This is a genomic window from Nitrobacter sp. Nb-311A (genome assembly GCF_000152905.1).
Taxonomy (GTDB): domain Bacteria; phylum Pseudomonadota; class Alphaproteobacteria; order Rhizobiales; family Xanthobacteraceae; genus Nitrobacter.
Window position 1 is genome coordinate 168,247 of sequence record NZ_AAMY01000002.1, and the last position, 113,356, is coordinate 281,602.

At 61.6% G+C, this 113,356-nt stretch carries 105 protein-coding genes, 3 tRNA genes and 1 pseudogene (2 of these 109 running past the window's edge); 56 read left to right on the forward strand and 53 right to left on the reverse strand.

Translation table 11 applies throughout. The annotated features are described in order from the left end of the window. Positions 1-325: the 5' portion of a complex I NDUFA9 subunit family protein gene (locus NB311A_RS00820; protein WP_009796496.1), read on the reverse strand. It extends 644 nt beyond the left edge of the window; only the first 325 of its 969 coding nucleotides appear in the window; it begins with the start codon at positions 323-325; its stop codon lies beyond the left edge, outside the window. Between the two features lie 152 nt (positions 326-477). Here NB311A_RS00820 and NB311A_RS00825 point away from each other — a divergent pair. Together NB311A_RS00825 and NB311A_RS00830 are read left to right on the forward strand one after the other, a co-directional pair. Continuing rightward, positions 478-564 (forward strand) — tRNA-Leu (locus NB311A_RS00825). Between the two features lie 1,578 nt (positions 565-2,142). Next, on the forward strand, positions 2,143-2,982 hold the full coding sequence (locus NB311A_RS00830) for a hypothetical protein (protein ID WP_009796499.1): 840 nt from the start codon (positions 2,143-2,145) through the stop codon (positions 2,980-2,982). Between the two features lie 115 nt (positions 2,983-3,097). On the opposite strand, the gene NB311A_RS00835 is transcribed toward NB311A_RS00830, so the two are convergent. After that, complete coding sequence (locus NB311A_RS00835; RefSeq protein ID WP_009796500.1) at positions 3,098-3,778, reverse strand: endonuclease/exonuclease/phosphatase family protein; 681 nt, start codon at positions 3,776-3,778, stop codon at positions 3,098-3,100. Beyond that, complete coding sequence (locus tag NB311A_RS00840; RefSeq protein WP_009796501.1) at positions 3,775-5,799, reverse strand: VTT domain-containing protein; 2,025 nt, start codon at positions 5,797-5,799, stop codon at positions 3,775-3,777. The genes NB311A_RS00835 and NB311A_RS00840 overlap by 4 nt, the downstream gene beginning before the upstream one ends. A gap of 401 nt (positions 5,800-6,200) precedes the next feature. Here NB311A_RS00840 and NB311A_RS00845 point away from each other — a divergent pair, with 401 nt between their 5' ends. After that, positions 6,201-6,794 carry a tetratricopeptide repeat protein gene (locus tag NB311A_RS00845; protein ID WP_009796502.1) on the forward strand — a complete coding sequence of 198 codons (594 nt, stop codon included), beginning with the start codon at positions 6,201-6,203 and terminating at the stop codon, positions 6,792-6,794. A 202-nt stretch (positions 6,795-6,996) separates the two neighbouring features. Here NB311A_RS00845 and NB311A_RS00850 read toward each other — a convergent pair whose 3' ends face one another. Continuing rightward, a complete protein-coding gene (locus NB311A_RS00850; RefSeq protein ID WP_009796503.1) occupies positions 6,997-7,359 on the reverse strand; it encodes a hypothetical protein in 363 nt (120 codons plus the stop codon). A 336-nt stretch (positions 7,360-7,695) separates the two neighbouring features. On the opposite strand from NB311A_RS00850, the gene NB311A_RS00855 reads away from it, so the two are divergent. The 4 genes from NB311A_RS00855 (at position 7,696) to lptB (ending at position 11,279) form a co-directional block, all read left to right on the forward strand. Beyond that, positions 7,696-8,316: a ribonuclease D gene (locus NB311A_RS00855; protein WP_009796504.1), complete on the forward strand. Its 621-nt coding sequence runs from the start codon at positions 7,696-7,698 to the stop codon at positions 8,314-8,316. 179 nt (positions 8,317-8,495) lie between these two features. Continuing rightward, positions 8,496-9,188 (forward strand): LPS export ABC transporter periplasmic protein LptC, encoded by a 693-nt coding sequence (gene lptC, locus NB311A_RS00860; protein WP_050752027.1) that lies wholly within the window; start codon positions 8,496-8,498, stop codon positions 9,186-9,188. After that, entirely contained in the window at positions 9,185-9,862 is a 678-nt protein-coding gene (locus NB311A_RS00865) for an LptA/OstA family protein (protein ID WP_009796506.1), read from the forward strand. The genes lptC and NB311A_RS00865 overlap by 4 nt, the downstream gene beginning before the upstream one ends. A gap of 415 nt (positions 9,863-10,277) precedes the next feature. Then, positions 10,278-11,279 (forward strand): LPS export ABC transporter ATP-binding protein, encoded by a 1,002-nt coding sequence (gene lptB / locus NB311A_RS00870; RefSeq protein ID WP_009796507.1) that lies wholly within the window; start codon positions 10,278-10,280, stop codon positions 11,277-11,279. A 54-nt stretch (positions 11,280-11,333) separates the two neighbouring features. Here lptB and NB311A_RS00875 read toward each other — a convergent pair whose 3' ends face one another. Next, entirely contained in the window at positions 11,334-11,636 is a 303-nt protein-coding gene (locus NB311A_RS00875) for a hypothetical protein (protein WP_040673718.1), read from the reverse strand. A gap of 167 nt (positions 11,637-11,803) precedes the next feature. On the opposite strand from NB311A_RS00875, the gene NB311A_RS00880 reads away from it, so the two are divergent. The 4 genes from NB311A_RS00880 (at position 11,804) to ptsN (ending at position 15,383) form a co-directional block, all read left to right on the forward strand. Next, positions 11,804-12,199, forward strand: a complete 396-nt coding sequence (locus NB311A_RS00880) for a hypothetical protein (RefSeq protein ID WP_009796509.1) — start codon at positions 11,804-11,806, stop codon at positions 12,197-12,199. Positions 12,200-12,392: 193 nt separating this feature from the next. After that, on the forward strand, positions 12,393-14,021 hold the full coding sequence (rpoN, locus tag NB311A_RS00885; protein ID WP_040673664.1) for an RNA polymerase factor sigma-54: 1,629 nt from the start codon (positions 12,393-12,395) through the stop codon (positions 14,019-14,021). A 56-nt stretch (positions 14,022-14,077) separates the two neighbouring features. Beyond that, the gene (hpf, locus tag NB311A_RS00890) at positions 14,078-14,674 is read left to right on the forward strand and encodes a ribosome hibernation-promoting factor, HPF/YfiA family (protein ID WP_040673719.1); all 597 of its coding nucleotides are present in this window, start codon (positions 14,078-14,080) and stop codon (positions 14,672-14,674) included. A gap of 247 nt (positions 14,675-14,921) precedes the next feature. Then, positions 14,922-15,383 carry a PTS IIA-like nitrogen regulatory protein PtsN gene (ptsN, locus tag NB311A_RS00895; protein WP_009796512.1) on the forward strand — a complete coding sequence of 154 codons (462 nt, stop codon included), beginning with the start codon at positions 14,922-14,924 and terminating at the stop codon, positions 15,381-15,383. 340 nt (positions 15,384-15,723) lie between these two features. On the opposite strand, the gene ilvD is transcribed toward ptsN, so the two are convergent. From ilvD to NB311A_RS00925, 5 genes are all read right to left on the reverse strand, one after another. After that, positions 15,724-17,568, reverse strand: coding sequence for a dihydroxy-acid dehydratase (ilvD, locus tag NB311A_RS00905; protein ID WP_040673665.1), 1,845 nt, complete (start codon positions 17,566-17,568; stop codon positions 15,724-15,726). A 133-nt stretch (positions 17,569-17,701) separates the two neighbouring features. Further along, the gene (locus tag NB311A_RS00910; protein WP_009796515.1) at positions 17,702-17,968 is read right to left on the reverse strand and encodes a DUF1150 domain-containing protein; all 267 of its coding nucleotides are present in this window, start codon (positions 17,966-17,968) and stop codon (positions 17,702-17,704) included. A 98-nt stretch (positions 17,969-18,066) separates the two neighbouring features. Beyond that, complete coding sequence (locus NB311A_RS00915; protein WP_009796516.1) at positions 18,067-18,492, reverse strand: Hsp20 family protein; 426 nt, start codon at positions 18,490-18,492, stop codon at positions 18,067-18,069. 343 nt (positions 18,493-18,835) lie between these two features. After that, a tRNA-Ala gene (locus tag NB311A_RS00920) sits at positions 18,836-18,911 on the reverse strand. A 180-nt stretch (positions 18,912-19,091) separates the two neighbouring features. Then, positions 19,092-19,505, reverse strand: coding sequence for a TIGR02300 family protein (locus NB311A_RS00925; RefSeq protein ID WP_009796517.1), 414 nt, complete (start codon positions 19,503-19,505; stop codon positions 19,092-19,094). 167 nt (positions 19,506-19,672) lie between these two features. Between NB311A_RS00925 and aroA the strand changes: the two genes are divergently transcribed. The 4 genes from aroA to rpsA all read left to right on the forward strand — a co-directional run bounded on the left by aroA (position 19,673) and on the right by rpsA (position 24,509). Continuing rightward, positions 19,673-21,001, forward strand: coding sequence for a 3-phosphoshikimate 1-carboxyvinyltransferase (aroA, locus tag NB311A_RS00930; RefSeq protein ID WP_009796518.1), 1,329 nt, complete (start codon positions 19,673-19,675; stop codon positions 20,999-21,001). Beyond that, positions 20,998-21,636 carry a (d)CMP kinase gene (cmk, locus tag NB311A_RS00935; protein WP_009796519.1) on the forward strand — a complete coding sequence of 213 codons (639 nt, stop codon included), beginning with the start codon at positions 20,998-21,000 and terminating at the stop codon, positions 21,634-21,636. The genes aroA and cmk overlap by 4 nt, the downstream gene beginning before the upstream one ends. Positions 21,637-21,663: 27 nt before the next feature. Next, positions 21,664-22,371 (forward strand): FkbM family methyltransferase, encoded by a 708-nt coding sequence (locus NB311A_RS00940; RefSeq protein WP_009796520.1) that lies wholly within the window; start codon positions 21,664-21,666, stop codon positions 22,369-22,371. Positions 22,372-22,805: 434 nt separating this feature from the next. Continuing rightward, a complete protein-coding gene (gene rpsA / locus NB311A_RS00945; protein WP_009796521.1) occupies positions 22,806-24,509 on the forward strand; it encodes a 30S ribosomal protein S1 in 1,704 nt (567 codons plus the stop codon). A 157-nt stretch (positions 24,510-24,666) separates the two neighbouring features. Here the strand turns inward: rpsA and nth are convergent, their stop codons facing one another. Next, entirely contained in the window at positions 24,667-25,449 is a 783-nt protein-coding gene (nth, locus tag NB311A_RS00950; protein WP_040673720.1) for an endonuclease III, read from the reverse strand. 143 nt (positions 25,450-25,592) lie between these two features. Between nth and NB311A_RS00955 the strand changes: the two genes are divergently transcribed. Further along, the gene (locus NB311A_RS00955; RefSeq protein WP_009796523.1) at positions 25,593-26,117 is read left to right on the forward strand and encodes a DUF2244 domain-containing protein; all 525 of its coding nucleotides are present in this window, start codon (positions 25,593-25,595) and stop codon (positions 26,115-26,117) included. Positions 26,118-26,171: 54 nt separating this feature from the next. Beyond that, the gene (locus NB311A_RS00960) at positions 26,172-27,077 is read left to right on the forward strand and encodes a bifunctional helix-turn-helix domain-containing protein/methylated-DNA--[protein]-cysteine S-methyltransferase (RefSeq protein ID WP_009796524.1); all 906 of its coding nucleotides are present in this window, start codon (positions 26,172-26,174) and stop codon (positions 27,075-27,077) included. A 135-nt stretch (positions 27,078-27,212) separates the two neighbouring features. Here the strand turns inward: NB311A_RS00960 and NB311A_RS00965 are convergent, their stop codons facing one another. The 6 genes from NB311A_RS00965 to dnaK all read right to left on the reverse strand — a co-directional run bounded on the left by NB311A_RS00965 (position 27,213) and on the right by dnaK (position 33,472). After that, positions 27,213-27,836 (reverse strand): 2,3-bisphosphoglycerate-dependent phosphoglycerate mutase, encoded by a 624-nt coding sequence (locus tag NB311A_RS00965; RefSeq protein ID WP_009796525.1) that lies wholly within the window; start codon positions 27,834-27,836, stop codon positions 27,213-27,215. Between the two features lie 23 nt (positions 27,837-27,859). After that, positions 27,860-28,672 carry a 4-hydroxy-tetrahydrodipicolinate reductase gene (gene dapB / locus NB311A_RS00970; protein ID WP_040673721.1) on the reverse strand — a complete coding sequence of 271 codons (813 nt, stop codon included), beginning with the start codon at positions 28,670-28,672 and terminating at the stop codon, positions 27,860-27,862. 102 nt (positions 28,673-28,774) lie between these two features. Further along, positions 28,775-29,353: an NADPH-dependent FMN reductase gene (locus tag NB311A_RS00975; RefSeq protein WP_040673722.1), complete on the reverse strand. Its 579-nt coding sequence runs from the start codon at positions 29,351-29,353 to the stop codon at positions 28,775-28,777. Between the two features lie 230 nt (positions 29,354-29,583). Further along, on the reverse strand, positions 29,584-30,186 hold the full coding sequence (locus NB311A_RS00980; protein ID WP_040673667.1) for a class I SAM-dependent methyltransferase: 603 nt from the start codon (positions 30,184-30,186) through the stop codon (positions 29,584-29,586). 93 nt (positions 30,187-30,279) lie between these two features. After that, positions 30,280-31,416: a molecular chaperone DnaJ gene (gene dnaJ / locus NB311A_RS00985; protein WP_009796529.1), complete on the reverse strand. Its 1,137-nt coding sequence runs from the start codon at positions 31,414-31,416 to the stop codon at positions 30,280-30,282. Between the two features lie 157 nt (positions 31,417-31,573). Beyond that, complete coding sequence (dnaK, locus tag NB311A_RS00990; RefSeq protein WP_009796530.1) at positions 31,574-33,472, reverse strand: molecular chaperone DnaK; 1,899 nt, start codon at positions 33,470-33,472, stop codon at positions 31,574-31,576. 421 nt (positions 33,473-33,893) lie between these two features. On the opposite strand from dnaK, the gene NB311A_RS00995 reads away from it, so the two are divergent. Next, positions 33,894-34,832 carry a hypothetical protein gene (locus NB311A_RS00995; RefSeq protein ID WP_009796531.1) on the forward strand — a complete coding sequence of 313 codons (939 nt, stop codon included), beginning with the start codon at positions 33,894-33,896 and terminating at the stop codon, positions 34,830-34,832. Between the two features lie 299 nt (positions 34,833-35,131). Here the strand turns inward: NB311A_RS00995 and grpE are convergent, their stop codons facing one another. Both grpE and hrcA read right to left on the reverse strand, forming a co-directional pair. Next, the gene (grpE, locus tag NB311A_RS01000) at positions 35,132-35,725 is read right to left on the reverse strand and encodes a nucleotide exchange factor GrpE (protein WP_009796532.1); all 594 of its coding nucleotides are present in this window, start codon (positions 35,723-35,725) and stop codon (positions 35,132-35,134) included. Between the two features lie 88 nt (positions 35,726-35,813). Next, a complete protein-coding gene (hrcA, locus tag NB311A_RS01005; protein ID WP_040673723.1) occupies positions 35,814-36,902 on the reverse strand; it encodes a heat-inducible transcriptional repressor HrcA in 1,089 nt (362 codons plus the stop codon). 176 nt (positions 36,903-37,078) lie between these two features. Between hrcA and rph the strand changes: the two genes are divergently transcribed. Genes rph through hemW form a run of 3 tightly spaced genes read left to right on the forward strand, consistent with a single transcriptional unit; the run spans position 37,079 to position 39,621 of the window. Continuing rightward, positions 37,079-37,792 (forward strand): ribonuclease PH, encoded by a 714-nt coding sequence (gene rph / locus NB311A_RS01010; protein WP_009796534.1) that lies wholly within the window; start codon positions 37,079-37,081, stop codon positions 37,790-37,792. A 46-nt stretch (positions 37,793-37,838) separates the two neighbouring features. Then, positions 37,839-38,474, forward strand: a complete 636-nt coding sequence (gene rdgB, locus NB311A_RS01015; RefSeq protein WP_009796535.1) for an RdgB/HAM1 family non-canonical purine NTP pyrophosphatase — start codon at positions 37,839-37,841, stop codon at positions 38,472-38,474. Next, positions 38,461-39,621 (forward strand): radical SAM family heme chaperone HemW, encoded by a 1,161-nt coding sequence (hemW, locus tag NB311A_RS01020; RefSeq protein ID WP_009796536.1) that lies wholly within the window; start codon positions 38,461-38,463, stop codon positions 39,619-39,621. The genes rdgB and hemW overlap by 14 nt, the downstream gene beginning before the upstream one ends. Positions 39,622-39,752: 131 nt before the next feature. Here hemW and NB311A_RS01025 read toward each other — a convergent pair whose 3' ends face one another. Continuing rightward, on the reverse strand, positions 39,753-40,970 hold the full coding sequence (locus NB311A_RS01025; protein WP_009796537.1) for a penicillin-binding protein activator: 1,218 nt from the start codon (positions 40,968-40,970) through the stop codon (positions 39,753-39,755). Positions 40,971-41,232: 262 nt separating this feature from the next. On the opposite strand from NB311A_RS01025, the gene rsmI reads away from it, so the two are divergent. The 4 genes from rsmI to NB311A_RS01045 all read left to right on the forward strand — a co-directional run bounded on the left by rsmI (position 41,233) and on the right by NB311A_RS01045 (position 43,998). Next, positions 41,233-42,186: a 16S rRNA (cytidine(1402)-2'-O)-methyltransferase gene (gene rsmI / locus NB311A_RS01030; protein ID WP_040673668.1), complete on the forward strand. Its 954-nt coding sequence runs from the start codon at positions 41,233-41,235 to the stop codon at positions 42,184-42,186. Next, entirely contained in the window at positions 42,173-42,580 is a 408-nt protein-coding gene (locus NB311A_RS01035; protein ID WP_009796539.1) for a YraN family protein, read from the forward strand. The genes rsmI and NB311A_RS01035 overlap by 14 nt, the downstream gene beginning before the upstream one ends. A gap of 48 nt (positions 42,581-42,628) precedes the next feature. Next, positions 42,629-43,570, forward strand: a complete 942-nt coding sequence (gene gshB, locus NB311A_RS01040) for a glutathione synthase (RefSeq protein ID WP_009796540.1) — start codon at positions 42,629-42,631, stop codon at positions 43,568-43,570. 134 nt (positions 43,571-43,704) lie between these two features. Further along, positions 43,705-43,998, forward strand: a complete 294-nt coding sequence (locus NB311A_RS01045; protein ID WP_040673669.1) for a CRISPR-associated endoribonuclease Cas2 — start codon at positions 43,705-43,707, stop codon at positions 43,996-43,998. Here NB311A_RS01045 and NB311A_RS01050 read toward each other — a convergent pair. Further along, positions 43,976-44,164, reverse strand: coding sequence for a hypothetical protein (locus NB311A_RS01050; protein ID WP_009796542.1), 189 nt, complete (start codon positions 44,162-44,164; stop codon positions 43,976-43,978). The genes NB311A_RS01045 and NB311A_RS01050 overlap by 23 nt on opposite strands. Here NB311A_RS01050 and NB311A_RS01055 point away from each other — a divergent pair. Next, positions 44,163-45,032 carry a DUF3800 domain-containing protein gene (locus NB311A_RS01055; RefSeq protein ID WP_009796543.1) on the forward strand — a complete coding sequence of 290 codons (870 nt, stop codon included), beginning with the start codon at positions 44,163-44,165 and terminating at the stop codon, positions 45,030-45,032. The genes NB311A_RS01050 and NB311A_RS01055 overlap by 2 nt on opposite strands. Positions 45,033-45,250: 218 nt before the next feature. Here NB311A_RS01055 and NB311A_RS01060 read toward each other — a convergent pair whose 3' ends face one another. Continuing rightward, positions 45,251-46,192, reverse strand: a complete 942-nt coding sequence (locus NB311A_RS01060) for an IS1595-like element ISNisp2 family transposase (RefSeq protein WP_009796544.1) — start codon at positions 46,190-46,192, stop codon at positions 45,251-45,253. A 121-nt stretch (positions 46,193-46,313) separates the two neighbouring features. Between NB311A_RS01060 and NB311A_RS01065 the strand changes: the two genes are divergently transcribed. Together NB311A_RS01065 and NB311A_RS01070 are read left to right on the forward strand one after the other, a co-directional pair. After that, on the forward strand, positions 46,314-47,852 hold the full coding sequence (locus NB311A_RS01065; RefSeq protein ID WP_040673726.1) for a YifB family Mg chelatase-like AAA ATPase: 1,539 nt from the start codon (positions 46,314-46,316) through the stop codon (positions 47,850-47,852). A gap of 238 nt (positions 47,853-48,090) precedes the next feature. After that, the gene (locus NB311A_RS01070; RefSeq protein ID WP_009796546.1) at positions 48,091-50,349 is read left to right on the forward strand and encodes a response regulator; all 2,259 of its coding nucleotides are present in this window, start codon (positions 48,091-48,093) and stop codon (positions 50,347-50,349) included. 108 nt (positions 50,350-50,457) lie between these two features. Here NB311A_RS01070 and coaA read toward each other — a convergent pair whose 3' ends face one another. The 7 genes from coaA to hisB all read right to left on the reverse strand — a co-directional run bounded on the left by coaA (position 50,458) and on the right by hisB (position 55,277). Further along, positions 50,458-51,414, reverse strand: a complete 957-nt coding sequence (coaA, locus tag NB311A_RS01075) for a type I pantothenate kinase (RefSeq protein ID WP_009796547.1) — start codon at positions 51,412-51,414, stop codon at positions 50,458-50,460. 137 nt (positions 51,415-51,551) lie between these two features. Continuing rightward, entirely contained in the window at positions 51,552-51,875 is a 324-nt protein-coding gene (locus NB311A_RS01080; RefSeq protein ID WP_009796548.1) for a phosphoribosyl-ATP diphosphatase, read from the reverse strand. 78 nt (positions 51,876-51,953) lie between these two features. Then, positions 51,954-52,730 carry an imidazole glycerol phosphate synthase subunit HisF gene (hisF, locus tag NB311A_RS01085; protein WP_009796549.1) on the reverse strand — a complete coding sequence of 259 codons (777 nt, stop codon included), beginning with the start codon at positions 52,728-52,730 and terminating at the stop codon, positions 51,954-51,956. 18 nt (positions 52,731-52,748) lie between these two features. Continuing rightward, positions 52,749-53,489: a 1-(5-phosphoribosyl)-5-[(5-phosphoribosylamino)methylideneamino]imidazole-4-carboxamide isomerase gene (gene hisA, locus NB311A_RS01090; RefSeq protein WP_040673727.1), complete on the reverse strand. Its 741-nt coding sequence runs from the start codon at positions 53,487-53,489 to the stop codon at positions 52,749-52,751. Then, positions 53,486-54,136, reverse strand: a complete 651-nt coding sequence (hisH, locus tag NB311A_RS01095) for an imidazole glycerol phosphate synthase subunit HisH (protein WP_009796551.1) — start codon at positions 54,134-54,136, stop codon at positions 53,486-53,488. Before hisH ends, hisA begins: the two co-directional genes overlap by 4 nt. Next, the gene (locus NB311A_RS01100) at positions 54,133-54,657 is read right to left on the reverse strand and encodes a DUF2628 domain-containing protein (protein WP_009796552.1); all 525 of its coding nucleotides are present in this window, start codon (positions 54,655-54,657) and stop codon (positions 54,133-54,135) included. The genes hisH and NB311A_RS01100 overlap by 4 nt, the downstream gene beginning before the upstream one ends. A 26-nt stretch (positions 54,658-54,683) precedes the next feature. Then, positions 54,684-55,277: an imidazoleglycerol-phosphate dehydratase HisB gene (gene hisB, locus NB311A_RS01105; RefSeq protein WP_040673728.1), complete on the reverse strand. Its 594-nt coding sequence runs from the start codon at positions 55,275-55,277 to the stop codon at positions 54,684-54,686. Positions 55,278-55,648: 371 nt separating this feature from the next. On the opposite strand from hisB, the gene hslV reads away from it, so the two are divergent. Together hslV and hslU are read left to right on the forward strand one after the other, a co-directional pair. Beyond that, positions 55,649-56,203, forward strand: coding sequence for an ATP-dependent protease subunit HslV (gene hslV / locus NB311A_RS01110; RefSeq protein ID WP_040673671.1), 555 nt, complete (start codon positions 55,649-55,651; stop codon positions 56,201-56,203). 164 nt (positions 56,204-56,367) lie between these two features. Next, positions 56,368-57,669, forward strand: a complete 1,302-nt coding sequence (gene hslU, locus NB311A_RS01115) for an ATP-dependent protease ATPase subunit HslU (protein ID WP_009796555.1) — start codon at positions 56,368-56,370, stop codon at positions 57,667-57,669. Positions 57,670-57,755: 86 nt separating this feature from the next. On the opposite strand, the gene NB311A_RS01120 is transcribed toward hslU, so the two are convergent. From NB311A_RS01120 to NB311A_RS01130, 3 genes are read right to left on the reverse strand one after another with little or no spacing between them, the layout of a single operon-like run. Beyond that, complete coding sequence (locus NB311A_RS01120) at positions 57,756-58,337, reverse strand: Smr/MutS family protein (protein ID WP_009796556.1); 582 nt, start codon at positions 58,335-58,337, stop codon at positions 57,756-57,758. Then, the gene (locus NB311A_RS01125) at positions 58,334-59,842 is read right to left on the reverse strand and encodes an MltA domain-containing protein (protein ID WP_040673673.1); all 1,509 of its coding nucleotides are present in this window, start codon (positions 59,840-59,842) and stop codon (positions 58,334-58,336) included. The genes NB311A_RS01120 and NB311A_RS01125 overlap by 4 nt, the downstream gene beginning before the upstream one ends. Further along, positions 59,820-60,524 carry a Tim44/TimA family putative adaptor protein gene (locus NB311A_RS01130; RefSeq protein WP_009796558.1) on the reverse strand — a complete coding sequence of 235 codons (705 nt, stop codon included), beginning with the start codon at positions 60,522-60,524 and terminating at the stop codon, positions 59,820-59,822. Before NB311A_RS01130 ends, NB311A_RS01125 begins: the two co-directional genes overlap by 23 nt. Positions 60,525-60,941: 417 nt before the next feature. Here NB311A_RS01130 and secB point away from each other — a divergent pair, with 417 nt between their 5' ends. Continuing rightward, positions 60,942-61,421 carry a protein-export chaperone SecB gene (gene secB / locus NB311A_RS01135; RefSeq protein ID WP_040673729.1) on the forward strand — a complete coding sequence of 160 codons (480 nt, stop codon included), beginning with the start codon at positions 60,942-60,944 and terminating at the stop codon, positions 61,419-61,421. Between the two features lie 180 nt (positions 61,422-61,601). Here secB and dnaQ read toward each other — a convergent pair whose 3' ends face one another. The 4 genes from dnaQ to NB311A_RS01155 form a co-directional block, all read right to left on the reverse strand. Beyond that, positions 61,602-62,294, reverse strand: a complete 693-nt coding sequence (gene dnaQ, locus NB311A_RS01140; RefSeq protein WP_009796560.1) for a DNA polymerase III subunit epsilon — start codon at positions 62,292-62,294, stop codon at positions 61,602-61,604. A gap of 89 nt (positions 62,295-62,383) precedes the next feature. After that, positions 62,384-62,983: a dephospho-CoA kinase gene (gene coaE / locus NB311A_RS01145; protein WP_009796561.1), complete on the reverse strand. Its 600-nt coding sequence runs from the start codon at positions 62,981-62,983 to the stop codon at positions 62,384-62,386. Positions 62,984-62,999: 16 nt separating this feature from the next. Continuing rightward, a complete protein-coding gene (locus NB311A_RS01150) occupies positions 63,000-63,608 on the reverse strand; it encodes a nucleoside triphosphate pyrophosphatase (protein WP_009796562.1) in 609 nt (202 codons plus the stop codon). A gap of 7 nt (positions 63,609-63,615) precedes the next feature. Then, positions 63,616-64,446: a pyruvate, water dikinase regulatory protein gene (locus tag NB311A_RS01155; protein ID WP_009796563.1), complete on the reverse strand. Its 831-nt coding sequence runs from the start codon at positions 64,444-64,446 to the stop codon at positions 63,616-63,618. A gap of 442 nt (positions 64,447-64,888) precedes the next feature. On the opposite strand from NB311A_RS01155, the gene hemJ reads away from it, so the two are divergent. The 3 genes from hemJ (at position 64,889) to NB311A_RS21685 (ending at position 67,153) form a co-directional block, all read left to right on the forward strand. Next, on the forward strand, positions 64,889-65,311 hold the full coding sequence (gene hemJ, locus NB311A_RS01160) for a protoporphyrinogen oxidase HemJ (protein ID WP_009796564.1): 423 nt from the start codon (positions 64,889-64,891) through the stop codon (positions 65,309-65,311). A 282-nt stretch (positions 65,312-65,593) separates the two neighbouring features. Next, complete coding sequence (rho, locus tag NB311A_RS01165; RefSeq protein WP_009796565.1) at positions 65,594-66,859, forward strand: transcription termination factor Rho; 1,266 nt, start codon at positions 65,594-65,596, stop codon at positions 66,857-66,859. Between the two features lie 135 nt (positions 66,860-66,994). Continuing rightward, complete coding sequence (locus tag NB311A_RS21685) at positions 66,995-67,153, forward strand: hypothetical protein (RefSeq protein WP_009796566.1); 159 nt, start codon at positions 66,995-66,997, stop codon at positions 67,151-67,153. Between the two features lie 10 nt (positions 67,154-67,163). Here the strand turns inward: NB311A_RS21685 and NB311A_RS01170 are convergent, their stop codons facing one another. Continuing rightward, complete coding sequence (locus tag NB311A_RS01170; protein WP_040673730.1) at positions 67,164-69,203, reverse strand: thioredoxin domain-containing protein; 2,040 nt, start codon at positions 69,201-69,203, stop codon at positions 67,164-67,166. Between the two features lie 103 nt (positions 69,204-69,306). Between NB311A_RS01170 and mnmE the strand changes: the two genes are divergently transcribed. The 5 genes from mnmE to NB311A_RS01195 all read left to right on the forward strand — a co-directional run bounded on the left by mnmE (position 69,307) and on the right by NB311A_RS01195 (position 75,530). After that, entirely contained in the window at positions 69,307-70,677 is a 1,371-nt protein-coding gene (mnmE, locus tag NB311A_RS01175; protein WP_009796568.1) for a tRNA uridine-5-carboxymethylaminomethyl(34) synthesis GTPase MnmE, read from the forward strand. 166 nt (positions 70,678-70,843) lie between these two features. After that, entirely contained in the window at positions 70,844-72,715 is a 1,872-nt protein-coding gene (mnmG, locus tag NB311A_RS01180) for a tRNA uridine-5-carboxymethylaminomethyl(34) synthesis enzyme MnmG (RefSeq protein ID WP_009796569.1), read from the forward strand. A gap of 134 nt (positions 72,716-72,849) precedes the next feature. Continuing rightward, complete coding sequence (gene rsmG, locus NB311A_RS01185; RefSeq protein ID WP_050752043.1) at positions 72,850-73,551, forward strand: 16S rRNA (guanine(527)-N(7))-methyltransferase RsmG; 702 nt, start codon at positions 72,850-72,852, stop codon at positions 73,549-73,551. Further along, entirely contained in the window at positions 73,548-74,405 is an 858-nt protein-coding gene (locus tag NB311A_RS01190) for a ParA family protein (protein ID WP_009796571.1), read from the forward strand. The genes rsmG and NB311A_RS01190 overlap by 4 nt, the downstream gene beginning before the upstream one ends. Positions 74,406-74,645: 240 nt before the next feature. After that, complete coding sequence (locus tag NB311A_RS01195) at positions 74,646-75,530, forward strand: ParB/RepB/Spo0J family partition protein (RefSeq protein WP_009796572.1); 885 nt, start codon at positions 74,646-74,648, stop codon at positions 75,528-75,530. Positions 75,531-75,569: 39 nt separating this feature from the next. On the opposite strand, the gene holA is transcribed toward NB311A_RS01195, so the two are convergent. From holA to leuS, 3 genes are read right to left on the reverse strand one after another with little or no spacing between them, the layout of a single operon-like run. Continuing rightward, complete coding sequence (gene holA / locus NB311A_RS01200; protein WP_009796573.1) at positions 75,570-76,598, reverse strand: DNA polymerase III subunit delta; 1,029 nt, start codon at positions 76,596-76,598, stop codon at positions 75,570-75,572. Between the two features lie 10 nt (positions 76,599-76,608). Further along, positions 76,609-77,193: an LPS assembly lipoprotein LptE gene (gene lptE / locus NB311A_RS01205; protein ID WP_050752029.1), complete on the reverse strand. Its 585-nt coding sequence runs from the start codon at positions 77,191-77,193 to the stop codon at positions 76,609-76,611. Continuing rightward, positions 77,180-79,813: a leucine--tRNA ligase gene (gene leuS, locus NB311A_RS01210; protein ID WP_009796575.1), complete on the reverse strand. Its 2,634-nt coding sequence runs from the start codon at positions 79,811-79,813 to the stop codon at positions 77,180-77,182. The genes lptE and leuS overlap by 14 nt, the downstream gene beginning before the upstream one ends. Positions 79,814-81,068: 1,255 nt before the next feature. On the opposite strand from leuS, the gene NB311A_RS01215 reads away from it, so the two are divergent. Both NB311A_RS01215 and NB311A_RS01220 read left to right on the forward strand, forming a co-directional pair. Further along, the gene (locus NB311A_RS01215) at positions 81,069-81,773 is read left to right on the forward strand and encodes a glutathione S-transferase family protein (RefSeq protein WP_009796577.1); all 705 of its coding nucleotides are present in this window, start codon (positions 81,069-81,071) and stop codon (positions 81,771-81,773) included. Next, entirely contained in the window at positions 81,770-82,444 is a 675-nt protein-coding gene (locus tag NB311A_RS01220) for a YggS family pyridoxal phosphate-dependent enzyme (protein WP_009796578.1), read from the forward strand. Before NB311A_RS01215 ends, NB311A_RS01220 begins: the two co-directional genes overlap by 4 nt. 67 nt (positions 82,445-82,511) lie before the next feature. On the opposite strand, the gene NB311A_RS01225 is transcribed toward NB311A_RS01220, so the two are convergent. Beyond that, positions 82,512-83,060 (reverse strand): L,D-transpeptidase, encoded by a 549-nt coding sequence (locus NB311A_RS01225; RefSeq protein ID WP_009796579.1) that lies wholly within the window; start codon positions 83,058-83,060, stop codon positions 82,512-82,514. A gap of 227 nt (positions 83,061-83,287) precedes the next feature. Here NB311A_RS01225 and NB311A_RS01230 point away from each other — a divergent pair, with 227 nt between their 5' ends. Together NB311A_RS01230 and NB311A_RS01235 are read left to right on the forward strand one after the other, a co-directional pair. Beyond that, a complete protein-coding gene (locus NB311A_RS01230; protein WP_009796580.1) occupies positions 83,288-83,974 on the forward strand; it encodes a response regulator transcription factor in 687 nt (228 codons plus the stop codon). Between the two features lie 217 nt (positions 83,975-84,191). Further along, positions 84,192-84,641, forward strand: a complete 450-nt coding sequence (locus tag NB311A_RS01235) for a cyclic nucleotide-binding domain-containing protein (RefSeq protein WP_009796581.1) — start codon at positions 84,192-84,194, stop codon at positions 84,639-84,641. Positions 84,642-84,747: 106 nt separating this feature from the next. Here NB311A_RS01235 and NB311A_RS01240 read toward each other — a convergent pair whose 3' ends face one another. The 5 genes from NB311A_RS01240 to NB311A_RS01260 all read right to left on the reverse strand — a co-directional run bounded on the left by NB311A_RS01240 (position 84,748) and on the right by NB311A_RS01260 (position 92,293). Then, complete coding sequence (locus NB311A_RS01240) at positions 84,748-85,563, reverse strand: exodeoxyribonuclease III (RefSeq protein ID WP_009796582.1); 816 nt, start codon at positions 85,561-85,563, stop codon at positions 84,748-84,750. 93 nt (positions 85,564-85,656) lie between these two features. Continuing rightward, on the reverse strand, positions 85,657-86,418 hold the full coding sequence (locus NB311A_RS01245) for an outer membrane lipoprotein carrier protein LolA (protein WP_040673733.1): 762 nt from the start codon (positions 86,416-86,418) through the stop codon (positions 85,657-85,659). Positions 86,419-86,909: 491 nt separating this feature from the next. Further along, on the reverse strand, positions 86,910-89,396 hold the full coding sequence (locus NB311A_RS01250; RefSeq protein WP_009796584.1) for a DNA translocase FtsK: 2,487 nt from the start codon (positions 89,394-89,396) through the stop codon (positions 86,910-86,912). Between the two features lie 113 nt (positions 89,397-89,509). Next, the gene (locus NB311A_RS01255; RefSeq protein WP_009796585.1) at positions 89,510-90,760 is read right to left on the reverse strand and encodes an aminotransferase class I/II-fold pyridoxal phosphate-dependent enzyme; all 1,251 of its coding nucleotides are present in this window, start codon (positions 90,758-90,760) and stop codon (positions 89,510-89,512) included. A 312-nt stretch (positions 90,761-91,072) separates the two neighbouring features. After that, positions 91,073-92,293 carry a ubiquinone biosynthesis hydroxylase gene (locus tag NB311A_RS01260; RefSeq protein ID WP_009796586.1) on the reverse strand — a complete coding sequence of 407 codons (1,221 nt, stop codon included), beginning with the start codon at positions 92,291-92,293 and terminating at the stop codon, positions 91,073-91,075. Positions 92,294-92,451: 158 nt separating this feature from the next. Here NB311A_RS01260 and tesB point away from each other — a divergent pair, with 158 nt between their 5' ends. Continuing rightward, on the forward strand, positions 92,452-93,312 hold the full coding sequence (tesB, locus tag NB311A_RS01265; protein WP_009796587.1) for an acyl-CoA thioesterase II: 861 nt from the start codon (positions 92,452-92,454) through the stop codon (positions 93,310-93,312). Between the two features lie 71 nt (positions 93,313-93,383). Next, positions 93,384-94,153 (forward strand): annotated as a pseudogene (locus NB311A_RS19875) (IS5 family transposase). Positions 94,154-94,267: 114 nt separating this feature from the next. On the opposite strand, the gene NB311A_RS01280 reads toward NB311A_RS19875, so the two are convergent. Then, on the reverse strand, positions 94,268-95,152 hold the full coding sequence (locus NB311A_RS01280; RefSeq protein ID WP_040673675.1) for a DUF4339 domain-containing protein: 885 nt from the start codon (positions 95,150-95,152) through the stop codon (positions 94,268-94,270). 243 nt (positions 95,153-95,395) lie between these two features. Here NB311A_RS01280 and NB311A_RS01285 point away from each other — a divergent pair, with 243 nt between their 5' ends. Both NB311A_RS01285 and NB311A_RS01290 read left to right on the forward strand, forming a co-directional pair. Next, on the forward strand, positions 95,396-95,734 hold the full coding sequence (locus NB311A_RS01285; RefSeq protein WP_009796590.1) for a P-II family nitrogen regulator: 339 nt from the start codon (positions 95,396-95,398) through the stop codon (positions 95,732-95,734). Positions 95,735-95,835: 101 nt separating this feature from the next. Continuing rightward, positions 95,836-97,152, forward strand: coding sequence for an ammonium transporter (locus NB311A_RS01290; protein WP_040673676.1), 1,317 nt, complete (start codon positions 95,836-95,838; stop codon positions 97,150-97,152). A gap of 121 nt (positions 97,153-97,273) precedes the next feature. On the opposite strand, the gene NB311A_RS01295 is transcribed toward NB311A_RS01290, so the two are convergent. The 3 genes from NB311A_RS01295 to NB311A_RS01305 all read right to left on the reverse strand — a co-directional run bounded on the left by NB311A_RS01295 (position 97,274) and on the right by NB311A_RS01305 (position 99,325). Then, a complete protein-coding gene (locus NB311A_RS01295) occupies positions 97,274-97,474 on the reverse strand; it encodes a Trm112 family protein (protein WP_040673734.1) in 201 nt (66 codons plus the stop codon). 128 nt (positions 97,475-97,602) lie between these two features. Further along, complete coding sequence (locus tag NB311A_RS01300) at positions 97,603-98,277, reverse strand: LON peptidase substrate-binding domain-containing protein (protein WP_009796593.1); 675 nt, start codon at positions 98,275-98,277, stop codon at positions 97,603-97,605. Between the two features lie 115 nt (positions 98,278-98,392). Continuing rightward, positions 98,393-99,325 (reverse strand): co-chaperone YbbN, encoded by a 933-nt coding sequence (locus tag NB311A_RS01305; RefSeq protein ID WP_009796594.1) that lies wholly within the window; start codon positions 99,323-99,325, stop codon positions 98,393-98,395. A gap of 512 nt (positions 99,326-99,837) precedes the next feature. Between NB311A_RS01305 and NB311A_RS01315 the strand changes: the two genes are divergently transcribed. The 3 genes from NB311A_RS01315 to NB311A_RS01325 all read left to right on the forward strand — a co-directional run bounded on the left by NB311A_RS01315 (position 99,838) and on the right by NB311A_RS01325 (position 104,647). Further along, positions 99,838-99,912: transfer RNA gene (locus NB311A_RS01315), tRNA-Gly, on the forward strand. 519 nt (positions 99,913-100,431) lie between these two features. Beyond that, positions 100,432-102,135, forward strand: a complete 1,704-nt coding sequence (locus NB311A_RS01320; protein ID WP_009796596.1) for a PAS domain-containing protein — start codon at positions 100,432-100,434, stop codon at positions 102,133-102,135. A 271-nt stretch (positions 102,136-102,406) separates the two neighbouring features. Next, a complete protein-coding gene (locus NB311A_RS01325; RefSeq protein ID WP_009796597.1) occupies positions 102,407-104,647 on the forward strand; it encodes a DUF2235 domain-containing protein in 2,241 nt (746 codons plus the stop codon). Positions 104,648-104,812: 165 nt separating this feature from the next. Here the strand turns inward: NB311A_RS01325 and NB311A_RS01330 are convergent, their stop codons facing one another. Further along, the gene (locus NB311A_RS01330) at positions 104,813-105,586 is read right to left on the reverse strand and encodes a carboxylesterase (RefSeq protein WP_009796598.1); all 774 of its coding nucleotides are present in this window, start codon (positions 105,584-105,586) and stop codon (positions 104,813-104,815) included. A 193-nt stretch (positions 105,587-105,779) separates the two neighbouring features. Between NB311A_RS01330 and infC the strand changes: the two genes are divergently transcribed. From infC to pheT, 6 genes are all read left to right on the forward strand, one after another. After that, a complete protein-coding gene (gene infC / locus NB311A_RS01335; RefSeq protein WP_086008661.1) occupies positions 105,780-106,319 on the forward strand; it encodes a translation initiation factor IF-3 in 540 nt (179 codons plus the stop codon). A 406-nt stretch (positions 106,320-106,725) separates the two neighbouring features. Further along, positions 106,726-106,926: a 50S ribosomal protein L35 gene (rpmI, locus tag NB311A_RS01345; RefSeq protein WP_009796600.1), complete on the forward strand. Its 201-nt coding sequence runs from the start codon at positions 106,726-106,728 to the stop codon at positions 106,924-106,926. A gap of 65 nt (positions 106,927-106,991) precedes the next feature. Further along, entirely contained in the window at positions 106,992-107,351 is a 360-nt protein-coding gene (gene rplT, locus NB311A_RS01350; protein WP_009796601.1) for a 50S ribosomal protein L20, read from the forward strand. A 189-nt stretch (positions 107,352-107,540) separates the two neighbouring features. After that, positions 107,541-108,623 carry a phenylalanine--tRNA ligase subunit alpha gene (gene pheS / locus NB311A_RS01355; protein WP_009796602.1) on the forward strand — a complete coding sequence of 361 codons (1,083 nt, stop codon included), beginning with the start codon at positions 107,541-107,543 and terminating at the stop codon, positions 108,621-108,623. A gap of 86 nt (positions 108,624-108,709) precedes the next feature. Beyond that, positions 108,710-109,216 carry an endonuclease domain-containing protein gene (locus NB311A_RS01360; RefSeq protein ID WP_009796603.1) on the forward strand — a complete coding sequence of 169 codons (507 nt, stop codon included), beginning with the start codon at positions 108,710-108,712 and terminating at the stop codon, positions 109,214-109,216. After that, complete coding sequence (gene pheT, locus NB311A_RS01365; RefSeq protein WP_009796604.1) at positions 109,213-111,651, forward strand: phenylalanine--tRNA ligase subunit beta; 2,439 nt, start codon at positions 109,213-109,215, stop codon at positions 111,649-111,651. The genes NB311A_RS01360 and pheT overlap by 4 nt, the downstream gene beginning before the upstream one ends. A 79-nt stretch (positions 111,652-111,730) precedes the next feature. Here pheT and NB311A_RS01370 read toward each other — a convergent pair whose 3' ends face one another. After that, the gene (locus NB311A_RS01370; protein WP_009796605.1) at positions 111,731-112,399 is read right to left on the reverse strand and encodes an ATPase; all 669 of its coding nucleotides are present in this window, start codon (positions 112,397-112,399) and stop codon (positions 111,731-111,733) included. Beyond that, positions 112,396-113,356 carry the 3' portion of an NAD(P)/FAD-dependent oxidoreductase gene (locus NB311A_RS01375; RefSeq protein ID WP_040673678.1) on the reverse strand. 476 nt of this gene lie beyond the right edge of the window, so only the last 961 of its 1,437 coding nucleotides appear in the window; the start codon falls outside the window, past its right edge; it ends in the stop codon at positions 112,396-112,398. Before NB311A_RS01375 ends, NB311A_RS01370 begins: the two co-directional genes overlap by 4 nt.

Here is a 113,356-nt window from a genome sequence, read left to right on the forward strand (position 1 = left end):
CCGCCGTCTCCGCGACGGTGGCGGCGCCTTTGGCCACCACGGCGTCGAACGTCTGCCGGCCGCTCTTGGTCAGGATGCCGACCAGATTAACGGCCACGTGGGATCCCCGCATGGCCGCGCGGACCGACGCCGGATGGCGCAGATTGACCTGCACGGCATGGATCTGGCCGACCTTGCCGAGCGGCTGCAGATGCCCGGCCAGCTCAGGGCGCCGGACGCCGACCCGGATGCGGTAATCACGCTTGGCGAGCGCGCGCACCACATGCCGGCCGAGGAAGCCCGAGCCTCCGAAAACCGTGACGAGCGTGTCCGAATTCGATGCCATGATCTGGATCCTCAAAGGCGTTGGTCTCGCGTCGGCAGAAGGGATATGCCGCCGTTCAGACGCCCGTCAACCGGCGGACCGTCGAGCCGACCATTCGAGCGCCGCTTCAAGGATTTGACAAGCGCGCAGCCGATGCCTACTAACCCCGCCGGGCCCAGGTGGCGGAATTGGTAGACGCGCTGGCTTCAGGTGCCAGTGGCTGCAAGGCCGTGAAGGTTCGAGTCCTTTCCTGGGCACCATCTCCTGGGCACCATCGGTTCGTAGGTAACCGAGCACAAATCGGCCCTAAAACCACCCGAATGCAGCCCACATGGGCGGGACACATTGGCGCTCGGAATGGCCAGACCCGCGAAGCGGCAAAGATCGTCGCATCACCCATTCAGCAAGCGCGCGCCCGCCCGCCCGACATGTACCCCGTCATGAATTCGCCGGCGGCCGATGGCGGCGCGATCAAGACCATTCGGTCCGGGCGTGGTGTATCAGCGGGCGGCACCCGACATTCATTGGTGCGCACCGCCGTTTCATCTCCTCGCAAGATGTCTCGATTTCAGAGCTATGCCGCGATCGTATCGCAGCCATGCCGACTTTGCACTGCACAAATAAACCAAGTCCTGTTATCCGTTTGCCCGGCTTTCGTGGCAGAGGCCGATTCGTCCTGATCATCACGCGCCTGTGTTCGGCCGCCTTCGGACCGGTAACAGACAGTGCCAAACCGAGGTCTGCTATGCTATTCCCGACAGACAACAATTTTGCGAAGAGGAAGAGATCGAATAATAATCCGGCCGGCTGGGCTATGGCAGGCGCGGTTGTCGTGCTGATGGCCAGTCTCGTTTATTTCACGAACGGACGCAGCAGCCATGCGATGCCTCACGGGCACCAACAGCATGCCGCGGTTCACTTTCAACTTCACAACAGATGAGCTTGAGCCGCACACGGCGAAAGCCATCGGCCCTTGCGCAAAACCAGAGCCTGCCGAGTTCGGTTTGAGCCTTTAGGCATAAAGGCAAGCGCGGCCCCATAGCGACGGCCGTCGGTTCTTTGCAAAGCCCAAGCACAAATGGCTACGCATCGCCGCTCGCTATGCCTCGTCATGAGGGATAGACGAAAAGCTGATCTGAACCTTTGAGTAGGTTCGAGCGACTCATCGTTGCTGGGGATTTCAGGGCCCAGTGCGTATAAGCCAGCGCCGCCGGCGAGCATATTCCGCCGCGCGGCGCTGTGCGTTCGTGCCGGAAAACACTTGGCCTATAGCGTTTTCAAGCGAAGTGGTTCCCGGTTCGCGCGAGGGAAACGCGGCAAATCAAAATCTGAGAGTCCCGCTTCTGATTCTAAAATCTTATCCTTTCTACCCGATAGCATGCACAGTTTATCGGGAGTTCAGCACCGTCGACAAGATGGAGGGCGCCGCGGATTCTTTTCAATCTCCGTGCCGCTGAGGTCCGTCACAGCGGATGCCCTCACCATTAAAACAAAACATTGACAATTTCCACCTGAAGTGTTTCAGGCCCGACCATTGAAAACAGCTGTCGCCCTCCGCCGGTGTCGCGCGATACCAGCGGCGGGCCGCGAAGAGTCGTCGAGTCCAACGGAATGGCCGCTGGGAATGTTACCCTTGTTGTCTGGCGGCAATAGCAGATGCGCCCTTCCGGTATCGTTTCCGGGGAGTTCCATGTCGCACCGTGCTGGTCCCGATTGCGGATAACGCAGAAGAGTGCGCCGGAGGTCGTTCGGCGATGGCGCCCGAATACTTGGAGCGGCGGCTCCTCCACGGAAGTGAGAAGAAGCGTCGCACGGCTGAGTCATAAGCAGGAAACGCGATGGAAGCGATTTCGAAAGTTGCTCTCGCGGTCGAGAGAGGTGCAACGACGGTTCGTGGTATTATCGACGCGACCGGATTGTCCCGTCTGAAAGTCGAACGCGCATTGCATTCGCTTGAAAAACAGAAGCGGATTATTCGCGACAGTGAAGGCTTCAGGCTGCCCGTCATGCCGACGAAACCAAACGTCCGGCAATGCGGATCATGCAACTGCTGTTGCGATATCCTCGAGGTGACAGCGGTCGCCAAACCGGTGAATGAATTATGCAGGCATTGGGAGACCGGCAAAGGATGCACCATCTACAACGATCGTCCTCAGATGTGCCGATCGTTCACTTGCGCTTGGCTGCAAGGTCATTTCAACGATGACTGGTTTCCCGAGAAGGCCCGCCTGGTGATGCATTTCAGTGAGGGTGCGGTCAACGTTCAGGTCGATCCCAACCATCCCGACCGTTGGCGGCAGGAGCCTTACTTCAGCAAGCTGCGTGAGTTGTCACTCAACGGGATAAGGGCGAGAGGTGCCCCCGGCTATGCCACCCTGGTCTTCGTCGGTTCCGACAAATTTCTCCTGCTCGGGCAAACCGTCGTTCCCGATCCCACGCTCTTCGGCACGGCGTTCGTACCCATCGCGCCCGAAACGTTCCGCTATTGGAAGGCCCGGTCACAGGAGCATGCGCAACGCCTGAATGAACGCGCCGCTGAGATACAGCGGATACAGCAGGAATTCGGATATTGCGCGATCCCCGACGACGACGACCCCTATCCGCCTTATCGGCCTGCCCTTCTTCGATTGTCGAAACATCCTCACGCCGAATCAGAGTCATGCGATGGCTCAAGTTAACGACGGACTGACTCTTGTGTGAAAGCGCAGAGAGCTCCGATTGTCGAAGCGGCGATCGAGATTTGCCCAGAAGACGGACAAGGCCGCCCTCCGGCCGCGCAGCCCAGGCGTGGGCTTACGAAAACATCACATCGGCGATGACCGGCAAATGATCCGAGCGACCGCGGGCTTCCGGATCGGTCCATGCCCTGACAATATTCCCGGTCTGCACGGTGTAAATGCGATCAAGTCGAAGCACGGGACACCATGAGGGAAAGGTGCGCATTCTGGTCCGCACGGGACATCGCTGCGCCAGGATTCGCCTGACCGATTTGACCCAGAACCAGTCGTTGAAATCGCCGAGCACGACGGTTCTGGGTGCATCGATGAGATTGACGATTGCACGCGCCTGCTCATGGCGCTCGCGGATGCTTAGCCCGAGATGGGTGGCGATAACTGCGATCTCCCCGATCGGGGACTGAATACAGGCGGAAATCGCCCTGCGCGCCTCCCGTTCCCGGTATGAAACATCCACGATGGTCGGCGCTCGGATGAACCGCCATTTACTCAGCAGAACCTGCCCATAATCGCCATCCGCGGTGACGATCGATCTGGCATCGACGTTATGCGCGCCCACGACACCTGCAAGACGCTCGAAAGGATTGTCGTTGCGTCCGCGGGAGTCGATCTCCTGCAATCCGACGATATCGGGCGACCATCTCCGAATGATCGACGCGACCGCCTCGATATCAAAGCGCGGATTGAGATTGAATGTGCCGTGTACGTTCCACGTCATCACGCGGATTGTAAGCGTCATGCGTTCCGTCCGGCGAGCCAGGTGACGACGAACTGAGCCGCCAGGCAGATCGCGATCCAGATAACAATTGTCAAGCCAAGAAGAAACACATTCCCCCAGGATGCGTTCTTCGCAAAATCGGCAATCTGTGAACCCAGCGCAGCCATGACCGCGATACCCGGCATCATGCCAAGGATCGTACCCACCAGGAAGTCTCCCAGTTTCAACTGGCTCGCGCCCGCGACAACGTTGACGATCGAGAATGGGGCGAGCGGGACCATCCGGAGAATGGCGACCGCGATGATCCCCCTCCCGACCAGCCGCTCCTGAACGCGCAACGCGCGAGGCCCGAGAAGCTTTTGCAGCCGTTTGTGGCCAAGATAACGCCCTATCATAAAGAGCAGGGAGGCGCTCAGGATGACACCCGCCACAGCGGTCATCGCGCCGGTCCAGGGCCCCAATGCCGCGGCCGTCGCTGCGATCAGAACCACGACAGGAAATATGATCAAGCCGCCGAGCACAAAGCAGGCGATAGCGATGAGCACGGCAAATGGGGAATCATCCTGACTCATGAGGGCCGATAGAAAACCGATATCGGCATAGCTGCGCAGCGGCGTGTAACGCCAGAGTGCCGCCAGGGCCACAAGCATGAGCACGAGGCCCGCCATGCCCAGAATAGTTTTTGTCGTCCACATTCTGTTCGCGGCGCCTTCAAGGTTCAAGGGTACGCGAGGATCGGCGATGGGTTGGATGAAATCGTTGATCGCGCGAAACGGAATCTGCCCGACCTCGATCGGGTGCAGCGCCTTCGCTGCTCCTGCAACTGCATAGGAATCGAGGAACTGCAGCAGACGGAGTTCATTCTCGGCAATTTCTTCTTCGGCCACGCCGCAAAAATGACCGATGAGTCGCCGGCGCAGCCTGCGAATGAAGTCGCGGTGGGCCTCGGTTGTCGCCTCGTACACAAGGTCGCATTCGCTGTCCGCGCCCATTGAGCGGTTGTTGAGATTGGCCGACCCGATCCGAACGAGATCATCATCGACAATCATCAGCTTGCTATGAACCATGATTGGCTGGCCCGCCGAGGATGGATGAAGAATCCGCAATCGTTTCCTGACGCCGGCTTTCTTGAATGGATCGAGGAAGGAGTTGGAGCCGCTCTGCATCGCCCGCGACTCAAGCCATGACGAATGTAGTTTCGGAGCGATAATCAACACTTGAAGCGATGGAACGGCTGCCATTCGTTGGGCGAGAAGCTCGGCGATCTTCGTGGCGCTGATGAACTGGTTTTCGAGGTAGACAAACGTCTTCGCGACGCTAATCAACTTTTCGAACAGGAGTTCAACTTCGTGAACATCCCCGGATGAACGGCTTGCCACCTCTGTTCTGGCGATCCCGACAGTGACATCCCGCGCACCGATCGGTACGGATTTCGGCCACCGGTCGGCGGCGGCAGAATCGATCTTCTCAAAGATGCAACCCGCCGCTTGCCAGCGCCGCATCGCAAGCTCACCGAGAGCCGCCGCCGCATCGCCGTCGACAATGCACTGGACATCATGGAAGGGCGGATAAGGTTTTCCTTGCGGATCTTTTCGAAGTGGATGCTCGCGAAGATGGTCGCTGGTGTCCCAGCGCCGGATCGTCAGGTCGAGTCCTCCGACAAAAGCCAGCGAGTTGTCGACGACGACAAATTTCTGGTGCTGCGCCGAGCCAAGCGGAAGACACGAATCCCAGCAGAAACGAATTCTGTCGTCGGCCGCATCGGCGAACTTGGCAGCAGAATTGGCTTCGCGCTCGGCGGCGTACAGCGCCGCAAAGTCCCAAATGAGAATGTCGATTTTCAGTTTGGGCTTGAGCTTTAATAGCGCCTTGAGAAAAGGAGCAAGCAAAAGGGGCAAGTCGTCGTCGACGACCCCCGAGGGTCCGACCAGCGGGGTTTCGCTGTGAATATCCCACCCAACGATCTGTATCTGTGTTTCGGCCTGTAGAAGGGAGTCCCGCAACGCCGCAAAGTACTCGGCGGCGTCATTGAGAACCGCCATTCGTGGCGCCCGGGATTTGAACCACACGGTCGCTCCCGGAACGAGAATCGATGGATCCTTAAGCAGGTCGAATCTCCAAAGGACGCTACGCGCCAGAACCGATTGGTGAGTCAAACGATGCTTGACCCGCCGGGTTCCACATACTCAGCGCTAAGTTGCGCGCTTGCGGGATTTCGGCTCCTCCCAACTCAAAACAGCCCTGCCCTGGCGGCCCGCCCTGGGTGAAAAAGACGTTGGGCAATGGTGGTCATCCCGGTGTCGCCGAATTCGCGGCAAGAATCGCGACAAGAGTGAAAAGGCGCTGGGCCCCCGAAGCCCCCCCTGCCAAAGAGTACGAATTAGTGGCATAGGGTCTCCGGCTTTCTTGCTAAACTCACACGTGCGTCAGGAGTGCACCGTTCATGGCCGTGTCCGATATCATGCTGGCGGCGAGGCTAAACGATCAGGCCGAACTCTTCAAAGAAGAGGGACGTTATGACGAGGCCGAGCCGCTCTACAAGCAGGCGCTGGCGATCTTCGCGAAGGCGCGCGGGCCCGATCACCCCTCTGTCGCGCTGGCGCTGAACGATCTCGCCGAGCTCTACAGCGCCCAGGCTCGCTACCCCGAGGCCGAGCCGCTCTACAGGCGGGCGCTGGCCATCTGGAAGAAAGCCGTCGGGCCTGACCACCCCGAGATCGTGCAATCGCTCAACAGCCTGGCCAAGCTGTACAGCGTCCAGGGCCGCTATGCCGACGCCGAACCGCTCTACAAGCGAGCAATCATGGTGTTCGAGAAGTCGCTCGGCCCTAGCCATCCCTCGGTCGCGTCGGCGCTGGACAATCTGGCTTCGATCTACAAAGCGGAAGCGCGCTACGCCGATGCCGAATCGCTCTACAAGCGCGCGCTGGCGATCCGGGAGAAAGCGCTCGGCCCCGATAACCCCGATGTCGCGCGATCACGAGCCTATCTGGCCGACCTAGCGAGCACCCAGAAGGAGAGTTCCGGCGGTTCTTAGTTAGAACGTCTCGAGCGAAGTAAACCCCGGTTCGCGCAAGGAAAACGCGTCAAATCAAAAAGCCGGGGTCTTTTCAGCGTTTCCCTGAAGGGCGACAGACTCTAGAATCTGTTTCAACTGCGTTGAATCAAACTCGTCGGCTTATCTTTTTGTTTGAGCATGATCTTTTCCGAAACCGGTTTACACTTTCGGGATCATGCTTCTAGAGCCGCGTTTCTGCCGCCGTACTGGATGAGGGATGAGATGTCAGACTTGAGGCGTCGGACGGTGGGTTCTGCTTCTTCCGCAATTCCCACAGGACGATCAAGACCGGCGATAGAAAAACGAGCAGAAGCCCGAAGACCACGATTCCCAGAAGAATCGCCTTCACCGCCGACCAGACGGCCAGAAGGAGGTGCATCAATATCTTCAGGACGAGCACCACCTCGCCGTACACCATCGAGAAGTATCCGAGGGCGTACATCACCATGCCCGCCAGGATCGACAGGGCCAGCGCCGGCAACAACAGCGCCAGCAACCGGAAGTTGAGTAGAGAAAGCATCTGCTTCTTGACGTCCGCCTGCATCGCTGCTTTCGCCTCCGGCTAATCCATCACCTGAATCGTATCGCTGAGGGGCTCGCCTTGCAAGGATCAGGACGGCTTGAGATTCATGCTAGGAACTCAGCGAATCGGTAAGTCTCACGCGCTCCCTTAATCCCACCAAATGGTAAATATTCCTGCTATCGGACCGGAACAGCGTTGCGTTTCTTGCGTCCCTTCGCCCTGTCCAGTTGCATGTCGGGCGCGGACCGGGCGGTCAGCTGGCGAATGTGCATGCGCCCTCGTTTGTTAGCCGTTTCAACGATATTTTAGCGCGCCAATCGATTCGACGAGACCCGACATCATGAAGGCCAGGACATCATGACCATCCGCCTGCATCGCGGCGACCTGCCGGACCAGGATCTTGCGCGCTACACCGGTTCGGCGGCGATCGATACCGAGACCATGGGGCTCAAGCCGCACCGCGACCGCTTGTGCGTGGTGCAGATGTCGCCGGGCGACGGTTCGGCCGACGTGATCCAGATCGCGCGCGGGCAGCATGACGCGCCGAACCTGAAGAAGCTGCTCGGCGATCCGGCCATCGTCAAGATCTTCCACTTCGCACGTTTCGACCTCGCCGCGCTGCACAACGCATTCGGCGTGATGCCCCGGCCGGTCTATTGCACCAAGATCGCTTCGCGACTGACCCGCACCTATACCGACCGGCACGGCCTGAAGGACCTGGTGCGCGAGGCTCTCAGCATCGACCTGTCGAAGCAGCAGCAATCGAGCGATTGGGGATCGCTTGCGCTGAGCGACGCACAGCTCGCTTACGCCGCCTCTGACGTGCTGCATCTGCACGCTTTGCGCGACAAGCTCGACGCCATGCTGGCGCGCGAGGATCGCACCGGGTTGGCGCAAGCGTGTTTCGAGTTCCTGCCGGCGCGAGCGATGCTCGATCTGTCCGGCTGGGACGCAGAGGACATCTTCGCGCATTCGTGAGCCGCGCCCGATGATCGCCGTGACGCAGTCGGCCTTACAGCTTTCGCCCCTTTTCGGTCACACTCATCGTCCTCGGTGGCACGCCTTCGGCGGTTAAAAGCGGCAAGTGCAGCACGGTGTCCGGCTGCGAAGCCCCCCGTTTCGAGGTAGGATAACCAGGACAGACGCCTGGAGCAGCGGTGTATTCAGTTCACAATCCTATCTATCAAGCGGGAATGCAGGCCGGGCTGGAAGCCAGGTTCGCCCGCGCCGCCCGCCACAGCCGCATGGTCCGGGTACTACGGATCGCGGTGCCCGGGGCGGTCGGGCTGGCGATGGCCGCGCTAATCGGGATCGCGACCTTCAATCCGTTCCACGCGCTGGCGAACCTGCCGCTCGACATGGATAATCTCGTCGTCTCCGGCACCAAGATCACCATGGAATCGCCGCGCCTTGCCGGCTTCACGCCGGACAAGCGGCCCTACGAGATGCAGGCCACGACGGCGACGCAGGACGTCACCGATCCCGATCGCGTCGAACTGCATACCTTGCGAGCCAAGGTGCTTATGGAGGACGATTCCACGGTGACGCTGAATTCCCATACGGGGATGTTCAATACGAAAACGCAGATTCTCGACCTGCAAAAGGATATCTTCATGCGGTCTTCGACCGGATATGAGGCGCGGTTGACCCATGCGATGGTCGATATGGGCCGGGGCACGGTCACCTCTGACCAGCCCGTCGATGTCAAATTGCTGAACGGAACGCTGACCGCCGACACCATGCAGGTCACCGAAAAGGGCGACGTGGTGCGATTCGAGAACAATGTCGTCATGCATCTGGTGATGGACCGCCCTCCTGCAACTGACGGCGCGGGCGGCGATACCAAATGAATTCAATGGTGCAGTGTGTTCGCGGCTTGCCGCCGCCGCCCCGCTTGACCCTCCTGCTGCGGGCGGGATTGATCACCGCCGCCGTGATGGCGGCCGGAGAAGCGGCCGGGCAAAGCACCGTGCAGGGCGTACCCAACGCTATGCAGGGCTTTTCGCAGAATCGCGATCAGCCGATCCAGATCGAGGCCGCCGCGCTGGAGATGCGCGACAAGAAAAAGGAGGCGACCTTCTCCGGCAACGTCAAGGTGGTGCAGGGCGACACCACGATGACGTCAAAGACGCTCGTGGTCTATTATCAGAGCAGCGCCACGGCCAAGGGCGGCGCGCCGGCGAAGCTAAAACCTGCGGCGGCGCCGGCGCCGGCTGGCGCGTCCTCGATCAAGCGGCTGGAGGCCAGGGGCAACGTGGTTGTGACCCAGAAGGATCAGGTCGTCACAGGCGATACCGCCGTGTTCGATACCACGACCAATCTGATCACGATGAGGGGTAAAGTCGTGTTGAGCCAATGCAAGAATGTGTTGCGGGGGGACCGCCTTCTGGTCGATATGACCACAGGGGTCTCGCGCGTGGAATCCAATAGCGGCAGGGTCCAGGGTCTCTTCATTCAGAAAGACGAAAGCTGCGCTTCTTCCGGGCCGGCCATGCCGCCCCTTGCCCCCAAAAAAACCAAGTAACACCATGATGTTCGGCCGGCGAGCCGATCTCGGAGGTTGAAGCGGCGCATAACGCTCTGTATCTGGGTGGAGTGAATTCCGCAAAGTGGGGTACGGCATCAGAATACGCGCACGTTATTGATTGAGAGCATTTTCTTCGCGGGACCCGGATTCCACTTGGCCGGAAAATGCGCGAGCGGTCTATCTTCGAGAGCGGTCCTTCGATCCTGACATTCGCAAGAAGGTTCGTCGAAACGGGATGCGAATGCTAGAATCCGATCACAAGGCACGGCCGGTCACCTCCCGTCAAAGGTTTTGTCGGCACAATTTTCCGCCTCTCGCTGGGCAAGGTCGAGCCGCTCCGCCATGGTGACCCGACGAATCAGACCGGCTGGGGAACGCAGGCGAGCAACCGTGAGAGGCTGAGCAGGCGCCCATGGTGGATATCTTCAATGTATTCCGCAAACGGCCGCAAAAACGCGCCTCGCAAGCGTTTGCACGGACCCGGACGGACATCACGGCACTCGGCGATACCATCGGCGACATGCTGACCAGCCCGGTGCGCGAGGTTCCCCCTATCGCTCACAGGACGCGTCCCAGTGCTCCGCCGGCCCCGCCGGTTTCGCAATCCCGGATTCCTCCGCCCCCTAGGCGGGAAGCTCCCCGGCCGCGTGACGCCTCCAACGGGACTGCCGCGCCGCGGATGGCCGCGCGCCCCAGCTACCTTGCGGTACACGGGGTGGAAAAAAGTTTCGGTTCCCGTCAGGTCGTGCGGGGCGTCAGCATCTATGTCCGGCGGGGCGAGGCGGTCGGTCTGTTGGGTCCGAACGGCGCAGGCAAGACCACCGTATTCTACATGATCACCGGCCTGATCCCCGCGGATCGCGGCGCCATCGAACTCGATGGTCACGACGTGACCAGGCTGCCGATGTACCAGCGGGCGCGGCTCGGCATCGGCTATCTGCCGCAGGAAGCCTCGATCTTCCGCGGCCTCAGTGTCGAGCAGAACATTCGTGCCGTGCTTGAGGTCGTCGAGCCAAACAAGAAAAAACGCGAAGCCGAACTCGATGCATTGCTCGAGGAATTCAACATCACGCGCCTGCGCAAATCGCCATCTATCGCGCTGTCCGGCGGCGAGCGGCGGCGCGTGGAAATCGCGCGCGCGCTGGCGACGCGCCCGAACTACATGCTGCTGGATGAACCCTTCGCCGGCATCGACCCGATCGCGGTCGGTGATATTCAGGATCTCGTGCGCCATCTGACCAATCGCGGCATCGGCGTGCTCATCACCGACCACAACGTCCGCGAAACGCTCGGCCTGACCGACCGCGCCTACATCGTCTATGCGGGCGAAATCCTGACCGAGGGCAGCCCGGAGACCATCGTCAACGACCCCGACGTGCGGCGCCTGTATCTGGGCGAGGAGTTCCGGCTATAGAGCAGCCGAGCTTTCCCGGCTTGATCCCTGCTGCGCGACGCGCGATTCGAACCTTCACCAGAAACCGTCATCGATATCGACCTCAGCTGCCGGACCGTCGTCAAAGTTGCGATGGAAGCCGGTGCGCGGCACGCCATAGCGGGGCCGATAGTCGGAGCGCTCATACTCATAGACTTCATCGTCACCCTCGTCGTCCTGCCAGCGCTCGACGAAACGCTGCCCCTGGGCGCGATAGCAAGTCCCGTCCTCATGACAAACCATCTGCGGGGCCTCGTCCGTGTAGGAGAGGTCCGCGGCGGACGAGGGGAGCGCGAAAAGCAAACCGGCAGCGCAACAAATAAGGCTGGTCTTGAACATGTGGAGTGTCCTCCTGCGCTTTGCGCCGGGCGAGCCGACCAAAGCTTGCCGAAGCTGAACCGCGGCAGTGGCCAAATTGGGAGGTTCGGCAGGCGTATCGGCGGCGGGACGACCCCGGTCTCGCCGCATTCGTCAGTCTTTCTCGCCGACGAAACGGGGAGCATCAAATGAAGACGGTCCTTGCTATGGTGGCGGCGCTGGTGCTGCTCTCGTCGGGGGCGCTGGCGCAGGAACGTGCCGGCAGCGCCGCGCTCGGCGCGCTGTCCGGTGCGGTGGTGCTCGGTCCGGTCGGGGCGCTCGCGGGCGCGGTGGTCGGCTATACGGCTGGGCCGTCGATCGCGCATTCATGGGGGTTGCGCCATTCCTCGAACAGGTCGCGCCGGCGATCCTCCAAACGAAGGCATCGCGGGCAGACAACCGTGAGCGATAGCCGCCCCGCTCCTGATGCACCGCAGACGGCGCCGGCCAGCCGGAACGCACAACCGGCAGCGGCGAAGGCCGCCGAACCGCGCGCAATCCCTACAAAGCTGACGCTGCCTCCGGTGCAAGCCTTGGATTACTAGAGACTTTCCGCTTCTGATTGAATCAGAATCGGTGCTCCGTCCTCCCTCGGGTTCAAGCCCGAGGACATGCTTTGCTCAAAGGACTATAAGAGACCTCGCCGAAAGTCGGATTAAGGTCGGATTATCGTCGTAAAGTTGTACATCGGGCCGAAAAAAGCTAAGCAAGAATCGGACCATCTGGACCGCTCTTGGCATGGCACTAACGCAGAAACTCGAATTTCGACAGTCCCAGTCGCTGGTGATGACGCCGCAACTCATGCAGGCGATCAAGCTCCTGCAACTGTCGAATCTGGACCTTTCGGCGTTTGTCGAGGAGGAACTGGAGCGGAATCCGCTGCTGGAGCGCGCTGGCGAGGACGCCGACCCGCCGGCCGCCGAAGGGGCGGCCGCAAGGGACGCCGATTCAGAAGGCGACGAAGCGTCGGCGTTCGGGGATCGCGGCGCAAGCGAGCGCACCGTTAGCCAGGACTCAGAACCTGCCCCCGACGAATGGATGAACCGTGATCTCGGCAGCCGCGCCGAGATCGAGCAGACCTTCGACAGCGGCCTGGAGAACGTCTTTCCGGAAGAACCGGCCGAGGCCGCGGCGCGGACCGCACAGGATGCCGCGCCGGTCGCGTTCACCGAATGGGGGGGCGGCGCTTCGAGCGACGATAGCTACAATCTCGAAGCCTTCGTCGCGGCGGAGATAACGCTCGGCGAACATCTCGCCGAACAGCTTGCGGTGGCCGTCACGGCGCCGGCGCAACGCATGATCGGACGGTATCTGATCGATCTCGTCGACGAGGCTGGTTACCTGCCGGCCGACCTCGGCGATGCCGGCGACAAGCTCGGCGCCGGCGATAGCGATTTGGCGGCCGCTGTCACGGTGTTGCAGACTTTCGATCCGCCAGGCATCTGCGCCCGCAGTTTAAGCGAATGCCTTGCGATTCAGCTGCGCGACAAGAACCGCTACGACCCGGCGATGCAGGCGCTGGTCGAGCATCTCGAACTGCTGGCGAGGCGCGACTTCGCAGCCTTGCGCAGGATCTGCGGCGTCGACGATGAAGACCTCGCCGAGATGATCGGCGAAATCCGTCATCTCGATCCCAAGCCAGGCTTGAGGTTCGGCGCCGCACGCACGCAGACGGTGGCGCCGGACATATACGTGCGGCCCGGGCCGGACGGCGGCTGGCTTGTGGAACTCAACAGCGATACGCTTCCGCGTGTGCTGGTCAACCACACCTACTATGCCGAATTGTCGAAGACGATCCGCAAGGACGGCGACAAAACCTATTTCACGGACTGCCTGCAAAACGCGACCTGGCTGGTCCGCGCGCTCGATCAGCGCGCTCGTACCATTCTCAAGGTGGCGACCGAGATCGTGCGGCAGCAGGATGGTTTTTTCGCACACGGTATTGCACATCTGAGACCGCTCAATCTCAAGACCGTGGCAGATGCGATCCAGATGCACGAGTCCACCGTCTCTCGCGTTACCGCCAACAAATACATGGCGACAAATCGCGGCATCTTCGAGTTAAAGTATTTCTTCACGGCTTCGATCGCCGCGGCCGACGGCGGTTCCGCCCATTCGGCGGAGTCGGTCCGCCACCACATCAGGCAACTGGTCGATGCGGAAGATCCATCGGCAGTTCTGTCCGATGACACCATCGTGGAACGGCTGCGCGAAGCCGGAATAGATATCGCCCGGCGCACCGTCGCGAAGTATCGTGAAGCGCTGCGCATTCCTTCCTCGGTGCAACGCCGCCGCGAAAAGCAGAACCTGCTCGGGAGCGCGCGCACGGCGCCGCCGAACCGCTCGCGCGACGCTGCACCGGCTTGATTGCGCACCCGCAACGCCCGATAATCTTTTCCCACTCATGATCGATGAGGCTTGTCATGACACTTCGAATCTCGGGCAAGAGCATCAATGTCGGCGACGCACTGCGCGGACGGCTCAACAGTCGCACCGACGAAGTTCTCCGAAAGTATTTTGACGGAAAGTATTCGGGCCACATCACGCTGAGCAAGGACGGTTTTGGATTCCGCACCGACTGCGCGCTGCATCTGGATTCCGGAGTAACGCTCGAAGCCGAATCCAATGCCGCGGATGCCTATGCAAGCGCCGATCAGGCGCTGTTGCAGATCGAAAAACGTTTGCGCCGCTACAAGAGCCGCCTCAAGGATCGCTCGGCGCGCAAGGCGCACGCCGCCGCGGAAGCGATCGCCGAACTCGACGCGCCGAGCTACGTGATCGAAGCGCCAGCTGTGGACGGCGAGGACGAGGTCACCGCATTCAATCCGGTGATCATCGCAGAAACCATCACCTCCCTGAGGCGGCTTTCTGTCAGCGAAGCGGTGATGGAACTCGATTTCACCGGCGCGCCGGTGCTGGTGTTCCAGCACGGCTCCAGCGGGCGCGTAAACATGATCTACCGCAGACCTGATGGCAATGTGGGATGGATCGACCCGCCGTCCGTCAACGGTTCGGCCTGACTTGCTGGCATTGACGCTTGGAACGGCGGTCCATATGGTCTGCGGCCTTCGCAATCGGTCTACACCGGCCCCGACAAAAGTTCGGGAATTGGCATCGGGCTCGCGTTAGACTATAAGGCCGGTCATCCTGGCCGGAGGGCCGCGAACCGCTTACCGTGTGCGTTCGCCCGTATGTGGGCTCACGTTTGTGCTGCTTGTCTGACGTGTCTTTCGCAACCTGACGGCAAACCTCACCTCGGAACGTCATATGATGATTACCGACCTGGTCGCACCCGAGGCGATCATTCCTGCATTGAAGGTCAACAGCAAGAAGCAAGCGCTGCAGGAGCTGGCCGCGCGTGCCGCTGAATTGACGGAACAAAACGACCGCGCGATTTTCGAGGTGCTGTTGCGGCGCGAGAAACTCGGAACCACGGCTGTCGGTTACGGTGTCGCGATCCCGCATGGCAAGCTGCAGAAACTCGACAAGATATTCGGTCTTTTCGCGCGACTGGACCGTCCGATCGATTTCGAAGCGATGGATGGACAACCGGTGGATCTGATCTTTTTGCTGCTCGCCCCCGAGGGCGCGGGCGCGGATCATCTGAAAGCACTGGCGCGAATCGCACGCCTGCTGCGCGATCAGGACATTGCCAACAAGCTGCGCGCCTCGCGCGATGCGCAGGCGATCTATTCCGTCCTGGCGCTGCCGCCGGCGACGGTCCCCTGAACCGCGGCGAATCGTCCTGGCGTAAGCGGGATGAACGAAAAAGCGGATAGCAGTTTGCAAGCCGCATCTTCGCTCCAGCCATTGAAATAGATCCCCTTCATGATTCGGGATCCCGAAGGCGGCGCCGATTTTGAGCGATTCTTATGTTGATGGAGCAGATGATCGAAGCATTGCGAGCTGACAGAAAGCCGCAATGCTGATCGAAAACGCCGTACCGGCCCACGCCAATCGTCGATGATGCGGCGGTTCCGAGCATGGTCCGTGCGCCGGTTGCTCATCCCTCCTCGCGTCAAGCCCGAGGACATGCTTCACGCGAAAACGCTCTCGCAACGGGATGCGCTCAGTCCTTCACCACGCGCACGGCGCCGAGCGCGGCGCTGGTGGTGTGCGCAGCATAGGCTTTCAGCGCCATGGTAATGCGGCGCGTCCGCGGAGCGGCCGGCTTCCACGCCTTGTCGCCTTTCGCCTCCATCGCCGCGCGACGTCGCTCGATTTCGGCATCGCTGACATCGAGATGCACCTTGCGATTCGGAATATCGAACGTGATGATGTCGCCTTCCTCGACGAGACCGATCGCGCCACCCTCCGCTGCTTCCGGCGAGACGTGGCCGATCGACAGACCCGACGAGCCGCCGGAGAAGCGGCCGTCGGTAATCAGCGCGCACTGCTTGCCCAACCCCTTCGATTTCAGATAGCTGGTCGGATACAGCATCTCCTGCATACCCGGGCCGCCGCGCGGTCCCTCATAGCGAATCAGCACCACATCGCCCGGCTTGATCCGGTTGCCGAGGATGGCGTCCACCGCAGCATCCTGGCTTTCGAACACCCGCGCGGAGCCCGAGAAGGTCAGGATGCTGTCGTCGACACCGGCCGTCTTCACGATGCAGCCGTCGCGCGCGATGTTGCCGTAAAGCACGGCGAGACCGCCGTCCTTCGAGAAGGCGTGTTCGGCGTCGCGGATGCAGCCTTTGGCGCGGTCAGCGTCGAGCTCCTCGAAGCGCTTGTCCTGGCTGAATGCGAGTTCGGTGCGCACGCCGCCCGGCGCAGCCATGTAGAAGGTGCGCACGCTCTCGCTTTTCGTCCGCTTGATGTCCCAGCGTTCCAGCGCATCCTTCAGGGACGCGCTGTGAACCGTCGGCAGGCTGGCGTCGATCAGGCCGGCGCGATCGAGTTCGCCGAGAATGCCCATGATGCCGCCGGCGCGATGCACGTCTTCCAGATGCACGTCCGGCACGGAAGGCGCGACCTTGCACAGCACCGGCACGCGGCGCGAGAGCCGGTCGATATCCGCCATCGTGAACGGCACCTCGCCTTCGTAAGCCGCGGCGAGCAGGTGCAGCACGGTGTTGGTGGAGCCGCCCATTGAGATGTCGAGCGTCATCGCGTTCTCGAACGCCTTGAAGCTCGCAACCGAACGCGGCAGCACACGCTCGTCGTCCTGCTCGTAGTAGCGCCGCGCCATGTCGACGATGAGATGTCCGGCCTCGACGAACAGGCTCTTGCGGTCGGCGTGGGTGGCGAGCACCGAGCCGTTGCCGGGCAAGGCAAGGCCGAGCGCCTCGGTCAGGCAGTTCATCGAATTGGCGGTGAACATGCCAGAGCACGAGCCGCAGGTCGGACATGCCGAACGTTCGATCACCTCCACATCGGCATCGCTCACGCTGTCATCGGCGGCGGCGATCATGGCATCGATCAGGTCCACGGACTTGACCTTGCCGTTGAGCGTGACCTTGCCCGATTCCATCGGACCTCCGGAGACGAACACCGATGGAATGTTGAGGCGCAGCGACGCCATCAGCATGCCGGGCGTGATTTTGTCGCAGTTGGAGATGCAGACCATGGCGTCGGCGCAATGCGCGTTGACCATGTATTCGACGCTGTCGGCGATGACCTCGCGCGAGGGCAGGCTGTAGAGCATGCCGTCATGGCCCATCGCGATTCCGTCATCCACCGCGATCGTGTTGAATTCCTTGGCGACACCGCCGGCCTTCTCGATCTCCCGCGCCACGAGCTGGCCCAGATCCTTGAGATGAACGTGGCCGGGCACAAACTGGGTGAAGGAGTTCACCACCGCAATGATCGGCTTGCCGAAGTCCTCGTTCTTCATGCCGGTGGCGCGCCACAGGCCGCGGGCGCCGGCCATGTTGCGGCCGTGGGTGGAAGTGCGGGAGCGATAGGCGGGCATGAGGTTTTTCCCGAAGGTTCAGTGGTTTGGCGGGACCATACAGCCCCGCCGCCGACGGCCGCAAACAGAAAAGCGGCAGCGCTGGATGCGCCGCCGCTTCCTGCTAAACTGATGTCGCGCGCGGCGGCGTGCCTCAATGCACGCTGACGGCCTGCAACTCGTTGCTCCAGGCGCTCGCGACCGCGGCTTCGCGCGAATCGGTGAGCATGATGGGCGTGCCGTCGGCGGCATGCAGTGCAAACAGCATGAGACCGGGCGCGATTTTCGGAGCCTGCGGAAACAAATCCGGCACGTCCTCTGAACGAACCTGCTTCACATAGGCAATGTGGCCTTCACCGAGCTGCGCCAGCGCCTCGGTCGAGACGCTTTCAGGTCGGAACGTGGAAATCACTTCACTCATGGTCTCGACTCCTTTTTACAGACTAAGCGGTCGAGTCCGCTACTCGTTGCACCCGAAAGCTTTCTTGCCGGCTTACCGGCCGTTTTTCGGGTCGTGCATTATTCGTGTTCATTGATCGCGATTGTCTTAACGACCCTTTCAGGTTCCGGCCTGGCCAGATCAATAGACAATAGCCCGTTTTTCAGGTCCGCGCCCAGCACCAACATCCCTTCCGCCAGCACGAAGGTACGCTGGAAGTGGCGCGCGGCAATGCCGCGATGGATATACTGCCGGGCTTTATCCTCCTGCTGCCGGCCTCGGATCACAAGCTGATTTTCCTCAATGGTCACATCGAGTTGGTCGCGGGTAAACCCAGCCACCGCCAACGTGATCCGCAGGCGTTCGGGCTCTCCGCTGTCACGGTCGCACCGCTCGATGTTGTAGGGAGGATAGCCGTCGGCGCCTTTGACGACGCGGTCGAGCGCTCGCTCGATCTCGTCGAAGCCCAGAAGGAACGGACTGGATAACGAAGGAACACGAGACATTACAAAGTCCTCTCGAAGCGACTTTGACTCGCGCGGCCCACAAAATGTTTCCTGGTTAGGCATCCGGTCGCGCGCCGGAGCTGATGGCGCGTGTTCCATTGGCCGAACCGCCGCATTTTGGCGGATCGCGCAGGGGCCCTTGCGGCACCCCGTCGGCCGTCTGGTGATCCCGGACGGTTAGATCAAATATGGCATGATCTGCACGCCATTCAAGATGTGCGGCATACCCTTCGACGCTTTGAAATCAGTTCAGGATCGCGTCATTTTGCGATCGCAGCGCCGGCACGGATGCAGCTTGTCCGGCATCCGGCAACCATCGCCCGTACTGGATGACGGCGGCAGATGGTGGAGCCAGGCGGGATCGAACCGCCGACCTCTTGCATGCCATGCAAGCGCTCTCCCAGCTGAGCTATGGCCCCAGGATCACGATAATTCCGGATCGGTTCGATCCAGAATCATCATGATCGATTCCAATATTCCAGAGCGGGATGCGGGCGGAAAACCGCACCGCACTTTTCCTCATCCCGCTCTTGACCGGTCCGCGCCCAATCGGGGCGGCGCGATCTGCAAAGACCCTGAACCACAGTTCAGGGCCGATCTCAAGTCTCCTCGTCATCTCCCACGTCACCGATGATATCGGTGACGTCCTCGTCGCCCTCTTCCTCGTCGGCGATGAAGGTGGAGTCATCATCCTCGTCGTCATCGAGGCTGTCGTCGATCTCGATATCATCCTCCGACTCCGGGACGACGGCCTTCTTGACCTTTCCGGTGTTCTCCTCGGCGTCGGCTTCCTCCAGCGAAACCATTTCCTCGGCCTCGGCGGGCTCCGGCGTCGCATCGGCCCCTGACGCTGCGGCGGCGCGGGCGGCCTCGCCGCGGCCCCGCACCGGCGCCACCACGATTGGCACGACCTCGCCGGTATAGGGCGAGATCACCGGATTCTTGTTCAGATCGTAGAACTTCTTGCCAGTCGTCGGGCAAATGCGCTTGGTTCCGAGCTCGGATTTGGCCACGTGTGGAATCCCGGGAGTTCTTGGAAAAACGGTGCTTCACTTGGCTAGTTGCGGCGGCCCTGTCAATAGCGCTTTGCAGACCGGCTCGCGAGGCGTGACGCGCCGTCGTCGCTGTGATACCAGCCGCCACAACGGGGACGTGCAGATTGACCCTTTCCGGCCAGACCATGCCGCTTGAAGCGCGAAAATGCCAGTCATTGACCGGGCGCGTCAGGGTGCCCGGGGACAAATCGATCTCCCACCGGGCGCTGATTCTGGGGGCGCTGGCGGTCGGCGAAACCCGAATATCCGGCCTTCTCGAGGGCGAGGACGTTCTCAACACCGCCAAGGCGATGCAGGCGCTGGGAGCAAAGGTCGAACGGCGGGCCGATGATACCGGCGGGATCGCCTGGTCGGTGCGCGGCGTCGGCACCGGCGGATTCGCGACGCCGGAAGCTCCGCTCGATTTCGGCAATTCAGGCACCGGATGCCGCCTGGTGATGGGCGCGGTGGCCGGCTGCCCCATCCGCGCCGCCTTCGATGGCGATGGCTCGCTGCGCTCGCGGCCGATGCGCCGGATTCTCGATCCGCTGGAATTGATGGGCGCGCGGGTGATCTCGCAAAGCGACGGCGGCCGCCTGCCGCTGACGCTCGAAGGCGCGCGCGATCCGCTGCCGATCGTGTACCGCACGCCGGTGGCCTCGGCGCAGATCAAGTCGGCGGTGCTGCTCGCGGGACTGTCCGCACCGGGAGTCACCACCGTCATCGAGCGCGAAGCCAGCCGCGACCACACCGAGCTGATGCTGAAACATTTTGGCGCCGACGTCATCTCCGTGGCCGACGGCGCACACGGGCGCAAAATCTCGCTGACCGGACAGCCCGAACTGCACGGCGCAGCCGTCACGGTGCCGGCCGATCCGTCGTCGGCGGCGTTTCCGATCGTTGCCGCGCTGATCACGGAAGGCTCCGACATCGTGCTGAGCGACGTGATGACAAACCCGTTGCGAACCGGCCTGTTCGTGACGCTGCGTGAAATGGGCGCGTCGATCGAGGAGAGCGAAACACGCCGTGACGCCGGCGAGCCGATGGCGCAACTGCGCGTGCGCGCATCCAAGCTGCGCGGGATCGAAGTGCCGCCCGAACGCGCGCCCTCGATGATCGACGAATATCTGGTGCTCGCGGTCGCCGCGGCCTTTGCCGAAGGCACCACCGTGATGCGCGGCCTGCACGAATTGCGCGTCAAGGAATCCGATCGCCTCGAGGCCGCCGCAGCGATGCTGCGCGCGGGCGGCGTCGCAGTCGAGATCGCCGGCGACGACCTGATCGTCGAAGGCCGCGGCCATGTGCCCGGGGGCGGTCTCGTCACCACTCACATGGATCACCGCATCGCGATGTCGGCATTGGTGATGGGCTGCGCCTCGGACGCGCCGGTCAAGGTCGACGACATCGCCTTCATCGCCACGAGCTTCCCCGATTTCGTTCCGATGATGCAGCGGCTAGGAGCTGATTTCGCATGATTATCGCTATCGACGGACCCGCCGCTTCAGGAAAAGGCACTCTCGGCAAGCGCCTTGCCGCCCACTATCACTTTCGTCATCTCGACACCGGCGTGATCTATCGCGCGGTCGCCAAAGCCTTGCTCGACGCCGGTGCGGATCCTGCTGATGAAGAACGTGCGATCGCCGCCGCGCTTGAACTCGACCCGGAAAAATTCGGTCATCCGCTTCTCAAAACCCGACCGATCGGCGAGGCCGCGTCGGTCGTCTCGACATTTCCCAAGGTTCGCGAGGCGCTTCTGACCTTTCAGCGGCAGTTCGCATCCGAGCCGCCCGGCGCTGTGCTCGACGGCCGCGACATCGGAACCGTGATCTGCCCGCACGCCGACGTGAAGATTTTCGTCGAGGCCGATCCTGTCGTGCGGGCCCGGCGGCGCACGCTGGAGGCGCGGGCCCGGGGCGAGGAGGCTGATGAGGCGGTGGTTCTGGCTGATATCCTCAAGCGTGACGAACGCGACCGTAACCGGCCCGTTGCACCACTGAAAGCCGCCGCTGACGCTCATGTCCTGGATAACTCCCATCTCGACATCGAGGCTGGTTTGAAAGCCGCCATCGCGATCGTCGAGGCTGCGAGGCTCCGTCCAGACCGCGCATGATCGGCTCGGCAGGTCCGGGAGACTGACATGAATGCACGGTTCATGTGGCGTGCGCTGAAAGCACGGTGGCGGGATCAGCGCGCCGAGCTTTCCATCATCGGCGGCCATGTCAGGCCTGGCGATACCGTGTGCGACGTGGGCGCTCACAAGGGCAGCTATATTTACTGGCTATCACGGTGGGTTGGAAGCGCCGGACGAGTCTTCGCATTCGAGCCGCAGCCCTCCCTTGCAGCCTATCTGCGTCAGGTCGCGCCAAGGCATAACGTCGTCATTGAGCAGAAGGCGTTATGGTCCGGCAGCGGCGTACTCGGCCTCTCGATCCCGGCGATCAATTCGCCCGGCGCCTCGCTGGTCACGCACGCACCCGGCGGCACGCGGCTGCAAGTTCCCGTCGTCGCGCTCGACGACTATTTTCCGCGGGAACAGCACGTCTCGTTGATCAAGATCGACGCAGAGGGGGCGGAACTGGAGATTTTCCGAGGCGCCCGGCGTATCCTATCGGAGAAGCGGCCCTGGCTCGTTTTCGAATGTGAGACGAGGCACCTCGCGGAAACGACGGTCGAGGATGTCTTCCGGTTTCTCGATCGGCTGGGATATGACGGGTTCTTCTTCAAGCGAGGTTCGCTGCATCCTGTGTCCGCATTTGATCCGGCGATCCACCAGAGGCAGTCAGGTCCGCGATTCTGGGACCACCCGGACTACTGCAATAACTTCCTGTTCAAACCGCGCGGTTAAAAGCATTTTCGAGCGAAGTGGAAACCGGTTCGCGTGAAGAAAACGCGTCAAAACAATAATCCGGAGCTTCGTTTCTGATTCAATCAAGGGAGATCCGGGCGTGTTTTACAAAAGCCTTGTTCGCTTGCGGCTTTGACGGTATATCCACGGCGTCCGGACCATCGTCGAAGTGTCGAGGCTGTCCGAGCGGACCGGCCGGAGTTTCAAGCTCCCGCCGCCATTGGAGGAACGTCCCGCTCAGTCTCCATGTCGACCGTTCTGCGGTCGATCGCTTGTGAAAGACTCCGGGCCACACCATCGTTTCGAACGTCAAGGCTTGCTGCCGGCCCGTCATTGCATGTTCCGCACGACGGTCGTCAGGGCTGCGGACCCCTGACCCTTCCCGCGCGAAACGCACATCAACCCGAACTGCCGGTCGCCGCATTGGAGAACACATGGCTTCGACTGATACCCTCAATCCGTCCCGTGACGATTTCGCCGCGATGCTCGATGAGTCCTTCGCTGGCGGCAGCCTTCAGGAAAGCTCCGTTATCAAGGGCAAAGTGGTTGCGATCGAGAAGGACATGGCCGTCATCGATGTCGGCCTCAAGACCGAAGGCCGCGTGGCGCTGCGTGAATTCTCCGGACCCGGTCGCGAGAGCACGCTGAAGGTCGGCGACGAGGTTGAGGTGTTTCTTGATCGCATCGAGAACGCGCTCGGCGAAGCCGTGCTGTCGCGCGACAAGGCGCGCCGCGAGGAGAGTTGGGGCAAGCTCGAAAAGGCCTTCCAGAATAACGAGAAGGTGCACGGCGTTATCTTCAACCAGGTCAAGGGCGGCTTCACCGTCGATCTGGACGGCGCCGTCGCCTTCCTGCCACGCTCGCAGGTGGACATCCGTCCCATTCGCGACGTCGGTCCGCTGATGAACAACACCCAGCCGTTCCAGATCCTCAAGATGGATCGCCGGCGCGGCAACATCGTCGTCTCCCGCCGCACCGTGCTGGAGGAGACCCGCGCCGAACAGCGGCAGGAACTGGTGCAGAACCTCGAAGAAGGTCAGGTGATCGACGGCGTGGTCAAGAACATCACCGACTACGGTGCGTTCGTCGATCTCGGAGGCATCGACGGCCTGCTGCACGTCACCGACATCGCCTGGCGCCGCGTCAACCATCCGACCGAAGTGCTGGCGATCGGCCAGACCGTGAAGGTCAAGATCATCAAGATCAACCACGAGACCCACCGCATCTCGCTCGGCATGAAGCAACTCCTTGACGATCCGTGGCAGGGCATCGAGGCCAAGTATCCGCTGGGCGCCCGCTTCACCGGCCGCGTCACCAACATCACCGACTACGGCGCCTTCGTGGAGCTTGAGCCGGGCATCGAGGGCCTGATCCACGTCTCGGAAATGTCCTGGACCAAGAAGAACATGCATCCGGGCAAGATCGTCTCGACCTCGCAGGAAGTCGAGGTGCAGGTGCTGGAGGTCGACAGCGTCAAGCGCCGCATCTCGCTCGGCCTCAAGCAGACCATGCGCAATCCCTGGGAGGCGTTCATCGAGAAGCACCCGGTCGGCTCGACCGTGGAGGGCGAGGTCAAGAACAAGACCGAGTTCGGCCTGTTCCTGGGCCTGGAGGGCGATGTCGACGGCATGGTCCATCTCTCCGACCTCGACTGGAAGCAGCCGGGCGAGCAGGTCATCGACAACTTCAAGCGCGGCGACATGGTCAAGGCCGTCGTGCTCGACGTCGATGTCGAGAAAGAGCGCATCTCGCTCGGCGTCAAGCAGCTGGAGGGCGACCCCTTCGCCGAACCGGGCGACGTCAAGAAGGGCGCGGTCGTCACCTGCGAGGTGCTCGAGGTCAAGGACGGCGGCATCGAGGTGCAGATCGCCGGCACCGAGTTCCAGACCTTCATCAAGCGCTCGGAACTGGCGCGGGACCGCAACGACCAGCGCAGTGAGCGTTTCGCCGTCGGCGAGAAGGTCGATGCCCGCGTCATCCAGTTCGACAAGAAAGCCCGCAAGGTGCAGGTCTCGATCAAGGCGCTCGAAGTGGCCGAAGAAAAGGAAGCCATTGCGCAATATGGCTCTTCAGACTCCGGCGCGACGCTGGGCGACATCCTCGGCACCGCCCTGAAACAGCGCACCGACAACAAGTAAGCGCAGTAAAAAAAAGCCACGTCGCCTCAAGGGCCCCGGTCTCGCCGGGGCCTTTTCGTTTTTGCGGACCCGTGGCTGGTCGACCGGATTTCACGGGAACATAATGCTGCGTACCCCGTTACAGTTAGAACACAGGTGTCCTTGAAAAACAGGACAATTATGACCGCGTGCCCTCTGTGCTCTTTTCGGGCCAACGGCACAGGTCGTTGATCAGACACACCTTGCAGCGCGGCGATCGCGCAAGACAAGTGTAGCGTCCGTGCAGGATCAGCCAGTGATGCGCATGAAGCATGAATTGGTTTGGGATGACGCGCTCGAGCCCAAGCTCGACTTCGAGCGGCGTCTTGCCCGGCGCCATGCCGGTGCGGTTAGCAACGCGGAAAACGTGAGTGTCAACCGCCATGGTGCGCTCCCCGAAGGCCATGTTGAGCACGACATTGGCGGTCTTGCGTCCCGCGCCGGGCAACGATTCGATCCCCGCCCGGCTGTGCGGGACCTCGCCATCGAACTCCGCAAGCAGTTTTGCCGAGAGCGCGATGATGTTCCTCGCTTTGGTGCGATAGAGGCCCACGGTCTTGATATAGTCGCGGACCTTTTCCTCCCCGAGCGCCAGCATCCTCGCAGGCGTGTCGGCGACGGCGAACAAGGCGCGAGTGGCCTTGTTGACGCCGGCGTCGGTCGCCTGAGCCGACAGCACCACCGCCACCAGCAATGTGTAAGGGTTGAGGTGCTCGAGTTCACCCTTTGGCTCGGGATTGGCTCTGCGGAAACGAGCAAAGGCTTCGCAGACCTCGGCCGGTGTCCAGGGTGTGAGAGGTGGCGGGAGCGCCGGGGACCGACGCGTCGGCTTGGCCCGCTGCTTCGTCCCGGAAACCGGCCGCGTCTGGAGCGTCGCCGGCTTCCCGGTTTTCTTTTTCTTCGCCGCCCGGGGTCGGCCCAATTTCGCCGCAGCGGGTTTTTGCTGCCGAGAGTTCGTCGCAGGACCTTGCCGGGATGGTTTGTCAGTCCCGTCGCCAGCGGGCTTCGGCCTTGCAAAGGTGCGGCGGGTGTTTTTAGACATGATCATGGTATAGTGGATTTCCGATGACATTAGACCATAACCAGGGCGGTCCGAAGCTATCCGAACAGACGCTTTTCTCGGCGCTGCTGACGCCGCACCGTTCATTAAATCACGCCAGTTTCATGGTGCTGATGGCGGTATTGGCGCTGGCGAGTTTCGCCACCGGAATGGTCTTCCTGATGATGGGAGCCTGGCCGGTATTCGGCTTTCTCGGCCTCGATGTTCTCGCCATTTACTGGGCTTTCCGCATCAATTTCCAACGCGCGCTTGCGACCGAGGAAATTTCCATCACCCATTCCGAACTCAGGGTGCGCCGCACCAGTCACCGCGGCCACATCATCGAGTGGGTTTCGAATCCGCTGTGGGTGCATGTCGACCAGAGAGTCCACGAGGAGTACGGCATCGAGCGGCTTTATCTGGTGTCGCGCGGCCGCCGGATATCGATCGCGAATTTCCTTGGACCTGACGAGAAGCTGAGTTTCGTCAAAGCCTTGTCCTCTGCGCTCCAGCTCGCAAAGCGCGGGCCGATCTACAATCCGGTGACCTGAAGGCCGTGGGTAAATCGGGTGGCCGCGAGACACAGCCGTTCTACACCCTGGGTCATGATCACGCTCGCGAAACATCCTGTTCCGACGGATTCGTGCATCACGCCGCCGGCTTCGCCGGAGGCCGCGTTGCGCGACTACGACGTGGTCCGGCGAGCTATCGCCTTCATCTCGGAAAACTGGCGCTCGCAGCCCTCCATCGCAGCGATGGCTGACTCCGCCGGCGTGACGCCCGACGAACTGCATCTTCTGTTCCGGCGTTGGGCAGGCTTGACCCCGAAATTGTTCATGCAGGCGTTGACTCTTGACCACGCCAAGAGGCTTTTGCGCAAATCCGCGAGCGTGCTCGACGCAGCCCTCGATTCCGGCCTCTCGGGCCCGGGACGCCTCCATGACCTGTTCGTCACGCATGAAGCGATGTCCCCGGGTGAATGGAAGAATGGCGGTTTCGGCATGAAGCTCGCTTTCGGCTTTCATCCCTCACCCTTCGGCATCGCGATCGTGATCGCCAGCGACCGGGGCCTCGCAGGACTGGCTTTCGCCGACGTCGGCGAGGAGCGGGCCGCGCTCGCCGATATGAAGCGGCGGTGGCCTAATGCAATCTATGTTGAAAACACCGGTCGCACCGGTGCGCTCGCTCAACGCGTGTTCGACACGAGGCTGTGGCGAACAGATCAGCCGCTGCGCGTGATTCTGATCGGGACGGATTTCGAGGTTCGCGTCTGGCAGACTTTGCTCAGGATTCCCATAGGAAAAGTCACGACCTACTCAAGCATCGCTGCTGATGTCGATCGTCCGAACGCCTCGCGCGCCGTAGGCGCCGCCGTTGGCAAGAATCCGGTGTCATTCGTCGTGCCCTGCCACCGCGTGCTCGGCAAAAGTGGCGCACTGACGGGATATCACTGGGGAATCACCCGCAAGCAGGCGATGCTAGGGTGGGAAGCCGGGCAGATTGGCCTATAGAGTTTTCGAGCGGAAGCATGTTTTCGGGATTGACCGGGGGTGGATACCGGTTCGCGCAAAGACAACGCGTCAACTCGAAAAGCCAGAGCCTTCCACCGCTTCTGGAAGCGGCGAAAGACTCAAGAATGCAGTTTGTCAGGCCGCGAGATCAAGTTTTGAGGCCACCGTCGCATCGGGGTTGAGCCGATAGATCAAGGGCGCGCCGGTTGCAAGTTCACGCGCGAGAATCTGTTCCGGCGACAGTTTTTCCAGCACCATGACAAGCGCGCGCAGCGAGTTGCCGTGCGCCGCCACGAGCGTGGATTCGCCGCGGAGGACGCACGGCAGGATTTCCTGCATGAAGTACGGCAGTGCGCGCGCCAGCGTATCCTTCAGGCTCTCGCCGCCGGGCGGCGGCACGTCATACGACCGGCGCCAGATCTGAACCTGTTCGGCGCCCCATTTCTTGCGAGCCTCGTCCTTGTTGAGCCCCGACAGATCGCCATAGTCCCGTTCGTTCAGCGCCTGATCTTTCCTGACCGGAATTCCGGTCTGGCCCAACTCCTTGAGGACAAGATCAAGCGTATGCTGGGCACGGATCAACGTCGAGGTAAAGGCAATGTCGAAAACAAAGCCCTGCGCCTTCAGCTTGCGTCCTGCATCCTTCGCTTCACTCACGCCCAGCTCAGTCAGCTCCGGATCCTTCCAGCCTGTGAACAGGTTTTTCAGGTTCCATTCGCTCTGGCCGTGACGCACGAGCACCAGAAGACGTTCGCTCATTCGCCTGCTCCGTTTCGTAAGTTCTAAACGCCCAGCCCAAGCACGTCTGCCATTGAATAAAGCCCGGGCGGCTTGCCGCGCGCCCACGTCGCGGCCTTCAATGCACCATGGGCGAAGATCATTCGGTCTTCGGCGTGATGCGACAATGTTATACGCTCATACGGACCCGCGAAGATGACGCTGTGATCTCCGGACACGGAGCCGCCGCGGAGCGAGGCAAAACCAATGTCGCCCGCCCTGCGGGCGCCGGTAAGGCCATCCCGCCCGCGTACCGCGCGCTGGTCCAGCCTGACCTTGCGGCCCTCAGCCGCCGCCTGTCCCAGCATCAACGCGGTGCCCGAAGGCGCATCGATCTTGGCCCTGTGATGCATCTCGAGAATCTCAATATCGAAACTCTCGTCGAGTGATTGCGCCATCCGCTTCACCAGCGCGGCGAGCAGATTTACGCCGAGACTCATATTGCCCGACTGCACAACCACCGTGCGCGAGGTCACGCTCCGGATCACCGCCATATCCGACGCTGAAAGGCCGGTTGTACCGATGACATGGACCAGGCCCCGCTCGGCGGCGATGGCAACATTCGCGATGGTGGCGGCCGGAACCGTAAAGTCCAGGATACCGTCAGCATTCGCCGACAATGACCAGAGATCCGCGGACACTCCGATTCCGCTGGCGGGAAGGCCGGCCAGAATGCCGGCGTCCTTCCCGATCAGTTCGGATCCCGGCGCCTCAAGCGCGCCAGCCAGCACCGCGTTCTCGGTTTCCGCGATCGCGCGCACCAAAGCGCGGCCCATTCGGCCGCCTGCTCCTGCAACGATCAAACGCATGTCAGCCACGACCGAGTCCTTCAAATGCTCTGCGGGTATAGCGGGGGCCGCGTTTCGCGGCAACCGATCAGGTTCTGCATCAGCACAATGCCGCTCCCATCGAGTCCGATCTCACCGCATATTGCCGGCGACGGCGATCAACTGGCGTACCATCTTTTTAAGCGCATCGGCGTCCGCCGAACGCTTCAGCCGTTCCATGTCGTCGTAGGCGTCACCAGCGAACGACAGCGCGAGTTGACGAGGAATCACCATCGCCCCACAAGCCGTCAGTATGAGGCGCAACTGAGCCAGACATCGTGCGCCGCCAAACCGGCCAGCAGAGGCCGACGCGATCGCAAATGCGCGCTCATGGAAAACCTGTCCGCGTGCTTCATGCGGACTCTGTACGCATGATATCCAGTCGATCGCATTCTTGAGCAATGGCGGCAACGAGGCGTTGTATTCGGGCGTCACGATGAGGATCCCATCATGCGCTCCGATCGTCTGCTTGAGATTGATGGCGCTCGCGGGCACGCCGGAATTTGCCTGCAGATCGGCGTCGTAGATCGGCAGCGGGAAGTCGCCAAGCGAAATTCGGGTGACCTCGACATCGGCTCGAACGAATTCCTCAGCCACCACGGCGGCAAGCCTTGCATTCTGCGAGCCGGTGCGAAGCGAGCCGGGAATGATGAGGATTTTCGGTGCAAACAGACCTGTCGATCGCATTGCGGGAACACCAGCCGCTGGCGCCCTGAATCTGAAGGTCGCCTCATAGTGCGGCGTCCTCCGGAGCGGGTTTCAGATTCGAAAGGGCGCGAGCAAATTTATAATTTTAGAGCCTTGCCGCTTCTGACTGAATCAGAAGCGGGCTCTCAGATTTCGATTTGACGCGTTGTCTTCACGCGAACCGGCCCCCATTCGCTCGAAAAGACCATAGTCCCTCAGCGCTTGCGATACACCCAGACGCGGGCAGGAGGCAGGTTCATCCAGATCCGCTCCGACGCTTCGGTCGAAATACCCGGGAGAGATTTGGGGATGGGAGGAACGACCGAATAGGTGAACTGCACGAACGGGGCGCCGGGGGCGAGCGTCGCGAAGGCATCCCGTATCAGCTTGAGGCGGGTCAACATCGGCTTGGTGACAAGCGGCAGGCCGGATACGATCGCCGAGGCGCGAGCGCTCAGCACATTCCACAGCGAATCCCGTAACGTATAGGCATCGCCCTGCACAACCGTTGCCTGCGGGTAGCGGTCGCGAAGCAGCGCGCAAAAACCGGGATCGTATTCAACCAGAACCAGACGCTTCTGATCGACGCCGTGTTCGATCAGCGCGTTGGTAATCGCACCGGTTCCTGGTCCCAGTTCGATGACTGGATCGGTCGATCCGACGTCAACATACTGCGCCATCGTGCGTGCCAAAATACGTCCAGAGGGCATGACCGCACCCATATGGAGCGGCTTTTCAATCCACGAGCGGAGAAACCGTACCTCATCGTCAAGACGAAGGGGTTTCTTCGACGCACGCGCGGACAATTGCAAAGACATTTCGCACCCAGGTGGGTCACTGCTGGCAGGGAGACGGACTTAAAGTTATACACAGGTACAACCGAGAACCGACCCGGTCAAGCAAAACGGTTATTACGAGGCCGCGCGGGTGCCAAAGAAGTCCTTGACCTTAGTGAAGAAACCCGCCGCCTCGGGTTGAGTATCACCCGACGATAGCTTTTCGAACTCAGCCAAAAGATCCTGTTGCTTCTTGGTCAGATTTTGCGGCGTTTCAACCACGACCTGCACATACATGTCGCCGGTCTGGCGGGAACGCAGCACCGGCATGCCTTTTGTTGCAATGCGGAAACGACGGCCTGACTGGGTCCCCGACGGCACCTTCACTTTAGTCTTGCTCTTGTCGATTGTCGGAACCTCAAGTTCTCCGCCCAGCGCGGCAGTGACCATGGAAATCGGAACACGGCAATGCAGATCGGCCCCGTCGCGTTGGAAAAACTCATGCGGCGCCAGCGAGAGGAAAATATAGAGGTCGCCAGGCGGGCCGCCGCGAATTCCCGCCTCACCCTCTCCGGCCAGGCGAATGCGGGTGCCATCCTCGACGCCAGCCGGAATATTGACCGATAGCGAGCGTTCCCGGTTGACGCGACCCGACCCGCCGCAGGACGGACAGGGGTCCTCGATCATCTGGCCTCGCCCCTGACAGCCAGGACAGGTGCGTTCCAGCGTGAAGAAGCCCTGGGCTTGCCGAATCCGGCCAGCGCCGCCGCACATCGCGCAGTTCTTCGGCTTGGTCCCGGCCTTGGCGCCGGTGCCCGAGCAGGATTCACAGGTCACCGAAACCGGAATTTCGACCTGGGCCGTCTTGCCCTGAAAAGCCTCCTCAAGCGTGATTTCCATGTTGTATCGAAGATCACCGCCACGTTCGCGACCGCCGGTCCGACCGCGCTGCCCGGCCATTCCGAACAGGTCCTCGAAGATGTCAGAGAACGACGAAGCGAAGCCGGCTCCGAATCCGGCCGCACCGCCACCCATGCCACCATGCTCAAACGCAGCATGGCCAAAACGGTCGTAAGCCGCGCGCTTGTTGCCGTCCTTTAGAACTTCATAGGCCTCGTTGATTTCCTTGAAACGCATCTCGCTGGACGCGTCGCCCGGATTCCTGTCCGGGTGCCATTTCATCGCCAGCTTGCGGAAGGCCGCCTTGAGTTTGGTGTCGTCCGCGTTCCGATCGACCTCAAGGGTTTCGTAGTAACAGCGCTTGGTCGACATCAGTCCATTCCGCCCGAACGTCGCTTCATCCCGGAAGACAAGTAAGAGATTCGCTCGTCGCTGGATGTAGCGTCCCGCTTAAACAAGCTATGACCCCGCGCCCTCCGAGACGCGCTACGCACTCTTTGAGGGCCGGGGCCATGGTCATCCCTGCCGTTTAAGCAGACTTTTTGTTCTTGTCGTCGTCGACCTCGGTAAACTCCGCATCGACGACATTATCCTTCGCGGCGTCCTTGGCCGCATCGGCCTCCGCCTGCTGTTTGTACATGGCCTCGCCGAGTTTCATAGATACCTGCGCCAACGTGTTGGTCTTGGCCTTGATGGCTTCGGCATCGTCGCCCTTCAGCGCCTCCTTCAGATCGCTGACGGCATCCTCGATCGCGCGGCGTTCGCTTTCCTCGATCTTCGACCCATGTTCGGCGAGAGCTTTTTCGGTCGAGTGCACCAAGCCGTCGGCTTGATTCTTGGCCTCCACGGCCTCGCGGCGCTTCTTGTCCTCGGCGGCGTTGGTTTCCGCGTCCTTGACCATCTTCTCGATGTCGGCCTCCGACAACCCTCCCGAGGCCTGGATGCGAATCTGCTGTTCCTTGCCGGTCGCCTTGTCCTTCGCCGAGACGTTGACGATGCCGTTGGCGTCGATGTCGAACGTCACCTCGATCTGCGGCATCCCGCGCGGGGCCGGCGGAATGCCCATCAGATCGAACTGGCCGAGAACCTTGTTGTCGGCCGCCATCTCCCGCTCGCCTTGAAAGACGCGGATGGTGACGGCGTTCTGGTTGTCCTCGGCGGTCGAGAACACCTGGCTCTTCTTGGTCGGGATCGTGGTATTGCGATCGATGATGCGGGTGAACACTCCGCCCAGCGTCTCGATGCCCAGCGACAGCGGGGTGACGTCGAGCAGCAAGACGTCCTTGACATCGCCCTGCAACACACCGGCCTGGATCGCCGCGCCGATCGCAACAACCTCGTCCGGGTTGACGCCCTTGTGCGGCTCCTTGCCGAACAACTGCTTGACGACTTCCTGAACCTTCGGCATGCGCGTCATGCCACCGACCAGCACCACTTCGCCGATCTCACCTGCCGTCAAGCCGGCATCCTTCAGCGCCTTGCGGCACGGCTCGATCGTCTTCTGAACCAGATCATCGACCAGCGCCTCGAACTTGGCGCGCGTGAGCTTCATCGTCAGATGCTTCGGGCCGGATTGGTCGGCCGTGATGAATGGCAGATTGATTTCGGTCTGCGTGGTTGACGACAGTTCGATCTTCGCTTTCTCGGAGGCTTCCTTCAGCCGTTGCAAAGCGAGCTTGTCGTTACGCAGGTTGATGCCCTGCTCCTTCTGGAACTCGTCCGCGAGATAATTGACCAGGCGCATGTCGAAATCTTCGCCGCCAAGGAACGTATCGCCGTTGGTCGACTTCACCTCGAATACGCCGTCGCCGATCTCCAGGATCGACACGTCGAACGTGCCGCCGCCAAGATCATACACGGCGATGGTGCCGCTCTTCGCCTTGTCGAGACCATAGGCGAGCGCGGCCGCGGTCGGCTCGTTGATGATGCGCAGCACTTCGAGACCCGCGATCTTGCCGGCATCCTTAGTCGCCTGACGTTGCGCATCGTTGAAATAGGCAGGAACTGTAATGACAGCCTGATCGACCTTCTGACCGAGATGAGCCTCGGCGGTCTCCTTCATTTTCTGAAGCGTGAAGGCCGAAATCTGCGATGGCGAATAGGTCTTGCCGTCGACCTCGACCCAGGCGTCGCCGTTGCCGGCTTTCGAAATCTTGTAAGGGACAAGCTTCTTGTCCTTTTCGACCGTCGGGTCGTCGTAGCGCCGGCCGATCAAACGCTTGACGGCAAAAATGGTCCGCTCGGGATTGGTCACAGCCTGGCGCTTGGCCGGCTGCCCAACGAGACGCTCGCCATCATCGCTAAAGGCGACGATGGACGGCGTGGTCCGCATCCCTTCCGCGTTTTCAATGACTTTCGGCGTCTTGCCGTCCATTACCGCCACGCACGAATTCGTGGTGCCGAGGTCGATCCCAATGACCTTTCCCATGGTCCTCATATCCTTCTTGTTGCGGCAGTCCGGCCAGGCCCTGACGGCACCCTCCTCCAGACCCCCAGATATCAAATACTCGCGATATAGCGACGGTGAGCCTCATATAGGAGGGGGGGTGGGGGCTGCAAGGACCAGACCTCTCCCCGCCGGATGAAAACCCAATTCTTTTGCGTCCCCGGACAGCCAGGGGCAGTCTGAATAAGCAGATCATTAACCCAGCCGGACCCGCCGCCTTGCCCCATGATCAAGACAGGCGCGGGCGCCGCATCAAGGGCCGACGAGAGATTTGGCCCGTCTCCAACGATTCATGCGCTTGAGCCGGCAGTCAGATTTCATAGAATGCATCCTTTGAATCGCCTTCCAGAACCGCCGGCCTGACGATCATTGAACGGCCTCAATGCAAATCCAATAAATCCGCATGAGACATCTTCTGCACCTGTTGACCGCTCTTTACATATTGAGCGGCGCAAATCCGGCCCTCGCCGACGACGTGATCTATGCGCCGGGCAGTCGGATCGGGCTGGTTCCGCTGATAGGTCTGACCCCGGCAAAGACATTTCCGGGTTTTGAGACCGCGGATCATCGGGTCAAGGTCGTCGTCGCCGAACTCCCTGTCGCCGCCTTCAGAGACGTGGAAAACGTTGCCAAATCGAACGTGGCCGGCCATCGAGGCCCGAAGCCACAAGGCCTGGAGACCGCGAGCGGACAGGGCTATTTCATCGTCGAAACAGCCAAGAACGGCGACGACAATGTTCGGCGCTATTCAATGGTGATATCAGGCGGAACATTTTCCGGATACGTCGCAGCGCAGGTGCCAGAGAACGTCAGGAAAATCTATTCCGATGAGGCCGTGCAAAAGATGTTCGCAACCGTCGCCCTGCGCAAGGAAGTGCCGGTCGAGGAGCAACTCGGCCTGCTGCCATTCAAGCTGAGCGAATTGAGCTCCTTCAAATTGATTCGCACGCTGGCACCGGGAGCCGTCATCCTGCTTTCCGACGCAGTAACAGAAAAGGACATCGACAGCAGAGCCTTTATGATCATCAGCCCGATCGGTTCGGTCCCTGAACGACCCGACGATCGGAGCCGGTTTGCGCGGGATATCGCAGCCACGATCCCGAACCTGCGGGAGGGACATATCACCATGTCGGAGCCGATCCGGATCAACGGATCGCCCGGTTTTGAAACGCGGATCGACGGCACCAACACACGAACGAATAAGCCAGTGACGGTCGTGCAGTGGCTGGTGTTCGGCAGCGGAAAAACGGCAATGCGCCTGATCGGGAGCACGCCGCGGGATGGATGGTCTGAAGTTTTTCCGCGCTTCCGCGCGGTTCGTGACGGTATCCGGCCACGTTGAAACTTTTTCGCGCGGAAAGCCCGGAAATTTGATGGCACATGATCATGCGCTCGAAGCCCCTTTCCGCCGTCACTCTCCCATTTTTTGCAGCTTTCTGTCTGGAGACACTCCGACGCGCTTTTTCATGCGAACCGGTCATCCATTCCTCGGGTCAATCCCGAGGATATGCTTCGCGCGAAAACAATAATACAGAACGCGGGTGAGACCGCTGCCGGATGACCCGCTCGCGAGGCCTCACCGGCGTGAGCACGACCGCGTCAGCCGCGATCGTCCAGCACCCCCGCAAAGACGCGCCACCTTCATTCCGGCACGGCTGCCTTGGCTCCGCCCTTCGCAACACCCACCAGCGCCGGCCGCAGCACCCGCTCGCCGATCATGTAGCCGGCCTGAATGACCTGTGCGACCGTGCCAACGGGGATGGACGGATCGGGAACTTCGTACATTGCCTGATGGACGTTGGGATCGAACTTCTCGCCAGCGGGATCGAACTTTTTCACGCCGTGCTTTTCCAAAGCGTTGTGCAACGAGCGTTCGGTCAACTCCACGCCCTCGATCAAGGCTTTCAAGCCAGGATCGGCCGCTGCGCGCGCCTCGGCGGACACCGCATCGAGCGCGCGCTGCAAATTGTCGGCGATCTCCAGAACGTCGCGCGCGAAGCCCGAAATGCCGTACGTTCGCGCGTCCGATACTTCCCGCGCCGTGCGCCTGCGCAGATTTTCCATCTCCGCCAGCGTGCGCAAGGTCCGGTCTTTCGCCTCCGCAAGTTCTTTGCTCAGTACATCAAGCGTACCTTCCTCGGGATCGTCGGGCATGACGTACGGCTTGGATACCACCGGCTCGACCTCCGCAGCCGGATCGCCGGAATTGTCTGTTTTGCCGTCGGAATCGGTCATTACGCAGCCTTCTCGCAATTGTCTCGAATGAAACCGGATGGTCGTGCGGGATATCGTGCTTCAGACGTAAAAATCAAGCGGACCCTGCTCACCCCCCGAGCATCTGGCTGACAATGCGCGCCGCGTAATCCACCGTCGGAATGACGCGCGCGTAATTCAGCCGGGTCGGTCCGATCACTCCGAGAATACCGACGATATGGCCGGCGCCATCGCTGTAGGGTGCGATGATCGTCGAGGATCCGGACAGCGAGAACAGCTTGTTCTCCGAACCGATAAAGATCCGTACGCCGTCGGCACGTTCTGCGCGGCCAAGCAGATCGATCACGCCGCGCTTGGTTTCGAGGTCGTCGAACAGCAGCCGCACACGCTCGAGGTCCTCCATCGCATGCAAATCTCCGAGCAGGTTGGCATGGCCGCGCACGATCAATTGCCGATCGTCGCTGTCGCCGCCAGACCAGCTCGCAATTCCGGCCGCGATGATCTTTTGCGTGAGCTGATCGAGTTCTGCCTTGCTCTGCGTCAACGCGGTCTCAAGCTCGAGCCGTGCCTCGGCGAGCGTGCGCCCGCGAATTCGGGCATTCAGGAAGTTTGACGCCTCCGTCAGCACTGAGGCCGGAACGCCGGAGGGGAGCGTCAGCACGCGGTTTTCGACCTGCCCGTCTTCGGCGACCAGCACCACAAGCGCCTTGTCGGGCTCCAGTCTGACGAACTCGATGTGCTTCAGGCGCATATTGGATTTGGCCGTCAGAACCACAGCCGCCGCCCGGGTCAATCCGGACAACCGTGTCAACGCTTTATCCAGCGCGGCCTCGACCGACTGCGCCTTACCGACCGACGCGAGCTGGTTCTGGATCGACTGGCGCTCCGGCTCGGTGAGATCTCCAACCTGCATCAGAGCATCGACAAAAAACCGCAGGCCGAGTTCGGTCGGCAAGCGGCCGGCCGAAGTATGCGGTGCATAGATCAGCCCGAGCTGTTCAAGATCCGACATCACATTGCGGACCGACGCCGGCGAGAGCGGCAGCGCGATCAGGCGGGAAACGTTGCGGGAGCCCACAGGCTCGCCCGTTGCAAGATAGCTTTCGACGATCTGGCGGAAAATCTCGCGCGACCGCTCGTTCAACTGGGCAAGCCCGGCGTTCGGTGCAATCAAACCTATCGGATCGTGGTGGGCCAACGATATCATCTCCCGCGTATAATGACTGTCGTGCCTGAGACCGGACCTAATTTGTCTCTCCGGCGCACCAGTTACAAGCAGGCTTTGGGCAATCGCGGTTCTGACCCTTGCCGGTGCGGCTCCCCACCCCTAAAAGCACGGCACGATGATTTTCATGGAATAGCTGGAGGGTTCCCATGCGGCCTAGCCGTCGTGCACCGGATGAATTGCGCGCCGTGTCGCTGGAAAGAGGCGTGGTCAAATACGCCGAGGGCTCCTGCATGGTGAAATTCGGCGATACCCATGTGCTGGTCACCGCGACACTGGAGGAGCGGCTGCCGCCCTGGCTCAAGGGCCAGGGGCGGGGCTGGGTGACGGCCGAATACGGAATGCTGCCGCGCGCCACACTGGAGCGGACCCGGCGCGAGGCCTCCGCCGGCAAGCAGGGCGGCCGCACTGTCGAAATCCAGCGCCTGATCGGCCGCTCCTTGCGCGCCGCAATCGACCTCGAGGCACTCGGCGAGCGCCAGATCACAGTCGATTGCGACGTCATTCAGGCCGATGGCGGCACGCGCACCGCATCGATCACCGGCGCATGGGTCGCGTTGGCCGACTGCGTCAACTGGATGAAAGCCCGCGACATGCTCAAGGCCAGCGTGCTGAGAGGCAATGTCGCAGCGATCTCATGCGGTATCTACAATGGCACGCCTGTCCTCGATCTGGACTATGCGGAAGATTCGGAGGCCGACACCGATGCAAACTTCGTGATGACGGGCGAAGGACGCATCATCGAGGTCCAGGGAACCGCCGAGAAGGTACCTTTTTCCGATGACGAGTTTCTTGCGCTAATGGCGCTCGCAAAAAAAGGGGTCGCCCGGCTGGTGGATTTGCAGAAAATGGCGGTGGCGTGATTCGCCGTTCGCGCGCTCCGTTCGCAGGACTTTCGCAGGATCGGCCATGAACCGTCGGATCGCCGGCAAGCTCGTGATCGCCACCCACAATCCCGGCAAGCTTGTCGAGATGCGCGAGCTGCTTGCGCCGTATGGCGTCGAAGCGATCTCCGCAGGCGAGCTCGGTCTCAGCGAACCTGAGGAAACAGGCGAGGATTTCCGCGCCAATGCCCGGATCAAGGCTACCTCGGCGGCCCGAAGCGCAAAGCTTCCGGCCTTTGCCGATGATTCCGGCCTGGTCGTCGATGCGCTCGACGGCGCGCCGGGCATCCACTCCGCGCGATGGGCCGGCAAACCTGCGGATTTTTCCGCAGCGATGACGCGGATCGAGCGCCTGCTGCAGGAGCGCGGCGCGACCGGCGCGGACAAGCGCAAGGCTCATTTCGTTTCGGCGCTCTGCGTCGCGTGGCCGGACGGCCATCTCCAGGAAGTCGAAGGACGCGTGGACGGCACGCTGGTCTGGCCGCCGCGGGGCACGGCCGGTTTCGGTTATGATCCGGTGTTTCTGCCGGACGGGCACAGGCGCACCTTCGGCGAGATGGCCGGCATCGAGAAGCATGGGCTTCCGCCGCGCGGTCTCGGCCTGTCGCATCGCGCCCGCGCGTTCGTGAAACTGGCGGAGATTGCTCTTGAGCGGCGCTGATCCGGCCACTGCGTTCGGCGTTTACGTCCACTGGCCATTTTGCCTGTCGAAATGTCCGTATTGCGATTTCAACAGTCACGTGCGTCACGCGCCGATCGATGAAGAGCGCTTCGCGCGGGCTTTTGCGCGCGAGATCGAGACCACCGCGGCCCGCTCGCGCGGACGCACGGTGTCTTCGATTTTCCTCGGCGGCGGCACGCCATCCTTGATGCAGCCGCAGACCGTCGGCGCCATTCTCGACGCAATCGGAAAACATTGGGGCGTTGGCGGCGACGTCGAGGTCACGCTGGAAGCTAACCCGACCAGCGTCGAGGCCACCCGATTCCGCGGCTATCGCGCGGCGGGGGTCAATCGCGTTTCCCTCGGCGTGCAGGCGCTCGACGATCCCTCGCTCAAAGCGCTCGGCCGGCTGCACACCGCGCGCGAGGCGCTGGATGCGGTCGCGATCGCGCGCTCGGTCTTCGGTCGCTATTCCTTCGATCTGATTTATGCGCGCCCCGACCAGACGCCAGTCATGTGGGCCGAGGAACTGCAGCGCGCGATCTCGGAAGCGGTGGAGCATCTGTCGCTCTATCAGTTGACCATCGAGGAAGGTACGCCGTTTTTCGGCCTGCATACAGCAGGCAAACTGAAGACCCCCAATGAGGCGATCGCGCGCGCTTTGTATGACGTCACGCAGGAGATCTGCACGCGTCATGGCCTGCCCGCTTATGAGGTCTCGAATCATGCACGGCCGGGCGCGGAATGCCGGCATAACCTGGTTTACTGGCGCGGCGAGGAATATGCTGGCATCGGCCCCGGAGCGCACGGACGTCTCGACATCGACGGCATCAGGCACGCCATCGCCACCGAAAAGCGGCCTGAGGCTTGGCTGATGCGGGTCGAGGCGACCGGCGATGGCGTCGTTGCCGACGATCTGCTGAACAGCGAAGAGCGCGCCGACGAATTCCTGCTCATGGGACTGCGCTTGCGCGAGGGCATCGATCCGCAGCGCTACGCGGCGCTGTCGGGCCGCTCTCTTGATCCGCGCCGAATCGCAATCCTCCGCGACGAAGGTGCGATCACGATCAGCACCGATGGCCGCCTGCGCGTTACGCAGGACGGCTTCCCCGTCCTCGATGCCGTGGTGGCCGATCTCGCTGCATAGAGCATGATCCCGAAAAGTGGAAACCGGTTTTCGGGTAAGATCATGCTCAATCGAAAGTTAAGGCTATAGCGTCTTCGGGCGAAGTGGAAACCGGGTTCGCGTGAAGAAAACGCGTCAAACAACAACCCAGATCAGGCGCCAAAACTTTTTGGCGAACCTGCCGCCGGCTGGCCGCCGCCGGACGCGACTCGCATAACGGCGAGGCCCCGCTGGTTGGTGCCGTCGGAACGGAACCGAAACAGACCGTCGATGCCGGCGAAGCCAGACGCATTGGTCAGCGTCTCCGGCGCAAAGCGCTGCGCGCCCTGGGTGCGGGCGAGAGCCGCCACCAGCGCGACGGCGTCATAGGCAAGGGTAGCCGTACGCACCGGATCGCCGCCATATTTCGCACGGTAGCGACCTGCGAAGCTTCGGAAACCGGACGGATCAGGGGCGGCATAGAGAGCGCCCTGCAGCGCTGCGCTCGCGAATACGCGAGGATTGTCCCACAGCCCGGTGCCAAGAAGCTGGACCTTGCGCACATTCGCACCCGCCGCGGCGAGCGCGTCGACGACCGAAACCACCGCATCGCCGTCATCGGCGATCAGCAGGGCATCCGCCGAGCGGAGCGACTGCGCCACCTTCCGTGCCGCACTGGCGCGATCGGCGCCATATTTTTCGAATGCGACGATACGCCCGCCGCGATGGCCAACCGTTTGTTTGAAGGCAGCTTCGACGACATTGCCATAGGCATTTTCGGGTACCATAGCAGCGAAAGAGCGTTTTCCGGTGCTCGTGGCATATTCGACGATCCGGTTGACATCCGATTCAGGGAGAAAACTCAGAAGGTAGACGCCCCGGCCCGCAACGCTTGAATCGGTCGAGAACGCGATCACCGAGGTCCCGCGTGTCCGCGCCGCTTGAGCCACCGCCGGAACGGACATCGCGAAGAGCGGACCCAGAATAATTTCGGCTCCTTCATCAAGCGCTTGCTGCGCTCCCTGTTGCGCACCCTGCGCGGTGCCCGTTGCGTCCTTGACCAACAACTGGACGTTTGGATTCTGAAATTCCGACAGCGCCATTTCGGCCGCGTTCCGCATCGAACGCGCCGCAACGCTCGCATTGCCTGCGGCCGACAACGGAAGGATCAAACCGACCTTGACCTGACCCGTACCGATTGTAGCTGCCTGCTGCGGCGGACCGGCCTGTTCCGGCTGCGGAGAAGAACCGGGAGGACTGGAACTGTTGGTCAGCGCTTGCTGAATGCCTGAGCAGGCGCCAAGCAGGGGCGCGCCCATGACAAGACCCAGCGCGGCTCGGCGAGTCGCTCCCTGACGCTCAGGTTTCGGTTCGAGGGGGTCCTTCATCATTATCCTTGCAGTGCGCCCATTCCGACAGGTCCGAGCACAATCCCCGAGGAATCAGCCATATTGCCGATGCACCAGTTAACCAAAACAAATGGATCGTGTCCGCCCCGAATTTGGCTCCATACCCAACCTTGGGAGCCGCGGAACACCAAAAAGCACCGACGGAGCCGTTCGCCCAATCCCGGGGTTATCCGGCCTCCATACCATGATGCTTCTTGACACGCGCCGACGCACATTTTTCAAAAACACTATAGAATGTCGCAACATGCGCACAAAATCCGCCTTTTTGAAATCGGACATCGAAACTCACCGGACCCGAACCTTTTCCATAGCGGGTCACCAACTGGTTGCCCCGACGGCCGCGCCCGGTCTTTATTTGGTCGCCACGCCGATCGGTCATCTGGGAGACATCACCGTGCGGGCGCTTGAGACTCTCGCGGGCGTCGACATCATAGCCTGCGAAGACACCCGCATCACCCGCCGCCTCACCGAACGCTATGCGATCACGTGCGCGCTCAAGCCTTACCACGAACATAATGCCGCGACAGCGCGGCCGAAAATCCTGGCGCAGCTGGCGCAAGGCGCCTCGATCGCTCTGGTCTCCGATGCAGGCACACCGCTGATTTCCGATCCCGGTTTCAAACTGGTTCGTGAAGCGTGTGCTGCCGGTCATCGGGTGATCGCGCTTCCGGGGCCATCTTCAGTGCTGACGGCGCTGTCCGTGGCAGCGCTGCCGACGGACCGGTTCTTCTTCGAGGGATTTCTGCCGTCGAAAGAGGGCGCGCGCCGCACGCGCATTGCTGAACTCGCGAGGATCGACGCTACCCTTGTGCTGTTCGAATCCGGCAGTCGCATCCGCAGCGCCTTGCGCGATCTCGCAGCCGGCCTCGGAAATCGCGGCGTTGCGATCTGTCGTGAACTGACCAAGCTGCACGAGGATATCCGCCGCGCGTCCCTCGCGGAGTTCGCGGAAACCGCCGCAACACTGGAAACGCGGGGCGAATTCGTGCTGGTGGTCGGGCCGCCAACGGCGGATGCGGGCACAATGTCCTCCGACGACCTGGACGAACTGTTGCTAACATTGTTGAAGGAAGGCAGCGTCAAGGACAGTGTGGCTCGCGCGGTCGAAGTCTCGGGCCGTCCCCGACGTGAGGTCTATGCTCGCGCGCTCGTGCTCGCCCGACAGATGAGGAACAGTGACGACAATGGCAGCAGGTAAGCACCGCTCCGGAAACGGCCCGGAGGCAGCTGCGCCTGAGCGGATCGCGGCGTTTCGCACCGGTCTGTCAGCGGAAAGTCGCGCTGCGGCCTGTCTGATCGCCAAAGGCTACCGGATTCTGGCGCGTCGGTTTCGCACGCCTCATGGCGAGATCGATATCGTGGCCCGCCGGCGACAACTTCTCGCTTTCGTCGAAGTCAAGGCCCGTCGGAGCCTCGACGATGCCGCCTATGCAGTGACGCAGAGGCAGCAACGGCGGATCATCAACGCAGCTCAGGCCTGGCTGATGTCGCATCCCGAACATGCGACCTTCGAGTTCCGCTTTGACGCCATGCTGATTGCGCCCCGGCGTCTGCCGCGCCATCTGCCAAGCGCATTCGACGCCAGCACATAGCGTGAGGCACATTCAAGTGTCTTCAGCTGAAATCACCGGACCAGCAAGATGAAATTGAAAGTCGCCGTTCAGATGGACCCGATCGCGCGCATCAATGTCCGCGGCGATTCGACCTTCGCGCTCCTGCTGGAGGCCCAGCGACGCGGCCACGAAGTCGCGTACTACACGCCAGACAGGCTATCGCTTCGCGGCAAGGACGTGGTCGCGTCGGTCCAGCCGCTGACGGTTCGAGATCAGGAAGGCAATCATTTCACGCTCGGTGAAACAACGCGCGTCTACCTGGAATCCTTCGACGTCGTATTGTTGCGCCAGGACCCTCCGTTCGACCTCGCCTACATTACGACAACTCACTTGCTCGAGCGCATCCATCCGAAAACTCTGGTGGTCAACGATCCAGCGAACGTCCGCAATGCGCCGGAAAAGCTGTTCGTGATGGATTTCCCCGATCTGATGCCGCCGACATTGATCTCACGCGATCTCGACGAGATCAATTCGTTTCGTGCGGAGCACGGCGCGGTCGTGATGAAACCGCTGCATGGTCACGGCGGAGCCGCGGTCTTTCGGATAATGCCGCAAGACATGAATTTCGGATCGTTATTCGACATGTTCTCGGTGACGTTTCGCGAGCCGTGGGTCATCCAGCGCTTTTTGCCCGAGATCAAACAAGGCGACAAGCGCATCATTCTCGTCGAAGGCGAGTTCGCCGGCGCCGTCAATCGCGTACCTGCTGCGGACGACTTGCGCTCCAACATGGTGCGAGGCGGAGCCGCGCGGGCTACCGATCTGACGCCTCGCGAGAGCGATATCTGCAAGCGCATCGGTCCGGCGTTGCGCGAGCGCGGGCTGTTGTTTGTCGGCATCGACGTCATCGACGGTCTGCTCACCGAAATCAACGTCACCTCGCCTACCGGAATTCGGGCAATCGCCGCGTTCGGCGGTCCGGACATCGCCGCAAGAATCTGGGACCGGATCGAGGCGAAGCGTTCTTAACGCTGGAAAAAAGGAGAAATCCCCCGATGTATGTTCCCTTAATGTTCTTGTGCTCGGGAGGCGATTATGCACTTTGCAAACCCTACGCGATTCACTTAGGTTGATGGAACTTGATCCCTCAACCGGAGATTCTGATGAGCGTTTATTTGATCGCGTATGACTTGGTCGAAGAGAAGAAGAACGCACAAATAGATTATCAAAGACTGTGGGACGAACTTCGGCGGCTCGGCGCACACCGAACGCAGCTCTCGACGTGGTTGATCAACGTCACAAATACCCCGCAGGAACTAGTCGAACATTTTCGAGACTTTGTTGACCACAATGACCGCATATGGGTCACAAAAGTATTCCGTGGCGAGCGCTGGTTCGTCAACGCGATGGCGGGCACAAACAAATGGCTGGAAGCTAATCCTCCGGAGCCTCGTTAGGGCCGCCTAGAACGGGCGGAAATTGCCCGCTCCATTTTGGATTTGCGCCGGGTTTTCGCCGAGCGATCTTCTCTAACTTCTCATTGAAGCGATCTTCGTCGTTGTCCGTTTCGAGCTCGCGGGCGGCTTGTTTGAATTTTTCGATTTGAGTCTGCACTTTTGCCATGTCCACACCCCGTTATGATTACATCGCCTACATTGATGAGTCCGGCGACGACGGCCTTAAGGCGGTAAAACCGCTTCACTTTCCAGGTTCTAGCGAATGGCTAATGCTGTCTGCCGTAGTGGTTCGTGCCACCAACGAGTCCAAAGTCGCCGAATGGGTGACAGATATTCGTTCCGGCTTCCGTAGCAAGCAAGCAAAGGCATTACATTTCGCCGATCTGTCCCATCCCAATAAGGTCGCCGTCTGCAGGAAAATTTCAGAAATGGAACTTCGCTGTTTCGTGGTGGCTTCCAATAAGAAGAACATGGAAGGCTATACGAACCCTGATGCAGCGAAGATTCCATCGCAGTGCTGGTTTTATTGTTGGATGACTCGCGTTCTATTGGAGCGCGTTACACGGTTCGTCTTATATCGCTCTATGCTGGACTTTGGCGAACCTCGATATCTTCGCGTTGAGTACAGCGCGCGTGGTGGACTCCGATATGATCAGATGCACGCATACTATGAATGGCTTCGAATGAAGCGGAACAAGCCTTTTCTACCTTGGGGTAAATTGTGCTTCGAAGTGCTGCATATGAACTTACTTCGCGTCTATCCGCATTTGGAGCGGGAAGGGTTGCAGCTCGCCGACGTGGTAGCTGCATCGTTTTTCAAGGCTTGCGACAAATACGACACCAGCGGTTGCGCTCCCGAATACGCAAAACTGCTGCGCCCTCGCATGGCAAGGGAATCTGATAAGATATCTGGCTATGGAGTTAAGCTATTGCCCAGCTTCTCTAAAGCGAAGCTAGACTCGGATCAGGCGGAAATCTTCCGATACTACGGATACCCCACACAATGGTGGGACCCGGAGGCGTTTTCCGGATGATCAATAGCCCAGCTTCTAGTGGTGCCAAGCGTACCATCCAGCGCCGCGAGATAAATCTCGCGACCCCCCTTCCGGAGTCCCGCTATTTTATATATGATTCTGCAAGTTGAATCAATGTGTTACATAACTCATTGACCGCGAATCACTTTTCTCTCCGGGGGAACCCGAATTCTAGCTGCTCACCTCTTGCACTGATTCGCGCCGCCTTCCTCTCCCATCTACCGGGCCGCCGCGCTGTCAGTGACCCGATATGTTAGGCGCTTGCCTACCATTCCCCTTATGGCCTCGTCCGCCCTATCCTGATCGTCCACGCCCAGTGCAATGCGGTTGCTATACCGGAAGTCGAACTCTGCTAGATAACGGTGCAGATGCTTCTCCGAGCAGTGCTGATAGACACCCTTCATGCCGCGCTTGAAGATGCTGTAATAGCCCTCAACTGTATTGGTTGAGACGTTGCCGCGAACGTATTCCTCTTCTTTGTGGTTCACACTGTCGTGGCTGGCAAACTCTTTACCAACGCTGATGTAGTGGCGAGCCTCATCGGTCATCAGACTGCTTTCGCGGCGAATATTGGCTCGCACGATCGGCACAATATCCGCAACGCGCGTACCATCGACATGGAAGCTTCGGGCTATACCGCCCCGTTCCACGAGCGTTAGAACCACGTTTTTATGAGCCCAACCGCCTTTTTTATTCTTGGGCTGGCCGGCCAGACGGCCCGTGAAAGTTTCGTCCGCCTCGATGATTTTGCCTTCGCCGCCCATCGGCGCGAGCTTGCCATCGCGCATCGCTTCACGGATGCGGTGCGCCAAAAACCACGCCGACTTGTACTGAATTTCAAGAATGCGATGCAGTTGATGGGACGAAACACCCTTCTTGCTCGACACCATGAGGTGCACAGCCTGCAAGCACTTATGCAGGGGAATATGCGCCGACTCGAAAACCGTACCGACGCGCACCGTGAACTGTTTCCGGCAGCCGTAGCACTTCCAAAGACCCAGACGAGCCTTGCCGTTCTTGCCCCTCACGCCCTCCAGCCTACCCGCGCGATCAACCTCACCGCATTTCGGGCAAATAACCCCATTGCCCCACAGCAATTTCTCTAGATGGCGGAATGCGGCTGCTTCATCGTGGAAATACTTCTTGGAAAGAACGGACATATGACAAACCTAGTGTTTTCAGTAAGTAAGTTGATACTACCACGATTTCTGGGTTTGTAAACTACACAATCGCCGCTCGGGAGAGTTGTAAGCTAGTCTCGCGATGGCAGAGGGGGCGGCCATGGTTCAGCGGGTATCCACCGTCGCATTTGAAGGCATTGAGGCGCGGGCGGTCGACGTTCAGGTGCAGGTCGCTCCCGGCCTGCCCGCCTTCAGCATTGTGGGTTTGCCGGACAAAGCCGTATCCGAGGCTCGGGAGCGGGTGCGGGCCGCCCTGATCGCTTCAGGTCTTGCGCTGCCGGCGAGACGAATCACCGTCAACCTGGCGCCGGCGGATCTGCCCAAGGAAGGCAGTCACTACGATCTCCCCATTGCGCTCGGCCTGATGGCGGCGATCGGAGCCATTCCCTCCGACGCGTTATCGGGATTTACGGTGCTCGGCGAACTCGGCCTCGACGGATCGATCGCGGCCGTGGCCGGGGTTCTTCCGGCTGCGATCGGCGCCAATGCGCGCGAGGAGGGATTGATTTGCCCTTCGACTTGCGGCGCGGAAGCCGCCTGGGCGAGCCCCGACATCCAGATCATCGCCGCCAGTTCGCTCATTCAGATCGCAAATCATTTCAAGGGAACCCAGGTTCTGTCCCGGCCCCAGCCCCGGATTCGTGAAACCCAGGGCAGCGCTCTCGACCTTCGCGACATCAAGGGGCAGGAGAGCGCCAAGCGTGCGCTCGAGATCGCAGCCGCCGGCGGACATCATCTGCTGATGGTCGGCTCTCCCGGCAGCGGCAAATCAATGCTCGCGGCGCGCCTGCCTTCGATTCTCCCGCCGCTGTCGCCGGCCGAACTGCTGGAAGTATCGATGATCGCGTCGGTAGCCGGCGAAATCGACGGAGGGGCGCTTACCTCGCAGCGGCCGTTTCGCGCCCCGCATCATTCCGCCAGCATGGCCGCGCTGACGGGCGGCGGCACGCGCGCCAGACCCGGTGAAATCTCGCTGGCACATAACGGCGTCCTGTTTCTCGACGAGTTGCGGGAGTTCGATCCGCGCGTGCTGGATTCGCTCAGGCAGCCGCTTGAGAACGGCGAGATCGCTGTGTCCCGCGCCAATCATCGCGTGACCTACCCCGCGCGCTTCATGCTGGTGGCGGCAATGAATCCATGCCGCTGCGGCCACGCCTTTGAGCCCGGCTACGCTTGTAAGCGCGGCCGCATCGATCGATGCACCGCTGATTATCAAATGCGTATCTCGGGACCTCTGCTGGACCGGATCGATCTTCGCATCGAAGTGCCGGCCGTGACCGCCTCCGATCTCATTCTGCCGCCTCCGTCGGAAGGCTCGGCCGAAGTCGGCGCTCGTGTCGCCGCGGCACGCGACATTCAGGCGGCGCGGTATGCCGCTCTCGGTCTTTCGAATGTCCGGACCAATGCCGAAGCGCCCGCGGCCGCGCTGGAAGACATCGCGCAACCGGACGCACAGGGGCTGAAGCTGCTCCGCGACGCCGCGGAAAGCATGCGTTTGTCGGCGCGCGGCTATCACCGGGTGCTGCGCGTCGCCCGCACGCTCGCTGACCTCGATGGCGCCGTCAAGATCGGCCGGCTGCATCTCGCCGAAGCTTTGTCCTATCGCGCGCTCGCCGACGACATCAAGCGCGCAGCATGACCGTAGCTTGCCTCCGTCCAAGACGGATCACCAAAGTTGCCGCAGAGATCTGCTTGACGGCACCCTCCCTGATGTCTCGATAAGATTTTGTTAACCTTGTTCGCATCCAACCGGTTTCCGGCGCGGCGCTCAAGGACTCCGCAACATCATGTCTTCATGCTGACAGCGACGCATCCACTGCGCGTCCCTTCGTTGGCAACCCGCCTTCCGATGGACCTTGCAGTGTTCGGGGAGGTCGATGGCGGCGCGATTATTCTGGATGAGGGCACGCCTGCGCGGGCTGATCCGGCAACATCCCCGGCTGAATCTGGCCCTTCGGACCTTCGTGACTTTTTCAATCGCGTTCGGAGGCGCCTACGGTTTCATTGCCGGAAGCCGAAGCGCCGAGTATGACCCTCACGCGTTCGCAATCGGCATCAGTTTCCTGTTTGCGCTCGCTTGTGTCGCGCTGGCGATCCTGAGCATGCGCTTGCGTGGGATGCGCAAAAAGATGCGCAAGATTGCTCTCCACAATGAAGCGCTCGCTGATCGCAACTGGGAACTGAAGGAAGCGGAGGAGCGGTCGCGTTGCCTTTTCGAGTCGCAGGGCGATCTGATCGTGCTGCGCGACGGGAACGGCATCATCACCTCGGTGAATGACGCCTATTGCATCCTGGCTCAGCGATCACGGGCGGACCTGCTTGGCATCCGCTTCGCGCTTCCCGTGCTCGAGCAGGGCGAAAGCGTGATCGAAGCGAACGGCACGCGCGTTTACGATCAGCGCGTCGAAACCGCACTGGGTCCGCGCTGGATTGCATGGCGCGAGGCCTTGATGCGGATCGACGCCAACCACCCGGCAGAACTGCAATGCGTCGGACGCGACGTCACCGATCGAACCGAAGCCAAGCGCGCGCTCGGTGAAGCGCGGGATCACGCAAACGCAGCCAACCAGGCCAAGTCACGTTTCCTGGCGATGACGTCGCACGAGTTTCGCACACCACTCAACGGCATTATCGGCATGAGCGGACTGCTGCTGGAAACCGCGCTCACGCCCGAACAAACGACATATGTCAAGGCAGTGAAGGCATCCGGCGATGCATTGTTGTCGCTGATCGAGGAGTTGCTCGACTATTCCAGGATCGAGGCCGGAAAAATCGACCTCGAACATCGCCCTTTCATCCTGTCCGATCTGATCGAGGACATCACCGAATTGCTGGCGCCGCGTGCGCAGGCGAGGCAGCTTGCAATCGCCTCCTACATCGATGAGACGCTGCCGACCGAAGTGATCGGAGACGCCGCACGCTTGCGCCAGGTGCTGCTCAATCTTGCAGGCAACGCGATAAAATTTACCTCAACCGGCGGCGTTGCGCTGATCGTCACCCCCGGCGTCGGGCGGAACGACATCCGTTTCATGGTCCGTGACACTGGAATTGGCATTGCGCCGGATGCGCAAGCCCGGATTTTCCGCGATTTCGAGCAGGCCGACGGCCAGATTGCGCGCAATTACGGCGGATCGGGGCTGGGTTTAAGTATCAGTGATCGCATCGTCAAACGAATGGGCGGGCATATCACGCTGCAGAGCGAGCCGGGCTCTGGTTCGACCTTCGAGGTCTCGGTCCCTCTTCCGGCTCACGATCGCGCGCCGGCGCAAAAGCGCTTTGCCGCGCCGGATCTGACAGGACACCCGGTCATGCTTGTGGCGCCTCAAACCGTCGAGACATCGCTGCTCGCCCGGCGCCTGGAGCGCTGGGGGGCCGAGACCTGCACGACATCCGATCTCGCGGTTGCGCGCGCTCTGCTTCTGGAGCGCGCGTGGCACACTGTCCTTGTCGATCATGCGATGGGCTGGGATGAGATCTGGCGGTTCGGTCAGGCTGCCCGCGGTCATGCGGCGCGACGGATCGTCATGGTCACGCCATCCACAAGGCAGAACCTTCAGGCCGCCGGCGCCGCAGCGTTTACGGGCTATCTTGTCAAGCCTTTGCGAACGGCGTCGATCGCAGCAAGATTGTCTGCGCCGGCAGACGATTCGACCCTCCTTCGGACCGCCAGCGGCCAGCCTGATCGCGACAGTCGTGAGGAATCCAAGACACCGGCCACGACGTCAGCACCAAGCCTTTCAATTCTCGTCGCGGAGGACAATGAGATCAATGCGCTATTGACGCGCTCGCTCCTGACCCGTCTCGGACACGCCGTTATCGTCACCGCAAATGGAGAGGAAGCTCTTAAATCGTGGGACGCCGCCCTGGCCGCGGGCGCACCCTACGATCTCGTCCTGATGGATATCCAGATGCCGAACCTCGACGGCATCGAGGCCACCAGGAAAATTCGAGAACGGGAAGCCACCCGGTTCGGCCACCGCACGACGGTTCTGGCGTTGACCGCCAACGCGCTGACTGACGATCGTCATGCCTGCTTCGAGGCCGGCATGGATGGCTTTCTGGTCAAGCCGCTCGATCGCGAAAGATTGGCCGACGCGCTTGCGGGATTGATGTCCGCCCGTCACGTCCCGGCGTGACAGAAACCTCCAGAGCATGATCCCGAACAGTGCAAACCGGTTTTCAGACAAGATCATGCTCAAGAAAAGATAGGCGACGGGCCTGATTCAACGCAATTGAACCAGACTCTAAAGCCGCCTTAGCGCGACCTGCTCCACGACATGATCGGCCCCCTTCTTGAGGATCAGGTTCGCGCGTGGCCGCGTCGGCAGAATGTTGTCCTCCAGGTTGGCGCGGTTGGTACGTTCCCAGATTGCAATAGCCGTTGCGGTCGCTTCGTCGTCCGACAGCAGCGCGTAACGGTGAAAGTAGGATCGTGGGTCCTGAAAGGCCGAATCCCGCAAAGCGAGGAAGCGGGTCACGTACCATTCGCGCAGCACCGGCTCTTCGGCATCGAGATAGACGGAGAAGTCGAAGAAATCGGACACGACCGGAACAGCCCTGCCGTCGCGCGGCAGCGGACCGGTCTGCAGAACATTGACGCCCTCGACGATCAGAATATCGGGCTGACTGACTTCGATCCAGCTGTCCGGGACGATGTCGTAAGTCAGATGCGAATACACCGGCGCGCGCACGGGCGCGCGGCCCGCCTTGATGTCACTGAGAAACGACAGCAAAACCGGCAGGTCGTAACTCTCCGGGAAACCTTTTTTCTGCAGCAGGCCGCGGCGCTCGAGCACGGCGTTGGGAAACAGAAATCCGTCAGTGGTGACGAGTTCGACTTTGGGGCGCGGCGACCATCGTGCGAGCAGCGCCTGCAGCACACGCGCCGTCGTTGATTTTCCAACCGCGACCGACCCGGCCACACCGATGATATAAGGCACCTTGCGATCATGGATGCCGAGAAACTGACGCTGGGCAACAAAGAGACGCTGCATCGCGGCCACATAGATCGATAGTAGCCTGGATAAAGGCAGATAAATTTCCTCGACCTCCACCAGATCGAGTCGATCATGCATCGACCGCAACGCCGCGATTTCATTCGCAGCCAGCGTCATCGGCATATCGTGGCGAAGCTTCGCCCATTCGGCGCGAGCGAAAATTCGATACGGATTGTACTGCTGCTGTTCCGCCCGCGAATTCATGAAGCCTGCCTCGGGGCTGGAGCAAAATCCCGGTTCCGGAGGGCCGCGCCAGCGCAAAGTGGAAGCCGGCTTTCGGAGAAGATTACGCTCGATCGAACAATAGAACAAAATCCGATTCACCGACGTTAAATCGGAATCTAGTCGCGATGGCGCGCGGCTTTCTCTTCGAGTCCTGATCGCGCCGTACGCTGCGCCAAAACAGCTTCAACGTCTTCCAGCTTCACGCCTCCGGCCTTTAACAGCACAAGGAAATGAAACATGAGATCGGCGCCTTCTGCGATCAGGTGTTGCCGGTCATTCTCGACCGCGGCGATGACCGTCTCGACGGCTTCCTCGCCGAGCTTCCGGGCGCAATGCGCAGAGCCCTTGTCCAGCAGCTTTCGCGTGTAGGACGCATCACCTCCGGATGCAGCCCGCGCGTCAATGATGGCGGCAAGATCATGGATCGTAAAACGCGGCATAATCCGTCTACCCGTCCGCTTGCACCTCAAGGTGCCCGACAATTCCTGAGTGTCTAGCACTCCTGCAATCCGGAGTCGTCAGGGATCGAGCCGCATGGCGAGCCCGGCGCGAACCATATGCTCCTTGGCTTCGCGAATGGTAAACTCCCCGAAATGAAATATCGATGCCGCCAGGACCGCGGTGGCATGGCCTTCGCGAATTCCGTCGACCAGATGATCGAGATTGCCGACGCCGCCCGACGCGATCACGGGTACGGAAACGCTATCGGCCACCCGCCGGGTCAGCGACAGATCGAAGCCTTGACGAGTGCCGTCGCGATCCATCGACGTCAGGAGAATCTCGCCGGCGCCGAGCGACACCACTTCCTGCGCATATTCGATGGCGTCGATGCCGGTGGATTTGCGCCCGCCATGCGTGAAGATTTCCCAGCGGTCCCCGCCGCCGGACCTTGAGACCCGTTTGGCATCGATAGCGACCACGATGCACTGGTCGCCAAACTTTTCCGCAGCCTCCTTGACGAACGCGCGCCGGCTCACCGCCGCGCTGTTGATCGAGACCTTGTCGGCGCCGGAGCGTAACAATGTGCGGATATCCTCGATGGTGCGGACGCCGCCGCCGACGGTGACCGGCATGAAACAGGCTTCCGCGGTGCGCCGAACCACATCCAGCATGATGCCGCGATTCTCGTGCGTCGCGGTAATGTCGAGAAAGGTAAGCTCGTCGGCACCGGCGGCATCGTATGCAACCGCCGCTTCCACGGGGTCGCCGGCATCCCGCAGGTTCACGAAGTTGACGCCCTTGACGACCCGTCCATCCTTGACGTCAAGGCAGGGTATGACACGGACCTTGAACATCGCCGCCGCCCGATCCTTTCAAGCCGCCGCGCGCGCGGCATGGATCAGCTTCAGCGCCTCAACCGGATCGAGCCGGCCGTCGTAAAGCGCGCGTCCGGCGATGGCGCCCGCGAGCTTTTTCGCGCGCGGCGCGAGCAGCGCCTTCACATCCGCGATGGAGGCCAGGCCGCCCGAGGCGATCACCGGAATTGAAATGCTGCCGGCGAGCGCAATGGTGGCGTCGAGGTTCAGACCCTTCAGCAAGCCGTCCCTGGCGATGTCAGTGAAGATGATCGCCGCGATGCCGGCGTCCTCGAACCGCCGCGCGATGTCGAGCGCCGCGACCTCCGACGTCTCGGCCCAGCCCTCGACCGCGACCTTGCCGTTGCGCGCATCAAGGCCGACGGCAACGCGCCCCGGAAACGCTTTGGCGGCGTCCTTGACCAGAACGGGATCGCGCACCGCGGCCGTGCCGATGATGACGCGCGCAACGCCTTTGCCGAGCCAGGCTTCGACCGTTTTCAGGTCTCGAATGCCGCCGCCGAGCTGCATCGGCAGGGCGACGTTCTTCAGGACCCGCTCCACCGCATCCGCATTCACCGGCTTGCCGGCGAACGCGCCGTCGAGATCGACGACATGGAGATACTCGAAGCCTTGCGCGGCGAATGCGCGCGCCTGATCCACGGGATCCCGATTGAATACGGTCGCACGCGCCATATCGCCCTGCTCGAGGCGAACGCACTGACCGTTTTTGAGATCGATGGCAGGGAAAAGGATCACGGTGTCCATCTCAGGAAATTGGCGATCAGGGCCAGTCCGAATCGCTGGCTCTTTTCGGGATGGAATTGAGTGCCGATCGCGGTGTCCTTGCCGACGATCGCCGTCACCGGACCACCATAGTCGGCGCGCGCGAGCACATCGGTCTCATTCGCAGCGTTCAGGTGATAAGAGTGCACGAAATAGGCGTGACGACCTTTCGGTCCCAATGCCAGTCCTTCAAGGACCGGATGTTCCCGCACCGGATCGAGCGTATTCCAACCCATATGCGGAATCTTCAATCTTTCGTCACGCGGCGAGATTTTCTCGACATCGCCCGCGATCCAGCCGAGGCCGTCCGTCGTGACGTGCTCCCTGCCGCGCGTCGCCATCAGCTGCATCCCGACGCAGATGCCCAGGAAGGGCCGCGCCTTGTCGCGCACCACCTCCGTCAGCGCCTGAACCATGCCGTCGAGCGCCTGGAGCCCGCGGCGGCAATCGGCGAATGCGCCGACGCCGGGCAGCACCACGCGATCGGCCCGGAACACCGCGTCGGGATCGCGCGTCACCACGATCTTTTGCAAATCTCCGATGCCGCGCGCCGCGCATTCAAATGCCTTTGCCGCCGAATGAAGATTACCGGAACCATAGTCGATGATCGTGGCCGTCACCGCCGAAACCCGGGTTGCGGGAACAGGCCGAGGATATCGCCGCGCAGCGTCGACGGCGGAAGGGGTTGGTCCGGAGCGCCCCGCGTCGGTGGCGGCGCGCCGCGATCGATCGCCAACGGATCGACGTCCGCGTCCCGCATTGCTCGCCAGCGATCGAAAAAGCGCCGTTCAGCCGCTTCCTCATCGTCCGCGACAACGACGTCGAGCGGACGCCACTTTTGCCGCGACAGCGTCCAGCGCCGCAAACTCGCCGCCTCCAGACCCATCAGCACGGCGATCACCGCCATCACCGCAATGCGCGTTCCCCAGCCGACGCGTAGCAGCGTCATTGCGGCTTCCACCGCGACCGACAGAACCAGATACCCAGCGAGCACCAGCCAAAGTCGTTGATAAAGCAGCCATACCGGACCGAACAAAAAAGCCCCAAACGAAAAGCCATCGCGAACGAACACGAAGTTGTCCGTGGCACCGCGCGCGTCTGGCCCGTCGACCGGTGGCGCATGGACTGTATAGACCGACATTGCACTCTCCGCCGACAACAGGACGGTCAGCCGCCGAGCTGACCCTTAGTTGATGGCACTTCGTCCGCAGCGCGCGGATCGATCGCCGCCGCTGCCCGAAGCGCACGCGCCAGACCCTTGAAGCAGGATTCGGCGATATGATGGCTGTTCTCGCCATATAGCGTCTCCACGTGCAAAGTCACGCCCGCATTGACGGCAAAGGCGTTGAACCATTCGCGCACCAGCTCGGTGTCGAACTCACCGATCTTGTCGCGGGGGAACTCAACCTTGAACACGAGCGCCGGCCGGCCGGAGATATCGATCACGACACGGGACAGCGTTTCGTCCATTGGCATATAGACGCTGGCATAGCGGCTGATGCCAACCATCGAGCCGAGCGCCTGCTTCACAGCCTGGCCCAACGCGATGCCGACATCTTCCGTCGTGTGGTGGTAATCGACGTGGAGGTCGCCATCGGCTTTGACCGTGATGTCGATACGCGAATGGCGGGCGAGCAGATCCAGCATATGGTCAAAAAAGCCAATGCCGGTCGCAACCTTGGAGACACCGGAGCCGTCGAGGTTGACCACGACCTCGATGTCCGTTTCCTTGGTCTTGCGCTTGATGCTCGCCGTACGCATGAAAGGCTCTCTACGCCGCGCATGATCCGTCTCCGCCATACTCAAAGCGGTTTGACGACAAGATCGCGCGCCATTCAACGATTATGAACGCGTCGGAGGCAAAATCGGCGTACCCGCTCTTGCTGACCGCGCTCCGATAGAACGCGGCTCTTTTAACAGGCTCAGGTCCTCTTCGCTACTGCGGGATGTTGCATTTCAGCGGTGTTCTTCGATCATGGTGACTGGCGGAGTGGATTTGACATTCGCCACCCACCTGCCGCGGCCCCGGGATGCGAATGTTAGAGTCGGACCACTAGAATCCATGGAATCGGACGCCGATTGCAACGCCGCGCCGCAATGCCTAAAACTGACCTGATCATGAAGGGGTTCAGATGCAAGCATTACAGCCGGAGATGTGGCACGGCACCACGATCCTGACCGTCCGCAAGGGCGGGAAAGTGGTCATTGGCGGCGATGGTCAGGTCTCGATCGGACAGACGGTCATCAAATCCAACGCGAAGAAGGTCAGGAGGCTCGGAAAAGGCGACGTCATCGGCGGCTTCGCCGGCGCCACCGCGGATGCCTTTACACTGTTCGAGCGACTGGAAAGCAAGCTCGAACAATATCCGGGCCAACTCACCCGCGCCGCCGTCGAACTCGCCAAGGACTGGCGAACCGACCGTTATCTGCGGCGGCTGGAAGCCATGATGCTTGTTGCGGACAAAGACGTGTCGCTGGTGCTGACCGGGACTGGAGACGTTCTGGAGCCCGAAGCGGGCGTCATGGCGATCGGCTCGGGCGGGAATTACGCACTTGCCGCCGCGAGGGCCCTGATCGACTCCGACAACGAGGCCGAATCCATTGTCCGCCGTTCTCTCGACATCGCCGCCGACATTTGTGTTTATACCAATCGAAACCTGACGATCGAGGCGTTGGCTACAAGTTGAGACTGCTTTCCCTCTCCCCATTTGGGAGAGGGTGGCGAGATCGCGTGCAACGAGATCGCGCCGGGTGAGGGGAAAATTCTCTCACCATCCCCTCACCCGGTTTCTCGCTCACGCTCGAAACCACCCTCCCCCACAAGGGGGAGAGGGAAAAGAAGATAAAATCCATGACGCATTTCTCTCCCCGCGAAATCGTTTCCGAACTCGACCGTTTCATTGTCGGCCAGACTGACGCCAAGCGAGCCGTTTCCATCGCATTGCGCAATCGCTGGCGGCGCCAGCAATTGACCGGATCGCTGCGCGAGGAAGTGCTGCCGAAGAACATCCTGATGATCGGACCGACCGGCGTCGGCAAGACGGAGATCGCGCGACGGCTGGCGAAGCTTGCCAACGCACCCTTCCTCAAGGTCGAAGCCACAAAGTTCACCGAAGTGGGATACGTCGGACGCGACGTCGAACAGATCGTTCGTGATCTCGTGGAGGTCGCGATCGGCCAGACCCGCGAGCGCAAGCGTAAGGAGGTTCAGGCACGCGCGCAGCTTGCCGCCGAAGAGCGCGTTCTGGACGCCCTGGTCGGCGCCAATTCGAGCGCCGCAACGCGCGATTCATTTCGAAAGAGGTTGCGCGCCGGCGAACTCAACGACAAGGAAATCGAGATCGAAACGCAATCATCCGGCGGCGCACCGATGTTCGAGATTCCCGGCATGCCGGGGGCCCAGGTCGGCGCGATTTCAATCGGCGATATCTTCGGCAAGATGGGCGGGCGCACCAAGACCCGCCGGCTGACCGTTTCCGACTCCCATGAAATCCTGATCAACGAGGAATCCGACAAGCTGCTCGATAGCGATCAACTCACGCTGGAAGCGATCGCCGCGGTTGAAAATGACGGTATCGTGTTTCTCGACGAGATCGACAAGATCTGCGTGCGTGACGGCCGCAGCGGCGGCGACGTCTCGCGCGAAGGCGTGCAGCGCGATCTGCTGCCGCTGATCGAAGGAACGACGGTCTCGACCAAGCATGGCGCGGTGAAGACCGACCATATTCTGTTCATCGCGTCAGGCGCGTTTCATATTGCCAAGCCTTCCGATTTGCTCCCCGAATTGCAGGGCCGGCTGCCGATCCGGGTCGAACTGGACGCCCTGACGCGGAATGACATGCGGCGCATTTTGACCGAGCCAGAGGCCTCGCTCATCAAACAGTACATCGCATTGATGCACACCGAAGGGGTCACGCTCGACATCACCGATGATGCCGTCGACGCGCTCGCGGATATCGCGGTCGCGGTGAATTCGACGGTGGAGAACATCGGCGCGAGGCGATTGCAGACCGTCATGGAGCGAGTGCTCGACGACATCTCGTTCACGGCCCCAGACCGCAAGGGCGAGACGGTCCGCATCGACTCCGGATATGTCCAGAAGCACATCGGCGATCTGGCCAAGAATGCCGATCTGAGCAGGTTCATCCTCTGAAGGCTGATCCCGGTCGCGTTAAATCAGACCAGCGCTTTTTGATCGAGCATGATCTCGTTTTTCGAGAACCGGTTCACGTTCGGGGATCACACTCTGACCCTGCGTCGCAGGCGCACGTAAAGCGCGCCCTCGCCGCCATGACCGGAATGCGCCTCGTCGAAACCGACGACCAGCGATCGAAACTCCTGGAGGCCAAGCCATTGCGGGACCTGCCGGCGCAATACGCCCCGCTCGGCGTCCTGCCCGCTCGCGCCGCGGCCCTTGCCGGTAATGACAAGCACGAAAGTGAAGCCGTCGCCCGACGCGTTTTGCAAGAATCGCAGAAGAGCCCGATAGGCCCGCGCCTGCGTCATGCCATGCAGGTCGATCCGGGCATCGATGTCTTTCAGCCCCCGGGACAATCGCGATCGCTCGCGTCGGGTGAGCGCCGACGGCTGCGGGCTATTATGTTTGGCCGCTCTTCCGATTGAGTCCGATTCGGACCACGTCGCAGACTTCGCAATCCTGGCGGGTTTCCCCTCAAGCCGAGGTTGGACTGGATCGGGCCGAGGTCGTTTGCGCAATGGCTTGGCTTGCGCTGCAACGCTTTCCCACAATCGACGCTCCTCGTCCGTAAGGGCGCGCGTTCGGCGCGGCCGAACGGATGCGTCGGGCGACACGCGTTTCATCGCGCCCGGCGATGCCAGCGGCGGCGATAATGGGTGCGATGCCGCGGCTTGTGAGCGGATCCAACCTCGGACCGTTCCGGCGGCAACGGGGTGATTTCCGATGACGCCGCTTTCGCCGCCGGCACGGAAGCAGCCCCGGTCTGCTCATCCGCAGGAAGGGAAGAGGGCGCGGAGGCTTGCGGGGCATTGGCGGGCTTCCGGTCGTTGGGCGGAAACAGCCTTGCGATTTTTGCCGAGGGCCGTGTTTCCGGAAGCGGCATGGTTTTGGCGCGAGCTATCGGATCAAGGCTGTTCGGGACGAGCATGACGAAGTGCATATTGTGCCGAAGACGGCCCGACACGCGTCCGGCCTCCGAGCCTGCGCCAAGGTAAAGGTCCGCACGGGCAGGGCCGACAATGGCAGAGCCCGTATCCTGCGCAATCATCAGCCGATGAAACGGTGTTTTCGCCTGTTCGGATTGGATCGGCAACTCGCCTTCGATGAAGAAGGGCGTGCCATAGACATGCAGCGTTTTATCGACCGCAATCGACCTACCCGGCGTCAAAGGCAGACCCTGCGCTCCGATCGCCTCGTCATTGTCCGAGAGCTTCACCTCGCGAAAAAAAACGTAAGAGCGGTTCTGCCGGCGCAATTCCCTGGCGCCATCGGGATTGTCGGTCATCCACTGCCTGATGCGTTGCATCGACATCTGCTCTTTCGGGATGATGTTGCGTTCGATCAGGATCCGACCGACCGCAGTGTACGGATATCCGTTATAGGAATCATAATTGATGCGTATGGTCGAGCCGTCTTCGAGACGAACCCGCGCTGAGCCCTGGATTTGCGTGAAGAGCAGATCGGTCTGACTCTTGAGCCAGCAGATTTCGAGGCCGCGGCCTGCGATCGCGCCATCCTCGATTTCGGCGCGATCGTAATAGGGAACCAGCTTTCGGCGACCGATTTTGCGATACACCGGCCCGTTGTTGGGCAGGCTTGGCGCGCTTTGCGAGAATCCCCGGACGAAAAGGTTCGAGGGGCGCCGATAGACCGGAACGGTATAGACATCCGTCCTGGTGCGCGACCCGTCGATAATGGGCTCGTAATAGCCCGTGACGAAGCCATCCGTTTCGCCGAGACGCGAAATGCGCACCGCCCGGAAACGGTTTTCGAAGAACGCTTTCGCTTTGGCATCGTCCGAGATGTTCGCCGCTTTCGCGGCGCGGCACGGCTCCCGCAACGATACGCCGAGCGCCTTCCGACTGACGGCCGATCGACGCCGGCCGGTTACCGCGCGGCAACTGGCGCGAAAAGCCTTGAATGCGTCAAGATGATTGTCGTTGTTCCAGCCAGCAATATCAGCCCACACAACCGGGGAGTATTGGCCGCCGGAGATTTCGAGCGGTGCAGCCGAACGATGACGGCTATCGTGAGCCCGGACAGCGGCAGGCCCCATCACGGCGGCGATGCACAGCCCGACCGCGCACCTTCTTAACCAATAAAGGTCAGCCGGCGCTTCCGGTGCCAACCAATTTCCAGTTCGGATCGCGCGAAGAGATCTCGCGGGCAAAGGTCCAAACATCGGTAATATCGGAAATCCTCTCGGGGTTTCCGTCGACGATCGCTCCGGTCTTGTCGCGGGTGACGGAAATCATCTGTGAAATGAAGCGAACCGTCAGTTGCTCGGCCCCGTCCCGCAGTTCCGCGCCGATCAACTCAACCTTATCTATTGATACAAATCGCGTTTCAGTTTTCTGCTCAAGTCTCTCTCTGTCCTTGATAGCCGCATCGAAGCTTTCATAGACATCCGACGACAGCAGATCCTTCAAAGTCCTGCGATCCCCATTGGCGAATGCCAGTACGATCATCTCATAGGCGCTCCGTGCGCCACTAAGGAAATGTCCAGGATCAAAGGAGGAATCCTGAGCCGCGATGGCGTCGAGCCCCAAAGCGAGAGCCGTGCCCGGTTCCGTCAGATCTTTCCAGCGATCCGCGGACGGCCCCACATCGGCCGTGGGCGTCGCGGAGGACTGATTGATCACGGTTCCCGGCACCGGGACGACATTCTTGTCCTGGGCGCCGCGCAGGATTTCCCGCGTCGCACCGTCGTAGGGCGGACGCTCACTTCCCGTCCGCTGTCCGAGAACACTGCGCAGACGCAGAAAAATAAAGACCGCCAGCGCCAGGAAAATGATGGTGTAAATATCCACGTCGTCGTCACTTTCTGATCGGTCTAGATCACGGCCTGCGAACAAACGTCCGGCTGTGGACGCAGGTTCGCATCGGATGGCCAGATTTATTTAGGGATGAAACGCAGTCCGGCCAAGGGCGCATTTTAGCATAACGAGCGGACCAGGGAGGGCCTCCTTTGCCATGTTCGCCAAACATAGCGCGTTTCCTATCAAAGGGGAAAGTCAGATTGCAGGCAGACGGCGCATTCCCGCACCTGTTTGAGCCTCCAGGCGAGGCCGGCCTGTGGCGGCGGAAGCACGCCCGGATTCGCCGGCGCGCGCGGCATCCTTGTGGACAGCCGCAGGCTTATGTTAGCCACTCGCCCCGAGGCGGACCTTCGCCCTTCAGGCAGGCGCATCTTCCGACAAGTCGGCTTGAAGTTTCAGGAGAAAGATATGACCAACGGCAACGGCGCGCCTCCCGAGGCAGCCTCTTCACCCCAGCTGAACGTGCTGGCTCAATACACCAAGGACTTCTCTTTCGAGAATCCCAACGCACCAGCCTCCCTCGCGCCGCAGCAACAGCCTCCGTCGATCAACGTCCAGATCAATGTCGGCGCCAGCAACGTGGCCGAGCACGACTATGAGGTGGTGCTTAAAGTCGAAGGCAAGGCTGAACACACCGGCAAGCTGATGTTCAGTTTCGAGCTCGCCTATGCTGGCGTATTTCGCATCGTCAACGTTCCCCAGGAAAATCTTCATCCCCTGGTTATGATCGAATGTCCGCGACTGTTGTTCCCGTTCGCTCGCGAGATCGTTGCCACGGCCGTCCGCGACGGCGGATTTCCGCCCCTGATGCTCGACCCAATCGATTTTGTAAGCCTGTATCGACAGAACATGGAACGTCAGGCCGCAGCGCAACAAAAACCAAGCTAATGGCCTGATTTCAACGGCGCTGAATCAGACTCTGGCCTTTTGATCGAGCATGATCTTATCCGAAAACCGGTTTCCACTTTTCGGGATCATGCTCTAATCAGCGCAGGTGGGATCGTTTCCATTTAGGCTTGGATGAATTCAGATACCGGTCTGTTCGACGACCGGTTTCAGCTTTTCGGATTATTGGGCCAGAAATTCCGTCCAGATCGCCTTCTCGCCGAGCGTAGCGACGAAATTTCGATGCGCAATGCGATCGGCTTCTGTCACGCGCGAGGCCAGCGGCACCGTTCGCTGACGTCTTGGCAGTTCCAAAGTTCCGCCGAGCTGGCGGGACGTGGTCTCAGTCAGGATCAATTGCGACTGGCGCGCGCCAATGAGATCGATATAGACTTCCGCAAGCAGTTCGGCGTCCAGCAATGCGCCGTGTTTGGTCCGACGGCTATTGTCGATGGCGTAGCGCGAGCACAGGTCGTCCAGCCGGTTCGAGACGCCGGGATGTTTCCGGCGCGCTATCAACAACGTATCGACCAACCGCTCGCGGCCGATCACCTGCCTTTTGAGACGCTCGAGTTCCGCATTGATGAAGCTGATATCGAACGATGCGTTGTGAATGATCAGAGGCGCATCGCCGATAAATTCCAGAAACTCATCGACAACCTGCGCAAACAGCGGTTTATCGGCAAGAAATTCACTCGACAGACCATGGACCGCGAACGCCTCCTGCGGCATATCGCGTTCCGGGTTGATGTAGCAGTGGAACGTTTGCCCCGTCGGCATGCGGTTGAATATCTCAACGCAACCGAGCTCAACCAGACGATCGCCCCGCACGGGATCAAGGCCGGTGGTTTCGGTATCGAGAACGATCTCGCGCATGAACTTCCGTGAAATGTATCGTTTTCCGGCGAACGAACGCCTCTGGAGCCGGCTCTGATTCCGTCAGGGCGGGAAACGGCTCGATCGAATCAGGACGATCTCTGCGGCATCTTAGCAGCGGCTGCAAGAATTTCCCGGATTTGCGCGCGCACGTGGTCAAGACCGTGCGAGGTATCCACTACGAAATCCGCCCGCTTGCGCTTTTCGTCATCCGGCAACTGCCGGGCAAGGAGTGCCTGCAGCTTCTCGCGCGTCATGTTGCCGCGGGCCAGAATACGTTCATGCTGAACATCAGGCGTTGTCGTGACGACGACGACCGCATCGACAGAGCGCTCGCCGCCGGTTTCAAACAGCAGCGGCACGTCAACCACCGCTACCGCTGCGCCCGAACGCTCGGCCTGCTCGAGAAACGCTTGACGATAGGCGTACAACATGGGGTGTACGATCTGCTCGAGCCGCTTCATGGCCGCAGTATCATGCACGACCTTCGCCGACAATTTCTCGCGGTCGACTTTGCCGTCGACAGTTGTTCCGGGAAACGCAGCCTCAATCACGGAAGCCGCCTCTCCTTCATAGATTGCATGAACGGTCGCGTCCGCATCGTAGACCGGAACCCCCGCTTCCGAAAAAAGTCGGGCGGTGGTCGATTTACCCATTCCGATCGAGCCGGTCAGCCCAAGCACCACCATATCCGAACATCCGCTGTCATAGCGATAGCAGCCTTTGAGCACGCAAAAAAGCAAGCAGCGGCAACAACGGCAAGCCCAGAATGGTGAAGTGATCTCCCTCGATCCGGCTGAACAGATGGATGCCAAGGCTTTCGAGTTGATAGGCGCCCACGCTCGCGGTTGCCGCATCGCCAGCCGCGTCCAGATACGCCTTGATCGTATCCTCGTTCAATTCCCGCATCGTCATGCGCGCGACTGATACATGTTCGAACAGCGGCGTGTCGTCGCGCATCACCGAGACGCCGGCGTGCAACGCATGGGTCCGCCCCGAAAGCGCACGTAGATGTGCGACCGCTCGCTCACGGCTTCGCGGCTTGTTGAACAGGCGGCCGTCGCATTCGAGCGTTTGATCCGCGCCGACGACATAGCGGCCAGGTGAACGCAGCGAAACCTGACGAGCTTTTTCACGGGCCAGCCGGACCGCGACCTCGCCAGCGGTTGTGAGGCCGGAACTTCGCTGGATCGCCCGCTCATCGATCGCGGCAGGGATTGCCTCGCATGACAGACCGGCATTGGCGAGCAATAGCTGTCGCACCCGGCTTTGCGACGCCAGTATCAAGGGTCTTGATTCGCGCCATATCGCCATTGCCGGCCTACTCCGGACGCTGCCGGCGCCTGTCGGCAAACAGTTTCATGATCGCCGCGGCTGTCTCCTCGATCGACCGGCGCGTCACATCCAATTGAGCCCAGTCGTGTTTCACACTCAGGCGGCGGGCGTAGATCACTTCGTCGGTAACAGATTGGCGATCGATATAGGCCTCGTTGCCGGGCCCCGCTCCGATGCTCAACAATCGGTTCTGCCGGACCTGAATCAAGCGCTCGGGTGCTGCATGAAGACTGACAACCAGAGGATCCTTCAACGATTCCAGTTGACGCGGAATCGCGATACCCGGCACCAGCGGAACGTTCGCAGTGCGGATACCGCGATTGGCAAGGTAGACCGACGTTGGCGTCTTTGAGGTGCGGGACACACCGACCAGAACGACGTCAGCCTCCTCCAGACCTTCGACATGCTGCCCATCGTCATGCATCATCGTGTAGTTCAAGGCGTCGATGCGCTTGAAATAATCCGCGTTCAGGCTGTGCTGGGCACCAACGCGACCCGTGGTGTCAGCGCCGAGATAAGCCTGAAACAGCTGCATGACCGGGCCGATAATCGAAAGGCTCGGGCAGTTGATTTCCTGGCACCTGGCCTCGAGCCGGACCGCGAGATCATTTTCAAGCAGTGTGAACAGGACTATTCCCGGCGCTTCCCCGATTTCCGCAAGAACGCGGTCGAGCTGCTTCCGGCTGCGAACCAAGGGGTAGACGTGTTCAATAGGCGTGACATCAGCATATTGGGCAACCACCGCGCGTGAAACGGTGATCAGCGTCTCGCCGGTCGAATCAGACACAAGATGAAGATGAAAGTCGCGGCTGCTCACGGGTGCCTGCCCTGCATACCCTGTGTATCGGTGTGGAGACCAAGCCGCAATTCCGCCGATCCTGCGACGGCTACGGGATAACCTCGATTTTTCTTCACAGGTCTCCTGAGGGTAAAAACTCCATCACCCTCGCTCATGATAGTGGGGCTATGTGGACTTGTCTCTTGATAATAACACGCGAATGCAGGGTAAGTATCTGGCTCCGCGATGATCTTCTGTTTGGTCCTGAATGACCTGGATTCTCGTGCCACTGTGGGCATTGATGCGGAAAAGAACGGGACGACATTGCATTCGACCTATTCACCGTCACTAAAACTCAAACTTAAGAATTCAAAAATTTTCTTTAGCAAAGAGTCGCTTGCAGATATCGCACCTATTCTGGCACCTATCTGCCACGTTGCAGCAGATCGTAAGATCGAAATACCCCTGAACGAGATGATCGATGTACGAGTGGATCAAGGCTTTTCATGTGATTGCGATCATTTCCTGGATGGCGGGAATGCTTTATCTGCCGCGGCTGTTTATCTATCACTGCGATGCCGAGATCGGCTCGAAGCAATCCGAAACGTTCAAGATCATGGAGCGAAGGCTGTTCAAGGCCATCATCAATCCTGCGATGATGGTGGCCTGGGGACTCGGGCTTTACATGATGTGGGAGCGTCAGTGGTATGCGGTCGGCTGGTTTCAGGGCAAGTTGGTCCTCGTCATCCTGATGTCCGCCGTTCACGGCTATTTTGCCCGCCGCGTACGCGATTTCGCCGCCGACCGCAATGTGATGAGTCAAAAATTCTATCGCATTATCAATGAGGTTGTAACCGCCCTCATGATAGGCATCGTTATTTTGGTCATCGTCAAGCCATCCTAGGCCAGAGAAACGATCGGCAGGAAGGTCCGCCAGCATCTGCTTGCGCGGAGGCGATCAATTTTCTATATAGGGGCCATCCCACCCTACGCAGGCGGATGTGGTCGCGGTCCGGTTTCTAAATCGAACCGGTCGCCACGTCAGGTTTGAAGCCTTTCGGTGCCCTTCCTCGCTTGAGGTTTTTCCCGGTACGGGCAGGACTGCGGACTTTCCTTTCGGTGCGTTGTCCGCATCTTCACGAAACCACCTGGCCGTCCTCCTCAAGCATTCCACAGGACTCTCCCAATGCGGGAAATGAAACTTCAAGACCTCAAGGCCAAGACTCCAGCCGAACTCGTTTCGTTTGCGGAAGAGCTGGGAGTCGAAAATGCCAGCACCATGCGTAAACAGGAGCTGATGTTCGCCATTCTGAAGCAGCTAGCCATTCAGGAAACCGATATCATTGGTGAAGGTGTCGTCGAGGTGCTCTCGGACGGCTTCGGATTCCTACGCTCGCCGGATGCCAACTATCTGCCGGGTCCGGACGATATCTACGTTTCGCCATCACAGATCCGCCGCTTCGGCCTGCGAACCGGGGACACCATTGAAGGACACATCCGCAGCCCCAAAGAGGGCGAGCGCTACTTTGCGTTGCTGAAAGTCAATACCCTCAATTTTGAGGATCCTGAGAAGTCAAAGCACAAGGTCAACTTCGACAACCTGACGCCCCTGTTCCCCGATCAGCGGTTCCGGCTCGAGCTGGAAGATCCCACGCGTAAAGATCTGTCGGCGCGGGTCATCGACATCGTTGCTCCGATCGGCAAGGGCCAGCGCGCGTTGATCGTGGCGCCGCCGCGCACCGGCAAGACGGTGCTGATGCAGAACATCGCCCACTCCATCACCGCCAATCATCCGGAGTGCTATCTGATCGTTCTTCTGATCGACGAACGTCCTGAGGAAGTCACCGACATGCAGCGGTCGGTGAAAGGCGAAGTCGTGTCCTCCACATTCGATGAACCGGCGGTGCGCCACGTCCAGGTCGCCGAGATGGTGATCGAAAAGGCCAAGCGCCTGGTCGAACACGGCCGCGATGTCGTGATCCTGCTTGATTCGATTACGCGTCTTGGCCGAGCCTACAATACCGTGGTGCCCTCCTCCGGCAAGGTGTTGACCGGCGGCGTCGATGCCAACGCCTTACAGCGGCCGAAGCGCTTCTTCGGTGCGGCTCGCAATATTGAGGAAGGTGGCTCGCTGACCATCATTGCCACCGCGCTGGTCGATACCGGAAGCCGCATGGACGAGGTGATTTTTGAGGAGTTCAAAGGCACCGGCAATTCGGAATTGATTCTCGACCGCAAGGTCGCCGACAAGCGCACTTTCCCCGCGATCGACATCGCCCGCTCCGGAACGCGCAAGGAAGAGCTAATCACCGATCCGCAACTGCTCAAGAAGATGTATGTGCTGCGGCGCATTCTCAACCCGATGGGCACCATGGATGCGATCGAGTTCCTGCTCGACAAGCTGCGCAATACCAAGAACAACGGCGAGTTCTTCGAGTCGATGAATACGTGATGCCAACAGGCGGAAGGCACCGAAACATGAGGCCGGTGAGTAATCGCAGGTCTTTTCGTTTCTGGAATGCTGTGCGCCGAACTTTTTTCCGGAAGTCGCGACTTATTATTGGTCTTATCAGGAAGATGAGGGCTGATGTTTGCGGCGCTCCTTTATGCTCTGCCCTACATTGTCGGCGGCGCGATGTGTCTGTTGGTGCTGATCGGCTTTTGGCGCGGTTTGAGTTTACGTCCGCACAAGGACGGTTACGGTTCTCGCCGCGGTATTCATTGGTGGTACGGCCCGCGCGATTGATGATGTCCCACTATAGCTTCGCGACGAGTTCGATCAGCGTTTTAGGTATGGACACTGGCAATGAGCATCTTTGCTGACGGCAGACAAAGGCCGCCGCGCCCCGCACGGAACGGGCTTTTGCTTGCGCCGGATGATCAGCCGCCAGCGCCTCGGCATGTGGAGCGTGCAGCACGATGCTTGTCGCGTGCGGCAGTTTTCGTGCGGCGTTGAGCAGCGCGCCGGCTTGCGCGTCCTCGCCGACCACGACGATCTCCGCGCCGGTGAGGCGGAGATCGAGCGCATTCATGAGCGATAGCTGGCCAAAGCCCTTCTCGGTCGCGCTCGGTAGCAACGCGGTGAAGAGGCCGTCGATCCGGGCGCGCCATTTCGTATCGCCGGTCAGCGCCGCGAGGCGCACCAGGTTCTGCGCGATCAGTCCGTCGTGGTTGGGGGTGGCGTCGTCGTCGCTCGAATGCGGCCGCACGATCAGCCCTTCCGCGTCGGCGGCGGTCAGATAATAGCCGCCATGCTCGACGTCGGCGTAGTGCGTGTCCAGTGTGGATTGCCAGCGTAACGCCTGCACGAGACAGTCGTTGTCGCCGGTCGCCTCGAACAGAGCGAGTGCGGCGCGCCCCATCGCGGCGTAGTCGGATGCGAGCGCCGGCACCAGCAGCCTGCCTTCGCGCCACGAATGTCCAAGCCGTCCATCGCGGGTCATGGTGGTTCGAACGAAGTCGTACACCGCGCGCGCGATCTGCAGCCAGTCAGGCCTGTCGAAAACGCACGCCGCATGAACGAGGGCGGCAATCATCAAGCCGTTCCAGTCAGCGAGGATCTTGTCATCAAGTCCCGGACGGACCCGGCTTTCACGGCGCGCCAGCAGCTTCTCGCGCAGCGCCCGCATGTGAGCGCTGTCGTCGCTGGCCACCTCAATGCTTCTGAGACGATTGGGAATGTTGCGCCCCTCGAAGTTGCCATTGGCGGTGATGTCGTATCGAGCGGCGAAATCGGCGGCGTCGGTCGTCCCGAGCACCTCTTCGATTTCTTTCAGCGACCAGATATAGAACCTGCCCTCCTCGCCTTCGGAGTCCGCATCGAGTGAAGAGGCAAAGCCGCCCGCCGGCGTCAGCATCTCCCGGCGCAGCCAATCGACCGTCTCGGTCGCGCGTTCGCGGTACAAAGGATTTTTGCTGCGCGCATGGTCGAGCGCGAGTAGATCAAGGATCTGTGCGTTGTCGTAAAGCATCTTCTCGAAGTGCGGCACCAGCCATTTGTCGTCGACCGAATAGCGCGCGTAACCGCCGCCGAGGTGGTCGTAGATGCCGCCCTGGCTCATCCGGGTCATCGTCAGCGTGACGGCTGCGAAGAAGTGGTCGTCGTGGGTACGTGCGCCGGCGCGCCAGAGGAATTCCAGCACGGAGCATTGAGGAAACTTCGGCGCGCCACGCAGGCCGCCGTGGACCGGATCGGTTGATTGCGCGATCAAGGCCGCAGCGTTGTCGAGTTCGGCGAGGCCGATATTCGCAGGGTTATCCGCGCGAGCGCGTTCGGAGAGTCGTGCGATCAACGCGTCGCGATGACGCGCGATTTTGTCGGGCTGCTCGCGAAAAACCCGCGCCACCGATTGCAGAACATCGGTAAATGCCGGACGGCCGAAGTCCGGCAGCTTCGGGAAGTACGTGCCGCCCCAGAACGGCGATCCATCGGGGAACAGGAACATCGTCAGCGGCCAGCCTCCCTGCTCGCCGAGATGGTGCAGCGCGTTCATGTAGATCTGATCGATATCGGGCCGCTCCTCGCGGTCGACCTTGATGCAGACGAACAGTTCGTTCATCACTGCCGCGACGTCCTCATCCTCAAAGCTTTCGTGCGCCATGACGTGGCACCAGTGGCAGGCCGCGTAACCGATCGACAACAGGATTGGACGGTTGCTGCGCTGCGCCTCGGCGAGCGCCTCCGGTACCCACGGCCACCAGTTGACGGGATTATGCTTGTGCTGCAGCAGATAGGGACTGGTTTCCGCGGCCAGACGATTCGCAGGATGGCCTGAGCCCTTGGCGGCGTGATTCATGTCGAGGCGTCCTTGCGCGATTCTGCGATAACGGAAAACGTCCGGCGTGTTCGTTGCAACGACTTCGAAGTTCAAGGCATCGAAGCAATCCAAGACATAGGTCATGCATCCGCGAGAGCAAACGATCTTCGCCCTGTCGTCGGGTCGGCCGCCGTCGGCGATCGCTGTCGTGCGCGTGTCGGGTCCGCAGGCCGGCGCCGCGCTTCGTGAACTTGCAGGTGCGATTCCGGTTGCGCGCATGGCGAGGCGCGTATTGCTGCGCGACCGTATCGGTGAAGCGATTGATGATGCTGTTGTTTTGTGGTTCCCCGCGCCTGCCAGCGCAACCGGTGAAGATGTCGCGGAGTTTCACATTCACGGTGGCCGCGCCGTGCTGAACGCCTTGTTCGCGGCGCTGTCGTCGATCGACAATACGCGAGCCGCGGAACCGGGAGAGTTTACAAGGCGGGCGTTCGAGAACGGCAAGATCGATCTCACTGAAGCCGAGGGTCTCGATGACTTGATTCATGCCGACACCGATCGGCAGCGCCGTCAGGCTCTGCGCCAGTTGCAGGGTCTGCTCGGCGATCGCGCGCGCGGCTGGCGCAAGGAGCTGATCGAGGCTTCCGCTTTGATCGAAGCCGGAATCGATTTCGTCGATGAAGGCGATGTGCCGGAAGATCTGCTGAAACCGGCGATGGAAAAGATCGCGCAGCTCCGTCGCGAGATCGAACAAACCCTTGCGGCACCGGCACAAAGCGAACGCCTGCGCGACGGTTTGATGATCGCGATTACTGGTCCGCCGAATGCCGGGAAGTCGACGCTGCTCAATCGCCTTGTCCGCCGCGAAGCAGCGATTGTGTCACCGCACGCGGGAACTACGCGTGACATCATCGAAGCGTATCTCGATCTCGACGGTTATCCGGTGACGCTCATCGATACGGCCGGCATTCGCGAGACTGACGATCCTGTCGAGCAGGAGGGCATGCGGCGCGCGCGCGATCGCGCGGCGTCGGCGGACCTGGTACTGTGGCTTTCGGATGGGGAGATGGCCGACCTGGACCCAACGATTCGCGTGGGGGATTGTTCACTCTGGCTGGTCCGGAACAAGATCGACCTTTCAGGTCCGGAGAATGATGAGGCGAACCCAAGGCAGCGTGAGACGACAACGGCGCGGGGATCGCGGGTGCGGCGGTTCCGGGTTTCCGCCCGCCGTGGCGATGGCCTTGATGATCTTGTCGCGGCGCTGACCGTTTTCGCGGGCGACCGGCTTGGTTCCAGTGAGGCGGGCGTGATCACCCGCTTGCGGCAGCGCAACATATTGCGGGATGCTGCAGGATCGCTGGCAAGGGCGGAAGCGCTCGCGGGACGGGGTGACGAACTGATCGCCGAGGAACTACGAATAGCGATTCATCTTATGGGACGGCTCCTGGGCCGCGTCGATATTGATGATATTCTTGATTCACTGTTTAAGGAATTTTGCATTGGTAAATAGTGATTATAAATTCATTTCTTTATTGAGGGTCCGGGCTGTGAGGTTATGCAGGCCCGCTCGATGTGGGGATGTTTCACGTGAAACATTCCATGCTTGTGCCAGAAATCCAAACTTTCCGATCGCCCCCGTCTGCGTTAGAAGTCGCGCCGGATATGGCGAGAAGCTTATGGCAGCAACATTCGACGTCATTGTAATCGGCGGTGGCCACGCCGGCTGCGAGGCCGCGGCGGCGTCCGCGCGAATCGGCGCACGAACGGCGCTGGTCACCCATCGGTTCGCTACCGTCGGCGCGATGTCGTGTAATCCGGCCATCGGCGGACTCGGCAAGGGCCATCTGGTCCGCGAGGTCGATGCCCTCGATGGTCTGATGGGACGCATGGCCGATGCCGCAGGAATCCAGTTCCGGATGCTCAATCGCCGCAAGGGTCCGGCGGTCCGCGGCCCACGCGCGCAGGAAGACCGCAAGCTCTATGCCGCCGCGATGCAAGTTGCGATTCGCGAAACCGCGAACCTCGAGGTGATCGTAGGTGAGGCGGATGATCTGATTATCTCTGATGGCAGAATCGGCGGCATTCGCCTGATCGATGGCCGCCAGTTCAGGTCTGCCGCGGTGGTCGTCACCACCGGCACCTTTCTGCGCGGTTTGATCCATCTCGGCGAAAAGAGCTGGCCGGCAGGGCGGGTCGATGAAGCGCCGGCGCTCGGGTTGTCGAGGTCATTCGAGCGGATCGGCTTCACGCTTGGCCGGCTCAAGACCGGAACCCCGCCGCGGCTTGATGGCGCGACCATCGGCTGGGCCGCAGTCGAGATGCAGCCCGGCGACGATCCGCCGGAGCCGTTTTCGGTGATGACCGGACGAATTACAACGCCGCAGATCGAATGCGGCATCACCCGCACCACGCCGGCGACGCACGAGGTGATTCGCGTCAACGTGCGTCGTTCGCCGATCTATTCCGGCCAGATCACCAGCTCCGGCCCGCGCTATTGCCCTTCGATCGAGGACAAGGTGGTCCGCTTCGGCGATCGCGACGGGCATCAGATTTTTCTGGAGCCGGAGGGTCTCGACGACCCCACGGTCTATCCCAACGGGATTTCGACCTCGCTTCCCGAAGACGTGCAGCTTGCGATACTTGCGACCATTCCCGGCCTCGAGAAAGTCAGGATGACCCGGCCGGGCTATGCCATCGAATACGATCATGTCGATCCGCGCGAACTCGATCCGACCTTGCAGACCCGGCGGATGCCTGGGTTGTTCCTGGCCGGACAGATCAACGGCACCACCGGTTACGAGGAGGCGGCGGCGCAGGGCCTCGTTGCGGGGCTGAATGCGGCATTGGGCGCGGGTGGCGGCGATCCGATCGTGTTCGACCGCGCCGACGGCTATCTCGGCGTCATGATCGACGACCTCGTGACACGCGGGATCACCGAACCTTATCGGATGTTCACCTCCCGCGCGGAATACCGCCTGACGCTGCGGGCCGACAATGCCGACCAGCGGTTGACGGACAAGGGAATTGCCCTCGGGTGCGTCGGGGCAGGGCGCGCGGCTCATCATCGGGCCAAAATCGCGGCCTTGCGCGCGGCCAAGGCGTTGGCGATGTCGCTGTCGGTGACACCGAACGAGGCTGCGTGCCACGGGCTCTCGCTCAATCGCGATGGCCATCGGCGGTCCGCGTTCGAGTTATTGTCCTATCCGGATATCGGCTGGCGTGAGGTGGCCGCGATCTGGCCCGAACTGTCGGCCGTTGATCCCAAGATTGCCGTGCATCTGGAGATCGATGCCAAATACGATGTTTATCTAAAGCGGCAGACCGCCGATGTCGAAGCGTTCCGCCGTGACGAGGGGCTGGTTCTCACCGGAATCGACTATAGCGTGGTGCCGGGCCTCTCCAATGAGGCTAGAGGCCGGCTGGAAAAGGCCCAGCCCCGCACCATAGGGCAGGCGGGCCGTCTCGACGGAATTACTCCGGCTGCGCTTGGTATTCTGGCGGCCTATCTGCGTCGGGAGACGCGCAAGGGAACGGCCGCTTCCGCGTGATGATTTAGCTCGGGCCGGCTTGAATGTTTCACGTGAAACAATTCCGGCCTGTGAGCCAATGGTCGACCGACGATTCGAACCGCGGCTCGCCAAACATCTGGTCAGGAATCAGAGGCGAGTCTATGTTCGCCAAGATGCCCATGATCAAACAAGAGCGCTCCCTATGTTCGACGACCGACAAGTCGGCCGCGCTGGCGTTGACTCCTGTTTCCCCTCAGACCGAAGCGCGGCTGGATGCCTTCGTCGGTCTGCTGGGCCAATGGCAGACAAAGACCAATCTGGTCGCGCCATCGACGCTGCCTCGGCTCTGGACCCGTCACATCGCGGATTCGCTTCAGCTTCTGGCGCTCGCCCCGCATGCAAAACGCTGGGCCGATCTCGGCAGCGGCGGCGGCTTTCCCGGTGTCGTGCTGGCCTGCGCCCTTGCGGGCATCGAAGGCGCGCGTGTCGATCTGATTGAGCGCAATGCCAAGAAGGCGGCATTTCTCCGCGAGGCCGTGCGGATCACCGCGTCGCCGGGCATCGTTCACTTGACGGATATCGGGGATTATGTGGACAGATTGGAGGACCGGATCGATTGCGTAACCGCGCGCGCGCTGGCGCCTCTACAAGTGCTGCTCGGCTTCGCAGAACCCTTGGTTAAAAAAGGCGCTACGGCTATGTTTCTCAAGGGTCAAGATGTAGAAGTTGAATTGACCGAAGCTACTAAATATTGGAATATTAAGCCCCGGATTCATTCAAGCTGTACCGGCGGACAGGGCTGGATCGTCGAGCTCGATCATATCGGGCGGCACGATGAGCGTCCTCAGGCACAACAGGCATGGCGTCGTGTATGACGGTAATTGACCAAGTCTACCAACGGGATGACGAAGGTGAGTTCCATGTCCGCCATCCCCGGATTATTTCGCTCGCCAATCAGAAGGGCGGTGTCGGCAAAACCACGACAGCGATCAATCTCGGCACAGCTCTGGCCGCAATCGGCGAACGCGTCCTGATCGTCGATCTCGATCCGCAAGGCAACGCCTCCACGGGTCTCGGCATCGACCGGCGCGATCGCAACGTCTCCACTTATGATGTGTTGATCGGCGAAGCTCCGCTACGTGACGCCGTGGTGCCGACCGCGGTGCCGCGCCTGCACATCGCCGCCTCGACCATGGATCTTTCCGGTCTGGAACTCGAGCTTGGAGCCACGAAGGATCGCGCCTTCCGTTTGCGTGATGCAATCATCGCGCTCAACGGCAATGCGGCCGATACCGCCGATTACACCTATGTGCTGATCGATTGTCCGCCGTCGCTCAATCTTCTCACTGTCAACGCGATGGCGGCGTCGGATGCGATCCTTGTGCCGTTGCAATGCGAGTTCTTCGCCCTCGAAGGTCTGTCGCAGCTGTTGCAGACCGTCGAGCAGGTGCGCTCCACGCTCAATCCGAATCTGTCGATCCACGGCATCGTGCTCACCATGTTCGACTCGCGTAACAACCTGTCGAACCAGGTGGTCGCCGATGTGCGCCAGTTCATGGGCTCGAAAGTCTACGACACCATGATCCCGCGCAACGTGCGCATTTCGGAAGCGCCGTCCTACGGCAAGCCGGTGCTGGTCTATGATCTCAAATGTAGCGGCAGCGAGGCCTATCTGAAACTCGCGACCGAGGTGATTCAACGCGAGCGTGAGCTGCGCGCGACACATTGAGGATCGAAGCCGGTCGTGGTGCGCGTGAACAAATCGATGGGTGTCGCCACGATATGCAAACTGCTCTCGCTGTGGGGGAGAGAGATTTGGCGAGCAAAAGCACTTGCGGCTTGCTCACCTTCCCGCCGTCTCCCACAAGGGGAAGCCGAAAAGAAACAGGCGACGCCGTCGTTCTGACGAGCAATGGCAAAATCAATTCGTTAATTCGGAGTACGTTGCGTGAATCCAAGGGAGCTGGCGATGGCCGACGAAGCGCGTTCGCGATTGGGGCGCGGTCTTGCAAGTCTGATCGGCGACGTCGGCGGCGAGGCTGCCCACGCTGAGCGCCCGCGCGTACAGCGCAAGGTGCCGATCGAATTTTTGAAACCCAATCCGCGCAATCCACGCCGTGCGTTTTCGGATATCGAACTCAATGAGCTTTCCGACTCCATCAAACAGCACGGCGTCATCCAGCCGATCGTGGTGCGGCCGGTAAAGGGGATGCAGGATCGCTTTGAGATCATCGCAGGCGAGCGTCGCTGGCGCGCGGCGCAATCCGCTGGGCTGCATGAGATCCCGATCGTACCGGTCGATGTCAGCGACCATGTCGCGCTCGAGATCGCGATCGTCGAGAACGTGCAGCGCGAGGATCTCAACGCGATGGAAGAGGCGCAGGGCTATCATGCGCTCGCCAATGAATTCAAACGCACCCAGGACGAGATTGCGAAGATCGTCGGCAAGAGCCGCAGCCATGTCGCCAACATGATGCGGCTGACGAAACTGCCGGACGATGTGCAAGCGCTGATTGCCTCCGGCGAGCTATCGGCGGGCCATGCGCGCGCGCTGATCGGCGTGCCAGATCCTTCCGCGGCGGCGAAGCGCATCGTCGCGGAAGGTCTTAACGTGCGGCAGGCCGAGGCGCTCGCGCATCAGGAAGGCGTGCCGGAGCGCAAGCCGCCGAAGGCGCGCGTGGACAAGCCGCAGAAGGATCCGGATACGTTGGCGCTGGAAAGGCGAGTCAGCGACGCGCTCGGACTCGCCGTGACGGTGGACCACAGGAATCCCGGCGGCGTCGTGCAGATCCGTTATCGCGATCTCGAACAGCTTGACGAGATTTTGAAAAGGCTGGATTCGAAAGGATCTTAACCGTTCCACCGGTCATTGCTTTGCTGGCAATGACGGTCGTCATCCCCTTCGCCGTGCATTCACCGCGATCGACATCAGGGCGCGCTGCGCAATCGCGGACGCCAGCGTCGCCCGCTTGCGGGTTTCCAACGCCGCGCCGGCAAGCTGATCCATCACCTGTATCAGCCGCGAGGCGCTGAAATTATTCAACGCCGTTTCCACCGCCGCTTTGCGCGAAAAATGCAATCGCGGAAATCCGCTCTCGGCGGCCGATGAGGGGGACGCGCCGCTTTCCATCAAAAGCGCAGCCTTGTGCAGGGCGGCGACCTGTCGCTGCGCGGCCGATATGACAAGGCCCGGGTAGATGCCGGCGATCATGGCCTTGGCGAATTCGGCTTCCACCACCGCCGGCTGTCCGGCGAACGCAGCGTCGATGACGGGATCGAGTTTGAAATCGGATGCGTCGGAGACGACGGCCATGACATCGACGAGCGTGATCTCGCCTTGCCCATGAGTGTAGAGCGCGATCTTGCGCAGTTCGTTGCGCGAGGCCTGGCGGTCACCGCCCAGCAGCGATATCAGCGCCGCGCGGGCGTCGGGCGCGGTCTTCAGCTTGGAGGCGCGAAACTCCTCGTCGATCAGCCGCGCCAGATCGCGTTCGGTGTCGGGATAGCAGGCGATCGCCACCGCGTTCTTCGCGCGTTCGCACGCCTTGCGCAGCGGTGATTCCGGCTTCAGCTCGCCGGCTTCGATCACGATCCGGCAATCCTGGATCGTGGAGTCCGCCAGCGCATCGACGCCGCTCGCGAAGCTGCGAGACCCCGCCTTGATTCGAATGGCGCGCCGACCGCCGAACAGCGGCACCGTCATCGCCTCATCGACGAGACGCGACGGCTCGGCGGAAAGGTCGTCGCCGTCGAGCCGGACCAGGGAGAACGGATCGTTCGGATCGTCGACGGCCGAGCTCATCAGGGCGTTGGCGCGCTCGCGTATCAGGCCGGCGTCGGGACCGTAGAGCAGGATGATCGGGCGGGCCGGATCGGGCCGGGCGAGAAAGCTGTCGATGTCTTTTCCGCGCAGCGCCACCATTCGCGGGCGATCAGGTGCCGGCGTAAAAGAACGCCGCCAGCCGGGTGTTGATGTTCTCGGCGATTTGCTGCGCGGCGCGGTCTTCCGCGTCGCGGTAGGCGCGGGCACGGGCGAAACGCTGGAACTGGCCGGGAATGTCATAGGAGGTGCGAGCGAATGTGGTTGCGTTCACGACGGTTTTGCCGGTGGCGACCTCGATCAGTTGATAGCTCGCATTGATACCGTATTGCTCGTTGGAGGGCAGGGCGGTGTTTGGGTCGAGCATCAGCGACGAGCGGCTGGTTGAGAAGCGGATCTTGAGCTGGTGCGTCGGCGGCGCGCCGGTGGCGTTGCCGTAAAGCTTGAACGCGAGCGCGTTGCGAATGGCGACCCCGATCCGCGCATCCGGCGACGCGTTGGGCTTGTCGATCGGCAGCACCTCGACGCCCATCAGCCTGTCGCGAAGGGCCGGACCGCCGTCGGCCTGTTCGGCATACATCGGACGGAAGCAGCCGGCCGTCAGCGCGGCCAGCACCGCGACGACGCCGATTCGGAGCGCGATGCGCGAACCGGCCCATTCTCCGTTCCGGCGCGCCGGCAATCTACCCCACCACATTCACGATCCTCTGCGGGACGATAATGATCTTTCGAGCCTGCTTGCCGCCCAACGCCTGCTTTACCGCATCGAGCGCCAAAACGGCAGCCTCAATTTCCGGATTTCCGGCGCCGGACGCCACCGTCACCTCGCCCCGCTTCTTGCCGTTCACCTGCACCGGCAGCGTGATGCTGTCTTCAACCAGCAAATCGGGCTCGATTTGTGGCCAGCGCGCTTCCGAGACCAGCCCGGTCTGACCGAGCGCCCGCCAGCACTCCTCGGCCAGATGCGGCATCATCGGGCTGAATACCTGTACCAGAATGGTGGCGGCCTCGCGCAGGCTCCAGCTCAAATCCGGCGCCGGGGCGGACCCGCTGGCGCGGGAGCGGGCGAGGGCGTCGGCCAGCTCGTTGGCGAATTCGCGGATGTTGGCGAGGCAGACGTTGAAGTGCAGCCGCTCGATCCCGGTGGAGACCCTGTCGAGCGCGCCATGCGCCGCCTTGCGCAAGCCGCTCGCCTCCGCGCCGAACGTCGCGGGCCGGTCTTGCGGCGCGGACTTGCCGGCATCAGCCGCTTCGTTGACCAGCCGCCACAGCCGCTGCATGAAGCGCGCCGCGCCCTGCACGCCTTCCTCGCTCCAGATCACGTCGCGGTCCGGCGGCGAATCGGACAGCATGAACCAGCGCGCGGTGTCGGCGCCGTAGCTGCCGATGATGTCGTCGGGATCGACGGTGTTGCGCTTCGACTTCGACATCTTCTCGACCGCGCCGATCCCGACCGGCTCGCCGGTGGCGATCAACGTTGCGCGGCGGTTGTTGCCATCGACCTCGATTTTGACTTCGTCCGGCGAGGCCCAGCCGCCGTCGGGTTTGCGATAGGTCTCATGCACCACCATGCCTTGCGTGAACATGCCCTTGAACGGTTCGTCCATGCCGAGGTGGCCGGTGGCTTTCATCGCGCGGGTGAAGAAGCGCGAATAGAGCAGATGCAGGATCGCGTGCTCGACGCCGCCGATATACTGGTCCACCGGCAGCATCCGGTCGGCGACCGCGCGCGTGGTCGGCGCGTTCTCGTTCCAGGGATCGGTGAAGCGGGCGAAGTACCACGACGAATCGACGAAAGTGTCCATGGTGTCGGTTTCGCGGGTGGCCTTGCTGCCGCACTTTGGGCAAACGACGTGCTTCCAGGTCGGATGATGGTCGAGCGCGTTGCCCGGCCTGTCGAAGCTGACATCCTCCGGCAGCGTCACCGGCAGGTCCTGCTCCGGCACCGGCACCACATCGCAGTTGGGGCAATGGATCACCGGGATCGGACAACCCCAATAGCGCTGGCGCGAGATGCCCCAGTCGCGCAGGCGAAAATTCACCTTGCGCTCGGCGACCGGCATGTCGCCGCGCGTTTCGCCTTCCAGGCGCTTCGCCACCTCTTCCTTCGCCGCATCAGCGCTCATGCCGTCAAGGAAGCGCGAATTGATCAGGCGGCCGTCGCCGTCATAAGCGGTGTCGGTGATGACGAAGCTTAAAGGATCCTGTCCCTCGGGACAGACCACCGGCGTGTTGCCAAGTCCGTACTTGTTGACAAAGTCGAGGTCGCGCTGGTCGTGCGCCGGGCAGCCAAAGATGGCGCCGGTGCCGTATTCCATCAGGATGAAGTTGGCGACATAAACCGGCAGCTTCCAGTCTGCATCGAACGGATGGATCGCGCGGATGCCGGTGTCGAAGCCCATCTTCTCCGCGGTGTCGATCTCGGCCTGCGCGGTGCCGCGCTGCTTGCACTCGGCGATGAATCCGCCGAGCGCGGGATTGTCTTTCGCCGCCGCTTGCGCCAGCGGATGATCCGGCGCAATCGCCATGAACTTCGCGCCGAACAGCGTGTCGGGCCGCGTGGTGAAGATTTTAAGCTCGCTCTCATTGTCCGGCGCCGTCGCCGCGTCGAGCGCGAAGCGGATCAGGAGGCCCTCGCTGCGGCCGATCCAGTTGCGCTGCATCAGCCGCACCTTGTCGGGCCAGCGGTCCAGCGTGTCGAGCGCCTCCAGCAGCTCCTGCGCATATTTCGTGATCTTGAAGACCCACTGGTTCATCTCGCGCTGCTCGACCACCGCGCCGGAGCGCCAGCCGCGCCCGTCGATCACCTGCTCGTTGGCGAGCACGGTCATGTCGACCGGATCCCAGTTGATCTTGCGCTTCTCGCGCTCGGCGAGACCGGCGCGCAGGAAGTCCAGGAACATCTTCTGCTGGTGCTTGTAGTAAGCGGGATCGCAGGTCGCGATCTCCCTCGACCAGTCGAGCGACAGCCCGATCGAGCGGAGCTGCTTCTTCATCGCCTCGATGTTGTCGTAGGTCCACGCCTTGGGCGCGATCTTGCGCTCGATCGCGGCGTTCTCGGCCGGCAGGCCGAAGGCGTCCCAGCCCATCGGATGCAGCACGTTGTAGCCCCTGGCGCGCTTGTAGCGCGCGATCACATCGCCAAGGGTGTAGTTGCGGACATGGCCGATGTGGATGCGCCCGGACGGATAGGGGAACATCTCCAGCACGTAGTATTTTTCGCGCGGGTCATCGTTTTGGGTGGCGAAGATCGCCTGCCTGTCCCACTCGGCTTGCCAGCGCGGTTCGGCGTCACGGGCGTTGTAACGTTCTGGCATATTCGGTCGGATGCGAAAGCTGTCTAACTTTGCATGAAGTGCTTTGGCTTTCGCGTGAACTTCAGAGATTTCGTCTGCTACAAGCCGTTCAAGCGGCGTAGGGCTATCAGATTTCGCTATTCCAAGGTTTTCGACCACGAATTTAATTCCACGCATCGTGTCATCGTATCGTTTGTGTAAAACAGGCTCGTGATGCGCTAATCGATTCCTTGATTGGTAAATCTGCTCCAAATGACGAGCGACGTCACCTCTCTTAATTTTCTTATTTGGGAAGACTCTCTTCAACGTCGTTAGCCATAGAGCTTTCTCGTAATCTGGACCGAACAGACCCTTCCAAAAATAGAGTGTCAGTTCGGCAATTACCTTTCCTTCTGAGACCGTGATTTGCTTTCGTCTCTCTTGGGCGCGGGCTAAATGGGAAAGGTGAGCAGGACGCCCTTTTGGAAAAGCCAAATCGTCGAGTTTGTGTTTTTCCGCCTGCGGAAGCTTCGCATATTCAGCACGCCGCGCACTATCCAGCGCGGCACTGATTTTTTTTGTCTCCCGCTCTCGCCAAGCAAAAGGGGCAGGCGGTTGTTGTAGCCAACGAGGGGTGGCAAAATGTCCACTAAGGTTCTCGCAGATCGAGTTTCTCAAGGCGATCTCGATTATCGCTGTCACGGTCATTAGAGATGCGCCGAGACTTAGCGTTTCTTGGTGAAGTTCGATTGCCGCCCTCGTAGAGCCAGTGAGTTGCACCAGCCCGCCAAGACGCTCAGGGGACAGGAGTGTGGTTAAAGTTCCAATATCTTCATCACGAATTTTCATTGACTCTATTCCATGGAGGCCGTATCTTTACAGCCGAAAAGTCGAGATCAGATTGGCAGTTGCCTTCGGGCGGACGAATCCTCGACTTCCCATTTTAAAGGCCTCCTCTTGTGGGAGGCCTTTTTCGTTCCTCCATGGAGAGACTAGGAGAAGATAAGCGAGGCAACTCGCCCGAGTACATGCAGCGCCGTGATCGAAGATCGAAACGTCGGATCGTAAAGATCGTCTGCCTGTCCCACTCGGCTTGCCAGCGCGGTTCGGCGTCACGGGCGTTGTAACGTTCTGAGGTCATGGAATCGCAGTGTTTTTCGTGATTTGCAGGCATTCGACTAGGCCATGAAAGCGGAGCGGGGGTCAACGGGTTCCGGAGAATGCTCCAGGCAGTTTGCAAGCGGTGTGGTTTTGCGGTGTAAGCGGGGGGACATTTCCCTCCGTCCGAAGTGACCCGATGGCCGACCTCTCCGCTTTTTCGATCACCCGCCGCTGGCCGGCGGCCTGCCCGGAGCATCTGCAGCTCTATTCGGTGCCGACGCCCAACGGGGTGAAGGTCTCCATCATGCTGGAGGAAACCGGGCTACCCTATGAGCCGCATTTCGTCGATTTCGGCAGGGACGAACAGAAGAGCCGTGAGTTCCTCTCGCTCAATCCCAACGGCAAGATTCCCACGATCCTCGATCCCGATGGACCCGGCGGCGAGCCGCTCGTTTTGTTCGAGTCGGGCGCCATTCTGCAATATCTCGCCGAGAAGACCGGACAGTTTCTGCCCGCCGATCCGGCGCGGCGCTGGCAGACCCTGCAATGGCTGCACTTCCAGATGGGCGGCGTCGGGCCGATGTTCGGGCAGGTGGGATTCTTCCATAAGTTCGCCGGCAGGGATTTCCAGGACAAGCGGCCGCGCGACCGCTATGTGACGGAATCGACGCGGCTGCTCGGCGTGATGGACACGCATCTGGCGACGCATCGGTGGTTTGCGGGCGACGATTACACCATCGCGGATGTTTCGATGCTCGGCTGGGTGCGCAACCTGATCGGGTTCTATGATGCGCGCGATCTCGTCGGGTTCGATCGTTTTCGCCATGTCGGGGGCTGGCTGCAGCGGGGTCTGGCGCGGCCGGCGGTGCAGCGCGGCCTCGCCATTCCGGCGCGACAATGACCACTGCTGAAGCAGCGCCGATCAAAGGTCTTGCGTCCGTGGAAGCCGCGATCGTCCGCGCCTGCCGGGACGCGCGGCGCGACCGCTCCTCGGTGACGCTGGTGGCGGTGTCGAAAACCTTCGACGCGGAGGCGATCACCCCGGTCATTGCAGCCGGGCAACGGGTTTTCGGCGAGAACCGCGTGCAGGAGGCGCAGCGAAAGTGGCCCGAGCTGATCGCGGCGCACCCCGGCATCGTGCTGCATCTGATCGGCCCGCTGCAGTCCAACAAGGCGAAGGATGCCGTCGCTTTGTTCGACGCCATCCATTCAGTCGATCGCGTGAGCCTTTGTGAAGCGCTGGCCAAGGAAATCGACAGGCAGAACCGCCGACCGGCGCTGTTCGTGCAAATCAACACCGGCGAGGAGCCGCAGAAGGCCGGCGTCGTTCCGGCGGATGCCGACGACTTCATCGCGCGATGCCGCGATACCTATGGCCTGACGATCTCAGGCCTGATGTGCATTCCGCCTGTGGACGAGGCGCCGGCCCCGCATTTCGCGCTCACCGCGAAAATTGCACGGCGCAACGGGCTCGAACAACTGTCGATGGGAATGAGCGCGGATTTCGCCGTCGCGATCGCTTTGGGCGCGACCCATGTGCGGGTCGGCTCGGCGATTTTCGGGACGCGGTAGTTCATCCTTCTCCCGCAAGGGGAGGGAAGGGTGCGCGGCGCCGCTTTCCGATTCCATGCCAAAGACGTCACCCGATCTCGATACGCGTCTGGGGGCCGATCCGCCGTAACAGCCGCAGCATGGCGGGTCGCGTCATCGCCACGCATCCGGCGGTCGGGCCAAAATTGTCGCGCGCCAGATGCAGGAACACGGCGCTGCCGCGCCCCGCGACGCGGGGGCGGGTGTTGTGATCGATCTCGATGATGAAGTCGTAGAGATGGTCATCGCGCATCAGCCGGTCGCCGGTCATACGAGACGCCAATCGGATCGGCCGGTTGTAGCGCCGGTCGGCGGGGTCCTCGCACCAGGCGTCAGTGGATGTAATCGCGCGCACAGGCAGAAAGGTCCGTGGCCGCGGATGCCGGTCGGGCCGCCACCACAACCGGAGGGGCCGGAAGATCCCCCTTGGGGTGCCGCCGTCGCCCTCGCATTTGTTGGCCAGGATGCCGCCGCGGCCGAGCGCTACCGCAATCGCGTGTCCTTCCGCGATCAGCCAGCCTCGCTGCCGCCGGCCCGCGGCGGCCCGAATGCGGATCGCCGCAAGCGGCCGATCACGGGAATGTGTCGTGCAAGGCATTGAAAAGTCTTGGTTTTGTATGGAATGAGGAAGCTCCGCGCACGCTCTCAGCCGAAACGACGATCCCGCATGTTATGACAGGGACATTCAATTTTCCCCAGTCTGGAGTAGACTCTGCTTGGATCATGAATCGCTGCAAATTCATGCGTCCGACGAATCGGGATTTAACCTGATGACGGTAGCTGGGCGCCCGCCGGGTGTCTCCAGCCGCCAGGAGGATTGCATAGATGGCCAACGCCCGCAAAATTCTGATCGTGGACGACGATAACGATTTGCGCGATACGCTGGTCGAGCAACTGTCGCTGCATGAGGAATTCGAGGCGTCCGCCGTTGATACCGGCGCGAAAGGCGCCAGCGCGGCCAAAGCCTGCTCGCCCGATCTCGTACTGATGGACGTCGGCCTGCCTGACACGGACGGCCGCGAAGTGGTGCGCAGCCTGCGCAAGGGCGGCTTCAAGGCCCCGATCATCATGCTCACCGGTCACGATACCGATTCGGACACGATTCTGGGCCTTGAGTCCGGCGCCAATGACTATATCGCCAAACCGTTCCGCTTTGCGGTGTTGCTGGCGCGCATCCGCGCACAGTTGCGTCAGCACGAGGCCAGCGAGGATGCGGTATTTTCGGTCGGACCCTATAGTTTCCGGCCCGGCGCCAAAATGCTCACGATCGCCAATGGCAAGAAGGTGCGGCTGACCGAGAAGGAAACGGCGATTTTGCGCTTCCTTTACCGGGCAGGGCAAATTCCGGTGTCGCGCGAGACCCTGCTTCAAGAGGTCTGGGGATACAACTCGGGCGTCACCACGCACACCCTGGAAACTCACATTTACCGGTTGCGGCAGAAGATCGAGACTGACGCCGCCAATCCGGAAATTCTGGTGACCGAAGCCGGCGGCTACAAGCTGGTGCCGTGATACTTCGGCGTGTGCTGCGCGAAAGCGGGATCTAACGGGTGCAAATTGCTGGAATCGGACCGCTAGAGCCGTTCCGCGGAAGCGGGACTCTATATTTCGACGCGTTTTCTTTCCGCGAACCGGTATCCACTCCGCTCAAAAACGCTATAGGTTGACGACTCGTATCAGCTCCCGCCAAAACAGTCCTTCGGGGGATCCGGGGCCGAACCGGTTTTGCATGTCGATCGATGATGACGTTGTCCTGCTTGAGCGCGTCACAACCCTGCGCCTGCTGGGCGCCGAGGCGTTGCGCGTGCTTGCCATCGGGGCCGAACAGCAGCAGTTCGCCAGCGGCTCAATCCTGTTTCGCGCCGGTGACGAGGCGGACGGAGGATATGTCGTTCAGGACGGCAGCTTTCGTATCCACGTCCCGGACGGCCGCGATCGGGAAGTCATCGTCGAGCGCGGCACGCTGATCGGCGAGCTGGCCTTGATCGTCCCGATATCGCGGCAGGCCACCGCGATCGCGCGGGAATATTCGATGGTGATCCGCATTTCCCGCGCCCTGTTTCTGCGCGTGCTCGACAGCTATCCCGCCGCCGCCCGCCGCCTTCGCGACGAACTCGCCAATCGCACCCGGCAAACCACCAGCGACATCCTCATAGCGTCGGCGAAACTGAGTAGTTGAAGCATTGAGCCCGACCCGAAAGGGCCGCGCCCGCGCAAAGTGAAGACCGGCTTCATTTTTCGGGATCATGCTCCGATTCAATCAGTCGCGAAAATAGCGTCGGCACTCACACGTCGATGACCGCCGTCACCGGCACATGATCGGATGGACGCTGCCAGCCGCGGGCGTCGCGGGTGATGCGGAAGTCCCGGATTCCGCTGCGCAGCGCCTCGGAAACCCAGATATGATCGAGTCTGCGGCCGCGGTCGGAGGCGATCCAGTCGGCGGCGCGATAGCTCCACCACGTATAGATTTTCTCCGACATCGGAATCCGCGCGCGTGCGATGTCGACCCAATTGCCGTGTTTCTGCACGCCGAGCAACTTCTCGCATTCGATCGGCGTATGCGAGACGATTTTCAGGAGCTGCCTGTGCGACCAGACGTCGTTCTCATGTGGCGCGACATTAAGATCGCCGACCAGCACATGCCGGTCGCCGTTGCCCGGATGCAGCGGCGCACAGGCTTTCATCTCGTCGAGAAATTGCAGCTTATGGGCGAACTTCGGATTCATTGCGGGATCGGGAATGTCGCCGCCCGCTGGCACGTAGAAGTTGTGCAGCACCAGCGGTGCGGCGAGACCCGCCTGGCCGCCGAAGATCACGCTGACGTGGCGGGAATCGATCTTGTCGCAGAACGTGCGGATGTTGCTGGCGTCGAATGGCAGCTTCGAGACCACCGCTACCCCGTGATATCCCTTTTGCCCGTTGAGCGCGACGTGGTCATAGCCGAGCTGGCGGAAGCGTTTCAGCGGAAAGGCATCATCGGGGCATTTGGTCTCCTGCAGGCACAACACGTCCGGCCGCTGCGCTTTCAGAAACTTGGCGACCAGATCGATGCGCAGCCGCACCGAATTGATATTCCAGGTGGTGAAGGTGAGACGCATGGATTCCGGGTGAGGACGTCGACAAATCAATGTGCCGTCATACGCGGGCCTAATCCGCGTATCCGGTGACGACTCTGTGGGCGTGGTCGCGCCTCAGTTGTTCATCGGGGTCGGATAATTGGTATAATCGATTTTGAATAAGGCGGGATCGAGCTTCGCCGTGGAGTTCAGATTGTAGATCGCCACCGTGGTGTCGTAGCCTTGCGGATCGGTTACGGTCCACTGCTTGAGCTTGCCATCCTTGACTCCGACCATCAGCATGAGGCGGGAGGTGCCGACCAGCGCCTGCTTCTCTTCGATGATGACGCTGATGTAGAGATCGTCCGACGTCACGGCGACGACGTTGGTGTCCTTCATCAGATCGAGACGGTCCGACAACAGATAGCGCAGCGGCGTTTGCGACAGCGGGTACACATCCTGGGTCGCGAGTCTGGTGTCGCGAACCACAAGCGACGAACCGTCGGAAATCATCGCGATCGGCGACGGAGGATCGTATTCGAACCGTACTTTGCCCGGTTTCTGGATATAAAATTCGCCGGTCGAGCGGCTGCCGTCGGGGCCGACCTGCACGAAATTTCCGGCGAGGGTTCGCAGCGACGATAGATAGGCACTGACTCGCGCCGCCGCTGCCTTCTGATCCGCGCTGAAAGTTGCAAAAAAATTGGCCGGCACGTTGCGGCGCGGGTCGGGAATCACCGGGTCCGGCGGCCGCGTGGTTCCGGTAACCTCCGTCTGGGCCGTCTGCAATACTGGCGCCGCCGGCGCCCTGTTGCGGTTGTGGGGCGCAGGTTGCGGGATCGGAACGGCTTCGGCGAGGGCAGGCGGAACAAAAGACCCCACGGTCAGTGCCGCCATGAGGCAGACCACGCCGAGGCGCGCGCGGATCGGACGGCTGGCCGCGGATAAATGTGTCACGTCTCTGATCAATGATTCGTCCTGTCCGCCGGAGGCGTTCCTTTTACAGTGCTTCGCGGCGCTGGATATCGCTTTTTTCCCCGAGCGGATCCAGCGGATGGCCGGCGCGCGGGAGTTCACCTCGATTGCGCTGAACCCGATACCAGCCGGATCCCTTTGATCGACCGCGACCTTGTCCGAAAACCGGCTTCCCCTTTCAACGATCATGAGCGGATGGAAAGCTGCCGCCTGGATAGTCCGGTTTGGACCGGCTCCTGGAAGCGGAATGAGGAAAAGTGGGTGGCGGCTTTCCGCCCGCAGTCCGCTTCTCATACTATTGGAATTGACGTTCATGATTTGGGATCGATTCGATCCGGGATCGTCGCGATCTAGCTTGGCGCTGTGGCGATTTCGCGGCTCCGAAAATTCGATCATCGTCATGCCGCCCTGGATCAGAAGTGGCTTTCTTCTTCCTCGATCAGGATTTCGCGCTTTCCTGCGTGATTGGCCTGCCCGACGATGCCTTCGAGCTCCATGCGCTCCATCAGCGAGGCGGCGCGGTTGTATCCGATCTGAAGGCGGCGCTGGATATAGCTGGTTGAAGCCTTGCGGTCGCGCTTCACGATCGCCACCGCCTGCGCGAACAGATCGCCGCCGCCGTCGCTGCCCATGCTGGTGCCGTCGAACACCGCGCCGTCGTCGCCCTCGGCGGGGTCCTCGGCCGTGACCGCCTCGAGATATTCGGGCGCGCCTTGCGTCTTGAGATGGCGGACCACCTTCTCGACTTCTTCATCCGATGCAAACGGCCCGTGCACGCGCGAGATGCGTCCGCCGCCCGCCATGTAGAGCATGTCGCCCTGGCCGAGCAGTTGCTCGGCGCCCATTTCGCCGAGGATGGTGCGGCTGTCGATCTTCGACGTCACCTGAAAGGCGATGCGGGTCGGGAAGTTGGCCTTGATGGTGCCGGTGATGACATCGACCGACGGACGCTGGGTCGCGAGGATGACGTGAAGGCCGGCGGCGCGCGCCATCTGCGCCAGACGCTGGACCGCGCCCTCGATGTCCTTGCCCGCGACCATCATCAGGTCGGCCATTTCATCCACGATGATGACGATGAAAGGCAGCGGCTCGAATTCGAGCTTCTCTTCCTCGTAGATCGCCTTGCCGGTTTCCTTGTCGAAACCGGTATGCACCGTGCGCGTCAGCTCCTCGCCCTTGGCCTTGGCCTCGACGAGGCGGGTATTGTAGCCGTCGATATTGCGCACGCCGAGCTTGGCCATCTTCTTGTAGCGCTCTTCCATCTCGCGCACGGCCCATTTCAGCGCGACGACCGCCTTCTTCGGGTCGGTGACGACCGGCGTCAGCAGATGCGGGATGCCGTCATAGACCGAGAGTTCGAGCATCTTCGGATCGACCATGATGAGACGGCACTGATCGGGCCGCAGCCGGTACAGCAGGCTGAGAATCATGGTGTTGATCGCGACCGACTTGCCCGAGCCGGTGGTGCCGGCGATCAGCATGTGCGGGGTGCGCGCGAGATCGATGATGACCGGATCGCCGCCGATGGTCTTGCCGAGGCAGAGCGGCAGCTTGGCGACCGAGTCGGTCGCCTCCTTGGCGGTGAGCAGTTCCCGCAAATACACCTTTTCGCGGTGCGCGTTCGGCAGCTCGATGCCGATGGCGTTACGGCCGGGGACGACGGCGACGCGGGCCGACAAGGCGCTCATCGAACGCGCGATATCGTCGGCGAGGCCGATGACGCGCGCCGACTTGATGCCGGGCGCGGGCTCCAGTTCATACAGCGTCACCACCGGTCCGGGATTGGCCTTCACGATTTCGCCGCGCACGCCGAAGTCCTGCAGCACGCCTTCCAGCGCCCGCGAATTGGCTTCCAGTTCCGACTTGCTGAGCGGCTGGCGGTCGGAGGCGCGCGGCGTGCTCAGAACGTTGACCGAGGGCAGTTCGAACTTGCCGGCTTTCTTCGCCGGCTGACGGGGCGCGGCCTTCCGGCGCGGCGCGCTGACAACCGGCGCTTCATCGCATTCTTCCTCGTCCGCTTCGTCCTCGAGATCGTCGTCAACGTCGTCGTCATGACCGCCGCGAGCCGGCGCCAGGGAGGGAGCGACGGGTCCGCCGCCGAGATTCGGCTCCTGACGCTCGAACGCCAGCGCACCGGAATTCCGTGGCGCGCTCGACACCAGCGACTTGTAGGCCAGCGCCAGCAGCGCGCCGATCTTCAGCCGCTTGAGCCGCGCCTTCGCACTCATCAGCGCGTGAACCGCCCAGCCCAGCGAGACCGAGGCGTGGTCCCTGCCGTCATCAAACGGCGCGTCGTCCTCGATTTCGAGCGACTCTTCGGCGGGCCGCGATCTCATTCCGCTGGCCCAAAGGAACGTCGCGGCCATGACCATGAGCATGATCGCGCCCAGCACGATGTTCTGCAATAGGCCTGGCGGGCCGAACACGATCGCGGGCGCCCGCACCAGCGCGTCGCCGACCACGCCGCCGAGACCGGTGGGCAGCGGCCATGCGCCATTGTGAGGCCAGCAACCGGCGAAGCCGGCGGCGGCGATGGTGCAAAGAATCCAGCAGGCGAGACGCGTGGCCTGGCGGTCGAACGGGCGATGGGTCAGCATCCGCCATCCCCAGATCGCCACCGGCAGGATCAGCATGATCGCGCCGAGGCCGAGAATCTGCATCAGAAGATCCGCGCCGATCGCGCCGGGATAGCCGAGGACGTTGTGGATCGGGCGCGAGGTGGCGTGGCTGAGGCTCGGGTCCTGCACCGACCACGTCATCAGCGCGGCCGCAGCAGCGCCGGACAATCCGATCAGCCCGAGCCCGGTCAGTTCGCGCAAGCGCCGGGCCAGAGGCTCCCGGATCGACGGCGGTATGTGATCGACGATGGGAAGAAGACGTTCGATCGCTGCCATGCTCATGGTGCCCCGCGACTAAAGCGTTTTCGAGCGAAGTGGATGACCTGTTCGCGTGACGAAAACGCGTCAGAAAAACAATCTAGAGCTTCGCTTCCGATCCAGTCAGAAGCGAAGCTCTAGCCGAGAGTTTTCACCAGCCGATGCAATGCCTCGGCCGTCGTTTCGATGTCCGGCACCAGCGCCAGGCGGATGTAGCCCGCGCCGGGATTTAAGCCGTCGGCTTGCGGACGCGCCAGATAGCTTCCGGGCACGACGCGAACACCGGCCTCCTTGTAGAGGAGGACGGCTGCGGCCTCGTCGCCGCCATAAGCGGAGACATCCAGCCAGAGGCAGAAGCCGCCGGCGGGCCTCGCATAGCCGTAGCGGCAGCCGAGGATCCGGTCGGCGAGATCGAATTTGGTTCGATAAAGCCTTTGGTTCTCCTTGACATGCGCCTCGTCGTCATAGGCCGCCACCGCGACATGCTGCAGCGGCACCGGCACCTGGGGCGCCGCCACGTTGCGCAGTTCATGAAACGCGGCGAGAAAATTCCGGTCTCCGGCGACGAAGCCGACGCGCAGGCCCGGCAGATTCGAGCGTTTCGACAGCGACTGAAACGCGACCACGTTGGCATAGTCGGGGCCTGCGCTTTCCAGCGCGCTGCCGGGTGCGTTTTGCGTATAGATTTCCGAATAGCATTCGTCCGAGAACACGAGGAAGCCGTGACGGCGCGCCAGCGCGATCAGCCGCGCGAAATAGTCGGGTGAGGCGACTGCGCCTTGCGGGTTGGCGGGCGAAGCGAGATAGATCGCGACGGTGCGCGCCAGCGTGGCCTCATCGAGCGCATCAAGGTCGGGCAGGAAACCGTTGGCGCGCGTGGCCGGCAGCAAGATCGTCTCGCAATTCGCGGCGCGCGCGCCCGCGCCATAGGCCGGATAGAACGGGTTCGGCATCAGGATCGCCGGCGTACCCTTGCGGGGCGTGACGTAGCGGGCGGCGGCGATCGCGGCAAAAAACAGTCCCTCGCGGCTGCCGTTCAGCACCAGAATCTCGGTCTCGGGATCGATGGCGCGCGGCAGCGCGAACCGCCTCGATAGCCAGTTCGCGGCGGCGTGGCGGAACGGCTCGATTCCCCGCGCCATCGGGTATCGCCTGAACTCGTTGATATATTGAGACAATATCGGGTCGACGAAATCGGGCGGCGGGTGCTGCGGCTCGCCCAGCGACAGCGTGATCAGGGACTGTGCCGGTTCGTAGGGCGCAAGCAGCTCCGCCGTCCGCGCGAAGGGCGACCGCTCGCCGGGCGCGGTTGACGCGGCCGGGCGGGCGGAGGACTGGGACGCGCTGGCGTCACCTTGCGCCGCGCGCGATGAAGCGGAGGTTGCCATCGGTTAAGCGTCAATACTTTCAAGACGTTCGGCCGCGCCCTGAGCCCGGACGAAAGATAGACGATGAGCATAGCTACGGCGGGGTTAAGACGCGATTAACCATCGGCGGGAGGATAGATTTTCCCTTGGTAGTTCTCTGTGGTTGAGGGAACTTCCGGTTTCTACCGAGCTGCCGACGCTGTATTCATGTGGAATGGGAATCAAATATCCGGTCGGTGTCGGGCAGGGCCTTTTCGTTTTAGGGCCGTTTTCTCCGCCTTTAATTAATGAATGCGCAGCGACTTCGTTGCGATCGGATTTTACGACAGCCTCCTACAATGCCTCGCCCTTGAGCAGCCGCGGCACCTCGCCGGTCAGTCCCGCCGCCTGCCGGATGAACGCGTTCTTCAGCGGCGGCATGCGGTCGACCAGTCCGAGGCCGATGTCGCGCACGCTGCGCAACAGCGTCGATTCGTTGGAGAACAGCACGTTGAGCGTGTTGGTGGCGAAGCCCATCGCCATGGTGTCGAAGCGCCGCCAGCGCTGATAGCGCTCCAGCACGTCGGCCTGCCCCGGATCGATGCCGAGCCTGACCGCATCGACCACGACCTCGGCCAGCGCCGCGACGTCCTTCAGTCCGAGGTTGAGGCCCTGGCCCGCGATCGGGTGGATCACATGCGCCGCGTCGCCCACCAGCGCCAGCCGTTCGGCGATGAACGAGCGCGCGACGAAGTACTGAAGCGGAAACGCGCGCGGCCTGTCGAGCGCCTTGATCTCGCCGAGGTGAAGGCCGAAGCGCTGCTCCAGCTCGGCGTGAAATTCCGCTTCCGCAAGCGCGACGATGCGCGCCGCCTCCGCCCGCTTCTCGGTCCATACCAGCGACGAGCGCCGGCCCGTCAGCGGCAGGATCGCGAAAGGCCCGGCGGGAAGAAAATGTTCTTCGGCGCGGCCCTGGTGATCGCGTTCGTGGCCGACGGTGACGACGATGCCGGACTGATCATACTCCCAGCCATGGGTGGCGATCCCGGCGCGCTCGCGCAGCTTCGAGCGCGCGCCGTCGGCTGCGACCAGAAGGCTGGCCTCGATCGTCGAGCCGTCGGCCAGCGAGACGGCCACGCCTCCCGGTCGCGTCTCATTTTCTGTTACCGCCGTGGCGCGCAGATCGACGCCCTCGGCTTCGGCGCGCGATGCCAGCGCCTCGATCAGATAGCGGTTCTCGACCATGTGCGCGAACGGCTCGCCGGGCTCGACATTGCCGGCGAAGGTCAGGAACACCGGACGGGTGGCGTCCTCGAGCTTCGAATCGGTGACCACCATGTCGAGGATCGGCTGCGCGGTGCCGGCCACCTCGTCCCAGACCCCGAGCGCCTCGAACAGCCGGCGGCACGCCGCCACGATGGCGGTGGCGCGCGGGTCGCGGCTCGGCCGGTTCGCCAGCATGGGATCGGCGACCACGATCGGAATTTCGGCGCCCAGCCCCTGTCGCAGCGCCAGCGCCAGCGCCAGACCGGCGAATGCGCCGCCGCAGATGACAATGCCCTGTTGTGTGGTCATGGTACGCCTTGCTTCCGTGCCGCCGCAGTATAGCCGGGCGAAACGGGTTTCCAAATGTTGCCCTGATGTAACCGTCCGACCGGCCGTTCCGGGCGTTGAAGGCTGCGAACCCTGAATAACGGTGTTAAAGGGCGTGAGTTCATCGTGAAAGCGTCTTGATGTCCAAAAGTCTGATCGACCTGATCTCGATCCTCGATCTGGAGCCGATCGAGGAAAACCTGTTTCGCGGCAACAGCTCGAAGACCGGCTGGCAGCGGGTGTTCGGCGGGCAGGTGATCGGGCAGGCGATGGTGGCGGCCTGCCGCACCGTCGAAGGCCGCCTGCCGCATTCGCTGCATTGCTATTTCATCCTGCCGGGCGATCCCGCGATCCCGATCATCTATCAGGTGGAGCGGCTGCGCGACGGCAAGAGCTATTCGACACGGCGCGTCACCGCGATCCAGCACGGCCGCGCCATTTTTTCGCTCATGGTGTCGTTCCATGTGGAAGAAGAGGGCGCCTTCGATCATCAGGAGAAGATGCCGGACGTGCCGCCGCCCGCGCAGCTTTCGCCGGAGGAATTCATCAAGCAGCCGATGTTCAGGGAGATGCCGGAGTTCATCCGCCGCTATTACGAGTCGGATCGGCCGATCGAACTGCGCCCGGTCGAACTCAACCGCTACATCGGCGAGAGGATCGAGGACGGCCGCGTCCATGTCTGGATCCGCACCGCATCGAACCTGCCCGACGACCCGGCGCTGCACATGTGTGCGCTGGCCTATGCGTCGGATTTCGCGCTGCTGGATGCGGTGATGGCGCGCTACGGCCGCACCCTGTTCGACAGGCACATGATGGCGGCATCGCTCGATCACGCCATGTGGTTTCACCGTCCGTTTCGCGCCGACGAATGGCTGCTCTACGCGCAGGATTCGCCGAGCGCGCAGAGCGGCCGAGGCCTCGCGCGTGGTCTGATCTTCAGGCAGGATGGCACGCTGGTCGCCTCCGTGGCGCAAGAGGGCTCGGTCCGCGAGCGGCGCTAGGTCACGAACCCATAAATGGGATTCCGTTTGGACGGGAGGCGTGATTCAATCTCCGGAGGGAGGAGGATTGAATGGCTCGTTTTGATCTGACGGATTTCGAGTGGTCTGTGATTCAGCCGCTTTTGCCGAACAAATCGCGCGGCGTTGCACGGGTGGATGACCGGCGGGTGCTGAACGGGATCTTCTGGCGGCTGCGTACCGGTGCGCCGTGGGCGGATATTCCGGCGCGCTACGGCCCGCATACGACCTGCGTGAACCGCTTCAACCGGTGGCGCAAGGCAGGCGTTTGGGATCGTATTCTGTCGGCGGTTTCAAAGGCTTATGATGGCGACATCCAGATGATCGACTCCTCGTCGATCCGCGTGCATCAGCATGCGGCCAACGGTCAAAAAAACAGACCAGATCCCGTTGCATGGGTCGCTCGCGCGGCGGGCTGACAACCAAGATCCACGCGCTGGTGGATGCCTGCGGCCTGCCGATCTGCCTCAAGATCACCGAAGGCCAGGCCCATGACGGGCGCAGTGCGCAGGACATGATCGACACCGTCGAGCGCGGCGACGTGCTGCTGGCCGATCGAGCCTATGATTCCAACGCCCTGCGCCAGACCCTGGCCGCGCGCGGCGCGACGGCCAATGTGAAGCCGATGCCAAATCGCGTCGTCGCCCTGCGCTTCAACAGGCAGCTCTATCGCAAGCGCAACCTGGTCGAACGGTTCTTCAACAAAATCAAGCATTATCGAGCCGTCGCCACCCGCTACGACAAACGTGACGACAACTTCCTCGCTGCCATCAAGCTCGCCGCAATCCGCATCTGGTTGCGATTTAATGAGTCGATGACCTAGAGTCAGATTCAACAGCGTTGGATCAGGCTCGTCGCTTACTTTGTTGTTCGAGCATGATCCCGAAAACCGGTTTCCACTTTGCGCTGGCGCGGCCCTGCGGGTCGGGATCATGCTTTAGGTTGTCCGCGCCGCCAGCGCGACTTGCGAGACATACCAGCGCGCGAACCAGCGGAGCACCCACGGGATCGGAATGATCAATATGCAGCCGATCGCAACCACCACCGTTCGCCACAATACTTCAAGGCCGCTGGCATTGAAGATGATCTCGCGCCGGGTGCCGTCGATGTTGCGGAAGATCCAGCGCGTCATCGCCGTCGTGACCCATGCCCAGCCGATGATGGTGATGAAGGAGACATTGAGCAGCACGAACCAGCCGACGTAATGCATCGCCTCGCCCCGGAAAGAAAGCTGAAGCGGCTGCCCGTGGGCGCTGATATTCGCCACGATCCATTTGACGGTCATCCACGACAGCCAGGCCTGCACCGGAATCAAAATGATTCCGATATAAGGTATCTCGGTCAGGCCGGAGTAGGCGCACAGCGCGAGCAGCACGAACACCCACCAGATGTCCATCGGCTGGCCGGTAAAGCTCAGGCCGGGCCGCTGCGGCACCCGGACCCGGGAGATGAACCATCCGTAGAAGCCGGTGGCCACCCACGGCGCCGGAACGATCAGCAGGAAGCCGATCACGAAGATCAGGGCGCGTCCGAGCAGCGCCCAGATGTTGAGATCCACGGACAGCGGAACGCCGGCGGGGCCGTCACGGCCGGTCAGCGCCTCGCCCTCACGCGCGGCCGCCGCCGGCATGGGCGCAGCGGCCGAGCCGCTGGACAGGAGGCCCGGAATATCGCCCGCCCTTTGCCAGGCGGACATGCCCTCGGTCCAGACGTGCGTGTCGGCGTTTATCACGCCGCGGGCGATGAAATCCCGTAACTTGTCTTCGGAATACGGGCCTTGCTGGGTATTTCCCGAGGCAAAAAACCACAAACGGTTCGGCATGAAATTTCCCCAAGGCGCTCCGGCCCTTGCCGGCGGCACGTCCGTTAGTCGGAATGCGGCGAACCTGGTTCAGGGAAAAACCGGCCCGTCTGTATCGAGGTCTCCACGCTGTATCCTGCGCATGTTTTCGTGCCCATGTTTTTCGTCCGAGCTGCAAGTTTTTTGTGCGGTTTGCACGGAAAGATGTCAGACTCGCTCGAGTGAACTCGGCTAAACCTATTGTCATTGAGCGGATGCGCCATCATGAAACTCGTCGTCGCCGTTATCAAACCCTTCAAGCTCGACGAGGTCCGCCAAGCGCTGACCGCGATCGGGGTGCATGGCATGACCGTGACCGAGGTCAAAGGCTACGGCCGCCAGAAGGGGCATACCGAGATTTATCGTGGCGCTGAATATGTCGTGAATTTTTTGCCCAAGCTGCGGATCGAGGTCGCGGTGACGTCGGAGCTTGCGGACAAGGCCGTCGAAGTCATCACCGCGGCCGCGCGCACCGGCCAAATCGGCGACGGCAAGATTTTCGTGGTGCCGATCGATCACGCCTTGCGCATCCGCACCGGCGAGACCGACAGCGACGCGCTGTGACGATGTTGAATATGCGCCCCGCTTGGCGAAGCAGCGCGAAGACCGCTGCGCCACGGCGGTGAGACAGGCGATATAAGAGAAGCGAAGGTCGGGGAACGACGATGGGGGCACTTTTGCGTTGGGTGGCAGGCGCTGCGACGACGGTCCTTGCAATCGCAATTTTCGTAACGACAGGTGCGCCGGCCTTTGCGGCCAGCGCCGTTTCAACGGTGAGCGCCGCCGATACCGCATGGATGATCGTCGCCACGGCCTTCGTGCTGATGATGACGATCCCGGGGCTGGCGCTGTTCTATTCGGGGATGGTGCGCAAGAAGAACGTGCTGGCGACGATGGCGCAAAGTCTTGCAGCGGTTGCGATGATCTCGATTCTGTGGGTGGCATTCGGCTATTCGCTGACGTTCACGGGCGACGGCCTGTTGTTGGGGTCGCTTGGCCGCATGTTTCTCGCCGGTATGAGCATGGACGCCGTCAATCCCGCGGCGAAGACCATCCCCGAAGCGCTGTTCATGCTTTACCAGATGACCTTCGCGATCATCACCGTGGCGCTGGTCGCAGGCTCGGTGGCCGACCGGATGCGCTTTTCGGCCTATCTGTTGTTCTCGATCGGCTGGTTTATCTTTGTCTACATTCCGCTCGCGCATTGGGTGTGGGGCGGGGGGTTCCTCGGCGCGGCCGGAGTACAGGATTTCGCCGGCGGGCTCGTGGTGCATCTCAGCGCCGGCGTGGGGGGACTGGTCGCGGCGAAAGTTCTCGGCAGCCGCCACGGCTATGGTTCGGAGAATTTGTCGCCCTATGATTTGTCCCTCGCGGTTATGGGCACGGGACTATTGTGGGTGGGTTGGTTCGGATTCAACGGCGGCTCGGCGCTGGCCGCGAATTCGCGCGCGGTGATGGCGATCATCGCCACGCATCTCGCCGCCTGCGCTGGCGCGCTGACATGGGGCGCCATCGAATGGTCCACGCGGGGCAAACCCTCCGTGCTCGGCATGATCTCGGGCGCGGTCGCGGGTCTTGGCACGATCACGCCGGCCTCCGGCTTCGTCACGCCCCTGCAAGGCATCGTCATCGGGATCGTTGCCGGACTGGTCTGCTACTGGGCCTGCACAAGCCTCAAGCATCGCTTCCGATATGACGATTCGCTCGATGTGTTCGGCGTCCACGGCATCGGCGGCTTGACCGGGACCCTGCTGCTCGGGGTGTTCGCGACGACGTCGATCGGCGGCGTGCCCGGCCTGATCGAAGGCAATCCGCGCCAGTTGCTGCTACAGCTCTATGGCGTGGCCGTCACCCTGCTCTGGTCTGGCGCGGTGACCTACGGTCTCCTCAAGCTGGTCGGGGTCTTCGTGTCCCTGCGGGTCTCCCGCGAGAGCGAGCTGGAAGGTCTCGACATTTCCCAGCATGGCGAGGCGCTGCAGTAACGCAAAAGGCACGGTTGCTGTGGAATCGCGGAGCGCGCGCAATCAGGGGTGACGGTTCCTTTGGTGAAAGAGGAGCCTGTCAGCACTCCCCCCGATTGAAACGCCGCCAACGTGTCTCGTCTCATTCGATTTTTCTTGCCTCTTCCGGCAGCATGATCGGAATGCCGTCGCGGATCGGGTAGGCTAGTCTCGCCGAGCGAGAAATGAGTTCCTGCCGCCGGCCATCGAATTCCAGCGGTCCCTTGGTGACCGGACAGACCAGAATCTCCAGCAGCTTTGGATCGACGGTATCTTCGGGACGATCGGAGGGGGGTGGCGTCATGCGGGTCTCTTCGAAAGATCGAATCGGGCGGATGGGTTCATAGCGGTTGTCTGACGTTGGCTTGCCGATTTGCCGCAAGCGTCGGTGGCGACTGTCGGTCACTCACACCAGTTGCGACGCTTCGTAACCTACTGCAAGCCTGGATCGCCGCTGGTGCGCTTTTTTGCGAGGTCCATTTCGGTCACCGCGATCAGAATTTCCGCGCGCGTTTTCAGGTCAGTTGCCTCCAGCATCGCCTGCTTCTCGGGCGGACCATAGGGTGACATCATCGCCAGCGCGTTGACCAGCGCCTCATTCGGGGCGTTCTCGATGCCGCTCCAGTCCACTTTCAGGTTGTTGACCTTGAGAAAATCGGTCAGCACCTCGAGCAGCCGTTTGCGATCGACGGCGTCCTCGCCTTTTCGTGCGGTCAGGTCATCGGCGTAAGTGAAGAAATCGACCTTGCACTGGCGATAGGGAGTCAACACCGTCAACTCTTCCACGACCTTGAAACGCGAGACGCCGGTAAGCTCCAGGATATAGCGGCCGTCGCCGGATTCGGCGAACTGAGTGATACGTCCGGCGCAGCCGACATGAAACAGCTCCGGCTTGTCCTCGCTCGCAGAATGGGCGAGGTCGGGCTGGATCATGCCGATCAGACGATGACCGTCCCGCAGCGCGTCGTCGACCATTGCCAGATAGCGCATCTCGAAGATATTGAGCGGCATCTGCCCGCGCGGCAGCAGCAGTGCGCCGGGCAACGGAAACACCGGTATCACTTCGGGAAGGTCGCCGGGTCCGCGGTAGTCGGCATTGATGGGCATGAACGAGTCCGATGCTAGCGCATATTCCGCAAAAATAGATACCAGTTCGCGTGAGAAAACGCGTCAAATCAAAATCATGGAGCCCGGCTTCCGATTCAGTCGGAGCGGAAAGGCTTTAGGAAAACAGGAGCGTCGACAGCCGTTTGCGTCCCTCGACGGTGGCTTCGTCGGCGGCACCCCACGCTTCGAAAAACTGCACGAGCTGCTTGCGGGCGGCATCGTCGTTCCATTTGCGGTCGCGCTTGACGATTTCCAGCAGGTGATCGGTGGCCTCGCTGCGTTCGCCGCCGGCGTTCAGCGCGGTGGCCAAGTCGAATCGCGCCTGATGATCGAGCGGGTTAGCCGCAACCTTCTGCCGGAGCTCGGCGACCGGACCCAGTGAACTCGCCTGTTCGGCGAGGTCGATCATGGCCTGTACAGTTGTCACGGCGGCGTCGCCGCGCTTTGATTCCGGCACCAGCGCAAGCGTTTGCTTGGCTTTGTCGATCGCGCCGGTCGCTGCATAGCAGCGCGCAAGTCCGGCGAGCGCGGGAAGATTGGCAGCGTCGATACCGAGAACCTCGGCATAGACCGTGGCCGCCGTGGTAGGATCGCCTGCGGCGAGTGCGGCTTCCGCTTCTCGCAGGATTTCCTCGGTGTTCGGAGCGCCGGGCGCCGCCGCGCCCTGCGTCAGCTTGTCGATGAGGTCCTTGACCTTACTTTCAGGCACGACGCCCATGAAGTAGTCGACCGGCCGCCCGCCAGCGAAGGCGAACACAGCCGGAATAGACTGGCTGCCGATCTGCGCCGCGAGCTGCTGAAAGATGGCGGGATGCTGGTCGATATTCATCTTCGCCAGCTTGACCTTGCCGCCCGCCGCACGCACCGCCTTTTCCAGGATCGGGGTCAGTTGGCGGCACGGACCGCACCACGGCGCCCAGAAATCGACCAGCACCGGCTGGCGCATCGATTCCTCGATGACATCCTTCATGAAGGTCTGGGTCGTCGTCTCGTTGATCAGATCCGACGCCTGTAGGGGCGGCGCGCTGCCGTGCTCGACTATGGTCACGTGATCCTCGCCTGATGTCTCCCGGAATGGGCGGTCCGGTGCCGTTTTTTCGAAGTTCGCCTGTCGTTGCAGCCCCCTTTGATGCGAACCTCGAAATCAAAGGGACACTCTTGCGCTTTCGAGCGACGCGGATACCGCTTCGCGTGAAGAAAACGCGTCAGATCAAAATCATAGACCGCACCTCCGATGCCTCGGAAGCGGGACGGCTCCAGCAATCCGAATTAAGTCCGGAGCGGGGTCAGAAGTTCGCTTTGCGGACTCGCCGGGATTAAGGGACAGCCTGCAAACCACGCTAGCATGTTCCGAACCCATAATTGGTCCCTGCGCGGAAATATTGCAATTGGCGGGGCGAGGCGTCGTTCCGGACCTCTTTGCAACGACATTGCGATGACCAGGGATCGAATTGCCCCGCCTGGGGCGAGATGACGTCCTATCTGGCTGTTGCATTCGCGCGCCGCATTTGGCATAGCTCTGCCCCTCGGTGGCCGGCGATCGGCCGCCTGCTTGCGGACGCGGGTGTAGCTCAGGGGTAGAGCACGACCTTGCCAAGGTCGGGGTCGAGGGTTCGAATCCCTTCGCCCGCTCCAAGTTTCCGGTGTGTACGACCCGGAGACATGGGTAACAGCTTGTACCTAAGACATGGGTGACAGTCTCGGGCCGCTTACCGTGTCCGCGCTACCCGTGCCGTTCCGGCGACAGGGTTAATGGAACATTCCAGACTTCAGGTGAAAATCCCGTGCGGGAAGCTTGTCCGGCATGGTGTGACGACCGGATTCGAGGCAGGCCGATGCCGCAACGGGCGGCCTGCCACGAGGCGGTCGTTCTTAAGGAACGCCATCGCTGCCGTCGCGGCGCAAGAGAAGGCGGATAACCTCCGCCGGTTGCTTCGTAGCCATGCCTGGGGGCGTTAGCCATTGATAAGGCTATGAAAACGTCAATGTTGGGCCGCTGGCGAGGTTCTATGATACCGAGGCGTTTCGGGTATGCCTCAAGCATTTTAGACGAATTAACCTCGTTTTAACCGATTCCATTCATGGTCAATATACCAAGCTTCGCCCGCGAGTCGTGAGCTTGGTGTTCTTGGATCTAACTCCTGGGGAGGATCAATGTTTTTCTTCAAAAAATGGTCGATCGCAAAAGAAAATGCCGCGAAAGCCGCAGCGATCAGCAAGTCTCAGGCCGTCATCGAACTGGGGCTTGATGGAACGGTCATCACGGCTAACGAGAAATTTCTCAGCATACTCGGTTACACGCTGGCGGAGGTCCGCGGCAAGCACCATGGCATGTTCGTGGAGGCCGACGAACGATCCGGCGCCGCATACCGGGACTTCTGGGCCAGGCTGAATAAGGGCGAGACGCAATCGGCCGAGTACAAGCGGGTCGACAACCACGGCGAGGAGGTCTGGGTTCAGGCTTCCTATATTCCGGTGTTGGATGTGAGGGGGAATCCGACGAAGGTTATCGCGCTTGTGTCCGACATCACCGCGAAAAGGATCAAGAATCTGGAAAACGCGGGTCAGGTTTCCGCCATCGAACGCGCGCAGGGGGTCGTCGAATTCAAACTGGATGGCACGATCATTACCGCCAACAGAAACTTCCTTAACGCGATGGGCTTCGCCCTTGGCGAAGTGCAGGGGAAGCATGATGGCATGTTCGTGGAGCTGTCGGAGCGATCAGGTGCGGCCTATCGCGAATTCTGGGCCAAGCTCAATCGCGGCGAGACCCAATCGGCCGAATGCAGGCGGTTTGGTAAAGGCGGGAAAGAGGTCTGGCTTCGCGTAACTTACAATCCGATCGTGGACGAGAACGGGAAGCCGTTCAAGGTTGTCGCGTTCACGACCGACGTCACCAGCCAGAAGCTGAAGGCGGTTGAGCTGGAAGGCCAGGTCGCGGCCATCGGAAAGTCGCAGGCCGTCGCCGAGTTCGGAATGGATGGAAAGATCCTTACCGCGAACGATAATTTCCTGAAAGCGTTTGGCTACTCTCTCCTCAACGAGATTCAGGGCAAGCACCACAACATGTTCGTGGAAGCCGGCGAACGATCCAGCGCCGCTTATCGCGACTTCTGGGCCAGGCTCAATCGCGGCGAGTCGCAGTCAGCCGAGTACCAGCGTATCGGCAAGGACGGCAAGACGGTCTGGTTGCAGGCTTCTTATAATCCGGTGCTGGATTCGAGGGGCAAACCCGCCAAGGTTATTGAATTCGCGATCGACATCACCGCCAGGAAACTCGAGGCGCTGGAAAATGCGGATCAGCTTGCCGCCATCGAACGCGCGCAGGCAGTGGCTGCATTCAAGCCGGACGGTACGATTATCGCCGCCAACGACAAGTTTCTGAAGGCGATGGGTTACACCCTCGGCGAAGTTCGTGGCAAGCATGACGGCATCTTCGTGGATGCTACGGAGCGTGCAGGTTCTGCCTATCGCGAATTCTGGGCCAAGCTCAATCGCGGCGAGGCTCAGTCCGCCGAATACAAGCGCATCGGCAAGGACGGCAAGGACGTCTCGATCCGGGCCTCGTACATTCCGGTCCTCGACGCAAAGGGCAAGGTGCTCAAGGTCGTCCAATACGCCACGGTGATCGAACCGAACGCTGCCGCTAGCGAAGAGATGAGTGTCTCCATCCTGGAAGCACCCGTATCGACGGCCGATCAGGCCGAAGAGCAGAGCTTGAGCATGAAGCGGCTGGAGAACCGTCGCAAGAGCGCGAACGCCGGGCCGTCGCCCCTCTCGCAGTTTCTCACCAACCTTCGTGAGGGATTTAGCTCCGCGGTGGCGTCCTCGACGAGAGCTGTTGCGAACTTCTTGTGACGACCATGCCGGTCAGGTGACGGGATGGAGGGAAGCCGACTTGGCGATGACCTCGATCCCGCCGCTGAAATATCTCCCCAAGGACGAGTTATGGCGACGGTGTCGAGCCGTCGCCACTTTTTTGTCTCGGCCAGCCAAATTTTGCCACGATCAAGGTGCGCTGATGTTGGCGTGAACGGCGCCCGCTATTGGCGTCGTTTGTTTTTGAGTGAAAAGTATTTTCAATAAGAGACGAATTAACGTCCTGCGGCATCATTTCCGGGGGGCTGGCATGGGCCGGAAAATTGTTCTGCTGTCCGATGGCACCGGAAATTCCGCGGCGAAGGTCTGGCGCACCAATGTCTGGCGCACGTTCGAGGCGCTCGACGTTTCGGGGTCGGATCAGGTCGCGTTCTACGACGACGGCGTCGGGACGTCGTCGTTCAAGCCGCTGGCGCTGCTCGGCGGCGCTTTCGGCTTCGGGCTGAAACGCAACGTCATCGATATCTACAAGTTCGCCTGCCGCAACTGGCGAGACGATAGCGACGAGATCTTCGGTTTCGGCTTCAGCCGGGGCGCCTTCACCATTCGCGTGGTGATGGGGTTGATCCTCAATCAGGGACTGATTGCCGCCGCCACCGAGAAAGAACTCGACCGCAAGGCGCGCGCAGCCTATCGCGCCTATCGCCGCGAACGCTATCATACGGTCTGGCGCATCGAGCAATTGTTCCGGGCCTTGCGCGATCTGGTCTGGCGCGACCATTACGACAAGGCGGACAATCGCGTGATCCAGCGCATCCGCTTCATCGGCGTGTGGGACACGGTCGCCGCCTATGGGCTGCCGATCGACGAGATGACGCGAGGTGTCAGCCGTTTCCTCTGGCCGCTGCAATTTCCCGACCACAGACTCGATCTCACGCGGGTGATGCGGGCCTGCCAGGCGCTGTCGATCGACGAGGAGCGAACCACGTTCCATCCCGAATTGTGGGACGAGCGCGGAGCAAGGTCCGCCTCGCCGCGGAGGGACGGCGAGCGCTATCTTGCCGACGAGCAGGTGAGTCAGGTCTGGTTTCCCGGCGTTCACTCCAATGTCGGCGGCGGCTATCCCGACGATTCGCTGGCTTATATCCCGCTGGTCTGGATGCTGCGGGAGGCGGAGGCCTGCGGCTTGCGTTTCAAGTCGGATCAGGGGACCCCGCCGGCCGATCCCGACACCTTCAAGCATGCCATCGTCAACTGCGACAAGGACGGCCGGCTCTATGATCCGCGCAAGGGTATCGGCGGCTACTATCGTTACGGGCCGCGCAAGCTCGAACTTCTCTCTAACTACACCTACGCAAAACGGGACGTGGTGTCGGTGGCGCGGCCGAAGATTCACGAGAGCGCGTTGTGCCGCATCGCGAGCCGCGCCCATGCCTATGCGCCCGCGGGCCTGCCCGCAGTGTACGATGTCGCGACGTATGACGGGCGGATCGTCACGCCCGATACGTTCGGCCTTGAAACCTCGGATCAGGCGGCGACGCGCGCCGAGGCGCAGGAGCATGTCTGGAACGACGTGTGGAAGCGCCGCATCGTCTATTTCCTCACCGTCGGCGTTTCGCTCTGGCTCGTGCTCTATCCGCTGTTGCGCAAGCTGCCCGCCAAGGACGAATATCTCAGCCCGGTCCGCTGGATCTCGGACATCATCCGCCTGGTCGGCGGCTTCCTGCCGGGATTCGCGCAGACCTGGATCGACGGCTACGCCCGTAGCCCCGTGCAGTTTTCGCTGCTGCTTTTCGCCGTGATCGTTTTGATCGGCTGGAGCCGATGGCTCGCAGCCGGCATCTCGGACAAGATGGGCGCGATCTGGCGGCGCGCTCCGTCCGCGCCCACCGCGCGGCCGACAAACTGGATTTATCGGCTGCGCACCAGCCGCATCTACATCGCTTTTCACAACTGGCTGAAGCGGCGCGGCGCGCCGGCGTTCTTCGCGCTCCTGTTTGTCTATCTCGGCGTCACATTGACGAGCCACCTTCTTTACAACGTTCAGGACATTGCGGGCTTCACCTGTCGGGAGGACCCCAACGCGGAAAGGCTGGCTCGCGGCGAGGAGGCCAGCGTGACCTTCGCCACATCCGGCCTGTGCAACAACAGCGGCATTTTTGTCGAAGGCAACGGCGCGCGCTACCTGGTCAAGGTCGAGACCGCCGAGCCGTTCCGGGACGGCGGCATTCCGTCTCCGCTCGGCGGATTCTACTCGACCGATGCGCCGAACTGGCATCAGCAGCTCGCGCTGGTGCTCGGCGTTCCCCTGCGCCGCGAACTGACGCGGCCGTGGTTTCGCGTGGTGCTGCGCTACGGCGCGGTCGGCGGCGAGGAGGTGTTTCTCGATCCCGATCCGGAAGACGGCACCATCGAGGCGGTGGTCCGGCCGACGCGCAGTGGCGAGTTGCTTGTGTTCGTCAACGATGCGGTGGTCGGCATCCCCGGACTCTACGACGCATTCTATCGTAACAATGAAGGCTCCGCCAAACTCATCGTCAAGCGCAGATGAAGCGTACGGGATCAACGGTTTGAACGGCCGCCCGGTTCGGAAACGCGCTCCGGCGGCCGGCTCCGGAGCATGATCCGATCATGTTGAATCGGATCATGCTCCGGAAATTATTGTCTGGTCGCATTTTCTTCCGGCGAGCCGGTATCCGCTTCGCCGGAGAATGCTCTAAAATTCCTCCACCGCCGCGAGGATGCGCGCGATGTCCTGGGGACGTGACAGCCGGTGGTCGCCATCCTGAATCATCGTCAGCACCACGTCGTCGCTCGGCAGCCGTTCGGTCAGCTTTAAGGCGTGACGCCATGGCACGTCCAGATCCTGCGCGCCCTGCAGGATACGCACCGGACAGCCCGCCGAGATGCTGCCGCCCAGCAGCAGATGATTCCGCCCGTCCTCGATCAGTTTGCGCGTGATCGGATAAGGGTCGCCGTAATCGGACGGCTGCAACCACACGCCACGTGTTTCGATGGCATGCCTGGCCTCCGGCGGAAAGGTCTTCCACATCAGTTCCTCGGTGAAATCGGGCGCCGGCGCGATCAGCACCAGGCCTGCGAGCGTGGCGCGGGAGGAGGCTCGTCGCGCGACCTCGCGCGCCAGCAGGAGCGCGATCCAGCCGCCCATCGACGAGCCGATCACCACCTGCGGCCCCTCGCAAAAGCCATCGAACACCGCGAGGCTTTCCTCGAGCCAGCGGCTGATGGTGCCGTCGGTGAACTCGCCGCCGCTTTCCCCGTGACCGGAGTAGTCGAACCGCACGCAGGCCCGGCCGTGGTCCGCCGCCCATGCATCGAGCGCGAGCGCCTTGGTGCCCGCCATATCGGATTTGAACCCCCCCAGCCAGAACAGGCCGGCCGCGCCGCCGCTCCGCGCCCGCACGGCGATCCGGCGCGCGGCGTCGTTGCCTCCGACCTCGATGAACTGCGCTGCCGTCCCGCTCGTCATGGTGTCCGCCCCTGTCTTGCGTGGTGTCCTGCGGTTTGCCGGGAACAGCCGGCTCCGGGATGTCCCGGAATTGGTCGGCGTGGCCAAAATACCTCGCGTTCGATGTTTTGCCCCGTGTTGAATCCCGCCGCTTGCCCGCCGCCGCTTATTCCTTCAAAGTAGACGCTCCTTTCACAATATTGGAGAGCCACCCATTCGCCGTCCCAGTAGAGCGCCAATGCCCGTCGCGAAAGACGGACCGCGCACCAATGATGAAATCCGCAATGCTCAAGTTCAACTGATCGACCAGGACGGTACCAACAAAGGTACTGTGGAAACGATCGCCGCGATCAAGATGGCCATGGAAGCCGGCATGGACCTCGTGGAGATCGCGCCGAACAGCAGTCCTCCCGTCTGCAAGATCATGGACTACGGGAAATACAAGTTTCAGGCCCAGAAGAAAGCCGCCGAAGCCCGCAAACGCCAGAAGATCGTCGAGATCAAGGAGATCAAGCTCCGTCCGATGATCGACGATCACGACTACGACGTGAAAATGAAGGCGATGCAGCGGTTTTTCGAAGAAGGCGACAAGGTCAAGATCACCTTGCGGTATCGCGGCCGCGAGATGGCGCATCAGGAGATCGGCACCAAGCTGCTCGACAAGGTGAAGGCCGACGTCGCCGCCTTCGCCAAGGTTGAACAGGACGCCAGGTTCGAGGGCCGCCAGGTCGTCATGGTGCTGGCTCCGCGCTGATCGCCGGAAGTCTCGACGATCGCACGTCATTGCCGGACTTGATCCGGCATCCATCCTGCTCAAAATCGATGGATGCCCGGGTCAAGCCCGGGCCTTTGTCCCTGCTTTCGCGGAGGCGGCTCTCGGAAACGGTTTGCGAGATCATATCGCGCCCGGACCCGGGTTCTCCGTTGCTTTTCGCGGCATCCTCTGCCATAAGCCCCATCTTCGCCGCCCGGCTGATTCAAGGGCTGCCGTGGCGACGACCGTGCCGGGATTTCGTTAGAAATTGCCGGGCACTTTCAGCGCTCTAAGGCATGATCCAAGCGGGAACCGGTTTTCGGATAAGATCATGCTCAATAGCGATCATTTCAGCCACCGTACCGCCCTATCCGGGCGGGTTTCGTCGTGGTGACAGGAGAGCCAAATGCCCAAGCTGAAGACCAAATCGGGCGCGAAAAAGCGCTTCAAGATCACGGCCACCGGGAAGGTCAAGCATGCCCAGCGCGGCAAGCGCCATGGCATGATCAAGCGGACCAAGAAGCAGATTCGTCAGCTCCGCGGCACCCGCGTTCTGTTCAAGACCGACGGCGACAACATCAAGAAATACTTCTTGCCCAACGCCTGACGTCGCTCGCCGCGGCCGACGCGGCAACCCGTATTTAACCCGTTGATTTTGAGAGGAGTTCAGTCATGGCTCGCGTCAAGCGCGGTGTGACGGCTCATGCCAAGCACAAGAAAGTCTACAAGGTCACCAAGGGGTTTTCCGGCCGCCGGAAGAACACCATCCGCGCCGCCAAGGCGGCCGCCGACAAGGCCGGGCAGTACGCCTTCCGCGACCGCAAGCGCAAGAAGCGCACCTTCCGCGCGCTGTGGATCCAGCGCCTCAACGCCGCCGTGCGGCCGTTCGGCATGACTTACAGCCGCTTCATCGACGGGCTGTCGAAGTCGGGCATCACGGTCGACCGCAAGGTGCTGTCGGATCTCGCCATCAACGAGCCCGCCGCGTTCCAGGCGATCGCCGAGAAGGCCAAGGCCGCGCTCGCGGCCTGATCGTATATTACCCTCCCCTGGAGGGGGAGGGTCGGCGCCGCATGACGACGCTATGCGTCGTCGTGAGGCGTCGGGGTGGGGTGTCCTGCCAACCTGCACGCGCCCCGCATTCCGATTCACCCCCACCCGATCTGCTGTGCAGATCGACCTCCCCCCTCCAGGGGGAGGTGGGAGTACGGGGCGCCGTCCATGCCGAATCTCACTGATCTCCAATCCAACATTCTTGCCGACATCGCGAACGCCTCCGACGAGGCCGCCCTGGAGGCGGTGCGCGTCGCGGCGCTCGGCAAGAAAGGCTCGATCTCGGCGCTGCTCTCCACTCTCGGCAAGATGTCGCCGGACGAACGCAAGACCGAAGGCGCGAAGATCAACCTCGCCAGGGACGCGGTGACGCGGGCGCTGGCCGCGCGCCGCGAGGTGCTGAAGGCGCGCGCGCTCGACGCCCGCCTTGCGTCGGAAACCATCGACGTCACGCTTGCCTTGCGCGAGACGCCCGCGGAAGCCGGCCGCATCCATCCGCTGAGCCAGGTGTGGGACGAGGTCACCACGATCTTCGCCGACATGGGGTTCGCGGTCGCCGAGGGCCCGGATATCGAGACCGACGACTACAATTTCACGCGGCTGAATTTCCCGGAGGGTCATCCGGCGCGGGAGATGCACGACACCTTCTACTTCAATCCGAAAGACGACGGCTCGCGCCTCCTGCTCCGCACTCACACCTCGCCGGTGCAGGTGCGCACCATGCTGAGCCAGCAGCCGCCGATCCGTGTCATCTGTCCCGGCCGCACCTATCGCAGCGACTCGGACCAGACCCACACGCCGATGTTCCATCAGGTCGAGGGCCTGGTGATCGACAAGTCGTCGCATCTCGGCCACCTCAAATGGATCCTGCACGAATTCTGCAAGGCGTTCTTCGAGGTCGACAACGTCAACATGCGCTTCCGTCCGTCGTTTTTCCCGTTCACCGAGCCGTCGCTGGAAGTCGACATCCAGTGCCGCCGCGACAAGCACGAGATTCGCTTCGGCGAAGGCGAGGACTGGCTGGAGATTCTCGGCTGCGGCATGGTGCATCCGAACGTCTTGAAGCTGTGCGGACTCGATCCCGAAACCTATCAGGGCTTCGCCTGGGGCATGGGCATCGACCGCATCGCGATGCTGAAATACGGCATCGCCGACCTGCGGCAGTTGTTCGAGGGCGACGTGCGCTGGCTCAATCACTACGGCTTCAAGCCGCTCGAGATCCCGACGCTGGCGGGGGGATTGAGTTCGTGACTGTTGCCTGCGCCTGCGCCGCCGCGCGCTTGCTTTCTGTTCCCTCCCCCCTTGTGGGGGAGGGTCAGGAAGGGGGGTAAAGCAGAATGCCGCATGCCGCAGTCAGTACGCTTCAACGCAGTCGCGCGAAGCAATTGCGTCGGACGATGACGCCCGCTGAAACGCTGCTCTGGCGTCATTTGAAGGCCAATCGGACTGACGGATTGAGCTTTCGCGGACAAGCCCCGTTCGGACGGTACATCGTGGATTTTGTCTGTCTGTCGGCAAAGTTGATCGTCGAGCTTGACGGCTATTCACACGACTTCGGTGTGCAGCAAAAGGATGACAAAGTCCGCGACGCATTCTTCGTCGCGGAAGGCTTTCGCGTGCTGCGCTTCAGCAATCACGATGTGACATCGAATCTGGAAGGTGTTGTGGAAACGATTCGCCTCACAGCTTCGGCGTGTGCGAGTTGCTCACCCCCCTCCCTGCCCCTCCCCCACAAGGGGGGAGGGAACAGAAAAAGCGCGTGTCAAACCTCGGCTTCCTCGTCCGTATCCGATCAAACATCTTCCGAAATCGCCGCTACATCAATCCGAGGTCCTCAGCCATGAAATTCACTCTCTCCTGGCTGAAAGAACATCTCGACACCGATGAGCCGCTGGAAAAACTCGCCGACAAGCTCACCATGATCGGGCTCGAGGTCGAGCATATCGCGGACAAGTCGAAGACGTTCGCGCCCTTCACCATCGCGCGGGTGGTCTCCGCCGTGCAGCATCCGAACGCCGATCGTCTCAGGGTGTGCATGGTCGATACCGGCGAGACCAGCGACAAGGGCGAGCCCGCTCATATCCAGGTGGTGTGTGGCGCGCCGAATGCGCGCGAGGGCCTGATCAGCGTGTTCGCGCCGCCGGGCACTCACATTCCGGGAAAGAACATCACGCTCGGCGTCGGCACCATCCGCGGCGTCGAGAGCCGCGGCATGTTGTGCTCGGCCGCCGAGCTTGAAATCTCCGAGGATCACGACGGCATCATCGAACTGCCCGCCGGCGCGCCGGTCGGCGTTGGCTATGCGGAATGGGCCGGGCTCGGTGATCCCGTGATCGAGATCAACCTGACGCCGAACCGGCAGGACTGCACCGGCGTGCACGGCATCGCGCGCGATCTGTCCGCCGCCGACATGGGCCGCTTCAGGGATCCGACCATCAAGCCGGTCAAGGGCGAATTCCCCTGTCCGGTGCAGGTCACGGTGGAGGACGCTTCGCTGTGCCCCGGCTTCGCGCTGAGAATGGTGCGCGGGGTGAAGAACGGTCCGTCGCCGGAGTGGCTGCAAAGGCGCCTGACCTCGATCGGGTTGCGCCCGATCAATGCGCTGGTCGACATCACCAACTTCATGACCTACGACCGCGGTCGCCCGCTGCATGTGTTCGACGCGAAGAAGGTGCACGGCCATCTCACGATACGCCGCGCCCGCGACGGTGAGACGCTTAAGGCGCTCGACGGCCGCACCTATACGCTCGATCCGAACGTCTGCGTCATCGCCGACGACAAGGGCGTCGAATCGCTTGCCGGCATCATGGGCGGCGAGGAAACCGGCTGCGATGAGACCACAACCGACGTGCTGATCGAATCAGCGCTGTGGAGCGAGATCAATATCGCCCAGACCGGCCGCAGGCTCGGCATCAATTCGGACGCACGCTATCGCTTCGAGCGCGGCGTCGATCCCGCCTTCATGGTGCCGGGGCTTGAGATGGCGACGCGGTTGGTGACGGAATTGTGCGGCGGCACGCCGTCCGAAAACGTTGTGGTTGGTCAGGCGCTGCCCGACGATAAGGTGATCGATTTCCCCTTGAGCGAAATCAGGCGGCTTGCGGCCATCGACGTGCCTCTGGCCGAAGTGCGGCGCATTCTCGGCCATCTCGGCTTCATGGTTGCCGGCAATGGCCCTGTGGTGAAGGTCGCCATTCCCACCTGGCGCACCGACGTTCAGGGCAAGGCCGACATCGTCGAGGAAATCGTGCGCATCGTCGGCGTCGACAAGGTGCCGATGACGCCGTTCGATCGCGGCGACGCTCAGCGCAAGCCTGTGCTGACGCCGATCCAGTCGCGCACGCGACGGGCGCGGCGCGCGCTGGCGGCGCGCGGCATGGTCGAAGCCGTCAACTGGTCGTTCATCGCAAAATCGCAGGCCGAGCTGTTCGGCGGGGGCTCGAGTGAACTGGCGCTCGCCAATCCGATTGCCTCCGATCTGTCCGACATGCGGCCGAGCCTGCTGCCGGGTCTCGTCGCGATCGCGCAGGCCAATGCCGACCGCGGCTTTCCCGATGTTGCGCTGTTCGAGGTCGGTCAGATTTTCAAAGGCGATCGTCCGCAGGATCAGTTCACGGCGGCCGCCGGCGTTCGCCGCGGCATTGCTTCGTCGAAAGGAGCGGGACGGCACTGGTCCGGCTCCGCGACCGCCGATGCGCTCGACGCCAAGGCCGATGCGCTTGCGGTGCTTGCCGCAGCCGGCGCTCCGGTGCAGGCGATACAGGTCGCAGGCAGTGGTGATTCGAAAAGCCTTCCGGCATGGCTGCATCCCGGACGTTCGGCTGCGATCCAGATCGGACCGCAGAACGTGCTCGGCTATTTCGGCGAACTGCATCCGCGCGTGCTTGAGGCGTTGAAGGCCGACGGTCAGGTGATGGCGTTCGAGGTGATCCTCGACCGTGTTCCGGAAGCAAAGCAGAAAGCGACGCGCGCCAAGCCGGTGCTGGAACTGCCGGCCTTTCAGCCGGTGTCGCGCGATTTCGCCTTCATCGTCGATCGCGGCGTGAATGCCGCCGACATCGTGCGCGCTGCGCAGAACGTGGACAGGAAACTGATCGCCGGCGTCACTGTGTTCGATCTCTACGAAGGCAAGGGCATCGATGCGAACAAGAAATCGGTCGCCATCGCGGTGACGCTGCAGCCGCGTGACAAGACACTCACCGATCAGGAGATCGACGCGGTCGCGGCGAAAGTTGTCGCCGAGGTCGGGAAAAGGACCGGCGGGAGCCTGCGCGGATAGCATGCGCGGCGGTCTCGCGCCCTCTCGACGCTGGCGAAAAATATTTTGAAGACTCCAGCAGCACCGGCAGAATGTCGTGTTACGCAAGCACGAGATCGCAATAGGCAAACCCGTCGCGCTCGACGATGTCGCCGCATGTGACCTCGATCCGTTGCGAAAATATCGGCGCCGCGAAAACGAAAGTGTGAAACTCGCCGTTCTCTCCGCACGGATCGATTCCGGCCGGAAGGTCCTCCAGCAACCGCTTATCGAAGGCGCGGCCGGCAAACGAACGGTCAAGCTTCGCCCGGTCGATCGAGGCCAGACGGGCTTCCAGCCCGCTTGCGATCATCTCCCGCGCAAGCACCGAGGTCGGCCGGTCCCACAATGGAAACACCGGCGCGATACCGGTGCCCGCAAGTTTCTGTTCGCGATAGGCGCGGATGTCCGCGAGAAACAGATCGCCGAAGATGATATGCGTGATGCCGGCCTGCTTTGCATCCGCCATCGCCCGCTTCATCCGCGCTTCATAGGCATCGTTCGGGCACGGATTGGGAAGCGGCACGATGCGCGGCGGCAGTCCCGCGGCGGTGAGTTGAGCGTCCAAGAGCTTCTGACGCACGCCGTGGATCGAGACGCGGTCGAAGCTCTCGTTCACCGTGGTCAGCGCGCCGACGACGTCGAACGCGCCCTCGCGGCGGATCTGATGCAGCGCGAAGGCGCTGTCTTTGCCGGACGACCATGAAATCAGCGCGTTCGGTCGCGTCATCGGGGCAGCGGAAAGCCGAAGGCGTCGTTCGCGGACTGCGCCGGCGTTCGTCTGCGGCGTCGGACGGGCTTATGCTTCGACGCTGAGGGCGGCGCCGGTTGCTTGCTCGCGCCGATTTTCCGCAGCGCGGCGTCCGCCGCTCGCTCGCCGCTCTCCCATGCGCCGTTGACGGTACCCCACAGCGTATCGTGTGCGGCTTCACCGGCGAGAAACAGGTTGCCCAGCGGCTCCATCAGAATTCTCCGCGCCGGATGTCCGCCGGGTTCTGCCGCCGACATCGCCCCGAGCGCATGAGGGTCGGCGTTCCATCGGGTCGTGACGGACTGCTTCACCCCGGCCGCGGCATCGCTGCCGAACAGCCTGGCCAACCAGTCCGTGGCGAAGGCCGTCATCGCGCTCGCTCCTTGCGCCGACAGATCGCGGCCGAAGCTGCCTGCGACGTCAACCGTGCACAGCGACGATCCGTTCGCGTTCGCCACGAGGAGCGCGGTCTTTCCGTCGCTGCTCTGCTCGATCAAGGTCTCGCCGGATTCGAAGCCGAGCGGATTATCGGGCAACCACAGCGCGATGCGATCGTAGCTGCCGAGCGACAATTTCGCAGCCGCATCAAGTTGACGCTTCGGTAATTCGGGCGTGAAGCGGATGTTGCCCGCGGTCAGCACATTGACGGACGCGGTAACGATGACGGCCCGTGCATCGATACGACCTGCGGGCGTCTCGACTCCAATGGCGCGGCCGGCCCACGTTACCCGGCTGACAGGCGTCGACAAACTTATGGGGACGGCTTGGCCGAGCGTCGCGAGCAACATGCCGAGGCCCTGCTTGCAGCCGATCGCGGAATTACGCTCCGGCGCGCTCGCCCGATCCATTACCGAGAGATTTTTCAGATCCTTTCCAGTGGCGCTGGCGCCGAGTACGAAATCGATCGTCCCAGCCCAGACGTCGAGATCGCCGGGC

Coding starts and splice junctions, on each gene's coding strand:
- NB311A_RS00830 (WP_009796499.1), top strand. CDS start 2,143: ATGGAAGCGATTTCGAAAGTTGCTCTCGCGGTCGAGAGAGGTGCAACG.
- NB311A_RS00835 (WP_009796500.1), bottom strand. CDS start 3,778: ATGACGCTTACAATCCGCGTGATGACGTGGAACGTACACGGCACATTC.
- NB311A_RS00840 (WP_009796501.1), bottom strand. CDS start 5,799: ATGGCGGTTCTCAATGACGCCGCCGAGTACTTTGCGGCGTTGCGGGAC.
- NB311A_RS00845 (WP_009796502.1), top strand. CDS start 6,201: ATGGCCGTGTCCGATATCATGCTGGCGGCGAGGCTAAACGATCAGGCC.
- NB311A_RS00850 (WP_009796503.1), bottom strand. CDS start 7,359: ATGCAGGCGGACGTCAAGAAGCAGATGCTTTCTCTACTCAACTTCCGG.
- NB311A_RS00855 (WP_009796504.1), top strand. CDS start 7,696: ATGACCATCCGCCTGCATCGCGGCGACCTGCCGGACCAGGATCTTGCG.
- NB311A_RS00865 (WP_009796506.1), top strand. CDS start 9,185: ATGAATTCAATGGTGCAGTGTGTTCGCGGCTTGCCGCCGCCGCCCCGC.
- lptB (WP_009796507.1), top strand. CDS start 10,278: ATGGTGGATATCTTCAATGTATTCCGCAAACGGCCGCAAAAACGCGCC.
- NB311A_RS00875 (WP_040673718.1), bottom strand. CDS start 11,636: ATGTTCAAGACCAGCCTTATTTGTTGCGCTGCCGGTTTGCTTTTCGCG.
- NB311A_RS00880 (WP_009796509.1), top strand. CDS start 11,804: ATGAAGACGGTCCTTGCTATGGTGGCGGCGCTGGTGCTGCTCTCGTCG.
- rpoN (WP_040673664.1), top strand. CDS start 12,393: ATGGCACTAACGCAGAAACTCGAATTTCGACAGTCCCAGTCGCTGGTG.
- hpf (WP_040673719.1), top strand. CDS start 14,078: ATGACACTTCGAATCTCGGGCAAGAGCATCAATGTCGGCGACGCACTG.
- ptsN (WP_009796512.1), top strand. CDS start 14,922: ATGATGATTACCGACCTGGTCGCACCCGAGGCGATCATTCCTGCATTG.
- ilvD (WP_040673665.1), bottom strand. CDS start 17,568: ATGCCCGCCTATCGCTCCCGCACTTCCACCCACGGCCGCAACATGGCC.
- NB311A_RS00910 (WP_009796515.1), bottom strand. CDS start 17,968: ATGAGTGAAGTGATTTCCACGTTCCGACCTGAAAGCGTCTCGACCGAG.
- NB311A_RS00915 (WP_009796516.1), bottom strand. CDS start 18,492: ATGTCTCGTGTTCCTTCGTTATCCAGTCCGTTCCTTCTGGGCTTCGAC.
- aroA (WP_009796518.1), top strand. CDS start 19,673: ATGCCGCTTGAAGCGCGAAAATGCCAGTCATTGACCGGGCGCGTCAGG.
- cmk (WP_009796519.1), top strand. CDS start 20,998: ATGATTATCGCTATCGACGGACCCGCCGCTTCAGGAAAAGGCACTCTC.
- NB311A_RS00940 (WP_009796520.1), top strand. CDS start 21,664: ATGAATGCACGGTTCATGTGGCGTGCGCTGAAAGCACGGTGGCGGGAT.
- rpsA (WP_009796521.1), top strand. CDS start 22,806: ATGGCTTCGACTGATACCCTCAATCCGTCCCGTGACGATTTCGCCGCG.
- NB311A_RS00955 (WP_009796523.1), top strand. CDS start 25,593: ATGACATTAGACCATAACCAGGGCGGTCCGAAGCTATCCGAACAGACG.
- NB311A_RS00960 (WP_009796524.1), top strand. CDS start 26,172: ATGATCACGCTCGCGAAACATCCTGTTCCGACGGATTCGTGCATCACG.
- NB311A_RS00965 (WP_009796525.1), bottom strand. CDS start 27,836: ATGAGCGAACGTCTTCTGGTGCTCGTGCGTCACGGCCAGAGCGAATGG.
- NB311A_RS00980 (WP_040673667.1), bottom strand. CDS start 30,186: ATGTCTTTGCAATTGTCCGCGCGTGCGTCGAAGAAACCCCTTCGTCTT.
- dnaJ (WP_009796529.1), bottom strand. CDS start 31,416: ATGTCGACCAAGCGCTGTTACTACGAAACCCTTGAGGTCGATCGGAAC.
- dnaK (WP_009796530.1), bottom strand. CDS start 33,472: ATGGGAAAGGTCATTGGGATCGACCTCGGCACCACGAATTCGTGCGTG.
- NB311A_RS00995 (WP_009796531.1), top strand. CDS start 33,894: ATGAGACATCTTCTGCACCTGTTGACCGCTCTTTACATATTGAGCGGC.
- grpE (WP_009796532.1), bottom strand. CDS start 35,725: ATGACCGATTCCGACGGCAAAACAGACAATTCCGGCGATCCGGCTGCG.
- rph (WP_009796534.1), top strand. CDS start 37,079: ATGCGGCCTAGCCGTCGTGCACCGGATGAATTGCGCGCCGTGTCGCTG.
- rdgB (WP_009796535.1), top strand. CDS start 37,839: ATGAACCGTCGGATCGCCGGCAAGCTCGTGATCGCCACCCACAATCCC.
- NB311A_RS01025 (WP_009796537.1), bottom strand. CDS start 40,970: ATGATGAAGGACCCCCTCGAACCGAAACCTGAGCGTCAGGGAGCGACT.
- rsmI (WP_040673668.1), top strand. CDS start 41,233: ATGCGCACAAAATCCGCCTTTTTGAAATCGGACATCGAAACTCACCGG.
- NB311A_RS01035 (WP_009796539.1), top strand. CDS start 42,173: ATGGCAGCAGGTAAGCACCGCTCCGGAAACGGCCCGGAGGCAGCTGCG.
- gshB (WP_009796540.1), top strand. CDS start 42,629: ATGAAATTGAAAGTCGCCGTTCAGATGGACCCGATCGCGCGCATCAAT.
- NB311A_RS01045 (WP_040673669.1), top strand. CDS start 43,705: ATGAGCGTTTATTTGATCGCGTATGACTTGGTCGAAGAGAAGAAGAAC.
- NB311A_RS01055 (WP_009796543.1), top strand. CDS start 44,163: ATGTCCACACCCCGTTATGATTACATCGCCTACATTGATGAGTCCGGC.
- NB311A_RS01050 (WP_009796542.1), bottom strand. CDS start 44,164: ATGGCAAAAGTGCAGACTCAAATCGAAAAATTCAAACAAGCCGCCCGC.
- NB311A_RS01060 (WP_009796544.1), bottom strand. CDS start 46,192: ATGTCCGTTCTTTCCAAGAAGTATTTCCACGATGAAGCAGCCGCATTC.
- NB311A_RS01065 (WP_040673726.1), top strand. CDS start 46,314: ATGGTTCAGCGGGTATCCACCGTCGCATTTGAAGGCATTGAGGCGCGG.
- NB311A_RS01070 (WP_009796546.1), top strand. CDS start 48,091: ATGGCGGCGCGATTATTCTGGATGAGGGCACGCCTGCGCGGGCTGATC.
- coaA (WP_009796547.1), bottom strand. CDS start 51,414: ATGAATTCGCGGGCGGAACAGCAGCAGTACAATCCGTATCGAATTTTC.
- NB311A_RS01080 (WP_009796548.1), bottom strand. CDS start 51,875: ATGCCGCGTTTTACGATCCATGATCTTGCCGCCATCATTGACGCGCGG.
- hisF (WP_009796549.1), bottom strand. CDS start 52,730: ATGTTCAAGGTCCGTGTCATACCCTGCCTTGACGTCAAGGATGGACGG.
- NB311A_RS01100 (WP_009796552.1), bottom strand. CDS start 54,657: ATGTCGGTCTATACAGTCCATGCGCCACCGGTCGACGGGCCAGACGCG.
- hisB (WP_040673728.1), bottom strand. CDS start 55,277: ATGCGTACGGCGAGCATCAAGCGCAAGACCAAGGAAACGGACATCGAG.
- hslV (WP_040673671.1), top strand. CDS start 55,649: ATGCAAGCATTACAGCCGGAGATGTGGCACGGCACCACGATCCTGACC.
- hslU (WP_009796555.1), top strand. CDS start 56,368: ATGACGCATTTCTCTCCCCGCGAAATCGTTTCCGAACTCGACCGTTTC.
- NB311A_RS01120 (WP_009796556.1), bottom strand. CDS start 58,337: ATGAAACGCGTGTCGCCCGACGCATCCGTTCGGCCGCGCCGAACGCGC.
- secB (WP_040673729.1), top strand. CDS start 60,942: ATGACCAACGGCAACGGCGCGCCTCCCGAGGCAGCCTCTTCACCCCAG.
- dnaQ (WP_009796560.1), bottom strand. CDS start 62,294: ATGCGCGAGATCGTTCTCGATACCGAAACCACCGGCCTTGATCCCGTG.
- coaE (WP_009796561.1), bottom strand. CDS start 62,983: ATGGTGGTGCTTGGGCTGACCGGCTCGATCGGAATGGGTAAATCGACC.
- NB311A_RS01150 (WP_009796562.1), bottom strand. CDS start 63,608: ATGGCGATATGGCGCGAATCAAGACCCTTGATACTGGCGTCGCAAAGC.
- hemJ (WP_009796564.1), top strand. CDS start 64,889: ATGTACGAGTGGATCAAGGCTTTTCATGTGATTGCGATCATTTCCTGG.
- rho (WP_009796565.1), top strand. CDS start 65,594: ATGCGGGAAATGAAACTTCAAGACCTCAAGGCCAAGACTCCAGCCGAA.
- NB311A_RS21685 (WP_009796566.1), top strand. CDS start 66,995: ATGTTTGCGGCGCTCCTTTATGCTCTGCCCTACATTGTCGGCGGCGCG.
- NB311A_RS01170 (WP_040673730.1), bottom strand. CDS start 69,203: ATGAATCACGCCGCCAAGGGCTCAGGCCATCCTGCGAATCGTCTGGCC.
- mnmE (WP_009796568.1), top strand. CDS start 69,307: ATGCATCCGCGAGAGCAAACGATCTTCGCCCTGTCGTCGGGTCGGCCG.
- mnmG (WP_009796569.1), top strand. CDS start 70,844: ATGGCAGCAACATTCGACGTCATTGTAATCGGCGGTGGCCACGCCGGC.
- rsmG (WP_050752043.1), top strand. CDS start 72,850: ATGCCCATGATCAAACAAGAGCGCTCCCTATGTTCGACGACCGACAAG.
- NB311A_RS01190 (WP_009796571.1), top strand. CDS start 73,548: ATGACGGTAATTGACCAAGTCTACCAACGGGATGACGAAGGTGAGTTC.
- NB311A_RS01195 (WP_009796572.1), top strand. CDS start 74,646: ATGGCCGACGAAGCGCGTTCGCGATTGGGGCGCGGTCTTGCAAGTCTG.
- holA (WP_009796573.1), bottom strand. CDS start 76,598: ATGGTGGCGCTGCGCGGAAAAGACATCGACAGCTTTCTCGCCCGGCCC.
- lptE (WP_050752029.1), bottom strand. CDS start 77,193: ATGTGGTGGGGTAGATTGCCGGCGCGCCGGAACGGAGAATGGGCCGGT.
- leuS (WP_009796575.1), bottom strand. CDS start 79,813: ATGCCAGAACGTTACAACGCCCGTGACGCCGAACCGCGCTGGCAAGCC.
- NB311A_RS01215 (WP_009796577.1), top strand. CDS start 81,069: ATGGCCGACCTCTCCGCTTTTTCGATCACCCGCCGCTGGCCGGCGGCC.
- NB311A_RS01220 (WP_009796578.1), top strand. CDS start 81,770: ATGACCACTGCTGAAGCAGCGCCGATCAAAGGTCTTGCGTCCGTGGAA.
- NB311A_RS01225 (WP_009796579.1), bottom strand. CDS start 83,060: ATGCCTTGCACGACACATTCCCGTGATCGGCCGCTTGCGGCGATCCGC.
- NB311A_RS01230 (WP_009796580.1), top strand. CDS start 83,288: ATGGCCAACGCCCGCAAAATTCTGATCGTGGACGACGATAACGATTTG.
- NB311A_RS01235 (WP_009796581.1), top strand. CDS start 84,192: ATGTCGATCGATGATGACGTTGTCCTGCTTGAGCGCGTCACAACCCTG.
- NB311A_RS01240 (WP_009796582.1), bottom strand. CDS start 85,563: ATGCGTCTCACCTTCACCACCTGGAATATCAATTCGGTGCGGCTGCGC.
- NB311A_RS01245 (WP_040673733.1), bottom strand. CDS start 86,418: ATGGCGGCACTGACCGTGGGGTCTTTTGTTCCGCCTGCCCTCGCCGAA.
- NB311A_RS01250 (WP_009796584.1), bottom strand. CDS start 89,396: ATGAGCATGGCAGCGATCGAACGTCTTCTTCCCATCGTCGATCACATA.
- NB311A_RS01255 (WP_009796585.1), bottom strand. CDS start 90,760: ATGGCAACCTCCGCTTCATCGCGCGCGGCGCAAGGTGACGCCAGCGCG.
- NB311A_RS01260 (WP_009796586.1), bottom strand. CDS start 92,293: ATGACCACACAACAGGGCATTGTCATCTGCGGCGGCGCATTCGCCGGT.
- tesB (WP_009796587.1), top strand. CDS start 92,452: ATGTCCAAAAGTCTGATCGACCTGATCTCGATCCTCGATCTGGAGCCG.
- NB311A_RS01280 (WP_040673675.1), bottom strand. CDS start 95,152: ATGCCGAACCGTTTGTGGTTTTTTGCCTCGGGAAATACCCAGCAAGGC.
- NB311A_RS01285 (WP_009796590.1), top strand. CDS start 95,396: ATGAAACTCGTCGTCGCCGTTATCAAACCCTTCAAGCTCGACGAGGTC.
- NB311A_RS01290 (WP_040673676.1), top strand. CDS start 95,836: ATGGGGGCACTTTTGCGTTGGGTGGCAGGCGCTGCGACGACGGTCCTT.
- NB311A_RS01295 (WP_040673734.1), bottom strand. CDS start 97,474: ATGACGCCACCCCCCTCCGATCGTCCCGAAGATACCGTCGATCCAAAG.
- NB311A_RS01300 (WP_009796593.1), bottom strand. CDS start 98,277: ATGCCCATCAATGCCGACTACCGCGGACCCGGCGACCTTCCCGAAGTG.
- NB311A_RS01320 (WP_009796596.1), top strand. CDS start 100,432: ATGTTTTTCTTCAAAAAATGGTCGATCGCAAAAGAAAATGCCGCGAAA.
- NB311A_RS01325 (WP_009796597.1), top strand. CDS start 102,407: ATGGGCCGGAAAATTGTTCTGCTGTCCGATGGCACCGGAAATTCCGCG.
- NB311A_RS01330 (WP_009796598.1), bottom strand. CDS start 105,586: ATGACGAGCGGGACGGCAGCGCAGTTCATCGAGGTCGGAGGCAACGAC.
- rpmI (WP_009796600.1), top strand. CDS start 106,726: ATGCCCAAGCTGAAGACCAAATCGGGCGCGAAAAAGCGCTTCAAGATC.
- rplT (WP_009796601.1), top strand. CDS start 106,992: ATGGCTCGCGTCAAGCGCGGTGTGACGGCTCATGCCAAGCACAAGAAA.
- pheS (WP_009796602.1), top strand. CDS start 107,541: ATGCCGAATCTCACTGATCTCCAATCCAACATTCTTGCCGACATCGCG.
- NB311A_RS01360 (WP_009796603.1), top strand. CDS start 108,710: ATGCCGCATGCCGCAGTCAGTACGCTTCAACGCAGTCGCGCGAAGCAA.
- pheT (WP_009796604.1), top strand. CDS start 109,213: ATGAAATTCACTCTCTCCTGGCTGAAAGAACATCTCGACACCGATGAG.
- NB311A_RS01370 (WP_009796605.1), bottom strand. CDS start 112,399: ATGACGCGACCGAACGCGCTGATTTCATGGTCGTCCGGCAAAGACAGC.